The sequence below is a fragment of the Alcanivorax sp. 24 genome (genome assembly GCF_004360225.1).
In the GTDB taxonomy this organism is placed as follows: Bacteria; Pseudomonadota; Gammaproteobacteria; order Pseudomonadales; family Alcanivoracaceae; genus Alloalcanivorax; species Alloalcanivorax xiamenensis.
Genome location: NZ_SNUA01000002.1, coordinates 57,672 through 172,484, shown reverse-complemented (window position 1 = coordinate 172,484; position 114,813 = coordinate 57,672). Strand labels below are relative to the sequence as shown.

The 114,813-nt window shown below is 62.5% G+C and carries 106 protein-coding genes, 1 tRNA gene, 1 pseudogene and 1 riboswitch (1 of these 109 cut by a window edge); of the genes and pseudogenes, 56 read left to right on the top strand and 52 right to left on the bottom strand.

The annotated features are described in order from the left end of the window. Positions 1–28: 28 nt before the first annotated feature. Positions 29–1,498 carry an IMP dehydrogenase gene (gene guaB, locus E0L37_RS03315; protein WP_133490381.1) on the bottom strand — a complete coding sequence of 490 codons (1,470 nt, stop codon included), beginning with the start codon at positions 1,496–1,498 and terminating at the stop codon, positions 29–31. 322 nt (positions 1,499–1,820) lie between these two features. Between guaB and xseA the strand changes: the two genes are divergently transcribed. Beyond that, entirely contained in the window at positions 1,821–3,173 is a 1,353-nt protein-coding gene (xseA, locus tag E0L37_RS03310; RefSeq protein ID WP_133490661.1) for an exodeoxyribonuclease VII large subunit, read from the top strand. On the opposite strand, the gene E0L37_RS03305 is transcribed toward xseA, so the two are convergent. The 12 genes from E0L37_RS03305 to ndk form a co-directional block, all read right to left on the bottom strand. Then, complete coding sequence (locus E0L37_RS03305; protein ID WP_236564057.1) at positions 3,139–5,022, bottom strand: ATP-binding protein; 1,884 nt, start codon at positions 5,020–5,022, stop codon at positions 3,139–3,141. The two genes, xseA and E0L37_RS03305, sit on opposite strands and share 35 nt — an antisense overlap. Further along, positions 5,022–5,849 (bottom strand): hypothetical protein, encoded by an 828-nt coding sequence (locus E0L37_RS03300; protein WP_133490379.1) that lies wholly within the window; start codon positions 5,847–5,849, stop codon positions 5,022–5,024. The genes E0L37_RS03305 and E0L37_RS03300 overlap by 1 nt, the downstream gene beginning before the upstream one ends. Positions 5,850–5,970: 121 nt before the next feature. Beyond that, positions 5,971–8,091 (bottom strand): TonB-dependent siderophore receptor, encoded by a 2,121-nt coding sequence (locus tag E0L37_RS03295; RefSeq protein ID WP_240687418.1) that lies wholly within the window; start codon positions 8,089–8,091, stop codon positions 5,971–5,973. Between the two features lie 82 nt (positions 8,092–8,173). Continuing rightward, positions 8,174–9,571 (bottom strand): ribosome biogenesis GTPase Der, encoded by a 1,398-nt coding sequence (gene der / locus E0L37_RS03290; RefSeq protein WP_133490378.1) that lies wholly within the window; start codon positions 9,569–9,571, stop codon positions 8,174–8,176. 298 nt (positions 9,572–9,869) lie between these two features. Continuing rightward, positions 9,870–11,066: an outer membrane protein assembly factor BamB gene (gene bamB / locus E0L37_RS03285; RefSeq protein ID WP_133490377.1), complete on the bottom strand. Its 1,197-nt coding sequence runs from the start codon at positions 11,064–11,066 to the stop codon at positions 9,870–9,872. A 5-nt stretch (positions 11,067–11,071) separates the two neighbouring features. Next, entirely contained in the window at positions 11,072–11,719 is a 648-nt protein-coding gene (locus E0L37_RS03280; protein ID WP_236564053.1) for a tetratricopeptide repeat protein, read from the bottom strand. A gap of 12 nt (positions 11,720–11,731) precedes the next feature. Next, positions 11,732–13,012: a histidine--tRNA ligase gene (gene hisS, locus E0L37_RS03275; protein WP_133490376.1), complete on the bottom strand. Its 1,281-nt coding sequence runs from the start codon at positions 13,010–13,012 to the stop codon at positions 11,732–11,734. Positions 13,013–13,142: 130 nt separating this feature from the next. After that, positions 13,143–14,261 (bottom strand): flavodoxin-dependent (E)-4-hydroxy-3-methylbut-2-enyl-diphosphate synthase, encoded by a 1,119-nt coding sequence (ispG, locus tag E0L37_RS03270; RefSeq protein ID WP_133490375.1) that lies wholly within the window; start codon positions 14,259–14,261, stop codon positions 13,143–13,145. A gap of 119 nt (positions 14,262–14,380) precedes the next feature. Next, the gene (locus E0L37_RS03265) at positions 14,381–15,295 is read right to left on the bottom strand and encodes a RodZ family helix-turn-helix domain-containing protein (RefSeq protein ID WP_133490374.1); all 915 of its coding nucleotides are present in this window, start codon (positions 15,293–15,295) and stop codon (positions 14,381–14,383) included. Then, positions 15,295–16,071: a type IV pilus biogenesis/stability protein PilW gene (pilW, locus tag E0L37_RS03260; protein WP_133490373.1), complete on the bottom strand. Its 777-nt coding sequence runs from the start codon at positions 16,069–16,071 to the stop codon at positions 15,295–15,297. Before pilW ends, E0L37_RS03265 begins: the two co-directional genes overlap by 1 nt. Beyond that, positions 16,068–17,210 (bottom strand): 23S rRNA (adenine(2503)-C(2))-methyltransferase RlmN, encoded by a 1,143-nt coding sequence (gene rlmN / locus E0L37_RS03255; protein WP_133490372.1) that lies wholly within the window; start codon positions 17,208–17,210, stop codon positions 16,068–16,070. Before rlmN ends, pilW begins: the two co-directional genes overlap by 4 nt. 58 nt (positions 17,211–17,268) lie before the next feature. Further along, complete coding sequence (gene ndk, locus E0L37_RS03250) at positions 17,269–17,700, bottom strand: nucleoside-diphosphate kinase (RefSeq protein ID WP_133490371.1); 432 nt, start codon at positions 17,698–17,700, stop codon at positions 17,269–17,271. Between the two features lie 285 nt (positions 17,701–17,985). Between ndk and sufB the strand changes: the two genes are divergently transcribed. The 7 genes from sufB (at position 17,986) to E0L37_RS03215 (ending at position 24,259) form a co-directional block, all read left to right on the top strand. Then, a complete protein-coding gene (gene sufB / locus E0L37_RS03245; protein ID WP_133490370.1) occupies positions 17,986–19,428 on the top strand; it encodes a Fe-S cluster assembly protein SufB in 1,443 nt (480 codons plus the stop codon). A gap of 110 nt (positions 19,429–19,538) precedes the next feature. After that, positions 19,539–20,294 (top strand): Fe-S cluster assembly ATPase SufC, encoded by a 756-nt coding sequence (sufC, locus tag E0L37_RS03240; RefSeq protein ID WP_055100164.1) that lies wholly within the window; start codon positions 19,539–19,541, stop codon positions 20,292–20,294. Continuing rightward, positions 20,291–21,532 (top strand): Fe-S cluster assembly protein SufD, encoded by a 1,242-nt coding sequence (sufD, locus tag E0L37_RS03235; RefSeq protein ID WP_133490369.1) that lies wholly within the window; start codon positions 20,291–20,293, stop codon positions 21,530–21,532. The genes sufC and sufD overlap by 4 nt, the downstream gene beginning before the upstream one ends. Then, on the top strand, positions 21,529–22,743 hold the full coding sequence (locus tag E0L37_RS03230; RefSeq protein WP_133490368.1) for an aminotransferase class V-fold PLP-dependent enzyme: 1,215 nt from the start codon (positions 21,529–21,531) through the stop codon (positions 22,741–22,743). Before sufD ends, E0L37_RS03230 begins: the two co-directional genes overlap by 4 nt. Positions 22,744–22,765: 22 nt before the next feature. Further along, on the top strand, positions 22,766–23,125 hold the full coding sequence (locus tag E0L37_RS03225) for an iron-sulfur cluster assembly accessory protein (protein WP_133490367.1): 360 nt from the start codon (positions 22,766–22,768) through the stop codon (positions 23,123–23,125). Positions 23,126–23,130: 5 nt separating this feature from the next. Beyond that, positions 23,131–23,691: a putative Fe-S cluster assembly protein SufT gene (sufT, locus tag E0L37_RS03220; protein WP_133490366.1), complete on the top strand. Its 561-nt coding sequence runs from the start codon at positions 23,131–23,133 to the stop codon at positions 23,689–23,691. A 115-nt stretch (positions 23,692–23,806) separates the two neighbouring features. Continuing rightward, on the top strand, positions 23,807–24,259 hold the full coding sequence (locus E0L37_RS03215; RefSeq protein WP_133490365.1) for a SufE family protein: 453 nt from the start codon (positions 23,807–23,809) through the stop codon (positions 24,257–24,259). Between the two features lie 15 nt (positions 24,260–24,274). On the opposite strand, the gene E0L37_RS03210 is transcribed toward E0L37_RS03215, so the two are convergent. From E0L37_RS03210 to iscR, 3 genes are all read right to left on the bottom strand, one after another. Continuing rightward, positions 24,275–24,817 (bottom strand): heme NO-binding domain-containing protein, encoded by a 543-nt coding sequence (locus tag E0L37_RS03210; protein ID WP_133490364.1) that lies wholly within the window; start codon positions 24,815–24,817, stop codon positions 24,275–24,277. An 83-nt stretch (positions 24,818–24,900) separates the two neighbouring features. Then, positions 24,901–26,061, bottom strand: coding sequence for an IscS subfamily cysteine desulfurase (locus E0L37_RS03205; protein WP_133490363.1), 1,161 nt, complete (start codon positions 26,059–26,061; stop codon positions 24,901–24,903). Between the two features lie 32 nt (positions 26,062–26,093). Beyond that, complete coding sequence (gene iscR / locus E0L37_RS03200) at positions 26,094–26,567, bottom strand: Fe-S cluster assembly transcriptional regulator IscR (protein ID WP_022995330.1); 474 nt, start codon at positions 26,565–26,567, stop codon at positions 26,094–26,096. A 206-nt stretch (positions 26,568–26,773) separates the two neighbouring features. On the opposite strand from iscR, the gene E0L37_RS03195 reads away from it, so the two are divergent. Continuing rightward, positions 26,774–26,850 (top strand) — tRNA-Met (locus E0L37_RS03195). Between the two features lie 460 nt (positions 26,851–27,310). On the opposite strand, the gene E0L37_RS03190 is transcribed toward E0L37_RS03195, so the two are convergent. From E0L37_RS03190 to E0L37_RS03170, 5 genes are read right to left on the bottom strand one after another with little or no spacing between them, the layout of a single operon-like run. Continuing rightward, positions 27,311–27,607 carry a hypothetical protein gene (locus E0L37_RS03190; protein ID WP_133490362.1) on the bottom strand — a complete coding sequence of 99 codons (297 nt, stop codon included), beginning with the start codon at positions 27,605–27,607 and terminating at the stop codon, positions 27,311–27,313. Between the two features lie 48 nt (positions 27,608–27,655). Further along, positions 27,656–28,267 (bottom strand): TPM domain-containing protein, encoded by a 612-nt coding sequence (locus tag E0L37_RS03185; RefSeq protein ID WP_022995328.1) that lies wholly within the window; start codon positions 28,265–28,267, stop codon positions 27,656–27,658. Then, entirely contained in the window at positions 28,267–28,998 is a 732-nt protein-coding gene (locus tag E0L37_RS03180) for a YgcG family protein (RefSeq protein WP_133490361.1), read from the bottom strand. The genes E0L37_RS03185 and E0L37_RS03180 overlap by 1 nt, the downstream gene beginning before the upstream one ends. Continuing rightward, positions 28,998–29,588, bottom strand: coding sequence for a LemA family protein (locus E0L37_RS03175; protein WP_133490360.1), 591 nt, complete (start codon positions 29,586–29,588; stop codon positions 28,998–29,000). Before E0L37_RS03175 ends, E0L37_RS03180 begins: the two co-directional genes overlap by 1 nt. Further along, positions 29,585–29,902, bottom strand: a complete 318-nt coding sequence (locus E0L37_RS03170) for a GIY-YIG nuclease family protein (RefSeq protein WP_133490359.1) — start codon at positions 29,900–29,902, stop codon at positions 29,585–29,587. The genes E0L37_RS03175 and E0L37_RS03170 overlap by 4 nt, the downstream gene beginning before the upstream one ends. 101 nt (positions 29,903–30,003) lie before the next feature. Between E0L37_RS03170 and E0L37_RS03165 the strand changes: the two genes are divergently transcribed. From E0L37_RS03165 to uca, 9 genes are all read left to right on the top strand, one after another. Further along, positions 30,004–30,432: a hypothetical protein gene (locus tag E0L37_RS03165; RefSeq protein WP_133490358.1), complete on the top strand. Its 429-nt coding sequence runs from the start codon at positions 30,004–30,006 to the stop codon at positions 30,430–30,432. Between the two features lie 96 nt (positions 30,433–30,528). Beyond that, on the top strand, positions 30,529–30,876 hold the full coding sequence (locus E0L37_RS03160; protein ID WP_133490357.1) for a hypothetical protein: 348 nt from the start codon (positions 30,529–30,531) through the stop codon (positions 30,874–30,876). Continuing rightward, complete coding sequence (locus tag E0L37_RS03155) at positions 30,873–31,643, top strand: dienelactone hydrolase family protein (protein WP_133490356.1); 771 nt, start codon at positions 30,873–30,875, stop codon at positions 31,641–31,643. The genes E0L37_RS03160 and E0L37_RS03155 overlap by 4 nt, the downstream gene beginning before the upstream one ends. Positions 31,644–31,839: 196 nt before the next feature. Then, positions 31,840–31,939: riboswitch (guanidine-I (ykkC/yxkD leader) on the top strand. Between the two features lie 54 nt (positions 31,940–31,993). Further along, positions 31,994–33,034: a putative urea ABC transporter substrate-binding protein gene (locus tag E0L37_RS03150; protein WP_133490355.1), complete on the top strand. Its 1,041-nt coding sequence runs from the start codon at positions 31,994–31,996 to the stop codon at positions 33,032–33,034. A gap of 39 nt (positions 33,035–33,073) precedes the next feature. Continuing rightward, positions 33,074–33,889 (top strand): ABC transporter permease, encoded by an 816-nt coding sequence (locus tag E0L37_RS03145; protein WP_133490354.1) that lies wholly within the window; start codon positions 33,074–33,076, stop codon positions 33,887–33,889. Positions 33,890–33,908: 19 nt separating this feature from the next. Further along, a complete protein-coding gene (locus E0L37_RS03140; protein WP_133490353.1) occupies positions 33,909–34,691 on the top strand; it encodes an ABC transporter ATP-binding protein in 783 nt (260 codons plus the stop codon). 37 nt (positions 34,692–34,728) lie between these two features. Beyond that, positions 34,729–35,445, top strand: a complete 717-nt coding sequence (locus E0L37_RS03135) for an urea amidolyase associated protein UAAP1 (protein WP_133490352.1) — start codon at positions 34,729–34,731, stop codon at positions 35,443–35,445. Between the two features lie 9 nt (positions 35,446–35,454). Beyond that, positions 35,455–36,093, top strand: coding sequence for an urea amidolyase associated protein UAAP2 (locus E0L37_RS03130; RefSeq protein ID WP_133490351.1), 639 nt, complete (start codon positions 35,455–35,457; stop codon positions 36,091–36,093). A gap of 83 nt (positions 36,094–36,176) precedes the next feature. Further along, positions 36,177–39,767 carry an urea carboxylase gene (gene uca, locus E0L37_RS03125; protein WP_133490350.1) on the top strand — a complete coding sequence of 1,197 codons (3,591 nt, stop codon included), beginning with the start codon at positions 36,177–36,179 and terminating at the stop codon, positions 39,765–39,767. A gap of 208 nt (positions 39,768–39,975) precedes the next feature. On the opposite strand, the gene E0L37_RS03120 is transcribed toward uca, so the two are convergent. Both E0L37_RS03120 and E0L37_RS03115 read right to left on the bottom strand, forming a co-directional pair. Further along, positions 39,976–40,752, bottom strand: a complete 777-nt coding sequence (locus tag E0L37_RS03120; protein WP_133490349.1) for an SDR family NAD(P)-dependent oxidoreductase — start codon at positions 40,750–40,752, stop codon at positions 39,976–39,978. 76 nt (positions 40,753–40,828) lie between these two features. Beyond that, complete coding sequence (locus E0L37_RS03115; RefSeq protein ID WP_133490348.1) at positions 40,829–42,628, bottom strand: NAD(P)/FAD-dependent oxidoreductase; 1,800 nt, start codon at positions 42,626–42,628, stop codon at positions 40,829–40,831. 350 nt (positions 42,629–42,978) lie between these two features. Between E0L37_RS03115 and E0L37_RS03110 the strand changes: the two genes are divergently transcribed. Beyond that, positions 42,979–44,934: a sigma-54-dependent Fis family transcriptional regulator gene (locus E0L37_RS03110; RefSeq protein ID WP_133490347.1), complete on the top strand. Its 1,956-nt coding sequence runs from the start codon at positions 42,979–42,981 to the stop codon at positions 44,932–44,934. 383 nt (positions 44,935–45,317) lie between these two features. Here E0L37_RS03110 and E0L37_RS03105 read toward each other — a convergent pair whose 3' ends face one another. From E0L37_RS03105 to E0L37_RS03075, 7 genes are all read right to left on the bottom strand, one after another. Then, the gene (locus E0L37_RS03105; RefSeq protein WP_133490346.1) at positions 45,318–46,562 is read right to left on the bottom strand and encodes a phenylacetate--CoA ligase family protein; all 1,245 of its coding nucleotides are present in this window, start codon (positions 46,560–46,562) and stop codon (positions 45,318–45,320) included. A 68-nt stretch (positions 46,563–46,630) separates the two neighbouring features. Further along, positions 46,631–47,467, bottom strand: coding sequence for an ABC transporter ATP-binding protein (locus E0L37_RS03100; protein WP_097059118.1), 837 nt, complete (start codon positions 47,465–47,467; stop codon positions 46,631–46,633). Positions 47,468–47,542: 75 nt separating this feature from the next. After that, positions 47,543–48,871 carry an ABC transporter substrate-binding protein gene (locus tag E0L37_RS03095; protein WP_159661517.1) on the bottom strand — a complete coding sequence of 443 codons (1,329 nt, stop codon included), beginning with the start codon at positions 48,869–48,871 and terminating at the stop codon, positions 47,543–47,545. A 103-nt stretch (positions 48,872–48,974) separates the two neighbouring features. Further along, complete coding sequence (locus E0L37_RS03090; protein WP_133490344.1) at positions 48,975–50,033, bottom strand: branched-chain amino acid ABC transporter permease; 1,059 nt, start codon at positions 50,031–50,033, stop codon at positions 48,975–48,977. Positions 50,034–50,037: 4 nt separating this feature from the next. Continuing rightward, complete coding sequence (locus E0L37_RS03085; RefSeq protein WP_022995308.1) at positions 50,038–50,922, bottom strand: branched-chain amino acid ABC transporter permease; 885 nt, start codon at positions 50,920–50,922, stop codon at positions 50,038–50,040. 2 nt (positions 50,923–50,924) lie between these two features. After that, entirely contained in the window at positions 50,925–51,746 is an 822-nt protein-coding gene (locus E0L37_RS03080; protein WP_133490343.1) for an ABC transporter ATP-binding protein, read from the bottom strand. A 3-nt stretch (positions 51,747–51,749) separates the two neighbouring features. Beyond that, positions 51,750–53,696, bottom strand: coding sequence for an AMP-binding protein (locus E0L37_RS03075; RefSeq protein ID WP_133490342.1), 1,947 nt, complete (start codon positions 53,694–53,696; stop codon positions 51,750–51,752). Positions 53,697–54,219: 523 nt separating this feature from the next. Here E0L37_RS03075 and E0L37_RS03070 point away from each other — a divergent pair. Beyond that, entirely contained in the window at positions 54,220–54,933 is a 714-nt protein-coding gene (locus E0L37_RS03070; RefSeq protein ID WP_133490341.1) for a Crp/Fnr family transcriptional regulator, read from the top strand. A gap of 187 nt (positions 54,934–55,120) precedes the next feature. Here the strand turns inward: E0L37_RS03070 and murI are convergent, their stop codons facing one another. The 5 genes from murI to E0L37_RS03045 form a co-directional block, all read right to left on the bottom strand. Then, positions 55,121–55,906: a glutamate racemase gene (gene murI / locus E0L37_RS03065; protein ID WP_133490340.1), complete on the bottom strand. Its 786-nt coding sequence runs from the start codon at positions 55,904–55,906 to the stop codon at positions 55,121–55,123. Then, entirely contained in the window at positions 55,903–60,450 is a 4,548-nt protein-coding gene (locus E0L37_RS03060) for a tetratricopeptide repeat protein (RefSeq protein ID WP_166642986.1), read from the bottom strand. Before E0L37_RS03060 ends, murI begins: the two co-directional genes overlap by 4 nt. Before the next feature lie 613 nt (positions 60,451–61,063). Continuing rightward, entirely contained in the window at positions 61,064–61,939 is an 876-nt protein-coding gene (locus tag E0L37_RS03055; protein ID WP_133490338.1) for an alpha/beta fold hydrolase, read from the bottom strand. A 32-nt stretch (positions 61,940–61,971) separates the two neighbouring features. Further along, positions 61,972–62,154 (bottom strand): hypothetical protein, encoded by a 183-nt coding sequence (locus E0L37_RS03050; RefSeq protein ID WP_014993512.1) that lies wholly within the window; start codon positions 62,152–62,154, stop codon positions 61,972–61,974. Between the two features lie 341 nt (positions 62,155–62,495). Then, positions 62,496–62,894, bottom strand: coding sequence for a hypothetical protein (locus E0L37_RS03045; protein WP_133490337.1), 399 nt, complete (start codon positions 62,892–62,894; stop codon positions 62,496–62,498). Between the two features lie 80 nt (positions 62,895–62,974). Here E0L37_RS03045 and E0L37_RS03040 point away from each other — a divergent pair, with 80 nt between their 5' ends. The 3 genes from E0L37_RS03040 to E0L37_RS03030 all read left to right on the top strand — a co-directional run bounded on the left by E0L37_RS03040 (position 62,975) and on the right by E0L37_RS03030 (position 67,397). Continuing rightward, positions 62,975–63,769 carry a helix-turn-helix domain-containing protein gene (locus E0L37_RS03040; protein ID WP_133490336.1) on the top strand — a complete coding sequence of 265 codons (795 nt, stop codon included), beginning with the start codon at positions 62,975–62,977 and terminating at the stop codon, positions 63,767–63,769. 87 nt (positions 63,770–63,856) lie between these two features. Then, positions 63,857–66,730 carry an RNA polymerase-associated protein RapA gene (gene rapA / locus E0L37_RS03035; RefSeq protein ID WP_133490335.1) on the top strand — a complete coding sequence of 958 codons (2,874 nt, stop codon included), beginning with the start codon at positions 63,857–63,859 and terminating at the stop codon, positions 66,728–66,730. Positions 66,731–66,746: 16 nt separating this feature from the next. Beyond that, a complete protein-coding gene (locus E0L37_RS03030) occupies positions 66,747–67,397 on the top strand; it encodes an alpha/beta hydrolase (protein WP_055098722.1) in 651 nt (216 codons plus the stop codon). Between the two features lie 88 nt (positions 67,398–67,485). Here E0L37_RS03030 and E0L37_RS03025 read toward each other — a convergent pair whose 3' ends face one another. Further along, positions 67,486–68,214, bottom strand: coding sequence for a dienelactone hydrolase family protein (locus E0L37_RS03025; protein WP_133490334.1), 729 nt, complete (start codon positions 68,212–68,214; stop codon positions 67,486–67,488). Positions 68,215–68,363: 149 nt separating this feature from the next. Between E0L37_RS03025 and E0L37_RS03020 the strand changes: the two genes are divergently transcribed. Beyond that, positions 68,364–68,846 carry a hypothetical protein gene (locus E0L37_RS03020; protein ID WP_166642985.1) on the top strand — a complete coding sequence of 161 codons (483 nt, stop codon included), beginning with the start codon at positions 68,364–68,366 and terminating at the stop codon, positions 68,844–68,846. An 87-nt stretch (positions 68,847–68,933) separates the two neighbouring features. After that, the gene (locus E0L37_RS03015) at positions 68,934–69,113 is read left to right on the top strand and encodes a hypothetical protein (protein WP_133490333.1); all 180 of its coding nucleotides are present in this window, start codon (positions 68,934–68,936) and stop codon (positions 69,111–69,113) included. Positions 69,114–69,154: 41 nt separating this feature from the next. Here the strand turns inward: E0L37_RS03015 and E0L37_RS03010 are convergent, their stop codons facing one another. Together E0L37_RS03010 and E0L37_RS03005 are read right to left on the bottom strand one after the other, a co-directional pair. Beyond that, positions 69,155–69,487 carry a hypothetical protein gene (locus E0L37_RS03010; RefSeq protein ID WP_133490332.1) on the bottom strand — a complete coding sequence of 111 codons (333 nt, stop codon included), beginning with the start codon at positions 69,485–69,487 and terminating at the stop codon, positions 69,155–69,157. Between the two features lie 235 nt (positions 69,488–69,722). Then, a complete protein-coding gene (locus E0L37_RS03005) occupies positions 69,723–70,052 on the bottom strand; it encodes a DUF1820 family protein (protein ID WP_133490331.1) in 330 nt (109 codons plus the stop codon). A gap of 421 nt (positions 70,053–70,473) precedes the next feature. On the opposite strand from E0L37_RS03005, the gene coxB reads away from it, so the two are divergent. The 4 genes from coxB to E0L37_RS02985 are packed head-to-tail and all read left to right on the top strand — an operon-like array spanning position 70,474 to position 74,812. Continuing rightward, positions 70,474–71,682, top strand: a complete 1,209-nt coding sequence (gene coxB, locus E0L37_RS03000) for a cytochrome c oxidase subunit II (RefSeq protein ID WP_133490330.1) — start codon at positions 70,474–70,476, stop codon at positions 71,680–71,682. A gap of 14 nt (positions 71,683–71,696) precedes the next feature. Then, positions 71,697–73,301, top strand: coding sequence for a cytochrome c oxidase subunit I (gene ctaD / locus E0L37_RS02995; protein WP_133490329.1), 1,605 nt, complete (start codon positions 71,697–71,699; stop codon positions 73,299–73,301). 27 nt (positions 73,302–73,328) lie between these two features. After that, complete coding sequence (locus tag E0L37_RS02990) at positions 73,329–73,904, top strand: cytochrome c oxidase assembly protein (RefSeq protein ID WP_014993500.1); 576 nt, start codon at positions 73,329–73,331, stop codon at positions 73,902–73,904. Positions 73,905–73,930: 26 nt separating this feature from the next. After that, on the top strand, positions 73,931–74,812 hold the full coding sequence (locus E0L37_RS02985; RefSeq protein WP_133490328.1) for a cytochrome c oxidase subunit 3: 882 nt from the start codon (positions 73,931–73,933) through the stop codon (positions 74,810–74,812). A 1,009-nt stretch (positions 74,813–75,821) separates the two neighbouring features. Here E0L37_RS02985 and E0L37_RS02980 read toward each other — a convergent pair. Beyond that, entirely contained in the window at positions 75,822–76,514 is a 693-nt protein-coding gene (locus tag E0L37_RS02980) for a pseudouridine synthase (protein WP_133490327.1), read from the bottom strand. A 128-nt stretch (positions 76,515–76,642) separates the two neighbouring features. Here E0L37_RS02980 and E0L37_RS02975 point away from each other — a divergent pair, with 128 nt between their 5' ends. Further along, positions 76,643–77,047 carry a hypothetical protein gene (locus E0L37_RS02975; RefSeq protein ID WP_133490326.1) on the top strand — a complete coding sequence of 135 codons (405 nt, stop codon included), beginning with the start codon at positions 76,643–76,645 and terminating at the stop codon, positions 77,045–77,047. An 8-nt stretch (positions 77,048–77,055) separates the two neighbouring features. Here the strand turns inward: E0L37_RS02975 and E0L37_RS02970 are convergent, their stop codons facing one another. Continuing rightward, complete coding sequence (locus E0L37_RS02970; protein ID WP_133490325.1) at positions 77,056–77,307, bottom strand: twin transmembrane helix small protein; 252 nt, start codon at positions 77,305–77,307, stop codon at positions 77,056–77,058. A 104-nt stretch (positions 77,308–77,411) separates the two neighbouring features. Here E0L37_RS02970 and E0L37_RS02965 point away from each other — a divergent pair, with 104 nt between their 5' ends. The 7 genes from E0L37_RS02965 to E0L37_RS02935 all read left to right on the top strand — a co-directional run bounded on the left by E0L37_RS02965 (position 77,412) and on the right by E0L37_RS02935 (position 83,927). After that, entirely contained in the window at positions 77,412–78,161 is a 750-nt protein-coding gene (locus E0L37_RS02965) for an SURF1 family protein (RefSeq protein WP_133490324.1), read from the top strand. A 4-nt stretch (positions 78,162–78,165) separates the two neighbouring features. Next, on the top strand, positions 78,166–78,780 hold the full coding sequence (locus E0L37_RS02960) for a hypothetical protein (protein WP_133490323.1): 615 nt from the start codon (positions 78,166–78,168) through the stop codon (positions 78,778–78,780). A 95-nt stretch (positions 78,781–78,875) separates the two neighbouring features. Next, positions 78,876–79,928 (top strand): heme A synthase, encoded by a 1,053-nt coding sequence (locus E0L37_RS02955; RefSeq protein WP_133490322.1) that lies wholly within the window; start codon positions 78,876–78,878, stop codon positions 79,926–79,928. A gap of 5 nt (positions 79,929–79,933) precedes the next feature. After that, positions 79,934–80,824 (top strand): heme o synthase, encoded by an 891-nt coding sequence (cyoE, locus tag E0L37_RS02950; RefSeq protein ID WP_133490321.1) that lies wholly within the window; start codon positions 79,934–79,936, stop codon positions 80,822–80,824. A 339-nt stretch (positions 80,825–81,163) separates the two neighbouring features. Continuing rightward, entirely contained in the window at positions 81,164–81,751 is a 588-nt protein-coding gene (locus E0L37_RS02945) for a LemA family protein (RefSeq protein ID WP_133490320.1), read from the top strand. 13 nt (positions 81,752–81,764) lie between these two features. Next, positions 81,765–83,528: a M48 family metalloprotease gene (locus E0L37_RS02940; protein WP_133490319.1), complete on the top strand. Its 1,764-nt coding sequence runs from the start codon at positions 81,765–81,767 to the stop codon at positions 83,526–83,528. A gap of 33 nt (positions 83,529–83,561) precedes the next feature. Continuing rightward, on the top strand, positions 83,562–83,927 hold the full coding sequence (locus tag E0L37_RS02935) for a hypothetical protein (protein WP_133490318.1): 366 nt from the start codon (positions 83,562–83,564) through the stop codon (positions 83,925–83,927). Between the two features lie 151 nt (positions 83,928–84,078). Here the strand turns inward: E0L37_RS02935 and E0L37_RS02930 are convergent, their stop codons facing one another. Beyond that, positions 84,079–85,119 (bottom strand): GNAT family N-acetyltransferase, encoded by a 1,041-nt coding sequence (locus tag E0L37_RS02930; RefSeq protein WP_133490317.1) that lies wholly within the window; start codon positions 85,117–85,119, stop codon positions 84,079–84,081. Between the two features lie 279 nt (positions 85,120–85,398). Here E0L37_RS02930 and E0L37_RS21885 point away from each other — a divergent pair, with 279 nt between their 5' ends. Beyond that, on the top strand, positions 85,399–85,974 hold the full coding sequence (locus tag E0L37_RS21885) for a cold-shock protein (RefSeq protein ID WP_305015729.1): 576 nt from the start codon (positions 85,399–85,401) through the stop codon (positions 85,972–85,974). A gap of 15 nt (positions 85,975–85,989) precedes the next feature. Continuing rightward, positions 85,990–87,516: a sodium:solute symporter gene (locus E0L37_RS02920; protein WP_133490316.1), complete on the top strand. Its 1,527-nt coding sequence runs from the start codon at positions 85,990–85,992 to the stop codon at positions 87,514–87,516. Positions 87,517–87,690: 174 nt separating this feature from the next. On the opposite strand, the gene E0L37_RS02915 is transcribed toward E0L37_RS02920, so the two are convergent. Both E0L37_RS02915 and E0L37_RS02910 read right to left on the bottom strand, forming a co-directional pair. Continuing rightward, entirely contained in the window at positions 87,691–88,320 is a 630-nt protein-coding gene (locus E0L37_RS02915) for a hypothetical protein (RefSeq protein ID WP_133490315.1), read from the bottom strand. Continuing rightward, positions 88,320–89,600, bottom strand: a complete 1,281-nt coding sequence (locus tag E0L37_RS02910) for an exo-alpha-sialidase (RefSeq protein ID WP_236564179.1) — start codon at positions 89,598–89,600, stop codon at positions 88,320–88,322. The genes E0L37_RS02915 and E0L37_RS02910 overlap by 1 nt, the downstream gene beginning before the upstream one ends. Positions 89,601–89,978: 378 nt before the next feature. On the opposite strand from E0L37_RS02910, the gene E0L37_RS02905 reads away from it, so the two are divergent. From E0L37_RS02905 to glpE, 4 genes are all read left to right on the top strand, one after another. After that, positions 89,979–90,815 carry an SDR family oxidoreductase gene (locus E0L37_RS02905; RefSeq protein WP_166642984.1) on the top strand — a complete coding sequence of 279 codons (837 nt, stop codon included), beginning with the start codon at positions 89,979–89,981 and terminating at the stop codon, positions 90,813–90,815. A gap of 82 nt (positions 90,816–90,897) precedes the next feature. Next, complete coding sequence (locus tag E0L37_RS02900) at positions 90,898–91,479, top strand: DUF938 domain-containing protein (RefSeq protein ID WP_133490313.1); 582 nt, start codon at positions 90,898–90,900, stop codon at positions 91,477–91,479. 135 nt (positions 91,480–91,614) lie between these two features. After that, positions 91,615–92,847 carry an ATP-dependent RNA helicase RhlB gene (gene rhlB / locus E0L37_RS02895; RefSeq protein WP_133490312.1) on the top strand — a complete coding sequence of 411 codons (1,233 nt, stop codon included), beginning with the start codon at positions 91,615–91,617 and terminating at the stop codon, positions 92,845–92,847. 64 nt (positions 92,848–92,911) lie between these two features. Further along, positions 92,912–93,229: a thiosulfate sulfurtransferase GlpE gene (gene glpE, locus E0L37_RS02890; protein WP_133490311.1), complete on the top strand. Its 318-nt coding sequence runs from the start codon at positions 92,912–92,914 to the stop codon at positions 93,227–93,229. 45 nt (positions 93,230–93,274) lie between these two features. Here the strand turns inward: glpE and E0L37_RS02885 are convergent, their stop codons facing one another. Then, positions 93,275–93,949 (bottom strand): OmpW family protein, encoded by a 675-nt coding sequence (locus E0L37_RS02885; protein ID WP_014993480.1) that lies wholly within the window; start codon positions 93,947–93,949, stop codon positions 93,275–93,277. A 236-nt stretch (positions 93,950–94,185) separates the two neighbouring features. Between E0L37_RS02885 and E0L37_RS02880 the strand changes: the two genes are divergently transcribed. Then, positions 94,186–95,196, top strand: a complete 1,011-nt coding sequence (locus tag E0L37_RS02880; protein ID WP_133490310.1) for a hypothetical protein — start codon at positions 94,186–94,188, stop codon at positions 95,194–95,196. An 871-nt stretch (positions 95,197–96,067) separates the two neighbouring features. Here E0L37_RS02880 and E0L37_RS02875 read toward each other — a convergent pair. Continuing rightward, positions 96,068–97,519 (bottom strand): PhoH family protein, encoded by a 1,452-nt coding sequence (locus E0L37_RS02875; protein ID WP_082439138.1) that lies wholly within the window; start codon positions 97,517–97,519, stop codon positions 96,068–96,070. Between the two features lie 230 nt (positions 97,520–97,749). On the opposite strand from E0L37_RS02875, the pseudogene E0L37_RS21730 reads away from it, so the two are divergent. Continuing rightward, positions 97,750–98,109 (top strand): annotated as a pseudogene (locus E0L37_RS21730) (isoprenylcysteine carboxylmethyltransferase family protein); the annotation flags it as partial. Here the strand turns inward: E0L37_RS21730 and E0L37_RS02865 are convergent. Beyond that, positions 98,087–98,851 carry a YiiX/YebB-like N1pC/P60 family cysteine hydrolase gene (locus E0L37_RS02865; RefSeq protein ID WP_133490308.1) on the bottom strand — a complete coding sequence of 255 codons (765 nt, stop codon included), beginning with the start codon at positions 98,849–98,851 and terminating at the stop codon, positions 98,087–98,089. The pseudogene E0L37_RS21730 and the gene E0L37_RS02865 sit on opposite strands and share 23 nt — an antisense overlap. Positions 98,852–98,987: 136 nt before the next feature. Between E0L37_RS02865 and E0L37_RS02860 the strand changes: the two genes are divergently transcribed. The 3 genes from E0L37_RS02860 to E0L37_RS02850 all read left to right on the top strand — a co-directional run bounded on the left by E0L37_RS02860 (position 98,988) and on the right by E0L37_RS02850 (position 101,711). Next, positions 98,988–100,025 (top strand): M14 family zinc carboxypeptidase, encoded by a 1,038-nt coding sequence (locus E0L37_RS02860; protein WP_133490307.1) that lies wholly within the window; start codon positions 98,988–98,990, stop codon positions 100,023–100,025. Positions 100,026–100,298: 273 nt separating this feature from the next. After that, positions 100,299–100,769 carry a hypothetical protein gene (locus E0L37_RS02855; RefSeq protein WP_133490306.1) on the top strand — a complete coding sequence of 157 codons (471 nt, stop codon included), beginning with the start codon at positions 100,299–100,301 and terminating at the stop codon, positions 100,767–100,769. A 228-nt stretch (positions 100,770–100,997) separates the two neighbouring features. Next, positions 100,998–101,711 (top strand): TorF family putative porin, encoded by a 714-nt coding sequence (locus E0L37_RS02850; protein ID WP_022996073.1) that lies wholly within the window; start codon positions 100,998–101,000, stop codon positions 101,709–101,711. A 115-nt stretch (positions 101,712–101,826) separates the two neighbouring features. Here the strand turns inward: E0L37_RS02850 and E0L37_RS02845 are convergent, their stop codons facing one another. From E0L37_RS02845 to E0L37_RS02835, 3 genes are read right to left on the bottom strand one after another with little or no spacing between them, the layout of a single operon-like run. After that, positions 101,827–102,795 (bottom strand): endonuclease/exonuclease/phosphatase family protein, encoded by a 969-nt coding sequence (locus E0L37_RS02845; protein WP_133490305.1) that lies wholly within the window; start codon positions 102,793–102,795, stop codon positions 101,827–101,829. 1 nt (position 102,796) lies between these two features. Further along, complete coding sequence (locus E0L37_RS02840; RefSeq protein WP_133490304.1) at positions 102,797–103,237, bottom strand: copper chaperone PCu(A)C; 441 nt, start codon at positions 103,235–103,237, stop codon at positions 102,797–102,799. After that, the gene (locus E0L37_RS02835) at positions 103,218–103,811 is read right to left on the bottom strand and encodes an SCO family protein (protein ID WP_133490303.1); all 594 of its coding nucleotides are present in this window, start codon (positions 103,809–103,811) and stop codon (positions 103,218–103,220) included. Before E0L37_RS02835 ends, E0L37_RS02840 begins: the two co-directional genes overlap by 20 nt. 340 nt (positions 103,812–104,151) lie before the next feature. On the opposite strand from E0L37_RS02835, the gene miaB reads away from it, so the two are divergent. From miaB to cysT, 3 genes are all read left to right on the top strand, one after another. Further along, on the top strand, positions 104,152–105,489 hold the full coding sequence (miaB, locus tag E0L37_RS02830) for a tRNA (N6-isopentenyl adenosine(37)-C2)-methylthiotransferase MiaB (protein WP_133490302.1): 1,338 nt from the start codon (positions 104,152–104,154) through the stop codon (positions 105,487–105,489). A gap of 215 nt (positions 105,490–105,704) precedes the next feature. Then, positions 105,705–106,706 (top strand): thiosulfate ABC transporter substrate-binding protein CysP, encoded by a 1,002-nt coding sequence (gene cysP / locus E0L37_RS02825; RefSeq protein WP_133490301.1) that lies wholly within the window; start codon positions 105,705–105,707, stop codon positions 106,704–106,706. Then, the gene (gene cysT, locus E0L37_RS02820) at positions 106,707–107,546 is read left to right on the top strand and encodes a sulfate ABC transporter permease subunit CysT (protein WP_133490300.1); all 840 of its coding nucleotides are present in this window, start codon (positions 106,707–106,709) and stop codon (positions 107,544–107,546) included. A 9-nt stretch (positions 107,547–107,555) separates the two neighbouring features. On the opposite strand, the gene E0L37_RS02815 is transcribed toward cysT, so the two are convergent. The 3 genes from E0L37_RS02815 to E0L37_RS02805 all read right to left on the bottom strand — a co-directional run bounded on the left by E0L37_RS02815 (position 107,556) and on the right by E0L37_RS02805 (position 110,895). Further along, positions 107,556–108,233 carry an anti-sigma factor domain-containing protein gene (locus E0L37_RS02815; RefSeq protein ID WP_133490299.1) on the bottom strand — a complete coding sequence of 226 codons (678 nt, stop codon included), beginning with the start codon at positions 108,231–108,233 and terminating at the stop codon, positions 107,556–107,558. After that, positions 108,230–108,784: an RNA polymerase sigma factor gene (locus E0L37_RS02810; RefSeq protein ID WP_022996065.1), complete on the bottom strand. Its 555-nt coding sequence runs from the start codon at positions 108,782–108,784 to the stop codon at positions 108,230–108,232. The genes E0L37_RS02815 and E0L37_RS02810 overlap by 4 nt, the downstream gene beginning before the upstream one ends. Before the next feature lie 113 nt (positions 108,785–108,897). Continuing rightward, on the bottom strand, positions 108,898–110,895 hold the full coding sequence (locus tag E0L37_RS02805; protein WP_133490298.1) for a YncE family protein: 1,998 nt from the start codon (positions 110,893–110,895) through the stop codon (positions 108,898–108,900). Positions 110,896–111,130: 235 nt separating this feature from the next. On the opposite strand from E0L37_RS02805, the gene cysW reads away from it, so the two are divergent. The 5 genes from cysW to E0L37_RS02780 form a co-directional block, all read left to right on the top strand. Further along, entirely contained in the window at positions 111,131–111,931 is an 801-nt protein-coding gene (gene cysW / locus E0L37_RS02800) for a sulfate ABC transporter permease subunit CysW (protein WP_055098741.1), read from the top strand. Positions 111,932–111,945: 14 nt separating this feature from the next. Further along, positions 111,946–113,040, top strand: coding sequence for a sulfate/molybdate ABC transporter ATP-binding protein (locus E0L37_RS02795; protein WP_133490297.1), 1,095 nt, complete (start codon positions 111,946–111,948; stop codon positions 113,038–113,040). A 149-nt stretch (positions 113,041–113,189) separates the two neighbouring features. Beyond that, positions 113,190–114,179: a PhoH family protein gene (locus E0L37_RS02790; protein WP_133490296.1), complete on the top strand. Its 990-nt coding sequence runs from the start codon at positions 113,190–113,192 to the stop codon at positions 114,177–114,179. After that, positions 114,151–114,639 (top strand): rRNA maturation RNase YbeY, encoded by a 489-nt coding sequence (gene ybeY, locus E0L37_RS02785; RefSeq protein ID WP_133490295.1) that lies wholly within the window; start codon positions 114,151–114,153, stop codon positions 114,637–114,639. Before E0L37_RS02790 ends, ybeY begins: the two co-directional genes overlap by 29 nt. 47 nt (positions 114,640–114,686) lie before the next feature. Continuing rightward, positions 114,687–114,813 carry the 5' portion of an HlyC/CorC family transporter gene (locus E0L37_RS02780; protein WP_133490294.1) on the top strand. It continues 749 nt past the right edge of the window, so only the first 127 of its 876 coding nucleotides appear in the window; its start codon is at positions 114,687–114,689; its stop codon lies off the right edge, out of view.

Here is a 114,813-nt window from a genome sequence, read left to right as displayed (position 1 = left end):
CGGCGTCCAGCGTCCGGCTCCCGTGGGCTCACCCCACGGGGTAGTTCGGTGCTTCCTTCGTAATCGTCACGTCGTGCACGTGGGATTCCTTCATGCCCGCGTTGGTGACCTTGACGAATTCCGGTTTGGTGCGCATTTCGTCGATGCTGGCGCAGCCAGTGTAGCCCATGGAGGCACGCAGGCCGCCCATCAGCTGGTGGACGATGGCGCTCATCGGGCCCTTGTAGGGCACACGGCCTTCGATGCCTTCCGGTACCAGCTTCTCGATGCCGGCGGCGGCGTCCTGGAAGTAACGGTCCGAGGAGCCGGTGGAGCCGGACATGGCGCCCAGGGAGCCCATGCCCCGGTAGGCTTTGTAGTAGCCGCCCTGGAACAGTTCCACTTCGCCGGGGGCTTCCTCGGTGCCGGCCAGCAGGGAGCCGATCATGATGGCGTGGGCGCCGGCGGCGACGGCCTTGGCGATGTCGCCGGAGAAGCGGATGCCGCCATCGGAGATCAGCGGCACGCCGGTACCTTCCAGTTCAGCGGCGACGTCGGAAACCGCGGTGATTTGCGGCACGCCGATGCCGGCGACGATGCGGGTGGTGCAGATGGAGCCGGGGCCGATGCCCACCTTTACCGCGTCGGCGCCGGCGTCCACCAGAGCGCGGGCGGCGGCGGCGGTGGCGATGTTACCGCCAATCACCTGCACTTCCGGAAAGTGCTTCTTGACCCAGGCAACGCGGTCGATGACGCCCTGGGAGTGACCGTGGGCGGTGTCCACCACGATCACATCCACACCGGCTTCCACCAGCGCGGCGACCCGTTCCTCGGTACCGGCGCCGGTGCCGACGGCGGCGCCCACGCGCAGGCGGCCCTGGCTATCTTTACAGGCGTTGGGATAACGGGTGGCTTTCTCGATGTCCTTGACGGTGATCATGCCGCGCAGCGCGCCGGACTCGTTCACCACCAGGATTTTCTCGATGCGGTGCTTGTGCAGCAGGCCTTGCACTTCGTCGGCGCTGGCGCCTTCCTTGACCGTTACCAGGCGCTCCTGGCGGGTCATGATGTCGGCCACGTGCTGGTCGTAGTCGGTGATGAAGCGGGTGTCACGGCTGGTGACGATGCCCACTACCTGTTCGCCTTCCACCACCGGCACGCCGGAAATGTTGTTGGCTTCGGTGAGACGCAGCAGCTCCGCCACGGTGGCGTCCGGGCTGATGGTGATCGGATCCTTGACCACGCCGGATTCGAATTTCTTGACCATGCGCACGTTACGGGCCTGCTCTTCCACCGGCATGCTCTTGTGCAGGATACCGATGCCGCCTTCCTGGGCCATGGTGATGGCCAGGCGGTATTCGGTGACGGTGTCCATGGCGGCGGAGATCAGCGGAATATTCAGTTCGATTTCCCGCGTCAGGCGCGATTTGAGGGACACATCCTTGGGCAGAACATCCGAGTGGGCAGGCAGGAGCAGAACGTCGTCAAACGTCAAGGCTTCTTGGGCAATTCTGAGCATATTGCACCGTGGGAGCTGGGGGAGATTCGGCCTGGCCGAAGATGCCGGGCGGCACCGGACGGTCATGGGGCGCCGCCACGTCAAACCGGACCAAAGGCTCCGTTAAATTAAGCGGGGCATTATACGGTAAGGCGGTGCTTGGCGGCAATCGGGGATCACGGCGGGAAATCGCTCTCAACTGTGGGAAGCTGGCTTGCCAGCGAATGGGGCCATGGAGAGCCGGATGAATTCGCTGGCGAGCCAGCTTCCCACAGCGGTGTTGAAATCGGCTGGTGGAGAGCAACGCTTGCGGCGGCGGCGGGGGGCGCTTACATTGCGCGGCATGACTTCATCACGCACCGAACCCTATTCCATCAGCCGTCTCAATCTGGAAGCCCAGGGACTGCTGGAAGGCAGTTTCCCACTGATCTGGTTGCAGGGGGAGCTGTCCAATTTGTCCCGTCCCCGTTCCGGCCACTGGTATTTCAGCCTCAAGGACGACCGCGCCCAGGTCAACGGCGCCATGTTCCGCAATCGCAATCAGTTGCTGCGCTTCCAGCCCCGCGACGGCCAGCAGGTGCTGGTGCGCGCCCGTGTCACGCTGTACGTGCCGCGTGGCGGTTTCCAGCTGGTGGTGGAGCACATGGAAGAGGCCGGCGAAGGGGCGCTGCGCGCCCAGTTCGAGGCGCTCAAGGCGAAACTGGAGGCGGAAGGGCTGTTCGCCAGCGAGCGCAAGCGCCCCCTGCCCCGCTGGCCGCGCCGCATTGGCGTGATCACCAGCCCCAGCGGCGCGGCGGTACGCGATGTGGTGCAGGTGCTGAAGCGCCGCTGCCCCGGCATTCCGGTGCTGGTCTATCCGGCGGCGGTACAGGGCGACGAAGCACCGATGCAGCTGCGCCGGGCCTTGGATCTGGCGGTGCGCCGGGCGGAGTGCGACGTGCTGGTGATCGGCCGGGGCGGCGGCTCCCTGGAGGATCTGTGGGCGTTCAACGACGAAGCCCTGGTGCGGGCGGTGGCGGCCTGTCCGATCCCCATCGTCTCGGCGGTGGGGCACGAGGTGGATGTGGCGCTGACCGACTTCGCCGCCGATCTGCGCGCGCCGACACCCTCGGCGGCGGCGGAGCTGGTGAGCCCGGACGGCGACGCCATTCTGGCGCGGCTGGATCAGCTACAGCGCCGCCAGCACCGGGCCGTGGCCGGCACGTTGCAATACCGCCGTCAGCGGCTGAGCCAGTTGGCCCACCGGCTGCAGCTGCGCCACCCGCAACGGGAGCTGGAGCAGCGGCGGCAGCAGGTGGATGAATATCAGGCCCGTCTGCAACGGGCGCTGCGGCACCAACAGACACTGCTGCAGGCGCGCCTGGATCGCCTGAAAGGCCGGGTGATGCAGCAGTCTCCGCGCCAGCGGCTGGCGCTGCAGCGGCAACGCCTGCTGGGCCTGCAACGGCGGCTGCCGGTACCGCTGCGGCACCAGCGCGGCCAGTTGCAGCAGCGGCTCACCAGCCTGGGCCGGCGGCTGCACACCGCCAGTCCTCTGGCGACGCTGGACCGGGGTTATTCGCTGACGCTGGCCGAAGGCCAGCCGCTGCGCTCGGTGAAAGCGCTCGAGGAAGGCCAGACCGTGGAAACGCGGCTGGCGGACGGCCGCTTCGAATCCACTGTCACTCGACTTCTACCGTCTTCAGATAACGACTGAGCAGCTTCGCCAGCAGTTGCCGGCGGTAAGGTTTGGCCAGGTGATCGTCCATGCCGGAGGCGAGGCAGCGTTCCCGCTCCCCGCCCAGCGCATTGGCGGTGAGGGCGATGATCGGCACCGGCGAGCGACCCGCCGCCCGTTCCCAGCGGCGAATCGCCCGGGTCGCTTCCAGGCCGTCCATCACCGGCATTTGCACGTCCATCAGCACCACGTCGAAGTTTTCCCCCTGGATGGTGTTGAGCGCGGTTTCGCCGTCGCCGCAGCTGACCACGTCCAGCCCCAGGTTTTCCAGCATCCGGGCCGCCACCATGCGGTTGACCAGGTTGTCCTCCACCAGCAAGGCGCGGCCGCGCAGATGACCATCGTCGATGCTCGGGCCGTCGCTGGCCTGCTCTCCGGCGACCCGGGCGCGCACGCGCAGCCGCAGAGTGAAGCAGCTGCCCTCCCCGGCCCGGCTTTTGACCGTCAGATCGCCGCCGAGCATCTCCGCCAGCCGGCGGGCGATGGCCAGCCCCAGGCCGGTGCCTCCATAACGGCGTGACGGTGACGCGTCCAGCTGCGAGAACGCCACGAACAGGCGATCCCGCTGGGCGTCCGAGATGCCGATGCCGGTGTCGGTGACCGACAGCGACAGATTCATCAGGCCGTGCTCGTCGGCGGCGGCCTGGATCGTCACCCGCACCCCGCCCTGCTCGGTGAACTTCACCGCGTTGGAAATCAGGTTGCTGAGAATCTGGCGTAGCCGGGTGGGGTCGGAATACAGGTCATAGCCTTCCAGTTGCTCCAGCCCTTCCAGTTCCAGGTACAGGCCCTTGTGGCGGGCAACGTAGCGGAACGTGCCGATGCAGTTTTCCAGCAGCGGGCCGGGGGCGAAGAAGGTCTGGTCGATGTCCATGCGCCCGGCTTCGATGCGCGAGAAATCGAGAATGTCGTTGATCACTTCCAGCAGGTGGCCGGTGGACTCCAGCGCCGCCTGGGTGTATTCGCGCTGTTCGTCGTTCTGCCGGGTGGTTTCCAGCAGTTGCAGCATGCCGAGCACACCGTTCATGGGGGTGCGCAGTTCATGGCTCATCATCGCCAGGAAATCGGTTTTCGCCTGGCTGGCCTGCTGCGCGCTGCGATGGGCCTGGCGCAACTCGCCCATGGCCCGTTGCTGATCGGCGCGGGCACGCTCCAGTCCGGAGGCCAGTTCGTTGATGTCCCGTTGCAGGTCCGACAGCTCTCCCTGCAGATGATGATCGCCACGCGCGCGGTAATCACCGCCGCGAATCACCCGCACCAGGCCGGACAAATAGGACAGCGGCTCGGCGATGCGGCGGGCCAGATAACCGGCGCACACCAGGCCCACCATCATCGCCAGCAGGGCCGGCACCAGACTGGCGGTGAGGATTTCTTTCTGTCGCACCGCCAGCAGTTCCGGAGCCAGCCCCAGTACCACTTCGCCGACCCGGTCCCCGGGGTCCACATAGCGGTCGGCTTCGGAAGCGGACAGCGGCTGCCGGTAGATGCCGGCACGGAATTCCAGCAGCTCGCCGCGCCCGTCGCTGGTGGCCCGGCCTTCGCTCAACAGCACCTGGCCGCTCTCGTCACGGAACGCCACGTAGTAAACGTCCGGGCGCTGCAGCGCCATGTTGGCGTGCCGACGCAACTCCGAGGTGTTGCCGGAGAGCACACCGTACTCAGCCGTGGCGGCCAGTTGGCGGGCCAGGAAACCGCCCAGCTCGCGCACTTCGTTGTCGGCGTCCTGCAAGCGCTGCCAGGTGAGCGTCACCAGCACCAGAACCAGCATGATCAGCGCCGGTATCACACCGAGCCAGCGCAGTTGCCGGCGAATCCCCCCCTGGGCCATCACGGTTGCTCCTCCCATCTTTGCTGTAACGCCCGGGGCTCCCAAAACGGCAGGTTATAGGCGCGCGCCACATGCTCATTGACGCTGATACTGCTGTCTTCGACAAAATCCGGTGACGGCCAGTGCCCTTGTTGCCGCCATTGGTCGAGCCAGCGCAATGCTTGCCGAGCCTGCGCCGGCAAAGACGAATGGACACTGGCGACACTGCCGGCGTTGACAAAACCCCGGCCTGGTCCGACCACGGGCACCCGTTGGCGGTAGCCGGAGAGTAAAATGAGTTTGGCGGTGCCGGCGTTGAACAGCGTCTCGTCTTCCGGCAGTAACAGCAAATCCCACTGTGGCAAGTGCCTTCTCAGCAGCGGTCCGATGCCGGCGGCGGAGGAAACCGATACCCAATCCAGTTGCAGGGAAGCGGTGGCCGCCGAAGGCAGAGGCTGCCAGGCACTGTCGGGGCCGTACAAGACACCAACGCGGTTGACTCCGGGAAACAGGATTTCGATCAGGCGCAACTGTTGTTCCAGCGACACGCCACTCCAGATCGCGCTACACTGGCAATCCCGGCGTCTGGCCTCGTCAACCACCGCTGGTGGCACCGAAATGCCGAGCACCGGCCCGCCCTCTTCCACCGCGCGCCGAAACGGAGCGGCCGCCAAAGCCAGGGTAACGTCGGCGCCGCTGTCCACCAGATTCCAGGACAGCGGCGTCGACACCTGTTCCAGGGCCAATAGAAAGTCGCCGCGTTGCTGCGGCTGGTCGCTGATCACGCGCAGCCGCAGCGGGTCGTCGGCGGCCGCCGACAGGGAGTACAACGCAAGGGTAGCGAGCAAAATCCGGGCCTTCCTTGACCAGCGCACGCTCAGCGACCTCCCCACGGTGCGACATCAATCCGCTCCCCGCCGGTGACGGCGAAGAGGCGGATATGATGGAAAAGGCGTCGCTCCGTCATGGTCAGAACCGCAAGGCCAGGGTCACCCAGAACCGTTCATCGTCCCGGTACTGGTTTTCGGCGAACACCACCGGTTCGTTTTCCAGGTAGTGTTGCACCAGCAAGCTGGTCTCCAGGTAGGTGGGCCCCAGAGCACGGCGATAAGCCAGCCGCAGATCCACTCGTTCGTAGGGATGATGGTTGTAGTCCCGGGCCAGGTAATAGCCACCGGAAAGCCACCAGTTGCGCAGCGCGTGCCATTCCCACAGGGCACTACCGCTGTCGCGGGCGGCGAAGCGTAATTCCGTGGCGCGGTTGCCGCGGGTGTGGATATGAGCGCCGCTGAGACGCAGCCAGTGCCGGGCCCCGGCCCGCCAGCTGAGCTGCGCTTCGGCGCCACGATGGGTGACCTCGCCACTGTTGTCGGCGTCGAAATTCACCGGACTGATGGGGCCGCTGATCAGGTCCCAGAGTTCCTCCTGGAAATAACGCACATCCAGTTCCACGTCACCGAAGTGGCCGTAGTAGCCCCATTCCCGGGAGCGGATGCGTTCCGGCTTCAGATTACCATCGGCCTGTTCGCTGACGAAGAAGTAGGCCGGGTCCCAACCCAGCCAGTCCGCGGTGCGGTCACCGAAGGGCCCGTTGAGCCGGCTGATCGGCGCGTTGGAATGGGCCTGGTCCTCGTAGATGTCCGGCGCGCGCAGGCCACGGGCGTATACCCAGCGCAAATGGTGTCCGGGCATCAATCGCCAGGACAAACCGACCCGCGGGGAGAAGTGCTCGCCGTTGAGGTCATCGTATTCCCAGTAGCCCCCCAGGTTGGCGGTGAGCCGGGGCAACGGTTTCAAGGCCAGGTTGGCGAAAGCACGGCGGCTGACGTTGTCGGCGGTGCCGCTCAGGTAGGTTTGCGAGCTGCCCCGGTCGTAACGCAGGTTGAGCCCCGCCACCAGCCGGGCCCACCGGTTGATTTGAACGGTGTCCTGGATTTCCAGATCGTAACGGTGCTCGCGCACGTCCAGATAGCTGGTGCCACAAAAGCGGTCGGCGCCGCTACCGAGCAACGTGGCATAACGCTGCCTCACCGCCGGGTCGGTGGGCGCGGCGGCCAGCGTGGCGTCGAGGTCGCCGCCGTGGGCCAGATACAGGTCGCGCATTTCCTTCGAGAAAAACAGGCCGCCGCCAGCGCCGTGTTGTCCGGTGAGCGGATCGAAATAGCACATGGTCAGCGGCAGCTCTTCGTCGGAATACTGGGCGTAACCGGATACTTTCAGTTGATGCCAGTCGGAGAGTTGACGTTCCCACACCATGCCGGCGAACGCGCTGTCATCGCGCTGTATCGCCAGTCCCTGGTAGTCACCCAGGCCGCGCAGGCTGCTTTCCGGTGCCCGCTCCAGTTTTGAACGGCTGCCCCCCAGGTAGAAGCTGAGCACGTCGCCGTTGTCCAGTTCCCAGACCCCACGGCCATTAACGTTGTGGGTGCGCTTGGCATCGCCGCCCTCCATCGGTGGCAAGCCAGCGTCGTAGCCGTGGTCGGCGCGGCTTTCCACGGACACCCGGAAAGCCCCGTTGCCACGGTGCCAGCCACCACTAACGTAGGCGTCGCGGATACCGTTGTTGCCAGCGCGCAGACGGACTGCCTGGCCTTCGCTGTCGCGTGGGTCGCGGCTGATGATGTTGATCACCCCGGAGAAGGCGTTGGCGCCATAGGCCGCGGCAGCCGGGCCGCGCGTCACCTCGACGCGCTCCACGTCCTCCAGAGCGATGGCCAGGTCATTCCAGTTGACCCGGGCCAACCCCGGCCGGTAAACGCTGCGACCATCGAGCAGCACCAGCATGCGGCGGTGATCACGGGCCTGCGTGCCGTGATAGGACACCGACGGCACATTGCCGTCGGCCTTGGCCACGCTCATGCCGGGCACCAGCCGCATGACCTGATACAGCTCCCTGGCGCCGCTGGCGCGGATCATATCCTGGGTAATGATGGTGACACTGGCGGGAGCTTCGGAGAGGGGCTGGTCGAGACGGGCCGGGGTCAGGACCCGTGGAATGTCCGGCCCGGCCATCTCCTGGGCGTGGCTCAGCCCCACCGTACTTGCCAGTACGGCGGCGGACCAGAGCCACACTCCACAGTGGTATCGCACCCCGTGCTTCCCCCCGCTTGATCCCGAGCGGCGCCGTCCCCACGACGGCAACCGTTCTCCGTTTTTTCTATCGGAGTTCGAGTTATTTCTTGATGTGTTTCATCATGCGCCGCCGGCGGCGGATCTGCCGATCGGTCAGCGGATTCTTGCGCCCCTCGTAGGGGTTGTCACCGGATTTCAGCTCCAGCCGGATCGGCGAGCCTTCGATCTTCAACAATTCCCGGAACCGGTTCTCCAGATAACGCCGGTAACTCACCGGCAAGGAATCGGTGCGGTTACCGTGGATCACCACCACCGGCGGATTCGAGCCACCCAGGTGCGCGTATCGCAGCTTGGCACGAAAACGGCCGCTGCGCGGCGGCGGATGGGAATGAGTGATGTCTTCCAGCATGCGCGTCAGGGCATTGCTGCCGATCTTGATGAAAGCGGAATCCCAAGCCCGCTCCACCAGCCCGAACAGGTCGCCAACGCCGGTGCCATGCAGGGCGGAGATGAATTTTATTTTAGCCCAGGGCACGAATTGCAAGCGGCGATCCAGTTGCTGCTTGACCCAGTCCTTGTGATCGCTTTCCAGGCCATCCCACTTGTTCATGGCGATCACCAGGGCGCGGCCGGCTTCCAGCACATAGCCCAACAGGTGCAGATCCTGGTCACTGATGCCGTCCCGGGCATCCACCACCAGCAATACCACCTGGGCCGCATCCACCGCCTGCAACGCCTTGATCACCGAGAATTTTTCGATGGTCTCGTGGACTTTGCCCCGGCGGCGCACTCCGGCGGTGTCGATCAGCACATAAGGCCGGCCATTGCGCTCGAACGGCACTTCGATGGAATCCCGGGTGGTACCGGCCTGGTCGAACACCACCACCCGCTCTTCGCCGAGTATACGGTTGATCAGCGTGGATTTGCCCACATTGGGGCGCCCCAGCACCGCCACCCGCACGGTGTCCGGATCTTCCGGTTCTTCCTCTTCACCGGCTTCCTCCGGCTCGGGGAAGATCGCCAGTACTTCGTCCATCAGCGCGCGTACGCCACGCCCGTGGGCAGCGGCGATGGGCAGCACCTGAGTCAGTCCCAGAGCGTAGAAATCCGCCATGGCGGAATCCGGGTCCAGGCCATCGGTCTTGTTCACCACCAGGAACACCGGCTTGGGCAACTTGCGCAACTCCGAGGCCACCTGCTGGTCGGCGGCGGTCAGGCCGGCGCGGCCGTCCACCAGGAACAGTACCGCGTCCGCTTCACCCACCGCGAGCAGGGCCTGATCGGTCATTGGCCGGTCTATACCCTCCTCGCTTTCGCCGATACCGCCGGTATCGACCACGATATAGGGCCGATCGCCCATGCGGCCGTCCCCGTATTTGCGGTCACGGGTGAGCCCGGGGAAGTCCGCCACCAGGGCGTCCCGGGTACGGGTGAGGCGATTGAACAGGGTGGACTTGCCCACATTGGGGCGGCCCACCAGGGCGATAACCGGTTTCATGCGGCACTCTGACGGTATATTGGGGCGCTATGGTATTAACTTAGCGGGGAAGTTGCCAAATTAATCGGTGCTGGCGGGGCGGCAAACGGTATCGCAATCCGTGGGCCACTGCTGCCCCACGGTTGTGAAATGGTTCGCTTACACGCCGATTCGCTGCCAAGGCAGCTTCCCACAGAGGGATCGGACCTGTGTGGGAAGCTGCCTTGGCAGCGAATCGGCGCTCGTGCGGAGCCGTCCAAATTTGTGGACACTAGCGATCCATAGACCGCGGTGCCTTTTCAGGACTGACCGGTTCGGATCAGTCCCGGGCTTCCAGGCGGTAAGCGGCCAGACGGCCCTCGCTGCCGAGCACGTAGATGACGTCGTCGTGGCGGATCGGCGCGGAAACAATGGGTTTGCCGCGATGGCGATAGCGGGCCACCAGTTTGCCGTCACTCTGGTCCATCCAGTGCAGATAGCCTTCGTAGTCACCGACCACCACCAGGTCGTCCTGCACCGTGGTGCCGGTGAGGCGGCGGCCGTACAGCTTGTCCTGCTGCCACAGGAAGGTACCGCTGCGCTGATCGACGCCGCGCACCAGGCCCTGATCGTCGCTGACGAACAGCGTGCCCAGATCGGAACTGAGGCGCTGATGGCTGGAAATGTCCTTGGCCCAGTAAGGGCGGCCGTTTTCCCAGTCCAACACCGCCACCTTGCCCTGGAACGTGGCGGTGAACACGCCGCCGTTCTCCACGATCAGGCTGGTGTTGATGTCCACCAGACGATCCAGCTCGGAACGGCCGGTGGGTTCGGCCACCCGGCGCTCCCAGATCGGCGAACCGGTCTGTTCATCCAGGCACACCACCTTGCCGCCGGAAAAGGCGGCGTAGACGCGCCCGGCGGTCACCACCGGCTGCGTGCCACCGAGCAGAATCAGGTTGGGGATGGCGGTCTCGTACTCCCAGCGCGGCTCGCCGGTTTCGCTGTCCAGTGCCTGGATACGGCCGTCGATGGTCTGGTACAGCGCCAGGGAACCGGTGGCGGTAGGCGCGGAGAGGATCTCACTGCTCAACTGGCGGCGCCACAATTCGCTGCCGTCCTCGGCGGACAGCGCCACCGCTTCGCCTTCCCGGGTGCCGTAGTAGACCTTGCCGTAACCGGCGAAGAGGCCGCCAGAAATGCGATCCTTGGTTTTGTTGCGCCACTGGCGATCGCCGTCTTCACGGTTGAAGGCGTAGACCTGGCCGTGTACGTCGGCGGCGAACACCTGCTGGCTGGTCACCGCCGGGCTCAGTTTCATCGAGGTCTCGTCCATACCGTCGCCGGCATTGGCTTTCCACAGCCGTTTGACCTTGTAGGCACTGTCGAAGTCCGGCAGATCATTGGGCTCGATGGCGTTGGGGTTACTGCTGCATCCGGTCAGTACCAGCGCGCCCGCCACCAGGGCCACCAGGCCGCGCGTGGTGAGGGAGCGGCGCAGACCGCCGGAAGCTTGGGAGGCTTTAAGAGGCTGCATAAATCTCACGATTGACGGTTCAGGTCATCCAGTTTCATTTGCACGCGGTCACTTCCCCCCTGGCCGCCCATGGCTTCCAGTGCGGAAGCATAAGCGTCCCGTGCTTCGTCCCATTGCTGCCTGGCCTTGGCGACGTCGCCTTTGAGTTCCAGGGCCTGCCCCTGCATGGCCTCGGGCCAGGTACGGCCCAACTCCTTGCCGGCGGCGTCCAGCTCGTTCTGGGCGATCAGGACTCGCACCAGGCGCAGCCGGGCCACGTGTTCCAGTTCCTTGGTGGCGGGTTTGTCCACCACCAGGCGCAGTTGGCTGGCGGCCTCGCCCAGATCACCGTTCTGTACCGCCAGCTTGGCCAGTGCCAGATGAGCGTAACCGGCGTAGCTGCTGCCGGCGAATTGGTCGATCAAGGCTTCGGCATTGGTTTTCACCACGCCGGCATCGCCGTCGCCGGCACCAGTCGGCATCGCGCTAATCATTTTCTCGTACAGGCCGGAGGCCTTGCCGGCTTCGACGCTTTGATGCTGCTGCCATTGCCGCCAGCCGATCATCGAACCCACCGCCAGTACGATCACCACCACCGTGGCCACGCCGTTTTTCTGCCACCAGTTGCGCAGACGCTCGGCTTGTTCTTCTTCGTCACGGATGTAATCGGCCACCCCTGTTTCTCCTTACGCTTGTGATCTTGCGAGATGTTCGGCCAGCCAGTCGGCCAACCCGGTCTCGGGCAATTGCTGTTGTTCCGCGTCTTCACGCAGCGGCTTCACCGCCACTTCCCCGCGCGCCACTTCGTCCTCGCCGAGGATCAGCGCGTAGCGGGCGCCGCTGCGGTCGGCTTTTTTCATCTGGCTCTTGAAACCGCCGCCACCACAATGGGTGACGATACCGATGCCGGGGAGCCGGTCCCGTAGACGCTCGGCCAGAGCCAGAGCCTGGGACTGCACTTCGCCCATGGCAGCAATATAGAGTGCCACCGGCGCCGGCAGTTCCGGATTTTGTTGTTCCAGCAGCAGAATCAGCCGCTCCAGGCCCATGGCGAAGCCCACCGCCGGGGTCGGCTTGCCGCCCAGCTGCGCCACCAGGCCATCGTAACGGCCGCCGGCACAGACCGTGCCCTGGGCGCCCAGCGCCTGGGTGGTCCATTCGAATACGGTTTTGCCGTAATAGTCCAGTCCGCGCACCAAATAAGGGTTGAGGCGGTACTCGATGCCGGCGGCCTCCAATAACGCGCACAGCTTGCTGAAATGCTCGCGGGCATCGTCGTTGAGGAAGTCTTCCAGACGCGGCGCCTGCTCCAGCACTTCGCGGGTGCCGGCGTCCTTACTGTCGAGCACGCGCAGCGGGTTGCGTTCCAGCCGGCGCCGGGAATCGTCGTCCAGCCGCTCACTGTGTTCGCGCAGGTAGGCCACCAGGGCGTCACGGTAACGGGCGCGGTCCTCGGCGTCGCCCAGGGAGTTCAGCTCCAGGGTGACCTGATCGGACAGCCCCAGGGCCTTCCACAAACGCGCGGAAAGCAGAATCACCTCGGCGTCGATGTCCGGTCCGTCCATGCCGAAGGTTTCCACGCCAATCTGGTGGAACTGGCGGTAACGGCCGGCCTGGGGACGCTCATGGCGGAACATGGGCCCGGTATACCAGAGTCGCTGGGTCTGGTTGTAGAGCAGACCGTGCTCCTCGGCGGCGCGCACGCAGCTGGCGGTGCCTTCCGGACGCAGGGTCAGGCTGTCGCCGTTGCGATCCTCGAAGGTATACATTTCCTTTTCGACGATGTCGGTGACTTCACCGATACCACGCTTGAACAGATCAGTCTGTTCCAGAATCGGCGTGCGTATCTCCTGGTAGCCATAGGCCGCCAGCACGCCGCGCACCCTGTCCTCCAGCCACTGCCATAACGGCGTTTGCTGGGGCAGGATGTCGTTCATGCCGCGAATCGAGGTGATCTTCTTGCCCACCGGTTCTCCTTGTTAACGCTCGACGCCCGGCGCTGCACGCCCGACGCTTGAAACCCGACCGGAAACAACAAACGCCGGAGACTTGCCGCTTTTCGGCGTCAAGCATCCGGCGTCCGGCTTCCGGCGCTGTTTATTCACTACGCGCGATAATACCCTTGGCTTCGTCGTCACGCATTTTTTGCACCTTGGCGCGCACCATCCGCTCCAGTTCGCTCACCAGGTCTTCCTGTTTCACATGGTGGCTTTTCTGGCCATCTTCATAGGACAGATTGTTCGGCGTGCCGCCGGTGAGGCCGACGTCCGCTTCGCGAGCCTCGCCCGGGCCATTGACCAGACAGCCGATCACCGCCAGGTCCACGGATTCATTGATGTCTTCCAGACGCGCTTCCAATTCGTTGACGGTCTGGATCACATCGAAGTTCTGCCGCGAACAGCTCGGGCAGGCAATGATGTTGACGCCTTTCTTGCGCAAATTGAGGCTTTTGAGAATATCGAAACCGACACGAATCTCCTCCACCGGATCGGTGGCCAGGGAGATACGGATGGTGTCACCAATGCCTTCCAGCAGCAGACCGCCCAGCGCCACCGCGGATTTCACCGTGCCCGAGCGGAACGTGCCGGCCTCGGTGACGCCCAGGTGCAGGGGTTGCTCCACCTGGGTGGCGAGTTTGCGGTAGGCCTGCAACGTCATGAACACGTTGGAGGCCTTGACGCTGATTTTGAATTCCTGGAAATCGTGGCGGTCGAGAATCTCCACATGCCGCAACGCCGATTCCACCAGAGCATCGCTGGTGGGTTCGCCGTATTTGCGCTGCAGTTCCTTCTCCAGCGAGCCGGCGTTGACGCCGATGCGGATCGGGACCCCGTGATCGCGGGCGGACTGGATCACCGCCCGCACCCGGTCCTCGCGCCCGATGTTGCCGGGGTTGATACGCAGGCAGTCGGCGCCTTCGTCCGCTACTTTCAGGGCGATCTTGTAATCGTAATGGATGTCCGCCACCAGCGGCACCTGTACCTGTTTGCGGATCTTGCCGAAAGCCTCGGCGGCGTCCATGGTCGGCACCGAAACCCGCACGATATCGGCCCCCACCTCTTCCAGGCGGCGAATCTGCGCCACCGTGGCGTCCACGTCGCAGGTATCGGTGTTGGTCATGCTCTGCACGGAGATCGGAGCGTCACCGCCAACGGGCACGGATCCCACATGAATCTGCCGGGATTTGCGGCGTTGAATGGAAATTTCCGGTTCCATACTGACTCCTGAAGAGCTGAAACGTCTGATCGACTCATCGCGGCCCGGCGGCGGGCCGGGCATTCAACAGCTTTGGGCGGCTGTCGGGGCCATGCTAATACGGGACTACGGTAACGGGGCTACGGCATAGAGAAACGCAGCACCTGGCCGGACCCGCTGCCGGGAAGGGTTTCCACCTTGCCGTTGAGCGTCATCTCGCTCACCGCGGCGGCATCGCCGACGGTCAGCCGATAAGGCGCCTCGCCATTGAGGGACACTCGGTCGCCAGCGTTCTGCACACCTTCCACCAGGCGCTTTCCGGTGGCGTCCACGATGCGGACCCAGCAATCGCGGGAAAAAGCCATCTCCAGCCGGTCACCGCCGGTCTCGGCCTGCCCGGCTGCGGTTTCGCTGTCCTCCCCGGTCTGCTCCGGGGCACCTGCCCGGGGCTCCACGGCTTCGGTCCCACTGTCCTCGCCATTATCCACCGTATTGGAAGACGGCTCCATGACAGGTTCCGGAGTGGTGCTCTCGGGGGCCTGAGCGGGCTCCGCCGGCGATGTGGGCGGCTGCGCCATCCCGACCCCGGCGTCCGGCGGCGTCGGAGACGCCTCCGGTACCACACTCTCTTCCACCGTGTCCGGAGACTCACCGGGCGCCTCGGGCTCGCCGGCGGAAGGCCATAACCACCATGCCAGGACCAGCAGCAACAATACCAGCAGTACCAGCAGCAGCGGCCAACGCCAGTCGCGGCCACCGCTCAGCGGCTCATGCAGGGATTCGGTGGGCACTGGCTCCCGATGGTTCTGGTTCACATGCTGCTGAAAGCGGGACGCCACTTCCTCTCCAGGCAAACCAAGCAAGCGGGCGTAATTGCGCAAATACCCTTTGATAAAGGGCGGCTCGGGCAAACGCCCGTAATCGTCTTCCTCGAGAGCCTGAAGGTAGCTCATCGAAAGGTGCAGGTGCTCGGACACTTCCTCGCGGGTCATGCCCCGCTCTTCACGCACTCGACGCAACTGGGCGCCGGGCAGTTCCGTCCCTGACTCGCTCATTAAGGTGCCTCCTGAGCGTCGCGCCACTCCTGCCAGAGCCGGTATTCACGGGAGCCCCGGTGGAGATTCTGCAACGCAAGCTCATAACTGGATTGTTGGTCTTTACGGCCCAACTCGTGGGCCAGCCGCACCCCCAGCCACAACCCGGCGGGGTCCTGTCGACCCACCCGCTGAGTGTATTGTTGGTAGTAGTCCCAGCCCAGATCGTAGCGCTGCCCCTGATAATACAGCCGCGCCAGCTCCAGATTCGGTGTCACCGATCGCGGTTGCAGACGAAGCGCCTTGATAAAGGCTTCCTTGGCCTGCTCTGGCTGGTCCAGGCGCAAATGGCACAGGCCGATATTGCTATAGGCACTGCCCCGCCCTTCGTAACCGGGGTCGTTGGCGACCCGGCCGAACAGTTTGAGCGCTTCCTGGTACCGACCCTGGCTGTACAGCAGGGTTCCGTAGTTGTTCAACGCCGGCGCGTAATCACCGTCGATCCGCAGGGCGCGCTTGTAGTGACGCTCCTCATTCTCCGGATCGCGCTCGTAGTTATACAACAAGGCCATGGCATTGTGTGCCTTGGCACTGTTGTCATTGAGTGACAGAGCCCGGGAAAAATGCCGGCGGGCCTCGCTGGGATTGCCCTGCTGAAGATATTGAAGGCCAGCGGCGACGCGGCTGGTGACCGCCTCGTCCACCTTGACGTTGTTACGACTGCTCTCCACCGCGCAACCGGACAGCCAAAGGCCTCCGGCCAGTACCACAACCAAAGAAAAATGTCGTTTTATCATACGGACGCCGCATTGCCATCGGCCTGTTCGGTGCGGTGAAACACCGATTTTTTCCAACGTTCGGCACGACGGGTGCGGTCCTGCACCGTGCCCACCAGTTGCCCGCAGGCGGCGTCGATGTCGTCGCCCCGGGTGGTGCGTACCGTGGTCAGCAGGCCATGGTCATTAAGGAATTTATGAAACTCCAGGATGTCTTTTTTCCGGGAGCGCTCATAGCCAGCGTGGGGGAAGGGATTGAAGGGGATCAGGTTGACCTTCACCGGAATGCCGTTGAGCAGCTTGACCAGTTGCCGGGCGTGCTCCGGTTTGTCGTTCACGTCACGCAGCATCACGTATTCCATGGTGATGGTGTTGTGACGGTGAGTAATATTGTCGCTGTAGCGTTTGCAGGCGGCCATCAGTTCCGCCAGCGGGTATTTGCGATTGAGCGGCACCAGTTCGTTGCGCAGCTCATCATTGGGCGCGTGCAGACTGACCGCCAGCGCCACATCCAGATCCTGGCTGAGCTGGTCGATCTTCGGCACCACGCCGGAAGTGGACAGGGTAATGCGCTTCTTGCCGATGCCATAACCCAGGTCGTCCTTCATGATGCGCATGGCGGTGAGCACTTCGCCGTAATTCAACAACGGCTCGCCCATGCCCATCATCACCACATTGGTGATCGGATGCTCGCCCAGATTACGGCGTGGACCAAAGGCACGGCCCGCTTGCCACACCTGGCCGATGATCTCCGCACTGGTCAGATCGCGCTGAAAACCCTGTTTACCGGTGGAGCAGAAGCCGCAATCCACGGCGCAGCCCACCTGGGAGGACACACACAGGGTGCCGCGGCGGCCATCGGGGATGAACACGGTTTCCACCGCGCCGCCGCCGTCAGCCTCGAACACCCACTTGCGGGTGCCGTCCCGGGAAATACCTTCATGCAGCACCTTGGGGCCACGAATTTCCGCCACCTCGGTCAGCTTCTGGCGCAACGCCTTGCCGACGTCGGTCATCTGGTCAAAATGGTCCGCCTGATGGTGATGGATCCACTTCATCACCTGCTGGGCACGGAATTTTTTCTCCCCCATGTCGAGGAAGAACGCTTCCATGTGCTCACGGCTGAAACCGAGCAGATTGACCTTTTGCGGGACACTCATGGCTTCCTCCTGCGGCGGCGTCACGCCCCGCCCTGCGGCGAGGCGTCCACCCACCACCTTAGCGGGTGCGCGGGCAGATTTCTTCGTCGGAGAAGAAATAGCTCACTTCACGGGCGGCGGACTCGGTGGAGTCGGAACCGTGTACCGCGTTTTCATCAATGGTTTCGGCGAAGTCGGCGCGAATGGTGCCGGCTTCCGCTTCTTTCGGGTTGGTGGCGCCCATCAGGTCACGGTTCTTGAGTACCGCGCCTTCGCCTTCCAGCACCTGCACGATAACCGGACCGCTGGTCATGAAGGCCACCAGATCACCGAAGAAAGGACGCTCCTTGTGCTCGGCGTAGAAGCCCTCGGCCTGCTCACGGCTCAGGTGCAGCATTTTCATGGCCACGACCTTCAGGCCCGCTTTTTCGAAACGGCCGACAATCTCACCGGTGACGTTTTTGGCCACGGCATCGGGCTTGATGATCGAGAGAGTACGCTCTACTGACATCGCTGTGTCTTCTCCAGAATTGCATGAATTTGCATTACTTTCATTGAATGGGCGCCCGCGCCGTTCGGCCGGCCGCGCCCGTGGACTCGGCCTGGGCGGTCCTCGCCGCGATCCGGGGGCCTGAAACCGGCGGATTATACGCATCCGGGGTTAAATATGATACCGTTGGCGCCGGTTTCAGGCCCCCCGGGGTCACCGCCTATCAATCCCATCGCCACTCTGGATTCCACCCCGCCGTCGGATCCCGTATAATACCTGACTAAATTACTCTGGTATTCTGAGATTATGAGCAGCCAAGCCGAACTGGACAAAGTCATCCGCTCCGAGTACGAGGCCGGATTCACCACCCTGGTGGAGTCCGACACCCTGCCGCCGGGGCTCAGCGAAGACGTCATCCGCTTCATCTCCGCCAAGAAAGGAGAGCCGGAGTGGCTGCTGGAGTGGCGTCTGGAAGCCTACCGCAAATGGCGGGAAATGCCGGAGCCGGAATGGGCCCACCTGCATTATCCGAAGGTGGACTATGACGCCATCTCCTACTATTCCGCGCCGAAAAGCATGGAAGACCGGCCAAAAAGCCTGGACGAGGTGGATCCGGAGCTTCTCGACACCTACAAGAAGCTCGGCATTCCCCTGCATGAGCAGGAAATGCTCGCCGGGGTGGCGGTGGACGCGGTGTTCGACTCGGTGTCCATCGGCACCACCTTCAAGGAAAAGCTGGCCGAGGCCGGGGTGATCTTCTGTTCCATTTCCGAGGCGGTGCAGGAACATCCAGAGCTGGTGCGGCAATACCTGGGCTCCGTGGTGCCCAAGAGCGATAACTTCTTCGCCGGGCTCAACTCCGCGGTGTTCACCGACGGCTCTTTTGTTTACATCCCCAAGGGCGTGCGCTGCCCCATGGAGCTGTCCACCTACTTCCGCATCAACGAAGCCAACACCGGCCAGTTCGAACGCACTCTGATCGTCGCCGACGAAGGCAGCTACGTCAGCTACCTGGAAGGCTGCACCGCGCCGCAGCGCGACGAGAACCAGCTGCACGCGGCGGTGGTCGAGCTGGTGGCCCTGCCCGGCGCCGAGATCAAGTACTCCACGGTGCAGAACTGGTACCCCGGCGACGAGGACGGCAAGGGCGGCATCTACAACTTCGTGACCAAGCGCGGCGTCGCCCACGACCACGCCAAGATCAGCTGGACCCAGGTGGAAACCGGCTCCGCGATCACCTGGAAGTACCCGTCCGTGGTGCTGCGCGGTGACCACTCCGTGGGCGAGTTCTACTCGGTGGCGCTGACCCGCCATGCCCAGCAGGCCGACACCGGCACCAAGATGATCCACCTGGGCAAGAACACCAAGAGCACCATCGTTTCCAAGGGCATCTCGGCGGGCAAGAGCTCCAACGCCTACCGGGGCCTGGTGCGCATGGGCCCGCGGGCGGAGAACGCGCGCAACTTCACCCAGTGTGACTCGCTGCTGCTGGGCGATCGCTGCGGCGCCCACACTTTCCCGTACATCGAATCCAAGCACCCCAGTGCCACGGTGGAGCATGAGGCCACCACCTCCAAGGTCAGTGACGACCAGCTGTTCCTGTGCCGCCAGCGCGGCATCGACCCGGAGAAGGCGATCTCCATGATCGTCAACGGCTTCTGCAAGGAAGTGTTCAAGGAACTACCGATGGAGTTCGCGGTGGAAGCCGGCAAGTTACTGGAAGTGAGTCTGGAAGGGGCAGTTGGTTAGTTAACAGTTGATAGTTAACAGTTAATAGCGAAAACCGGCCCCAGGCCTCGTCCTCCGCAGCGAAGCGTTGTGGAAAAGTCTTAGACAGTTAATACATAGGCGTTATTTACATGCTGGAAATTCGTGATCTGCACGCCGCCGTCAACGGCAAAGCCATTCTCAAGGGTCTGGATCTGACCGTGAACCCGGGCGAAGTACACGCCATCATGGGACCCAACGGCTCGGGCAAGTCCACCCTGGCCAATGTTCTGGCCGGCCGTGACAATTACGAGATCACCGGGGGCCAGGCCATTCTGGACGGTCACGACCTGGCGGAGTTGGAGCCGGAGGAACGCGCCCAGGCCGGCCTGTTCCTGGCGTTCCAGTACCCGGTGGAAATCCCCGGCGTGTCCAACATGGAGTTCCTCAAAGCGGCTCTGGAAGCGGTACGCAAGGCCCAGGGCAAGGAAGAGTGGGACTCGGTGACGCTGCTGCGCAAGGCCCGCGAAGCCTGCAAGCAGGTCAATCTGGACGCTCAGTTCCTCAAGCGCGGCGTTAACGAAGGCTTCTCCGGCGGTGAGAAAAAACGCAACGAGATCATGCAGATGCTGCTGATGGAGCCGCGTCTGGCCCTGCTCGATGAAACCGACTCCGGTCTCGATATCGACGCCCTGCAAACCGTGGCCCGTGGCGTCAACTCCCTGCGCAGCCCGGAACGCGGCATCGTACTGGTGACGCACTATCAACGCCTGCTGGATTACATCGTGCCGGACCACGTCCATGTCCTTTCCGATGGCCGCATCATCAAATCCGGCGGCAAGGAACTGGCCCTGGAACTGGAACAGAAAGGCTACGGCTGGCTGACCGGCGAGGAAGAGTCCGCATGAGCCTGCCCCTGGAACTGAAGACCCTGGCGGTGGACAACGCGCGCCGGTCCGAAGCCGGAGACGCGCTGGCGCCGCTGCGCGGTGACAGCTTGAGCGCCCTGGAGGCCGCCGCTTTCCCCGACCGTAAAACCGAGCAGTGGAAGTACACCTCCCTGCACCCGCTCACCGATGGCCATCTGAAAACCCAGGCCAACGGCGCCCTGCCCGATGCCTTGCCGACCCTGGCGGATCATCGTCTGGTGATGAGCAATGGCCGCTTGCAGGAGGCCTTGAGCCAGCTGCCGGAAGGCGTGACGCTGCATCGCCGGGCCAGACAGCGTGACGAGTTGCTAACACCGTTCGCTCTCTACAACGGCGCGGCGCTGACCGACGCCATCACTCTGGAAGTGGCCGCCAACACCGAAATCAGCGCACCGCTGCACCTGCTGCTGCATGCCGCCAGCGATGCGCCCGCCCATTGCCAGACCCGGGTGGAAGTGCTGTTGAACCCGGGCAGCAAGCTGACCCTGATCGAGCATTACATTGGCCAGGGCCCGGTGCTGAACAATGCGGTGACAGTGATCGAAGCCCGCGACAACGCCCATCTCACCCACTACCGGCTGCAAAGCGAACGGGAAGACACTCTGCACATCAGCACCTTGCTGTTCCGGCAGACCGGTGTCAGCCGCATCGACAGCTACCAGCTGATGGGCGGCAACCGGCTGCGCCGTAACGACGTGCGTGCCCTGCTGGAAAAAAGCGGCGCCGAACTGAACATGCAGGGCGTGTTCGTGGCCCGCGGCCAAAGCCATATCGACAATCAGCTGTGTGTAGAACATCGCGTGCCGCACTGCACCTCCAATCAGGTGTTCAAGGGTCTGGCCGGTGAAAAGGGCAAGGCGATCCTCAATGGCCGCATTCACATCCATGAAGGCGCCATGGGCACCCTGGCGGAACTGAGCAACAAGAACCTGCTGCTGAGCCCCGGCGCGGAGATCTACACCAAACCGGAACTGGAAATTTACAACGACGATGTGAAGTGCGCCCATGGCGCCACCGTCGGCCAACTCGACGCTGCCCAGCAGTTCTACCTGCAATCCCGGGGCATCACGCTGGCGGAAGCCAAACGCATGCTGAGCCTGGGCTTCGTCAACGAACTGATCCTGGCACTGCCGGACGAGGGCGTGGCGCGGTGGGTGCAGCCATGGCTGGCGGGGGAATTGAGCCAATATCCCGGCGTCAACGAGGAAGCGGCATGACCCTGAACATTCCCGCGCTGCGCGACGCCTTCCCGGTTCTCCACCAGGAGGCCAACGGCAAACCGCTGGTGTACCTGGATAACGCCGCCACCACGCAAAAACCGCGGGGGGTGATCGACGCGATACGGGATTACTACCAGACCACCAACAGTAACGTACACCGGGGCGCTCATTACCTGAGTGACCGCGCCACCGCGGACTTCGAGGCGGCGCGGGATACCGTGGCGGCGTTCCTCAACGCCGATCGCGAGGAGATCATCTGGACCAAGGGCACCACCGAGGGCATCAATCTGGTGGCCCAGTGCATCGGCCGCGAGCGGCTCAAAGCCGGTGACGAAGTGCTGATCACCACCCTGGAGCACCACGCCAACATCGTGCCCTGGCAGCAGGCCTGCCTGGCCACCGGCGCCAGTCTCAAAGTGGTGCCGCTGCGCGAGGACGGCAGTGTCGATACCGAGACGTTCCACCGGTTACTGAATGAGCGCACCCGCATCGTGGCCCTGTCCCATGTCTCCAACAGCCTGGGCTCGGTAACGCCGGTGGCGGAGTTGATCGCCGCCGCCCGGACCGCTGGCGCCATCACCCTGGTGGACGGCGCCCAGGCGGTGTCTCACTTCCCGGTGGACGTGCGCGCGCTGGACTGTGACTTCTATGCCTTCTCCGGTCATAAGGTGTTCGGCCCCACCGGCATCGGCGCGCTGTACGGCCGTCGTGAGCTGCTGGAGGCCATGCCGCCTTACCAGACCGGCGGCGAGATGATCGAAGTGGTGACGTTCGAGAAAAGCACCTGGAATCAGTTGCCGTATAAATTCGAACCGGGCACGCCGAACATCGCCGGCGCGGTGGGCCTGGGAGCGGCCATCCGCTGGCTCCAGGAACAGGACCGGGACGCGCTGGCGGCCCATGAGAGCGCTCTGTTGAGCGCCGCCCATGAACAGGCGGAGGCGTTCCCGGGGTTGAAAATCATCGGTAACGCCGCCACCAAGGCCAGTGTATTGTCGTTCCTGTTGGACGGCGCCCACCCCGCCGATGTCGGCGTGTTGCTGGACAAGCAAGGCGTGGCGGTGCGCACCGGGCATCATTGCTGCATGCCGCTGATGGACAGCCTCGGCATTCCCGGTACCGTGCGCGCCTCGTTTTCGATCTACAATACCCTTGATGAGGTGGACGTCCTGTTCCAGGCGCTCCATAAAGTACGTTCCTTTCTATAGATGCTCTATAGGTGATGATGTCATGACGGTACAGACTTTCGTGCCCGGCCAGGCGCAAATTCACCTGACCGAATCCGCCCGCCGCCAGGCTCTCAAGGAGATCGAGCGCGCCGGCGCCGCCGGTATCCGCTTGAATCTGGATGAGTCCGGTTGCTCCGGTTATATGTACGTGCTCGACTTCGTCGACGAACCGCGCGAGGACGACAAGCGCTTCGATATCGACGGCATTGCGCTCTACGTGCCGGAAAAATGGCTGGTGATGCTCAACGGCCTTGAAATCGATTACGTCACCGAGGGCGTCAACAGCCTGTTCAAGTTCCGCAACCCCAACGCCACCGGCGAATGCGGCTGCGGTGAAAGTTTCACCGTGCACGAGGTCTGAAGGTCTTGACCAGCGCCCCTTCTACCTCAGAGCAACGCACCGTGGTGGTCAGCCGGGATGTGCCCGCCCGGCGGGTTCCCAGCGGCACCCGCATCACCATCAAGAAGAACGCCTTCGTCAATCTGCGTCAGGCGCTGGGCGGCACTTATACGGTGACCGTGAACGGCAATATGGCGCGTATTGACGGCACCGACGCGGACGCCATCGGCCAGCAGCCTCTGGAACTGGACTTCGATGCACCCGAAGCGGACGGCACGGTACGGGACGAGGATCTTCAGAAGACCCTGAAAACCATCTACGACCCGGAAATTCCGGTAAACGTTGTCGACCTGGGCCTGGTTTACGGCTGCGATGTGATTCGCAGGGACGACCAGAATGTGGTGCAGGTACGGATGACGCTCACCGCTCCCACTTGCGGCATGGGGCCTGTCCTGGTCGGCGATGTGGAAGACCGGCTCGCCAAGGTCCCCAATGTGGACAAAGTGGAAGTGGCGCTGGTGTTCGATCCGCCCTGGAGCCGGGATATGATGACCGAAGAGGCCCAACTGGAACTGGGATTGTTTTAACGCCGGATGCTGGACGCCAGACGCCGGACGCTAAAAGCCAAATGCCTCGAAAGAGCGACCCGCTTTTTTGCGTCCGGCGTCAGGCGTCCGGCGTCAGGCCACGGAGTAAAACGACGTGTCCGACTTTAATATCCGTGACATCAAGCTAGGTAAGAACGTCACCGCCGAGGATGTCCGTGACGACCTGGAATTCCTGGACGACTGGGAAGAGCGCTACCGCTACATCATTGATCTCGGCAAGCAACTGCCGGAACTGCCGGAGTCCTTGCGCACCGAAGACCGCTTCGTGCGCGGCTGCCAGAGCCAGGTATGGCTGGTCACCGACTATGATGACAGCGAGGGTCGCCTGTATCTGGCGGTGGATTCCGACGCCATCATCGTGCGCGGGCTGGCGGCGATCGTGCTCACCGCCCTCAACCGCCGCTCGCCGGAACAGATCGCGGCGGTGGACATGGACGCCTTCTTCCAGGACATCGACCTGTTCGGTCATCTCAGCCCCACCCGTGGCAACGGCCTGCGCGCCATGGTGGCCCGTATCAAACAGGAAGCGGCGGCGATGGCCGCCTGACGGCCATCGCCGAATTCAGGCGGCGTGTTCCAGGCGCACCACGAAGCGCCGCACACCGTCCACCTGCTCCGATTCCAGTATCTCCACCTTCTCCCCGTAGAACGCCGCCACGCCGTGGACGCAGCCCAGCGCCAGCAAGCTCAGATCCCGGTGGGAACGGTATTCCACCTGCAGCACGCGTGGTTCCAACTCACGCACATCAATGCGCGGCGGCGTCGCCTCCGGGTTCTTCAGACGAATGACTCGCTGATGGATGCGTTCCTCCACGTTGAGCAGGAACGCCACCGCGTCCCATTCCCGTGGAATCATCGCCCGGTACATATTGATCAGGGGCGGGATCACCCAGGCGCCGAATTCCTCCAGCAAATCATCACGGTGCAGTCCGGTGACCGACTGCAGCGCCGTCATCAGGTCTTCCAGATGATTGTCCGGGTAAAGTTGAATCGGCACGTGCAGGCAGTCGGTCAGACCTGCTCGGTGATTGACGTCATCCCATACCGACTGACCATAGCGGTCGGTAACGAAATGACGCAGATGAGCAAGGATCACTCCGTGCATGGTTGGCTCCGTCCTTTGGTGTGACAACACCTAAGCAAGCAGCACGCCGGTTACGGAGCCTTCCGTCAGACAAAAAGAGCCGCTTATCCCCTTTGAGCAGCAACGTCACGCAGGCGGGTGACCACCTGCGTCACATTCTGTATTACCGTGTCGATTTGAGTCTCATCGGTGAAGCGGCCCACCGAGAAGCGCAGCGAGCCGTGTGCCAGCGAATCGGACACCCCCATCGCCTTGAGCACATAGGACGGTTCCAGCGACGCCGAGGTGCAGGCGGACCCGGTGGACACCGCCACGCCGGTCAACGCGGTCAGCAGCATCTCCCCTTCCAACCCTTCGAACGCCACGTTCATATGGCCGGGTAAACGCGGCGCGCCGGCACCGTTGAGGGACACGCCGGGCAGCGTCCGGATGCCATCCCACAAGCGATCCCGCAACGCGGCGATTCGCGTGTTCTCTTCATCCCGGCCGGCCATGGCCAATGACAGCGCCTCCCCCATGGCCACGATCTGATGGGCGGGCAAAGTGCCTGAACGCATGCCGCGCTCATGGCCGCCGCCATGGATCTGAGCGGCGACCCGCACATCCGGATGGCGCCGCACATAGAGCGCGCCGATGCCTTTCGGGCCGTAGATCTTGTGGGCACACAGGGAGACCAGGTCCACCGCTGTTTCCCGAACATCCAATGGCAACTTGCCCATGGTCTGGGCGGCGTCGGTGTGAAACAGAACGCCACGCTCCCGGCACAAGGCGCCAATGGCGCCGATGTCGTTGATCACGCCGGTTTCGTTGTTGGCGTGCATGATCGACACCAGCACGGTGTCCTCGCGCATCGCCTCTTCCACCGCCCGCGGGGTGATCCGGCCATCCGGTTCCGGCGCCAGATAGGTGACCTCGACGCCACGCCCTTCCAGCCAGCCGCAGGGGTCCAGCACCGCCTTGTGCTCAGTGGCGGAGGTGATCACGTGCCCCCCGCCCCGCTGCTCCAGAACGCCCTTGATGGCCAGGTTGTTAGCCTCGGTGGCGCCGCTGGTCCAGACGACTTCCCTGGGGTCGGCGTTGAGGGCGTCCGCCACCTGCCGCCGGGCACTTTCCACCGCCTCCTCCGCCAGCCAGCCGTAAAGATGGCTGCGCGATGCCGGATTCCCGAAGGTGCCGTCCGGCCCGAGAAAACGCACCATCGCCTCCACCACCCGGGGGTCCACCGGGGTGGTGGCGGCGTAATCCAGATAAACCGCTTGCGACATGGACGTTGATTACTGTGTTGATAATGGAGGGATCAAAGCGTGCTGACCGGCACCCGGTTCAGTTGGCTTTGCGTGATCTTCTGGCGTTCCGCCACCTGCCGTACTTCATTGCGGGAGACCAGTTCGCCCAGGGTGATGTGCGACAGGAAATCCTGGATCTGATCCGACAGATCACACCAGAGGTGGTGCGTCAGACAAATGTGGCCATCCTGGCAGTCACCATTGCCGCCACAACGGGTGGCATCCACGGACTCGTCCACGGCGGCGATCACCGAGGCCACATCAATATCGTCGCTGTCCCGGCTCAGCCTGTAGCCACCGCCTGGGCCGCGCACACTGCTGACCAGATGCCGCCGCCGCAACTTGGCGAACAGCTGCTCCAGATAGGAAATGGAAATTCCCTGACGCTCGGAGATATCCGCCAGGGATACCGGACCCTCATCCGCATGAAGAGCCAGATCCAGCATCGCGGTCACCGCGTATCGGCCTTTGGTGGTTAATCGCATACCCACACCTTTGGTACGTGAATAGGAAGTCAGACTATAAAGACCAACCAAATCAGTCAAGTATTATCGGAGAATAATTGATAACCGTTCTCATGTAAAAAGGTCTGAACAAGAAATAGACGGTTGGTTCCCGAAATGGCCCGGATCGACCCCCTCGTTCTTGACAGCGCCCCGGAGCTCACGGACAATTCGCGGCCTTGAAACATGGCAAGGTAGCTCAGCTGGTTAGAGCACAGCACTCATAATGCTGGGGTCGGCGGTTCAAGTCCGCCCCTTGCTACCATATATCCAGGGAAGGCTGCTCAGTTGAGCAGCCTTTTTGTTTCAGGCGGGCCAAGGTTCTGATCCAGGGGCCGACCCTGCTTTTTCTGGGCTGGGGTCGACGCAGGCGGCCTGCCCGTTCAAGTCCGCCCCTTGCTACCAAATATCCAGGAAAGGCTGCTCAGTTGAGCAGCCTTTTTTGTTTCAGGCGGGCCAAGGTTCTGATCCAGGGGCCGACCCTGCTTTTTCTGGGCTGGGGTCGACGCAGGCGGCCTGCCCGTTCAAGTCCGCCCGTTGCTACCAATATCCAGGAAAGGCTGCTCAATCGAGCAGCCTTTTTTGTTTCTGACGGTCCGGACTCGTCTCTTAACGCGCACGAACTCAGATGGAGCACCATGAAGGGAGCTTTACTCATATATGAGTAAGAAACGAGATTAAAGGCTATTTTTACTCGTATATGAGTACAAGAAACCCCGTTCCGTCTAACCGCGCGCCTTGCCCGGGACCCGGAAGGCCCGGATCAGGTGTAGCACGAAGGGGCAGCAGATGACCCACCAGGTGGAGAGCGCATTGACCACCGGACCGGACTGCCCCCAGACAAACGGGATACCCGCATAGCCGGTGTACCCGCATACAGTGGCCAGTACGGCAAACTGAAGGTGGAGATACAGGCGCCGCCGGAACGCAAAGGTATAGCCCACGCTGAACAGCAACGGAAACAGCCACCAGAACACCATGGTGATGTAATCCCAGGTGGTCATTTCGAATACGAGTTCCACGCTCTCCATGTCCCTTCCCTACGGCGCCTTTTTCTTACAACACGTTTCTTACAGCACAATCAAATGATTGGGCAGTTCATTCTTCTGCTCGGTGGCCGGCACGTGGGTGATCAACTCATCGCCACAGCTGGCCACGCATTCCAGGAAGCCATTCAGGGTATCCCTGGCCTTCACGTGAGCCGTGAAGGTATCGACGATGGACTGCCAGCGTTCGTTGGGCACGTGGCGGGCAATACCCTGGTCCGCCAGGATTTCCACGTAGTGCTCCGCTTCGCAGACGAAGATCAAGACGCCGGTACCGCCCTTGGTGTGGTGCAGCCCCTGATCCAGAAACACCCGCCGGGCCAGGTCCGCGGCGCGGCGCTGTTTCACCGAGGCGGGTACCAGCCGCATCATCAGCGGAGGCCAGCGGAACACCAGTGCCAGCACCACCAGGGTGGTCCACTGTGCCAGCAGCACTTCCAGCGGAGCCAGCCAGATCGGCGTGAAGGCGAGGATCAGTGGCACCAGCAGGGACAGCAGCGCCGCCCACATCATCGGAATATAGCGATAGTTGTCGGCCTGCCGGGCCAGCACTGTCACCAGTTCAGCGTCGGTGTCCTTTTCCACCGCGGCAATGGCGCGGGACACCCGGTTTTGGTTTTCTTCATTCAATAACATCACCAGCCTCCCGAGGCGCCACCGCCCCCAAAGCCGCCGCCGCCTCCACCGAAGCCGCCGCCGCCAAAACCACCACCACCTCCGCCGCCAAAGCCGCCCATTCCGCCGATCATGATCGGAGCGAACAGTCCCCGTCGACGGCCGCCACCACGACCGCCGCCGCCGAAAGTCAGCAGCATGGTCAGCACCACCAGCACGATCAGATAGATCAGCGCCTGGAGACTGCTGCCTTTATTGGTTTTCTTGACCGGGGCGGTGTATTCGCCGTTGATGGCGGCAAGAATGGCGGTCACGCCCTGTTCGATGCCGGTGGCGAAATCACCCTGGCGGAACGCGGGCAGAATCCCGTTCTGGATAATGGAGTGGGACAGAGCATCGGTGAGCACACCCTCAAGTCCATAGCCCACCTCAATGCGCACCTTGCGTTCATTGGGGGCGACGATCAGCAAGGCACCGTTATCGTGCTCGACCTGGCCGAGCCCCCAGGCCCGGCCCAACTGATAGCCGTAGTCCTCGATGGTGTAGCCCTGCAGATCCGGCAGGGTCACCACGACGACCTGGTTGGAGGTGCGGCTCTCGGCCTCGGCCAGGCGCTGCTCCAGTGCCCGTGCCTGTTGCGAAGAAAGCAGGCCGGCATTATCCACCACACGGCCGGTCAGAGCGGGGAATTCCGGCGCCGCCCAGGCCGTGGGCAGCACCAGCATCAGCAGAGTGCAGAGCAGTAATCGCATCAGTTGAAGTTAACCTGGGGCGCTTGTTCCGCCCCTTCCGTGGTGGCTTCGAAGGAAGGACGCACTTCCATGTCGCTGTAAAGGATGCCGTGCCAGATCCGCCCCGGGAAGGTGCGTATCTCGGTGTTGTACTGCTGCACCGCGGTGATGTAGTCCCGGCGCGCCACGGCGATACGGTTCTCGGTGCCTTCCAACTGCGATTGCAAGGCCAGGAAGTTCTGGTTGGCCTTGAGATCCGGATAGCGCTCCACCACCACCATCAGGCGCTGCAAAGCAGAACCGAGTTGCTGCTGCGCCGCCTCGAACTGCTGCAGCTTCTGCGGGTCGTTGATCAGACTTTCATCGGCCTGAATGGAACCGACCTTGGCGCGGGCTTCGGTGACCTCCACCAGCACATCCCGCTCGTGTTCCATGTAGCCCCGTACCGTACTGACCAGGTTGGGCACCAGATCCGCGCGCCGCTGATACTGGTTCTCCACCTGTCCCCAGGCTGCCTTCACCTGCTCATCATAGGTGGGAATGTTATTGATGCCACAGCCGGTAACGCCGAACAGAATCGACAGCAACAGGACAAAACGCCAATGCTTCATTGCGGGGTCTCCGTATCCAAACCGAGGACGTCCAGAACGCTCTGAACGTCATTTGTATTGCCTTGGCCCATGGCCAGCAACCGCTCCTTGACGGTGCGCGGCTGCGCCTTGATGCGGGCTTCGAGCCGGCAGGCGCTGGCGCGATCCGCCACCGCCGCCCGCCAAACCAGGGTCACTGGCCGCCGTGCCCGGGTATAACGGGCACCACGGGGGCCTTCATTGTGTTCCCGGCGACGGCGCTCCACATCCGTGGTGACACCGGTATACAGTGAACCGTCCACGCAGCGCAGTATATAAACCCACCACTGTTGCATGGTTTTACATCTCCCGCGTCGACAGTTGCTATCATCAAAACATATCCGGCTCCGCCAGCGAAGGCGGCGACACTACAATACAAGGATTTGCGGAGACACGCATGATTACTTACCTCTATTGGGTCCTGGTTGCGATCCTGATTTTTCTCAGCCTGTTCCTGGTCGGCGCCCGCATGGGCAAGTGGAAGCCGGCGGTGATTCTGGCGGTGCTGGTGTGGCTGGCGGGCACCGTGTTGTATTACTTCTGGCTTGAGCAGATCTTCGTCAAGCGGCTGGGCGGCACCATGACACTGAGCGTACCGGCGGGGCAGCAGCACATCGCCGCCACCTGGAAAGGCGATAACCTGTGGATCGAGAATTACGACCCGGAAACCAACCGCTGCATTTTCCGTGAATACTCCCGTGGCAATCTGCTGGAGGGTCAGGTGGTGATTGAAAACTGTCACCCCCTACGTGCCGGTGGCAGCACCGGCAACAGTGGCGCCGAGGACAGCACCACTATTCCCAAACGCCCACGAACCGCGCTTTAACCCGGAAAATGCGCCACCAGCGATCTTCGCCGGTGGCCTTCCCGTCGCCGCGCTGCTATCTTTGAAGGTCGTCCACGCCGATGATTCGCCTTCCCCATGAAAGTGCGTACCACCAAGGAACAGCAGCGCGAGCGACTGCGCCGGGATATGGAGCGTTTTCTGTCCCGGGGCGGGAGTATCCAGCGCGTGCCGCCCGGCACCAGCGGAGAGCCTTCTCACGGTGCCCGGCCGTTATCCCCGTTCAGTCACACCCCCAAGCCTCAACGCACCGATTTGTCACGGCTGGCCGCCACCATCGACGCCCGCAAGCATAAGCCCAAGGTCCGCCGCGCCCGATCCGCCGCGCCGCGCCGCCGGCTGATCCATGACGACTTCGGTGAGCCTTTACGCTGGGTCTGGGAAGACGCCACCACCGCCGACACCCCGGACAAGGAGAACTCATGACCCGCCTGATCGCACTGAGCCTGCTGCTGCTCGGTTCCCTGGCCCAGGCCGACATCATTGAACAGAAAGTGAACCTCCCCGGCGGCGTCGGCACTGGCGTGCTGTACATGGACGAGGATCAGGAACGGCTCACCGCCGGGGTCATCGTGGTCCACGAATGGTGGGGCCTGAACAACTACATCCGCAACCGGAGCCGGCAACTGGCCGCGGAAGGTTATGTGGCGCTGGCCGTTGACATGTACAACGAAAAAGTGGCGCAGCACCCCAAGGACGCCAAGGCGTTCATGGAGCAGGCGCTGGCCGACCCGGAAAAGATGACCGCCCGCTTCAACGCCGCCAAGACGCTGCTGCGCAAAATGCAGTACGTGGATGATCAGCGGGTTTACGCGGTGGGCTACTGTTTCGGCGGCGGCGTGGTGCTGGAGCAGGCCCGCAAAGGCAATGATCTGGCCGGCGTGGCCAGTTTCCATGGCACCCTGGCGACACAGAATCCGGCCGGCCCCGGCGACATCAAGGCGCGCATTCTGGTGGCCACCGGGCAAGCCGACCCCATGGTGCCACCGGAGCAGGTCTCGGCACTGGTGGAGGAATTGAACAACGCCGGCGCGGAATACCAGTTGCTCAGCTTCCCCGACGCCAAACACGGCTTCACCAATCCCGAGGCGGACCAGTTTGGTCAGCGTTTCGACATGCCCCTGGCCTACGACGCCGAAGCCGACCGCGAGAGCTGGCGGGCCCTGACGGAGTTTCTCGATAGCACTCCATGACGCCCCTGAATGCACCACCTTCGGGCATGGCGCACCAAACCAGCGCCATGCCCGGCCCATCCGCAAGCCCTCCGCACCGTTTTTTTCCCACGATCCCCCGCAATCCCTGGCCTGCACCGATTTGGCACCGCTCTTGCTGGTATACCGGCATGAGGAATCGAATGGCCGGTGGCCATCCACACTCGACAATTTGCTTCCAATAGACCGCTAGGGTTCCGATCGGCACCGCCGATGCCTGGTCCGAGAGCAGTCGACCTTCGCTGAAGGTTACACGGCGGGACAAAAGCCCGGGAGGACACGATGACACCTGTCATTGGATTCCTCTTCGTCCGTAACCCAGGAGGTCCGACATGACCCGTTTGCTCACCACCGTCTGCACCACCGCCCTGCTCGCGCTGACACTGACTTCACCGGCCCAGGCCCGGGACAGCTTCAAGGTTTGCTGGTCCATCTACGTGGGCTGGTTGCCGTGGGACTACGGCGCCGCCGAAGGCATCGTCGATAAGTGGGCGGACAAGTACGACATTGATATCGATGTGGTTCAGATCAACGATTACGTCGAGTCCATCAACCAGTACACCGCCGGCCAGTTCGACGGCTGCACCATGACCAACATGGACGCCCTGACCATTCCCGCCGCCGGCGGTGTCGACAGCACCGCCCTCATCGTTGGTGACTTCTCCAACGGCAACGATGGCATCGTGTTAAAAGACGCCGACACGCTCGAGGCCATCAACGGCCGCCGCGTCAATCTGGTGGAACTGTCCGTGTCCCACTATCTACTGGCCCGGGCACTGGACAGCGTCGGGCTCAGCGAGCGCGATATCACCGTGGTCAATACCGCCGACGCCGATCTGGTGTCCGCCTTCAATACCCCCGACGTGACCGCCCTGGCCACCTGGAATCCGTTGCTGGGCACCATTAAGGAATCCCCCGAGGCCAACCTGGTGTTCGATTCATCCCGCATTCCCGGCGAGATCATCGATCTGATGGTGGTGAACACCGAGACCCTCAAAGCCAACCCCGCCCTGGGCAAGGCACTCACCGGCGCCTGGTACGAAATCATGGGGCACCTGGATGACAGCGGCTTCCGTCAGCATCTGGCCAATATCGCCGCCACCGACCTGGACGGTCTGCAAACGCAGCTCGACGCCACCCGCCTGTTCGACCAAGCCGAAGACGCGGTGGCCTTCACCAACAGCCCGGCGTTGAAGGAGACCATGCAGAAAGTGGCGGAATTCTCCTTTGACCACGGTCTGCTCGGCGAAGGCGCTCCGGATGCCGGTTTCGTTGGCGTGGAAACCCCCGCCGGCGTCTACGGCAACAGCGGCAACGTCAAACTGCGCTTCGACCCGACCTATATGACCATGGCCGCCGAGGGTGAGCTGTAACCGCGCCCCCGCGCTTCGTCACCGCCCACAGGAGTCGCCATGAAGAAGTTGATCAACCGGCACCCCGGACCGGTCGCCACCTGGGCGCTGGGGCTGCTGCCCTTCGCCCTGCTGCTGGTGGTGTACCTGCTGGCTTCCGATGCCCGCCTGGAAGCCAACCCCAACGACAAGCTGCTGCCGTCGTTCAGCGCCATGGGCGACGCCATTCAGCGCATGGCATTCGAACCCAGCAAGCGCAGCGGTGAATACCTGTTGTGGGCGGATACCCTGGCCAGTCTCACCCGTCTGGCCATCGGCGTCGGCATCAGCGCCTTGATGGGGCTGATCTTCGGCATTGTCACCGGCACCCTGCCCTATGCCCGCGCGGGCCTGTCTCCGCTGATCACCGGGCTGTCGCTGGTGCCGCCGATGGCGATCCTGCCGATCCTGTTCATTCTGTTCGGGCTCGGCGAACTGGCCAAGGTGATGCTGATCATCATCGGTATTACGCCTTTTCTGATTCGCGACTTGCAGCAAAGAGCCCGGGAGATCCCAGCCGAGCAGGTGATCAAGATGCAGACGCTCGGCGCCAACACCTGGCAGATCATCCTGCGCCTGGTGTGGCCGCAGATCATGCCGCGTCTGATCAGTGCCGTGCGCTTGTCATTGGGCTCGGCGTGGCTGTTCCTGATCGCCGCCGAAGCCATCGCCGCCACCGAAGGGCTGGGTTATCGCATCTTCCTGGTACGCCGCTACCTGTCCATGGACGTGATCCTGCCCTACGTACTCTGGATCACCCTGCTGGCGTTCGCCATCGACTTCCTGCTGGCCCGCTATTCCCGCTGGCGTTACCCCTGGTTCCACGGCAGCCACTGAGCAAAGCGAGGAGAAGCCCATGGCTATCATCGAAATGAACAATCTGTGGAAAGAGTACGGCGACCAAGTGGTGCTGGAGCGCCTCGACGCGGAAGTGCAGGAAGGCGAATTCGTCACTCTTGTGGGCGCCTCCGGCTGCGGCAAAACCACCTTTCTGAAGATGCTGCTCGGCACCGAATCGCCCAGCCGGGGGGAGCTGCTGCTGGACGGCGCGCCGATCCCGGATCAGCCGGACGAGACCCGCGGCATCGTGTTCCAACGTTATTCGGTGCTGCCGCATCTGAGCGCGCTGGAAAACGTCATGCTGGCCGACGAGCTGCACCGCCACAAACTCATCGGCCGCGCCTTCGGCGGCAAACGCAAAGCCTTGAAGGACGCCGCCATGGCCATGCTGGAATCGGTGGGCCTGGCCCAAGCCGCCGACAAGTATCCCCACCAGTTGTCCGGCGGCATGCAACAGCGTCTGGCCATCGCCCAGGCACTGATGAAACGGCCGCGCATTTTGCTGCTGGACGAACCCTTCGGCGCGCTCGATCCCGGCATCCGCCGCGACATGCATCACTTGGTGCTGGATCTGTGGCGGCAACAGGGCCTGACCATCTTCATGGTCACCCACGATCTCGCCGAAGGCTTTTATCTCGGTACCCGGCTGTGGGTGTTCGACAAGACCCGCCTGGACCCGCAAGCCCCTGGCGCCTACGGCGCGCGCATCACCTACGACCTGCCGGTGGGAGATTGTGACAAGGGCACGCTCACCGCCATTCAGGCGCAGGCGGACGCCACCGCCCGCACCATGGCCTAGCGCCCGTTTTGATTTGGAAACGTACAAGGAGACTTTCATGACCGAACCGCTGTACCACTACACCATGCCCGGCGGCGCGCACTGGTCGTTTCGTCTGCGCCGGGGCGCGGCCCTGCGTCTCACCGACCTGGAAGGCGGCGCCAACGTCGGCATGCTGTTCTACAACCCGGAAGAAAAACTGGAGCGTTACAACGCTCCGGACACCCTCAAGGGTCAGCACACCTTCAAACTGACCCGCGGTAATTGTCTCTACTCCGACATGGGCCGGGTGTTCGCCTCCATCGTCGAGGACAGTTTCGGCTGGCACGACACCGTGTGCGGCAATCTGGACGAGACCCGTCTGCGGGAAAAGTACGGCGAGCACTCCTACCAGCAATACCGCAACGACTGGACCCTGAGCGGCCACGCCAGCTTCCTCACCGAACTGGCCAAGTACGGCCTGGGCGAACGGGACCTGGCCGCCAATCTCAATCTGTTCAGCAAAGTCACGACCGACGACAACGGACAGCTGCGTTTCGACGCCGGCGCCGCCCGCGCCGGCGCGCAAATCACCCTGCGTTTCGAAATGGACACGCTGGTGGTGATGCACACCTGCCCGCACCCGCTCAACCCCGCTCGCGACTACCCGCGCAAACCCGTGCAAGTGGAAATGCTCAGCGCGGCACCGGTGGAACAGGACGACTACTGCCTTAATTTCCGTCCGGAAAACGCCCGCGCTTTCGAAAACAACCGCCTCTATCACCTGGGCCTTTAGGAGACCATCATGATTCGGGAAAGTCAGTTGAAGCCCGCCGATGCTCATTTCCGCGACACCGTCCCCGCCGGCGATTACTTTCTTAAAGTGCTGAAGGAAGGCGAGACCCTGCGCATCCTCGATCTGGAAGGCAACCAGGCGGCGGACACGCTGTTTTTCAATGCCAAGGACACCGCCGAGCGCTACAGCGCCATGGACACCCTCCGCGAACAGGGCAACGTCTTCCTCACCGCCGGCACCGTGCTGCGTTCCAACCGCAACCGGCCGATGCTGGAAATCACCGCTGACACCTGCGGCCGCCACGATACCCTCGGCGGCGCCTGCGCCACGGAAAGCAACACCGTGCGTTACGCGCTGGAAAAACGCTGCATGCACGCCTGCCGGGACAGCTGGATGCGGGCCGTTAACGAAAATGAGGAATACGGACTGAGTAAGCGCGACATCACCCACAACATCAATTTTTTCATGAACGTACCAGTAACCGCCGACGGCGGGCTGACCTTCGCCGATGGCATTTCCGCGCCAGGCAAGTACGTGGAAATGAAGGCATTGATGGACATCACCGTGCTGATTTCCAACTGCCCTCAGCTCAATAACCCGTGCAACGGCTACAACCCCACGCCCATCGAAGTGCTGATCTGGCACTGACTATCGGAATAAGGCGCCGGGGACGACCCCGGAAGCCGGACGCTTACGGCGGGACGACCCGCCATCGCCGCAGAGCCGACATCATGTTCAAGAAGGTACTGATCGCCAACCGTGGCGCCATCGCCACCCGAATCATCCGTACCCTGAAAACCCTGGGCGTCACCAGCGTCGCGGTCTACGCCGACGCGGACGCCGATTCCCGCCACGTGAGCCTGGCCGACGAAGCGTATTATCTGGGGGAAGGCAGCGCCGCCAGTACCTATCTGGACCAGGACAAACTACTGGCATTGATGGCCGAGCGTCAGGTGGACGCGGTGCATCCCGGCTATGGTTTTCTCAGTGAGAACCCGGATTTCGTCGAGCGTTGCGAAGCCCAAGGCATCGCCTTTATCGGCCCCACCCCGGAACAGATGCGGGACTTCGGCCTCAAACACACCGCCCGCCAGCTGGCGGAAGACAATCAGGTGCCGCTGCTGCCGGGCACCGGTCTGCTGACCGATCCGGAACAGGCGCTGGCCGCCGCCACCGGCATCGGCTATCCGGTGATGTTGAAAAGCACGGCCGGCGGCGGTGGTATCGGCATGCAGATTTGCCACGATGCCGAATCGCTGCGCAAAGCCTGGGACACGGTACGCCGGCTCAGCGCCAACAACTTCGCCAACGATGGCGTGTTCCTGGAAAAATACATTGAGCGTGCCCGCCACATCGAAGTGCAGGTGTTCGGCGATGGAAAAGGCCAGGCGGTGACGCTCGGCGAGCGTGACTGCTCCGCCCAGCGCCGCCATCAAAAAGTGGTGGAGGAAACCCCGGCGCCCAATCTTCCCGAAGCGGTTCGGCGCACTTTGCACGACACCGCACGGCGTCTGATGGCGGCGGTGCATTACCGCAACGCCGGCACCGTGGAATTCATTCTCGACCAGGACAGCAACCGCTTTTACTTCCTGGAGGTGAATACCCGTCTGCAGGTGGAGCACGGCGTCACCGAGCAGGTTTACGGTGTCGACCTGGTGTCCTGGATGGTGCGGCTGGCCGCCGGCGAACTGCCGCCGCTGGAACACCTGACCAGCGATCTCACGCCGCGCGGTCATTCGATCCAGGTGCGTCTCTATGCGGAGGATCCGAACAAGGATTTCCAGCCCAGTGCTGGTCTGCTGACCACCGTGCGTTTTCCTGAAGCGGACGGCCAACGGCTGCGGCTGGACCATTGGATCGAAGCGGGACTGACCGTATCCCCACTGTACGACCCGATGCTGGCCAAGGTCATCGTTCACGAGGATGATCGCGAGCGCGCTCTGGCTGCCCTGGAGCAAGCGCTCGGCGACACTCTGGTGGAAGGCATCGAAACCAACCGCGAGTATGTGCTGGCGATCCTCGCCGACCCGGCGTTTCGGCAAGGCCGCATGACCACTCGCTATCTGAACGACTTCCGCTACCAACCCGATACCCTGGATGTCCTTGCCGGCGGTACCCTGACCACCGTCCAGGATTATCCCGGGCGCGGCGGCTACTGGCCGGTGGGCGTGCCGCCGTCCGGCCCGTTCGACAGCCTCAGTTTCCGCCTCGGTAACCGGTTGCTGGGCAACGACGAGAATGCGGCCGGCCTGGAATGCACGCTCAATGGCCCGACCCTGCGCTTCAACCGCGACACCCGGATCGCGCTGACCGGCGCGGATATGGGCGCCACGCTCGACGGCGAGTCCGTGCCCCGCTACCAGGCGGTGACGGTGATCGCCGGCCAGACGCTGAAGCTGGGCAAGGTCAACGGCACCGGTGCCCGCGCTTACCTGGCCGTGGCTGGCGGCATTCAATGCGAACCCTACCTGGGCTCACGCAGCACTTTTACGCTGGGTCAGTTTGGCGGCCACGGCGGCCGTGCTCTGCGCACCGGCGATGTGTTGCATCTGAGCCCGCACAGCGCGGTCCCGCAAGCCATCGAGGTGCCACCCGCGCTGAAGCCGACGCTGTGCGATACCTGGGCATTGCGAGTCATCTACGGTCCCCATGGCGCACCGGACTTCTTCACCGACAACGACGTCGCCACCTTCTTCAGCAGCGATTGGCAGGTCCATTACAACTCCAGCCGCACCGGCATACGACTGGTGGGGCCGAAACCGGAATGGGCCCGCAGCGACGGCGGCGAGGCCGGCATGCACCCTTCCAACATCCACGATAACGCTTATGCGGTGGGTACCATTGATTTCACCGGCGATATGCCGGTGATTCTGGGCCCGGATGGTCCGTCGCTCGGTGGCTTTGTCTGTCCCGCCACGGTGATCAAAGCCGACCTGTGGAAACTGGGACAACTGAAAGCCGGGGATAAAGTCCGCTTTCAACCGGTCTCCCTGGAAGACGCCGACCGTCTGTGTGAAGAACAGGACCGCTGTCTGCAACACCTGAACGCACCCGAACTGGTGGTGAAGTCCGCCCCTGTGATCACCCCGGTACTGGACCGCCTGCCGGAGGAGGAAGCCGGTGTGGAGGTAGTCTACCGGGCCGCCGGTGACCGTTATGTGCTGGTGGAATACGGTCCACTGGAACTGGATTTGCGCCTGCGTTTCCGGGCTCACGCCCTGATGCGGTGGCTGGAGCAGCAGCGGATTGACGGCGTGCTGGAGCTGACTCCCGGCATTCGTTCCCTGCAGATTCATTTCGATCCACGGCAGCTGCCGCGCAACACCCTGTTAACGCTATTGAAGGAAGCAGAACTGTCCTTGCAGCAACAGGATGATTTGCAAGTGCCGTCACGTATCGTTCACCTGCCACTGAGCTGGGACGACGAGGCCTGCCGGCTGGCGATCCGGAAATACATGCAATCGGTGCGCAAGGACGCGCCCTGGTGCCCGAGCAACATCGAATTCATCCGCCGCATCAATGGCCTGGACAGCATCGACGAGGTCAAGCGGATTCTGTTCGAGGCCAGTTATGTGGTGATGGGGTTGGGCGATGTGTACCTGGGCGCCCCGGTGGCCACGCCTTACGATCCCCGTCACCGGCTGGTGACCACCAAATACAATCCGGCACGCACCTGGACCGCGGAAAATTCCGTCGGCATCGGCGGTTCCTATTTGTGTGTGTACGGCATGGAGGGCCCGGGTGGCTATCAATTCGTCGGCCGCACTCTGCAAATGTGGAATCGCTATCGCACCACCGAGGCCTTCACCAAACCCTGGCTGCTACGGTTCTTCGATCAGATTCGTTTCTACGAAGTCAGCGCCGACGAACTGCAACAAATCCGCCGGGACTTTCCCAAAGGCGACTACCCGCTCAAGGTGGAAGAAACCACCTTCAGCCTCAACGCTTATCAGGACTTTCTGCGGCGTAATGAAGACAGCATCGGTACCTTCACCGAGCAACGCAACCAGGCTTTCGACGAGGAACTGCAACGCTGGGTGGAAAGCGGCCAGATTCATTTCGAGTCGCAACAGGATCTGAATGGCGACGACGGCGACGGTCTGCCGGAGGGCACGCCGGTGGAATCCCCCACCGCCGGCAACATCTGGCAGCTCAACGTCGCCGAGGGCGACAGCGTGGAAGCCGGCCAGGTGGTGGCGATTCTGGAATCGATGAAAATGGAGATCGAGGTGACCGCGCCGGAGCACGGCAAGGTGCTGCGTATCGCCCGTCAGGAGGGCCAGCAGATCAATGCCGGTCAGGCCATCATGGTGCTGGGCTAATCGGATCGACTGTGCCCAGCCGGTTGGCGCTGGGCATAAGAATTCACACCGTATTCGCTGGCGAGCCAGCTTCCCACGGTGGAAGCAACGAAGCCGCTGTGGGAAGCGAGCTTGCTCGCGAATCGGCGCCTCGGCGTGTTACGTGTAGGCGCATCTGCGAATGGGGGCAACAGCGGCCCATGGACCGCGATGTCCCGCTAACAAAAAACTAGAGCGTGCAGCCCCCATCCACGGCGATGGCCTGGCCGGTGACGTGTTCGGCGCAGGCCAGGTACACCGCCAGTTGCCCCATGTCTTCCGGGGTTTGCGCCACGCCCTGGGGCAACAGCGTTTTCTGGTGGCGGGCCCAGGATGCCTCTTCGCTTTCCCCTTCTTCACGCCAGCGCCCGGCCAGGCCGTCCTCGCCACGCCACATGCCGGTACCGACGATACCCGGGCACAACGCATTCACGGTGATGCCGTCCAAAGCCACTTCCTTGGCCACCGCGTTGGTGAATCCGATCACCGCGAATTTGGACGCGGAATAATGGGACAGATCCGGGAAACCGATCTTGCCGGCGATGGACGCCACATTGATGATCCGCCCCCAACGCCGTGGCCGCATTACCCGCACCGCTGCCTGGGTGCAGAGAAAAACGCCCCTGGCGTTGACGGCCATGATGCGGTCGAAGTCCTCGGCGGTGAGTTCCTCGATGGATTGAATACTGATGATGCCGGCGTTATTGACGGCGATGTCCAGACCGCCCAGTTCCGCCTCCACCTTTTCCACCATGGCACGCACCGAGTCCGCTTCCGCCACGTTGACGGAAAGGGCCAGGCTGCGCCGGCCGGCAGCCTCGACCCTGGCGGCGGTTTCCTCGGCGATGGCCTGATCCAGATCCGCCACCGCCACGTCCGCGCCGGCCCCGGCCAACGCCAGGGCAATCCCCTGTCCGATGCCCCGGCCACCACCGGTGACCAGAGCCACTTTTCCTTTCAGTTCCATGATCGCTGTTCCTGTTCAATGAATCCCGGGATTCAGCATAGGCGGGACCGGCCCGCCCGCTGCTGACGCAAATCAATCAAGCCAGGTGATGAACTTCCTGCTGCCCATACACCGGCGTATCCAGGCCTTCCATCCGCGCTTTCAACTGCAGCGCCAGGAACTGGGAGTAGAATCGGGACTGGTGCAGATTGCCGCCATGGAACCAGAGCGACGGCTGCCGGGTGGGCTTCCACATATTGCGCAACTCGCCTTCCCAGGGGCCCGGATCCTTGGTGGTGTCCGAGCCCATGCCCCAGCATTTACCCACTTTGTCCGCTACTTCCTGGGAAATGATGCGCGCCGCCCAGCCGTTCATGGAACCGTAGCCGGTGGCGTAGACGATCAGATCCGCCGGCAGCTCGGAGCCGTCGGTAAGCGTCACCGAATGCGCGTTGATACGCTCGATGCCAACGCCGCTTTTCAACTTGATATCGCCGTTGGCCACCAGTTCGCAGGCGCCTACATCAATGTAGTAGCCGGAACCACGGCGCAGGTATTTCATGAACAGGCCGGAACCGTCATCGCCGAAGTCCAGCATGAAACCGGCCTCGCGCAGGCGGCGGTAGAAATCCGCGTCCTTTTCCGCCACCTGCTCATACACCGGGACGTGAAACTGAGGCATCACCTTGTAGGGAATGGAAGCGAAGGTCATGTCCGCCATTTCCGTGGTGATACCGTTGTTCACCGCTTCCTCGGAATACAGCGGCCCCAATACCAGATCCATCAACGTTTCCGATTTGATCACGTGGGTGGAGGAACGCTGTACCATGGTGACGTCGGCGCCATGCTCCCACAGTGCCGCGCAGATATCATGGGCCGAGTTGTTGGCACCCAGCACCACGCATTTCTTGCCGGCATAGGCTTCGCCACCCGGGTGCTTGCTGGAGTGATGCTGCTCACCCTGGAAGTCTTCCATGCCCGGAATTTCCGGCACGTTCGGCATACCGGACATACCGGTGGCCAGCACCAGCTGTCGTGGCCGCAAGGTGACGCGCTCACCATCGCGATTCACGTCCACCACCCATTCACCGGCCTGTTCGTCATAACGGGCACCGGTGCATTCAGTGGACCCCCAGTAGTTGATCTCCATGATCCGGGTGTACATCTCCAGCCAGTCGCCGATTTTGTCCTTGGGCGAAAACACCGGCCAGTGATCGGGAAACGGCAGGTACGGCATGTGGTCATACCAGACCGGATCGTGCAGACACAGGGATTTGTAGCGGTTGCGCCAGGAATCGCCAGGGCGCGGGTTCTTTTCCACCACGATGGTGGGGACATTCAATTGCCGCAGGCGCGCCGCCAGACCGATACCGCCCTGGCCGCCGCCGATAATCACACAATAAGGCTGACGGCTGTAACCCAGCTCCGCTTCCTCCTCGCGGCGCTCCTCCAGCCAGCTTTTACGGTTCTTGAACACGCCGTGACGCGCACCTTTGGGCCGCAGGGCGTTACGTTGCTCCGGATAGTCCCGCAGTTCCTTTAGCGTGGTCAGCAGAGTCCAGGCCTTGCCGTCACGCAGACGCAAGTGGCCATGGCCTCGTCCCACCGCGGTCTGGAATGTGATCCAGGCCTCCACCACACCGTTCTCCTCGCGGGCATCGCCGGCCAGGCACCAGTCGGAAGGCCGGGTGTTGGCGATGGTCGCGCCGATCATGTCGCGCAGCGCGGCGTGTCCCTCCACGGTTTTGATATTCCAGGTGAAGGAAACCAGATCGCGCCAGTAACCGTTCTGTTCGAACAGCCCGGCGGCGGCGACGGGATCATCACCGTTCAGCGTCCGCTCCCATTCACCAAGCCAGTGTTCCACTTGACGGTTCGGCGTATTTGTCGTGCTCATGATGTGCTCCTCGCATGCGTTGTTGTTGTTTGTGTTCCATCACCGGCGTCGCGGTCGATGCGAACGCCGGCACGGATGCGGGGACAAGAGCAGGAGCCGTGCCAATCTTCCCCATGGGCCGTTAATCGGTTTCAGGGCCTTGATTTAAATAAGAATTTTGCCTCGGGTAGCGGTCCTTGAACGGAGGCCTGACGCCATCACAAACGTAACGGCGCGCAACGCCCGTCGTTACAGGTGTAAAGCTCCCGGGGTGTATTTAGTACTCAAGTCGGATGGAGCCGCCGGGAGCGCGGAGCTAGTCTGAATCCCAGGCAAAAAACAGAACAACAATCCACCGCGGAGGCCCGAGAATGAGCAGCCTGCACGCGCAACAACGTCGCCACATCGACGACATCCTGCGATACGCGGGAGGCGGTTACCGTCCCACCGTGTCCCCCGGCGACGTCATGATCGCCCGCTCCTGGAAACGCTGTATCGAAGAGTACGGCCTGGACCCGGCGCGGCCCCGGCCGGCCCGCATCGTTACCCATCAAACCCTGCGGGAACATCAGGAAAGCGCCGACGAGTTTCTCAATGTGGCACGGGCCGGGGTCGAGCAGTTGTACGGCCAGATCGCCCGGCTCGGTTATGTGCTGCTGCTCACCGATCAGCGCGGCATTACCGTGCAGTTCCTTGGTGACCGCCGGCACGACCAGAGGCTGCGCCAGGCCGGGCTCTATCTTGGCGCCGACTGGAACGAGCACCACGCCGGCACCTGCGCCGTGGGCACCTGCATCCGCGAAGGCGAGGCGCTCACCTGCCATCGCCAGGACCATTTCGATGCCACCCACATCGGCCTCACCTGCACCTCGGCTCCGATCACCGATCCTCAGGGACGTCTGCTGGCGGTGCTGGATATCTCCGCTCTGGATTCCGCGCCGACACGGGACAGCCAGAACTTCGCCTTGCATTTGATCCGCCTGTACGCGCGCATGATCGAGGACGCCTACTTCCTGCGCCATTACCGCAACCATACGGTGTTCCGCTGCGACACCTCGCGGGAGCTGGTGCAGGTCAACGGCCAGTATCTGTTCGCGCTCGACGGTGATGGCCGGGTGCTGGCCGCCAACGGCGTTGGTCGGCAGTTGCTGGCCCGGACCCGCACGGACGATGGCGAGGTCACCCTGCCGGAGCTGTTTGACTGTGATGCTCGGGATATCTGGTCGATTCCCTATGCCTGCGAGGATCAGGTTCGTGCCTTCCGGGTACAGGCCCTGGGCAGTACCCTGTTCGGCAGCCTGATCGAGCCACGCCGCCCCACCCGGCCGGCCGCGCCGCAGCCACTGATGCCGGAAGAACCGGTGCCGGAACTGGACCGCCTTGCCGCCGACGATCCCGCCATGCGCCGCACTCTGAAGCTGGCCAAGCGTCTGCGGCAACGGGACGTGAGCCTGTTGATCCTGGGGGAAACCGGCACCGGCAAGGAAGTGCTGGCACGGGCCATTCATGACGCCGGGCCGCGCCGGCACAAACCGTTCGTGGCGGTGAACTGCGCCGCCATTCCTGAATCCCTGATCGAAAGCGAATTATTCGGCTACAGTCCCGGCACCTTCACTGGCGCCCGGGCCAAGGGCATGCGCGGCCTGATCCAGCAAGCCCACGGCGGCACCCTGTTTCTGGACGAAATTGGCGACATGCCATTGACGTTACAGACCCGGCTGCTAAGGGTATTGGCGGAGGGGGAAGTGCTGCCGCTGGGCTCGGAACGGCCGATATCGGTGGACTGCCGGGTGATCGCCGCCACGCACCGGGATCCGGCCAGATTGATCGCCGACGGCTCTTTTCGCGAGGATCTTTACTACCGGCTCAACGGCGCCACGCTAAGGCTGCCGGCGCTCAGGGAGCGGGCGGATAAACAGCATGTGATCGTGTCGGTGATGAGTGAGCTGGCCCGCGCCGTCGGGCAACCGCGGCTGCAGTTACGCGCGGACGCCATGAGCGCGTTGCTGGCCTGCCCGTGGCCCGGCAATATCCGCCAATTGGTGAACGCCCTGAATTTCGCCGAGGCCACTTGTGATGGCGAACAGATCACGGTGAACGATCTGCCGGAAGAATGTCTGGCCCAGGTGATCGGCCCCGGCACCACGCCGGCCACCACGGAGAATGACGACGATGGCGACCCGCAACGCGCCGGCCTGCTGTCGATCCTGAAACGCCACCACTGGATGATCAGCGCGGTGGCCCGGGAACTGGGCGTATCCCGTCCCACCGTCTACCGTCGTATGCGCAAGCACGGGCTGACGCCGCCGAATCAGCGGGACGGTTAGCCTGATAGTCGCCAAAATCAGGTTAATCAGGGTTCAGTGGGAAGTTTTTCCAACAGGGGAGTGTCGCCGGTCAGAGTCTTCCAGGGCCGTGTTTGGCCAGGGATGGCCAAACCCGAGCTTACAGGGATGTACTTGTAGCGTGTCCTGGAAGACTCTGACCGGCGACACTCTTCGAGCTCTGAAATACCCAGCTTCGAATCAACAACAGTGAAAAGAAAGGCGAACCTTTCGGCTGGCTGTGACCGAGGGTCTTGCTTGTCCCCCGAGGTGTCCATGACTGTGTGAGGCAGGACGCCGAACGCAAGCCTACAGGGACGTATTCACGGCGGGTCATGGACACCTCGGGGGACAAGCAAGACCCGGCTACGAAGCACTAAAGCCTCTCAGTCGAACTGCCGTTCGTCGGCGATCACCTTGCCGTCGTTGGGCAGGGAACCCGGTGCCACCAGTTCCACACCACCGCGCAGCTTGGTCACCACTTGCAGAGTCTCGGTGACTTTCTCGGCGAAGGCGCTATCGCTGCTGTCGCATTCCGCCGACAGCACCATGCGGTCCTGCTCGTTTTCCCGCGTCACCACCAGACGGGCCCGCTGGATTTCCGGGTGCCGCTGCATCAGCTGGTTGATCTGCTCCGGCGCCACGAACATGCCCTTGATCTTGGTACGCTGATCGGCCCGGCCCATCCAGCCTTTTATACGTGGCGCGGTGCGTCCGCACGGGCTGGCACCGGGCATGATCGCGGTCATATCACCGGTGGCGATTCGGATCATCGGGAAGCTGGCATTGCGCAGCACGGTCACCACCATCTCACCGACCTCGCCATCCGGTAACGGATCCCCGCTACCCGGCCGCACCACTTCGATGAGGACGTCCTCGTCGGCGATCAGCCCTTCGCGCGCCTCCGATTCATAGGCCACCAGGCCGAGTTCGGCGGTTCCGAAGCTCTGCGACACCTTGACGCCCTGGGCTTCCACTTCCTGGCGCAGAGCGCTGCTGAGCGGCTCGCCGCCCACCGACGCCGCCACCAGCGAACTGGTGTCCTTGCCCAGTTCACGCCCCTTGTCCAGCAGCATTTTCAGAAACGACGGCGTGCCACCATAGTAGCTCGGACGCAGTTGCTGGATGGCGTCGAGCTGGATCTCGGTGTTGCCAACGCCCGCGGGAAACACCGAACAGCCAATCGCCCGGGCGCCACTGTCCACCATCATGCCGGCGGGGGTGAGGTGATAGGAAAAGGTATTGTGCACCAGAGCACCGGGGCGCATGCCCGACGCCCACATGGCACGGCCGAAACGCCAGAAATCCGCAATCGACTCACTGGCCTCGTAAATCGGCCCGGGCGAAAGGAAAACCCGCGACAGCTCGCCCATCGGCGCCGCTTCCATGCCGCCCAATACGCCCTGGGCCTGAATCGCGGGGATATCGGACTTGCGTGTCAGCGGAATCCGGGCCAGGTCCGCCGGTCCCTGAATCCGCCCGGGTTCAATGTCAGCCAACACACCGGCCCAGTAACGGGATTGCGCCTTGGCGTGAGCCAACGCCTCGCGCAGCGCTTCCCATTGTCGTGCCGACCGCTCATCAGGCGAGCGGGTTTCACGATCATCCAGATACGCGGAATGACTACCCATGCTGTTTCTCCTGAGCACGACCGGCGCTCACCGGTCGTCACAAACTGATGAATCCACCGCTCACGGCGTCAGGACAACCAACGCTTGCGGCGACGATAATGCTTGGTATCACGGAAGCTCTTGCGTCCTTCTCCGGATCCCACGCCAAGGTAGAACTCCTTGACGTCCGGGTTTTCACGCAACTGGGCGGCATCGCCGTACATGACGATACGGCCGTTTTCCAGGATGTAGCCGTAATCCGCATGGCGCAGAGCCACATTGGTGTTTTGCTCGGCCACCAGGAAGGTCACGCCCTCCTCCTTGCGCAGCTTGGAGACGATGTTGAAGATCTCCTCCACCAACTGCGGCGCCAGGCCCATGGACGGTTCGTCCAGCAGGATCATGCGCGGCTTCGCCATCATCGCCCGGCCCATGGCCAGCATTTGCTGCTCACCGCCGGAGGTGTAGCCGGCCACCGAGCGGCGGCGCTCCTTGAGGCGGGGGAAATAGGTGTAGACCATTTCCATGTCGCGCTGCACCGCGGCGGCGCCGTCACGCCGGCCGTAGGCGCCGACCAGCAGGTTTTCTTCCACGCTCAGGTGTTCGAATACCCGGCGCCCTTCCATGACGTGCAGTACACCTCGGCGCACACGGTCGGCGGCGCTCAAGGTGTCGATGCGCTCGCCGTTGTAATGGATCGATCCACGGGTGATGTCACCGCGCTCCCCGGTCAGCAAACCGGAAATGGCTTTCAAGGTGGTGCTCTTGCCGGCGCCGTTGCCGCCCAGCAAGGCGACAATGGAACCCGGTCCCACATCCAGGGATACCCCTTTGAGCACCAGCACCACATGGTTGTACACGACTTCGATGTTGTTGATGGAAAGCAGGGTCTGTTCGGCCTGTCGAGCCGTGGCTTGTTCCGCCATGTCGTTCTTCCTCTGTTCGGCCGGCGGTGCCGGAGTGCTTGCTACTCCGGCACCGCGCCGTTGGTCACAGGGCCGTTAGTCGCAGGATTTGGGGGTGATGCCTTCCTGCTTGGCGTAGGCTTCCGCCGACGCTTTGTACATCGGGAACACCAGGTCCTTGTTCGGTTTACGGAATTCGGTGACCTGTTCCCAGGCTTCCCCGTTCCACTGCTGGATCAGCGCCATGCCGGGTCCCTCGTGGTCCAGACAGGTGATGTGCACCGGCGGCATCAGGCCGCCCATACCCAGCTCCTTGGTGCGAGCTTCAGGGATATCCAGACTCTGCCATGCCTTCAGGGTTTCCTCGCGAGTGGAAGGCCGGCCTTTCTCGGACATGTCCTGAGCCTGACGCCAGGCTTCGATGATGTAACCGGCGTTAATCAAGCCGCGGTTATAGGCGATGGTGCCTTTGGCGTCGCCGGATCCCGCCGCTTTGCCGGCGTCGTATACGTGTTTCTTCAACGCGTCATAGATCGGGTAATCGGCGCCCGGACCGTGGAAGGTGACCGCTTTGTAGCCTTTGGCATCTTCTCCCGCGGGCTTCACCGCATCGTCCTGGGCGGCATAGATACCACCGATCATGTGGCTGACGTCGATGCCCATGGAAGAGGCGGTACGGATGGCGGTGGGGTTCATCACGCCCCAACCGAACAGGGAGATCCAGTCCGGTTTGATACGCCGCACCTGAGTCCATACCGTGCGCTGCTCCACGCCCGGCGGAGAGATCGGTACTTCATGCAGGGTGAAACCGTATTTTTCCGCGTAATGGCGCAGCACCCCCAACGGCTCACGGCCGTAGGCGGAATCGTGATAGGCGTGGACGATGTCCTTGCCTTTCAGGTTTTCCCAGCCGCCTTCCTGCTCGGCGATGTAGTCCATCACCACGGTGGTACTGGACCAGTAGGTGGTGGGTACCATGAAGACGTTATCCAGCACCGGACCATAGGCGGCATCGGCGCGTCCGTAGCCCATGGTGCTCATGGTGATGCCATCCGCCCGGGTGCGCGGAATCAGCGCGTAGGTGATCCCGGTGGACAACGGTGCCACCACGGTGGCACCGCCGTGGCGGTCCTTGAGACGTTCATAGCATTCCACGCCGCGGTCATTGGCATAACCGGTTTCGCATTCCTCAAGGCGAATCTTCACGCCGTTGATACCGCCGTCACGCTCATTGATCAATGTCACGTAATCCGCGAAGCCATCGGCGAAGCCGATGCCGCTGGGCGCGAAGGGACCGGTGCGGTACACCAGACTCGGCAGGTACTGTTCCTTGGCTTCCTGAGCCTGCGCGGAGATCGCGCCGGTCAGGCCGATGCAGGCGCTCAGCCCGATCAGCGCCGCTTTCTGCAACATTGTTGTTTTCATGATCGTCCTCCAAGGGGGCAAGCCCCCGACCCTTGATTTGTTATTTCGTTGTCCGCCCGACCGGGCGATGTTTTCTGTTACACCCTCGTCATCACCGTCGTGATCAATAGGGGAACGGCCACAGCCGCAGTTTCTGTTTGGCGATGCTCCACAGACGGGCCATGCCATGGGGCTCCACGATCAGGAAGAAAATAATCAGGGAGCCGAAGATAAACACTTCGATATAGCTGATCATGGCGGTGCTCAATGGCAGCCCCAGGGCGCTGGGAATGATATTGAGGAAAATCGGCACCAGGACCACGAAGGCGGCGCCCAGGAAACAGCCCAGAATCGACCCCAGGCCGCCGATGATCACCATGAACAGGACGTCGAAGGAGGTATAGATATTGAACGCGTCCGCCTCCAGCTGGCCCAGGTACAGGAAGGCCCAGAGCACGCCGGAGATGCCGATGAAGAACGAGCTCACCGCGAACGCCTTCAGCTTGGTGGGCATCGGCCGGATACCGATGATCTCCGCCGCCACGTCCATATCGCGGATCGCCATCCATTTACGGCCGGTGGCACTGCGCACCAGGTTCTTGGCCAGCAGCGCCATGAGCACCAATATGATCAGCGATAGATAATAGCGGTCGGTGACGGTCTCGATGCTCCAGCCGAACATGTGGAAGTCCGGCGCCGAGATCACCCCGGAAGCGCTGTAATTGTTGAACCAGGGGCGCTGCAGCAGCCACACCAGAAAGAACTGCGCCGCCAGCGTGGTCACCGCCAGATAGAACCCCTTGATGCGCAGTGCCGGCAGGCCGAACAACACCCCTGCGCCGGAGGTGATCAACCCCGCCAGCACGAAGATAACCGGCATCGGCAAGTCAGTGCGGATAGCCAGGTTCCAGGCGGCGAACGCGCCCACCGCCATGAAGCCGCCGGTGCCCAGGGAAATCTGCCCGCAGTAGCCCACAAGGATGTTGAGCCCGATGGCCGCCAGCGAATAAATCAAAAACGGCAACAGCAACGAGTTCATCACATAGTTGGACGCGGTGAACGGAACCACCAGAAACGCCACCAGCAATACCAGGATCAGGAAAATACGGTCCTGGCGCAGCGGCAGAATCGCCTGGTCGGCCTGATAGGTTTTTTTGAACTGTCCGGATTCGCGATAAATCATGCGGTCAGATCCTTTCTATAATTTTTTCGCCAAACAGGCCTTCCGGCCGCCATACCATGAACGCCATGGCAATGATGTACGCGAACCAGCTGTCGATGCCGCCGCCGATGATCGGTCCCAGATAGACCTCGGCCAGAGCTTCGCCGGCGCCAATGATAAGACCGGCGACGATGGCGCCCGGGATCGAGGTGAGCCCGCCCAGCAACAGCACCGGCAGCGCCTTGAACGCCACGTCCACCATGACCGGCTGCACTCCCAGGGCGCCGCCCCAGACGATGCCGGCCACCACCGCCACCAAACCGGCGATGGACCACACCACCACCCACACCGTGCTTAACTTGATGCCCACTGACTGTGCCGCCTGGTGATCGTCCGCCACCGCTCTCAACACCCGTCCCATGCGGGTCTTCTGCGAGAAGAACACCAGCCCCACCACCAGCGCGGCGACGATGGCCGCGGTGATCAGGTCATAGCTCTGCAGCAGCATGTCGCCGAGAAAGATCGGATCGGAGGGGATGCCCACGTCCAGCGTGCGCGATCGGCTGCCCCAGAAAATCTCGGCGAAACCGATCAGGGCGAAGAAGATACCAATAGTGGACATGAACAGGATGATCGGTTCCTGGTTCACCATCGGGCGCAACACCACCCTCTCGATGACCCAGGCCACGCCGATCATGATCACCAGGGTGATCGGGATCGCCAGCCAGTACGGCAGGCCCCAGTCGTTGTGCATGCCGCCCATGAACATGGCGGCGAACAGGACCATCGCCGCCTGGGCGAAGTTGAAGATGCCGGAGGCCTTGAAGATCAGAACGAAGCCCAGCGCCACCAGTGCGTACATCACGCCGGCCAGCAAGCCGCCGATGAGAACTTCCAGAAAAAACATCATGGCTATGCGCTCTCCTGTTCCTGAACACCCAGATAAGCCTCGATCACCTTGGGATCGTTGCTCACCTCCCTGGGCGTGCCCTCGCCAATCTTCTCGCCGTGATCCAGCACCACGATGCGATCGGACAGGTCCATCACCACGCCAATATCGTGTTCGATCAGACAGATGGTGGTGCCGTATTCATCGTTGACGTCGAGAATGAAACGGGCCATGTCCTGTTTTTCTTCCAGGTTCATGCCCGCCATGGGCTCATCCAGCAACAGCAGTTCCGGCTCCGCCGCCAGCGCCCGGCCCAGTTCCACCCGCTTCTGCAGGCCGTAGGGCAAGGTGCCCACCGGAGTCTTGCGCACATGCTGCAGGTTGAGGAAATCGATGATCTCCTCGCAGAAATGCCGGTGCTCCAGCTCCTCGCGGCGGGCGCGGCCGAACCAGAAGGCGTTCTCCAGCAGCGAGGCTTTGGTTTTCAGATGCCGGCCGGTCATGATGTTGTCCAGGGTCGACATGCCCTTGAACAGGGCAATATTCTGAAACGTCCGGGCAATGCCCTGACTGGCGGTGACGTAGGGCCGCATATGCTTACGCGGTTGCCCTTTGTAGGTCAGGGTTCCGGAGGTGGGATGATAGAAACCGTTGATGCAATTGAGCATCGACGACTTGCCCGCCCCGTTGGGCCCGATAATGGAAAAAATCTGCCCCTTGCGGATCTCGAAGCCCACGTCATGCAGGGCACGGACCCCACCAAAACGCAGCTCCACATTTTCGACTTTGAGCAGTACTTCCGACGCCTGCTCGCGTGGCGTCAGATCGGAAACCGTTGCCACCATGGTTCACCCCGCCTTGCTGAGCTGCTGATAGGTACTGGCGTCACTGATCGACAACGTGGAACTCAGTTGACCGGTGCTGCCGTCCTCGTAAGTCACCCGAACGTCCACGTCCACCTTTTCGTCACCGCCGTACAGCGCTGAAATCAGCGGCTCATAGCGCTCGGCGATGATGCGCCGGCGCACCTTGCGGGTACGGGTGATTTCGCCGTCGTCCGGGTCCAGCTCCTTGTGCAGGATGAGGAAGCGATGGATCTGGATCGATGCCATTTCCGGATCCTCGGCCAGATCCCGATTGACCGCTTCCACTTCTTCCCTGATCAACTGATACACCTCCTCACGGCCGGCCAGATCCATGTAGCCGGTGAACGAGATGTTGCGCCGCTCCGCCCAGTTGCTCAGTGCTTCGAAATCGATATTGATGAACGCGGTGACGTAATCCCGTTGATGGCCGAATGCCACCGCCTCCTTGATGTGCGGATGGAACTTGAGTTTGTTCTCGACGAATTTGGGGCTGAACAGGGTGCCGCCATTGAGACGCCCCACATCCTTGGCCCGGTCGATGATGCGCAGATGGCCATCCTCGGTAAACATGCCGGCGTCGCCGCTGTGCACCCAGCCATCCTCGGTCTTGGTCTCACGGGTGGCTTCTTCGTTCTTGTAATAGCCCATGAAAACGCCGGGGCCGCGGAACATCACCTCGCCATTCTCATCCAACCGTATTTCCACGCCTTCCGCCGGCGGTCCGACGGTGTCCGGGCGCACGTCGTTGTCCTTTTGCAGACACAGGTATACGGAACATTCCGTCTGCCCGTACAGCTGTTTGAGGTTGATACCCAGGGCGCGGAAGAAATCGAAAATATCCGGCCCCAGCGCCTCACCAGCGGTGTAGGCCAGACGAATACGGCTGAAGCCGAGCACGTTACGCAGCGGTCCGTAGACCAGCACATTGCCCAAGGCGTAGTGCAATCGTTCCAGTAACGACACCGGCTTGCCTTCCAGCAGACGCACGCCAACCTTGCGGGACACTTTCATGAAGTGCTGGAACATGATCTGTTTGAGGCGGCTGGCGTTCTCCATCCTCACCATCACATTGGTGATCAGGTTTTCCCAGATCCGTGGCGGCGCGAAGAAATAAGTGGGGCCGATTTCGCGCAGATCAGTCATCACCGTTTCCGGAGATTCCGGGCAGTTGAAGCAGAAGCCGGAGATCAGGCTCTCGCCGTAAGTGATGAAGTGATCGCCCACCCAAGCCATCGGCAAATACGCCAGGGTTTCGTCTTTCTCGGTGATGTTGTCGAACTTCACCGCCAACTTGCCGGTCTCGATCAGATTGTCATAGCTGAGCATGACGCCCTTGGGCCGGCCGGTGGTACCAGAGGTGTAGACAATGATGGACAAGTCCCCGCCCTGGCCCAGGGCCACTTCGCGAGCGAAGAAATCACTGTTCTCGCGGGCATGGACGCGGCCTTTTTCCTGTACCCCGGTCAATTCGTGTAAAAACGGTTCCGGATAGTTGCGCAGGCCCCTCGGGTCGTCATAGACCATGGTCTCCAGGCTCGGTACCTGACTTTTGATGTCCAGCACCTTGTCCACTTGCTCCTGGTTTTCCACCACCGCGAAGCGAACTTCCGCATGATGCAGTACATACTGCATCTCATCGCCAACCGAGTCCTGATACAGCGGTACCGGAATCGCGCCCATGGCCTGTATCGCGGCCACCGACCAATACAACTGCGGCCGGTTGTCGCCGATCACCGCCACGCGGTCGCCGCGTTGCAAGCCGAGCGCCTTCAGTCCTCCGGCCAGGGCTTCCACTTCCTTGTACACCTGACGCCAGGTCCAGGTCTGCCAGATGCCCAGATCCTTCTCCCGCATGGCATCCACATTCGGCCGGTGCCCAGCGTTATGGATCAGCAGTTTGGGAAATGTGTCCAGTTCATTGACCGACATGGCGGACACCTCCCATTCTTCTCATACCAATCCGACGGTTGGTCAAGGTGAAGCAGGGGTTCGCCACGGTGATTCCGGTGCGGCCCGGACAGGCTCGGGGAGCGGCGACGGAGCAGGACCGAACAAGGGAATGACAGGAAATCGCGGAGCTCATGGCAGCCGTGGCACGTTCAATAGACCTGCCGGTGCCACCAGTGCCGCCCGCCAAACGAGGGATACACGTCAAGGCTCTCACCTCCAGCTTTTGCGCGGCCGCCCGGGCCACGACGTTATTGTTATTAACATTGGGAACGCTGTAAGTACTTGTTCACAGGTTCCTTTTATACGTACTCTTTTCTGTTTCAGGCTACCCGCCTGACGGCCTTTTGCAAGCGGTCCGCACAACGGCGTCCGCGGGATCATCCAGGGCCGGCGCATCAGCGCATGACCATCTATATCATCGACTGGCTGCACCAAGCTGTCGTTTCCGCGACAATCTGGGAAAGAAGCTCTTTTTCAGACCGGAGTACGGGATTACAACACCATGTCCGTCAAAGATCATAGCGATGACATCAGCACCCCCCACGGCGACGTGGAGAGCATGCTGCGCGACTCGATCTGGGCCCAGAACCTGGATTCCGTGGCGCTGGACCACGTGCGCAGCCAGATCACCGAGCGAGAAGTGGGCCCGGGAGACTATGTCTGTCATCAGGGCTACCCGGCGGACCACTGGATCGGCGTGATTCAGGGGCTGGTGAAACTCAGCGTGCTGTCTCCGGAGGGCAAGGCGATCACCCTTACCGGCGTCAATGCCGGCGGCTGGTTCGGCGAAGGCTCGTTGCTCAAGGACGAACCCCGTCGCTATGACGGTATCGCGGTGGGCCAGACCCGGGTGGCTCTGATGCCCCGGGCCACGTTCACCTGGTTGCTGGACAACAGTATCGCCTTCAACCGTTTCCTGTTGCGGCAACTGAACGAGCGCCTCGGCCTGTTCATCTCCATGGTCAGCTTCGATCGCATGCTGCGCCCCGAAGCGCGGGTGGCCCGCTGTCTGGCCACGCTGTTCAATTCCTACCTCTACCCCAATGGCTCCCTGAGCCTGAAGGTCTCCCAGGAAGATGTGGCGCAACTGTGTGGTATGTCACGCCAGCGCGCCAATCAGGCCCTGCGCGAGCTGGAAGCCAACGGCCTGCTGAAAGTGGAATACGGCCGCATCAACATCCAGGACCTGGAAGCACTGCGGGACTATGGGGAATGAGAAAGGCAGTGGACAGTTGATAGTGGACAGTTGACAGCGAAAACAAGGGACGGAACTGCTGTGGGAAGCTTGCTTGCAAGCGAATATTGCTAAACGCCTGAGCGAACCCCATTCGCTTGCAAGCAAGCTTCCCACAGCGGCTAAAGATGACCTGTTTTTTCTTTCGCTGTTAACTGTTCACTATTAACTATTCACTGATTTTTCCCGGTGGCTGGAAGCCGAATCCGGAGAAGGCGCGGGCGAGGCCGGGTTTTTCCGGCGCCGTGGCCCAGCTGAGAAAAGCGCCGGAAGACACCGTCGGTTGGGGTACCTCCCCAACCACCTGGACTACCCGTCGGGCGATGGCGTCACCGGAGTCAATCCAGTGCAGCGGGCCCGGTACCATTGATGCCAGGGATTCCCGCAACAACGGGAAATGGGTGCAGCCGAGCACCACGGTGTCCAGTTGGGGAATCGCCGCCAGTGGCGCCAGGCATTCGGCGAGCACCCGGGCGTCCAGCGGCTCTCCCGCCAGCCAGCGTTCCGCCTGGGCCACCAGAGGATCGGCGGCGATACGCGCCACGGTGCAGTGGCCGGCGAACTCCGCGATCAGACGGTCGGTGTAGGGGCGTGCCACGGTGGCGGTGGTAGCCAACAGGGCGATAACCCCGGAGCGGCTCAGCCGCGCCGCCGGTTTGATCGCCGGCACCGTCCCCACCACCGGAATCGCCAGCCGTTCACGTAACGCCTCCAGCGCCAGAGTACTGGCGGTATTGCAGGCCACCACCAGCACCCGGGCGTCACTGGCCACCACCGCCGCCGCGCAGACGTCGACGATCCGGCGCAGCAGCCAGGAATCCGGCTTGGTGCCGTACGGCAAGGCGGCGTTGTCGCAAACATAGGCCAGCGGCAGCCCCGGCACCTGCTGACGCAGGGCCGTCACCACCGACAGGCCGCCGACACCGGAATCGAACACCAATACCGGGCGGCTCACAGCACCACCCGCAACCACAGCCACCACAACCAGTGCTTTTGACCGGCCAGGAAGCGTCTGGCGGCGCTGGCGGTCCGTTCCTGTCCACGCAGTCGCCACCAGTAGCGGCGCACCAGACGCAGACGCACCGCCGCATCGATCTCGTCACTGTCGAGCAGCCATTCCAGCGCAAACCCGAATAACCCGCCGCGCCGTGGATCCCGACGTAACCGCTCAACGTTAGCCAGAAGTTGCTCAGCGGACACACCCGCCAGGGCCTGGGCCCGGGCCCAGACCACTACCACGGCGTCGGGCATGTCGGAGTCAGCCAGCCAGTCCGGCGCTGCCCGCCACAGCGCCTGGCGGGCATCGGAGCCAGCGGCCGCCACCCATACCAGCGGCTCCAGCAGCAGCCAGTTGTTATCGCGCCAGTCGCGGATCACGCTTTGGTACAATGGCCAGGCCGCGCCCAGCTCCGCGGACTCCAGCGCCAGCCTCAACTGACGGGCGCGCACGAACACATTGCCCTCGTCGACCAGGATACGGGTCAGCAACTCCCGCGCCCGCTCGGGGTGCCCGCTGTCCATATAGTGATCCAGCAGGGTCAGTTGGATATAAGTATCGGAATAATCCCGCGCCAAAGCCCGTTCCAGGTAATCGGACACTTCGTCCTCGATGGCCCGCCGGGCCTCCCCCTCGGTCACCTCCAGCATCAGCTCGGCGGCTTCCACCAGGGCGCCGGCATGCCCCGGCTGCAGCGCCACCAACTGGCGGCTGGCGTGCAGACAGGGTTCCACTTCCCCGGCGTCCTTGTACCAGGTAGCCAGCAGACGCCAGCCACGGGAGAACGCCGGATCATCGCGCAACACCTGATCCCGCATCATGCTGATGGCGGTGTCGCGATCGCCCTGTTGATAACGCAGCCAGGCGGTGAAGCCCAGTACTTCGGTGGGCGGCGGCCCGCGCCAGTAGTCCCGCGACAGCAGCGGCTCAATCTCCTTTTCCCGGCCGATCCGGTGCAACACCTCGCATTGGTCGATCACCAGAGAGGGGTCGTGGGGACGCAGTGTCCGTGCCCGCTCGATGAACGCCAGTTCCTGATCCTGCTCATCAGTGAGCAGATAGCAGTGGCGCCACAGGTCGGCGTTACTTTCCTGCTCGTTGGCAAGCCGTTCCGCCAGCGCCAGCGCCTCGCCACGGCGATCCGTTTCCCGCGCCCATTCCCCCAGTTTGTCCCAGCCCCAGTGGTAATCCGGGGTCTCGGCCAGGGCACGGACCATGGTGTCGAAGGCCTCCTCGCGCTGCCCGCGCCGCCACAGCAGATCGGACTTGTAGCCCAACAGCAGGCCTTCCCGGGGCAAGCGCCGCAAGGCGCGGTCGATGTGCCCTTCGGAGGCGTCGAAATCGCCCCGCACTTCCAGCACATCGGACAGGGAAATCACCGCCTGCACCCAATCCGGTGATTGCCGCAGGCACTCGGTCAGATCGGCCTCGGCCCCCTCGGTGTCGTCCGTCAGCAAACGCAAACGACCGCTTTCCAGCCACAGGCGCGGGATCAGGGGAAAACGCCGGCAGCCTTCCTGAATGCACTCCAGGGCACGGTCCATATGGCGTACATCGCGATGAAAATGGGCGGCGGCGAGCCAGCTCTGCCACAGGTCCGGGCGCTCCGCGATAACCTGGTCCACGAACGCCGCCACCTCCTCATCCGTGAGAAAGCGGCGGGCCAGCTCGACGAAGGCCTGCACACCGTCACCGAAGGTCACCTGCTCCAGCAGTTGCCGATGAATGAAGCTCAGTGCCTCACGCTTGGCGGCCACGTCCGGGTAGCACTCCAGCAACCCGTGGAAGGCATCCGGCCGATCCACACTGGCCTGGATAGCGGCACGGAACGCCCGGGCCGCGGCGTCATTGTCCTGGGCCAGCAGATGGGCACGCGCGCTGATCACCAGAGCCCGATGGTCGTCCGGGGCTTCCGCCAGCACCCTGCTGGCGAAACGCAGGGCCTGAGCGTAATCGCCGCGCTCCAGGGCGCAATCGGCCATTGCCCGGGCCACCCGGCTGTCGTCCCCGGCCTGCGCCGCCAGGGCCTCCAGTTGCGGCCAGCGCTGGCTCGGTGGCAGTGCTTCAAGGAAGTCGAGCTTAACGCCGCGAATACCATAATCATGAGGATTCAGGCTGCCCTGGCGGTCGATGAACGCGAGCGCCGCCTCCAGGCTGTCCTCGCGTCGCAGTTGTCCGGCAACGAAGCGCAGCGCGCCGGTGTGGAACGGCCGCAGCGCCAGCAGCGCCCGGAAGTGAACACTCGCCTGCTCCAGGTCTCCGGCCTGGCGGGCGATATCCCCCTCGAACTCCAGCACCATCGCTTCCGGCAGATCGTCGCGGCGCTGGGCCAGCAACACCCGGGCCCGTTCCAGATCGGACCGGCTCTGATAGAAAATCAGCGCTTCGTTAACCAGCCAGACATTGCGCGGATGCTCGTTCAGCGCCTGCTCGAACACCTCCCCGGCTTCGCGGCTCAGATCCAGCTGCTCCAGCATCAACGCCAGCGTCACCCGGGCATCGGCGGACAACGGCCCGAGCCGGTCGGCCCGGCGACGCAGCCAGTCCAGGGCCTGGTCGGTCTGACGCAGAAAGCGGGCTGCCTTGAAGTAGCTCTGGGCGTAGCGCTCCACCTTGTCTTCCAGGCAAGCGCAAAGGCGGTACAACTCAAACGCTTGTTCGCGCTTGCCCTCGTCCCAGTTAAGCCCGGCCAAGGAATACAACGCGGTGGCGCGGGTCGGTTCCAGGCGCAGCAAGCGCTCCAGCCACTGATGGGTTTCCTCCGCCACTCGATAGTCATGGCGCAGGGCATGGACCAGCGTCTGAATCAGCAGCGGGTGGCTGTGGCCAGCCTCCAATTGCTCACGCAGATAGATACGCTGCTCCTGGAACCGGCCCAGTTCGCCGAGCATATCGGCCCGCGAGGCGATCAAATTGAGGTCTTCCGGATAGCGTTCCAGCAGCGCGTCCAGGGTCTTCAACGAGGCCGGGGCGTCGTGATCATAGGCGGCCAGACTGCGCTCCCCCCACAGCACCAGCCGGTGCTCGGAGCCTTCCTGGCGCAACCGTTCCAGCGCCGTCACCGCCGCGGACCGGTCGTGCCGTTCCAACGCCAATTGCAAATCATGGTAATGGTCGTAAAGCCGCGCCGCGGGCAGTTCGATGCCATCCAGCCGCCCGGCCTGATCCGATGGCACCATCACCATGCAGCGCGGGCCGGTGGCGGCGTAGCGTTTGGCGGCACCGTCCATCAGCATTTCGCTGATCAGCGGCGAAAAAGGATCACGGATTTTATACACGCCCTTGCGCAAGTCGTAACCGACAATGGCCTGCATATGGGCGCTGCCCGGCTCCACCGTGGACAGCGCCACCGGCACCCCCCGATCCACCAGGGTCCGAATGATGTCGTGATCCATCTCGAATTCACGCACATGCCAACCCAGCTCGCTGATCCAGCGCCGTTCGGTGGAGGCCGGCGTGCCGTCGTAACAGATCTGCTCCGCCACTTCCAGGTGGTCGAACTGGTGCCCCCAGTAGCGGGCCAGCGCCACGAAGGTGGCGGGGGCGCAGGTCATATGGTGCTGGCGCACGAACGCCACCGGCAGCAATGCCTCCGCCGGCTGATCCCGACGTTCGCGCAAGCTTTCGCGGACACTGACCACGAACGGGTCCTTCAGCTCATCCGCCGCCCGCAGCGCCTGATCCAGCTCGCCGCGCTCGTAGTGCAGCTCGAACTCCCGATAGACCAGTTCCCGGTCCACGGTGCCCGGCAGTTCCGGCACCAACGAGCGGGCCCGTTGCAACGCCTCGGCGGCGGGCCCACGTTCACCGTTTTCCAGCAACAGATCATAACGGCGCAGACACAGGTCCACGGATTCCAGTCGCGGAGCCTGTTCCGCCAGCAGCGCCAGGGCCTCGTCGCGGCGATCCAGCAATAACAGCAACTCAGCCCCGGCGGCCACCATCGGACGCGGCGGCGTGGGCGATGCCAACCACGGTTCCAATACCGTCATTGCTTCCGGATAGTGGTCTTGCCGTTGCAGAATGACGGCGTGTTCCAGCGCCAGCCAGGAGGAGCCCGGATGCAGGGCCTGGGCCCGTTCAAGGAATTCGTGGCTGCGTTCCCAATCGCGGTAGATGCTGTAGAGCGTGGCGAAATGGCCGAGCCACAGCCCCTGCAGATGGGGGTCGTCCTCGCACAGGATCTCGCCGTGCTGGTGGATGAAACGCAGAGCCGCCCAGGGCCCGCGCCGGCCGAGCAACTGGAACCCGCGATAATAACGCTGGCGCGGCCGCTCAGGCGCGCCGCGCCAGGCAAGCTGCATCAGTGCCAGGGCGGTGCGGGAGCGGCCCAGATGGTTCAGCGTGCGGCCGCCCAGCAATTGCAATTCCGGGTCTCGCCATCGGGCCGGTTCGCCGTGTTCGCGACACAAAATATCGAAGGTCTGCCGGTACAGCCCCTGCTGGTACTTTTGGCGCGCTTGCCACAACGCATCCGTGGTTTCGGTGACTCCCTGCTGCACGCTCCCCTCTCCCCTTGCCATTTTAAAAAAGAGGGACATGTTAGCCGTGCGAGACGAGAACCGCACCGTATGCGGCAGTTCATTGTGGGAAGGTGGTCTCAGATTTGGCGCGCGACGCCGGACGCCGGTAATGCAAAACCAGACCCAACGCCCTGGCAGGCACTAAGCAACGCTTTTTTATGGTTCATCGCGGTTTGGCGGGAAGGGTCGCTCCGGCGGGGGCTCCGTGCAGCCCCGATTCGAGTGAACCACCGCGTTGCGGACGCCAACAACGACAAACCTTTCCAGGAGAGCAAAGGAGCCCCCTATTGCTCGGTTACCTCGAAGACATCCATTCAGATCATGCTACGAAGCCGCTGTGGGAAGCTTGCTCGCAAGCGAATCGCCAACGACCCAGGGCATTCGCGGCCAAGGCCGCTTCCCACAGCGGCTTCGTGGCATGATCTGTGGGCGACCCGCTTGCTGGCGAATAGAGCGGCTGGTAGCCCCTTCCGTTACAGACCCGCGCCCATGATTGAAGCGCCGTGGCCTTCTAAACCGCGATGAACCTTTTTTATGAGCGCCGTCCATGGCGGTCACCCTTCGGGCCGTCGCGCGGCCCCGGGTTTTGACTTTAGCGTTCGACGTCGAGCGTCCGACGTCCGACACCTTCCTCCTCCAGCCACCGCGCCAGACGCGCCACCACCGCCGCCGGCCGCCTTGCCCAGCGAAAATGGTCCGCCTTGTCGTTCAGTTCCCCGGCGCTGAGCACCTGTTCCTCCGGACGATGACGCTGAAAACGCCGTAACACCGAATCCACCGCGATGGCGGACGCAAAAGGGTCGTTCTCCATACGCAGCATCAAGGCGGGGCCGGTGTAATCCGCCAGCGACTGATCCACCCGGCGGTCATCGGCCCCCAGCCGATAACGATTAGTCAGTGCCAGGTGACGCCAATCACTCATCACGCCACGCGCCTCCCGCCCCCCGAAACCGAGGCGGTCACCGGGGTAATAGCCAAACAGCAAGTGGCACAACGGAATCAGGCGGGTGAGCCGTTGCACCCGGCGGCGGTCCGCTTCCTGATAAGCGGTGATCCAGGGGCTGCCGCAGGCGCACATGACGATACCCTCGAAACGCTGCGGGTAGAGACCCGCGCACATCGCCGCATAGTGGCCGCCAAGGCTGTGGCCAAACAGGTAAACCGGCTGCCGCGTCGCCTCCCTGGCGATCCACTCCAGCACCGCCGGCACGTCGTCCTCGACGACGTCACGAAAGCTCCAGTTATGCCGTCTCGAGGGACGCAGAGCACTGCTGCCCAGGCCCCGCTGCTCCATCAGCGCCACCGACCAGCCCTGCGCGGCCAGCTCCGCCACCAGTTTGTCGTAGAAGGGCGCGGCCACGCCGAGGGCACCCATGACCAGAAAGACCGGGCCGCCACCGGACACCCAGGTGACCGGCACCGAATAGCCCTTCCCGTTATCGATCCGTACCCATTGTGCTTCGCTCATCCCCTTTCTCCCCACGCCGGGAGGGGGCCTCCTCAGCGCGCTTCGGTTTTTGTCTTACCACAACGCTGGCACCGGTAAAGGGTGACCAGACGTCCCTGCTTGGAATCGAAAGTGGTGTCCTTCGCCACCACCCATTTATGGAAGCCATGGCGGCACAGACTTTTGTTGGCGGCTTTCTTTTTCGCCGGTTTCTTGAAGGGCAGGATATCGGCCATGACCGGGCCTCGTGAGGTTAAGAGCCCTTCAGCATAGCGGTCACCACACGACAGCCGCCAGCATTGCCGTCATTACCAGTTCCAGCAGCAGAAACACCGCCACCGGTAACCATCGCTGTCCTACAATTCGCTGTCACGCCTACACGCAACACGCTGGCACGCCGATTCGCGAGCAAGCTCGCTTCCCACAACGGCTGTGTAGTTCCCATTACGGGAGCAATAGGGTGGCCCTGCGCTCACGAGCCACGACTGGCGAGTTAGCGTGCCGGCGTGTTGCGTGTAAGCGGTCTGTTCCCTTCCACCAAACAGCGGGCGGTGGCGTTCAGCCACCGCCGCTCCCATCAGGCATGCGCCGGCTGCCGCAGGCCCCGCCACTGGCACCACACGCAGAACGCGGTGATCAGCACCAGGTCCGCCAACAGCAATTGACCGATATTGGAGAGCCAGGGCGAAGCCACCAGCATCACCACTGGCATGGCGACGACAAAAGCGGCGTCCGCCAGGGTCAGCAGGCGTGCCAGCAGACGCGGGATCGGACGGCGGGTGGCGACCCAGGCCAGATCCATCGCCAGCACCAGCAGCGCGGCACCGGCGGCGGTGGCCAGCCACACCGGGATGGCACCGGCATGGGCACCGGCCAGACCGGCGAAGAAGGCGCCGGCGGTGACCAGGGGCACGCCGAACACGGCGCAGACAATAGCATTGAACAGCAGTGCGGATTTCAAGGATTGCCAGGGCATGATCCTTCTCCTTCGTGGTTTCTGATAGAGTCAGAATCCCCGCCAGGGGTAATCAAAACAATTACCTCGGAGGTAATCACATGCAGGCAGGTACGATACTGGCGGACTGGCGCCGCACCCGGCGCATCAGCCAGTTGGAACTGGCCAATAACGCCGGCGTTTCCAGTCGCCATCTGAGCTTTGTTGAAAATGGCCGCTCCCGCCCCAGCGCGGACATGCTCAAACGGCTGGCCGGGGCGCTGGATCTGAGCCTCAGGGAAACCAATTACCTGCTCACCGCCGCCGGCCATCCGCCGGCGTTTGGCGAAACCCGCCTGAACGAGCCCGCCATGGCTCCGGTACGGCAGGCGCTGAATCTGATGCTGGAGAACCACCTGCCCTATCCGGCGGTGGTGCTGGACGCGCATTGGAATCTGCTGCTGGCCAATCCGGCCCAGCACCGCATCGTCGCGGCCATGGTGGCGGAGCGCGGGCCGTTGCCGGAGACCACCAACATCATGGAACTGGCGTTCCATCCCGACGGCTTCCGCCCGTTCATCGAGAACTGGCCGGTGGTGGCGTCGTTTCTGCTGCGCCATCTGCGCCGCGATCTGCATGCGCGACCGGACCCGGTGCTGCACCGCCTGCACCGTCGTCTGGCGACGCTGGCCGATCTCAGCCGGATTCCAGTGGACATGCCGGTGAGTACGGACCCGATGCTGACACTGGTGCTCAATATCGGCGGGCAACGTCTGAACGCCTTCTCCACCCTGGCCAGTTTCGGCACCGCCGTGGACGTGGTGATGGAAGAATTACGTATAGAGCAATATTTCCCCGCCGATGAGGCGACGGCACAGTGGTTCGGGACACAGGCGGGCGGGAACGGCGGCGGTTGATCCGTTTTTCACCGACACGCATCGAAGACGGCGCCACAAACCCGTATAATCGCCCGCCCCCACAATCATCCAGGCGATCGCACATCCATGACCGAATTTGTTCCCGGGCAACGCTGGCTAAGTGAATCCGAAACCGAGCTGGGCCTCGGCGTGATCAAGGAGGTGGACTACCGCCTGGTCACCGTGAGCTATCCGGCGGTGGAGGAAGAGCGGACCTACGCCAAAAACAACGCGCCCCTGTCCCGGGTCACCTTCGATGTGGGCGAGACCCTGACCACCGACGACGGCCTGGAACTGAAAGTTCAGGCGGTCAATGACCTCAACGGGCTGCTGGTCTATCACGCCCATCCGGTGGATCAGCCGGACAATGTGCAGCCGGTACCCGAGTCCCATCTCGGCCATCAATTGGCCCTCAATGGTGCTCAGGAACGCCTGCTGGCCAACCAGCTCTCTTCCAATCGCTGGTTCGAACTGCGCATCAAGGCGCTGCAGGCCAAGGCCCAGAGCGAACGGTCTCCCCTGCAGGGGCTGCGTGGCGCCCGTATCGATCTGATCGGTCATCAGCTGTATATCGCCGAGCAGGTGGCGCGCCGCTACGCACCGCGGGTGTTGCTGGCCGATGAGGTCGGGTTGGGAAAAACCATCGAGGCGGGCCTGATTCTGCATCAGCAACTCTATACCGGGCGCGCGCAGCGAGTGCTGGTGGTGGTGCCCGATGCCCTGGTGCATCAATGGTTCGTGGAAATGGCACGGCGCTTCAATCTGCGCTTCAGCATTTTCGATGAAAGCCGCCTGGAGGCGCTCGGTGCCTCCAGCGCCGCCAGCATCAAGAACATGCTGGCGGATATCATCGCCGAGGAAACCGGTCAGGAATCGGCCACCCAGGACAATCCTTTTCTGTCCGAACAACTGGTCCTGTGCAGCACCACTTTCCTGGAAGGCTGCGATATCGACTTGCTGGCCGAAGCGGAATGGGACCTGCTGGTGGTGGACGAGGCCCACCACCTGGCCTGGAGCCCGGAACAGCCCTCCACCGCCTATAGCCGGGTGGAACAGGTGTCACGTCAGGCCCGCGGTCTGCTGTTGCTCACCGCCACACCAGAGCAGTTGGGGCTGGAAAGCCACTTTGCCCGCCTGCGCCTGCTGGACCCGGACCGCTACCCGAGCCTGGACGCCTTCATCGAGGAACAGCAGCAGTATCGGCAGGTTGCGGAACTGGCTGGCGCCCTGCATGACGAACCCAGCTGGTCGGCGTCGCTGCGCGAAAGTGCCGCCCACTGGCTGCCCGGCGAAGACATCGACGAAAGCCGCCGTGACGCCATTCTTGGCGAGTTGCTGGACCGCTTCGGGCCTGGCCGGGTGATGTTCCGCAACACCCGGCACAATGTGGCCGGCTTCCCTGAGCGGCGGGTTCAGGGTTATCCGCTGCCCTTGCCAGATGCCTATCGCATTGACGAGGACGAGGATCTGGAGCTGGCTCTGTATCCGGAGACCGCCTACCGGGACGATCGCTGGTGCGCCGAGGACCCGCGCACCGACTGGCTGGAGCAGTTCCTCAAGCAGCATCGTGGTGAAAAAGTGCTGGTGATCTGCGCGCACCGCGATACCGCCATCGACCTGCACGCCCACTGCGGCTACAAGCTGGGACTGAATCTGGCGGTGTTCCATGAAGATATGGACCTGATCGAGCGGGATCGCGCCGCCGCCTTTTTCGCCGATGACGTGGACGGCGCCCAGGCCCTGATCTGCTCCGAGATCGGCTCCGAAGGCCGTAACTTCCAGTTCGCCCATCATCTGGTGCTGCTCGATCTGCCGCGCAATCCGGACTTGCTGGAGCAACGCATCGGTCGCCTGGACCGCATCGGCCAGACCGACACCATTCAGATTCACGTGCCGCATTTTCAGGCCCACGCACAGCAAGTCCTGTTCCGTTGGTACCACGAAGGCATGGGGGCGTTCGAGCACACCAATCCCGCCGGTCACGAGATAGGCCAGCGCTGCGGGGAAGCATTGGAACAGGCCCTGCGTGCCCCGGCCGACGATGCCAAGGTCTCCTCCCTGTTGGCACGGACCCGGGAGGTCACCGATGAGCTGCGCCAGCGTCTGGAGGAAGGCCGGGACCGCCTGCTGGAAATGGCGTCCTGCGACCGAGAACAGGCCGACGGCTTGCGCGATCAACTGGCCCGGGAAGACGAGCAAACCCCCATGGCGTTCCTTGGCGAGGTGTTCGAACACTACGGCGTCGACCAGGAAGATCATTCCGAACACGCCTGGGTACTGAAGCCGGCACCGCATTTGCGCGAACCTTTCCCCGGCCTGCCGGAAGAAGGCATCACCGTCACCGACCAGCGCGGCACCGCCATCGCCCGGGATGACATGCAGTTTCTGACCTGGGAGCACCCGATGGTCACCGGGGTGCTGGATCGCCTGCTTACCGAAACCCGGGGCAAAGCCTCGGTGGCGCTGCTCAAGAATCCGAAAATCCCCGCCGGCACCCTGCTGGTGGAAACCATCTATACGGTGTCGTGCAGCGCCCCCCGGCATCTGCAGCTGGACCGCTTCCTGCCGACGGTGACGATCCGCCATCTGCTGGATCCCAAGGGGCGCGATCTGTCCCAGGCCATCGACTTCCCGGGTCTGTGCCGGCAATGCCACAAACTGGAAAAACCGCTGGCCCGCAAGGTGGTGGGCAGCCAGAAAGCGTTACTGGAAAAACTGCTGCGCGCCAATGAAACCCGGGCCAAGGAAGCAGCGGAAGAGCATATCAATAGCGCCCGCGAAGCGATGAACCGCCATCAGCAAGCGGAGCTGGCCCGGCTCAAAGCACTGCGCGAGAAGAACCCGGCAGTGCGTGACGAAGAGATCGAGTTCCTGGAAACGCAGACCCGGGCCCTGGCCGCTTATCTGGACCAGGCGCGGGTGCAATTGGAAGCGGTCCGTGTGATCGTTGCCGGAAACTGAGTTAAGGAGTGCCGGAATGAGCTATCTGCCCTGTGTGGAAATCGAACCGCCGCAGCCCGCCGAAACCAGCGTGATCTGGTTGCACGGCCTGGGTGCCAGCGGCCATGACTTCGAGCCGGTGGTACCGGAGCTGGCACGCAAGAGCACCCGTTTCGTGTTTCCGCACGCACCGCAAATTCCGGTGACCGTCAACGGCGGCATGGTCATGCCGGCCTGGTACGACATCATCAGTCTGGGCGGCGGCGGGCCGATCGACGAGGACGGCATCCGCCGCTCGGCGGCCCGGATCGACGCCCTGATCGAACGTGAGATCGAGCGCGGCATTCCCGCCGAACGCATTGTTGTGGCCGGCTTTTCCCAGGGCGGCGCGGTGGCCTATGAGGTGGCTCTGCGCCATCCGGCACGGCTGGCCGGCCTGATGGCTTTGTCCACTTACTTCGCCACCGCCGACAGCATCCAATGCAGCGATGCCAATCAGGCCCTGCCGATCTTCATCGCCCACGGTACTTTCGATCCCATGGTGCCCGAGGAAGGCGGCCGCCGGGCGGCGGAAACACTGACCGCCAAAGGTTACTCCACGGACTACAAAACCTACCCCATGGAGCACGCGGTGTGTCTGGAGGAGATCCAGGACATCGCCGCATTCCTGCATAGCGTGCTCGACTGACCACTGCTGCCCCACTGATTCGCGAGCAAGCTCGCTCCCACAGCGGTATCACTACGGAGCCGCTGTGGGAAGCTGCCTTGGCAGCGGATCAGTCGGCGAACACCTCATCGAACAGGTCGTCCATGGCGGCGAAGGCACGCCGCGCCACCTTGGCGTTGTATTCGCTGGTGCCCGGGTTGCTGGCGTTGGGGTCGGTGAAGGAGTGCACCGCGCCACCATGGTTGATAAAGGTCCAGTCGGCGCCGGCGTTGTCCATCTCCACCTTGAAGGCGGCGATCGCTTCGGCGCTGACCATGGGATCGTCGGCGCCGTTCATCACCAGCACCGGCCCGCGGATCGGACCGCTTTGCTCCGGCTCCGGCGTCTCCAACAGGCCGTGGAACGACGCCGCCGCCCGGATGTGGGCGCCGTCGCGGGCCAACTCCAAAGCGCAGGCACCACCGAAACAGAAACCGAACACCGCCACCCGGTCCTCGGCCACGCCCAGTTTCCCCGCCTCTTCGCGCAACACAGCCAGCGCCGCCCGCAACCGGGCACGCAGCGCGGCGTTGTCGTTGCGGATCGCGCCCATGGCCTCCGCTGCTTCCCCTGCGCTGGCGGGGCGCACCTCCACACCGTAGGGATCAAGGACCAGAATGACATTGCGCTCTCCGACTCGTTCCCGAGCCAGCTTCTCGGCGGCATCGCTGACACCGTAAAAGTTCGGCGCCATCAGCAGGGCCCGGTCAGGCTTACCCTCCGCCGGATACAGCAGCCGCCCTTCGAAGGGGGCTCCGTTCACCTCATAGGACACGGTCCGCACTTCAACTTCTGACATATTCCTCTCCCGTCATATCAAACGGCGTGATAACACCGCGGCAAAGATAAAATCTCGTAATCCCGGGCTCTGGCCCACTTTCCCGAACATCACCCGGCTCTATATTGAAGAAACGGACATTGCACAGAATCCATGAAGAGGACGCAACCATGCGCCGCAAACTGATTACGACACTGGCTGTGGGCGCCCTGCTGGCCACCGGCGTGGCGCAGGCGGATCCGCCCCCCTGGGCCGGGAACGGCAACAAGCACAACGGCCCCCCCCATAAAGTGGAAAAACGGGTCGAGTACCATAACGACCGGGACTGGCGCGACTATCGCTTCTCCCGGGACGAGCGGGATCGGCTTGGCCGCTTTTATCAGCGCTACCCGTCCCGCTCGGACCTGCCGCCAGGACTGCGCAAGAAGCTGGCCCGCACCGGCGAGTTGCCGCCGGGATGGCGCAAGAAACTGCAATCCGGCCATCGCCTGTCCGATGACCTCCGCCGGTTCGGCTACCGCCTTCCCAACAGCTACTACGGGGACAGCTATCGCGGCGGCTACGGGTACTCCGATTATGTCATCGACAATGAGGTGGTTCGCGTTCTGGACGCCACCCAGACCATCATCGATATTTTCCAACTGACCCGCTAACGAAACGACGGGGAACCCCTGCTCTTCTTCGGCGTCACATTGAGAGTGCGACTTTGGAACCACCGACACGAAAAACCAGGAGTTCCCATGCCCAGATTGGCAATTCAAGGTTTGCTGGCGATCACGGCCACGCTCTGGCTGTCCCAACCCGCCCTGGCCCGGGTGGAAAGTAACGATATCGACTCACCGACGGTGGAAACCCTGGAACCGGCCGCCACCTCGGCCACCGAAACACCAGCCAGAGAAAGCGAAGAGGAAAAATTCTGAATTTGGAGGTTCCGCCGGGAACTTGCCGTCACCCGCACTGACTAATCTTGTGCAGTTTCTCCCTTGTAGATAATCAGGCAACCCTCGGGGCGCTTGGCGGCACGAACCGCCGGCGCCTTTTTTTTGGTTGATCGCGGCTTAGTGGGCCACGGCGCTTCAATCATGGGCACGGGTCTGTAACGGAAGGGGCTACCAACCGCTGTATTCGCCAGCAAGCTGGTCTCCCACGGATCTGCCACGAAGCCGCTGTGGGAAGCGGCCTTGGCCGCGAATGCCCTGAGCCGTTGGCGATTCGCTTGCCAGCAAGCTTCCCACAGCGGCGCTGTAGCCACCGCTGAATGGATGTCTTCGAGGTATCCGAGCAATACGGGCATCCTTTCCTCTCCTGGAAAGGTTGGTCGTTGTGGGAGTCCGGAACGCGGCGGTTCACTCGAATCGGGCTGCACGGAGCCCCCGCCGGAGCGACCCTGTTTGACAGGGACGTCAAAACCGGGAGCTTACAGGGACGTATTTACGGCGATCCCGGAAGGCCTCCGTGCGGATCCGTGCCCCCGATGGAGACCCTCATTCCCGTTATCCGTGATGAACCTTCTTTTAGCCAGCTGTGCGCTATTTCTTGCCGCCTGGCCCGAATGGCATGGGGAAAGTGGTTACGTTGGAGCCGGTGGCCTCGGTAATCTTACCTACTCCTTCCTTCTCCACCTCATCCACCCGGATAATGGCGTGCATCGGAATGAAAGAACGCTGGACGCCAGCGAATTCGCTCTTCAGCCGTTCCTCGGACGGATCCACCACCATTTGCGATCGTTCACCAAACAAAAATTCCTCTACTTCGATGAACCCGTAGAGTTCGCTCTGATAGATCTGGGCAGCGTAAATTTCATAGATCTGCCCCTGGTTGAGGAAAATAACCCTGTAAATCTGACGGCTTTTGGACATTCCTGAATCCCTGCGGAGGGGTCGAAACGGGGCGCGCAGTCTAGCACAAATCGACCCGGGTACACCCTCCCCAAGCCACGTGACATGCGGCATTCCGGCTGGACTTTGCCCCCTTGAATGTCTAGAGTTACCGGCCGTATGCCGTGGGGCATTTTGCCGCACCCTGGAAGTTCGAACCAAACCATCTTCATTCAGTTAACTTGTTGATTTGGTTGGAATTTCCCCCTTCTCGAGACGTTTGGACAGCCGCTTTTTTGGTCTGTCCCGCCCCGTTTTGGGCCTGGAATCCGGCAACGGCTCCACAGCATCCTCAAGAAAAACCTGGGCCCGGTTCCAGGTGCCGGTGACGGCTAAGAAGGCGAAGAATGGGCTTGGACTCCTTACTGGGGGTACCTAGCCGGGGAAAACAGGGAGCAAACGCATGCAGTCAACTCTGTTCCACCGCATGGCGGTCGGTTTGACCTCGCTGATGATCAGCGGGTTGGCCACGGCCAGCGACTGGGCTGAACGTTCCGACCACAACCTACGGCCCGGCGTGACCGCGGTCGCCCAGGAAGTACACGGCTTGCACAACACCGTGTTGTGGATCGTATCCATCATCGGCCTGCTGGTTTTCGGGCTGATCCTGATCTCGGTGATCCGTCACCGCCGATCCAAACACCCAACCCCAGCCACCTTCCATGAAAATATCTTCCTGGAAGTTCTGTGGACGATCATTCCCTTTATCATCTTGATCGCCATGGCCGTGCCCGCCACCCGGGTACTGATTGAACTGGACGATACCGCCGATTCCGAACTGACCGTCAAGGTGACCGGTTATCGCTGGAGATGGGGCTACGAGTACCTCACCTACCAGGACGACAACGACGTCGGCGTCTCGTTCATCTCCTCCCTGGCCACGCCGCCCGAACAGTACCAGAACCCGGTGCTCTCCGGTGGCCTGTTCCCCTACGGTACCGCCAAGGACCGCGTCGGAGCGCCTTCCCAGGACAAGGACCACAACTACATGCTCGAAGTGGATAACCCGCTGGTTATTCCTTCCGGCCAGAAGGTTCGTTTCCTGGTTACTTCCGATGATGTGATCCACTCGTTCTGGATTCCTGACTTCGGCGGCAAGAAGGACGCCATCCCGGGCTTTGTCAACGAAACCTGGGCGCTGGTTCCCGAAGGCCAGGAAGGCACCTACTACGGCCAGTGCGCCGAGCTGTGCGGCAAGAACCACGCGTTCATGCCCATCGAGGTCAAGGTGGTCTCCCAAAGTGAGTTCCAGGAGTGGCTGGCGCAGAGGAAAGAAGAGGCCGCCGCGGCACCTGATCTGACCCCCTTCGAAAATCTTGAGGCAGCAATGGCGGCGGGCGAAAAAGTGTACGCATCCCAATGCGCTCTCTGTCACGGGCAGAACGGAGAAGGCGGCATCGGCCTGCCGTTCGCCGGCGACGATTTCGCCATCAAACCGGAGCACCGCGAAGAGCACATTCATGTGGTGCTTGAAGGCCGCAACGCCATGCCGGCTTTCAAAGGTCAATTAACGCCCAAGGATATCGCGGCGGTGATTACCTATGAGCGGAACGCCTGGGGCAACGACTCCGGCGATCTGATCCAACCCGAAGACGTACACGAAGAAGAGTAAGGGAGGGGACCGCGATGAGCACTGTTGCCGCAGCACACGATGATCACGATCATCACCACGCCCCGACCGGCCTGAAGCGCTGGCTGTTCAGCACCAACCACAAAGACATCGGTACGCTGTACCTGTGGTTCAGCTTTGCCATGTTCCTGGCCGGCGGTTTCATGGCGATGATCATTCGGGCGGAATTGATCGAGCCCGGGATGCAATTCGTTGATCCGGAATTCTTTAACCAGATGACCACGGTCCATGGTCTGACCATGGTCTTCGGGGCGGTCATGCCCGGCTTCGTGGGTCTGGCCAACTGGATGATTCCGCTGATGATCGGCGCGCCGGACATGGCGTTGCCGCGTATGAATAACTGGTCGTTCTGGATTCTGCCGTTCGCGTTCGCCATTCTGCTGAGCTCGGTGCTGTTGAGCGCCTTCGGCCATGGCAACCCGAGCGCGCCGAACTTCGGCTGGACTTTCTACGCACCGCTGTCCACCAAATACGGCCCGGCCTCCACCGATCTGTTCATTCTGTCGGTGCATATGATGGGGATCTCTTCCATCATGGGCGCCATCAACGTGATCGTGACGGTGTTCAACCTGCGGGCACCGGGCATGACCCTGATGAAAATGCCGCTGTTCGTATGGACCTGGCTGATCACCGCCTTCCTGCTGATCGCGGTGATGCCGGTACTGGCCGGCGCCGTCACCATGATGCTCACCGACCGTCACTTCGGCACCAGCTTCTTTGATGCCGCCGGCGGCGGCGACCCGGTTCTGTTCCAGCACGTGTTCTGGTTCTTCGGGCACCCGGAGGTGTACATCATGATCCTGCCGGCGTTCGGTATCGTGTCGGCGATCATTCCCACTTTCGCGCGCAAGCAGCTGTTCGGGTATGCCTCCATGGTGTACGCCACCGCTTCCATCGCGCTGTTGAGCTTCGTGGTCTGGGCCCACCATATGTTCACCGTGGGCATGCCGCTGGCCGGCACCCTGTTCTTCATGTACATGACCATGCTGATCTCGGTCCCCACCGGGGTGAAGGTGTTCAACTGGGTGGCCACCATGTGGCGCGGTTCCATGACCTTCGAGCTGCCGATGAAGTGGGCCATCACCTTCGTCATCTTGTTCACCTGCGGCGGCCTGTCCGGTCTGATGCTGGCGATCACGCCGGTGGACTTCCAGTACCACGACACCTACTTCGTGGTGGCTCACTTCCACTACGTACTGGTGTCCGGCGCTGTGTTCACCATGTTCGCCGCCGCCTACTACTGGCTGCCGAAGTGGTCCGGCGTGATGCCGAGCAAACTGCTGGGTGAACTGCACTTCTGGAACTCTCTGATTTCCGTGAACCTGCTGTTCTTCCCCATGCACTTCGTGGGCCTGGCCGGCATGCCGCGCCGCTATGCCGACTACGCTCTGCAATTCGCCGATTACAACTTCTGGATCTCCATCGGCGGGTTCTGGTTCGGTCTTTCCCAGCTGTTCTTCCTGGCCGTGTGTCTGCAGTGCGCGCTGAAGAAAGGCGAAAAGGCGGAAGCCAAGCCCTGGGACGGCGCCGAGGGTCTGGAATGGGAAGTGCCGTCTCCGGCCCCCTTCCACACCTTCGACACACCGCCGGTGGTGAAGTAACGGGTCCGACGGAAAGAGGGAGGCACCATGAGCAACGACGATCTGCAGGCCCGCAACGCCCGCACTTTGAAGAAGCTCCTTATCTGGGCGGTGGCGATGTTCGGCTTCGCCTTCGCCATGGTGCCTTTCTACAACGTCATCTGTGACATCACCGGCCTGAACGGCAAGACATCCAACACCGCGGCGACCCAATCGCCGGAAACCGTGGTGGAGGACCGGGTCGTGACAGTGGAGTTCATTACCCAAAACGGGGCCGGCGTGAACGGCAGTTTCTACGCCAAAACTCACCGGGTGCGGGTGCATCCGGGCGAGATCACGCTGGTGAACTTCTACGCGAGCAACCCCAAGGACCACGACATCATCACCCAGAGCATTCCTTCCATTACCCCCGGGCAGGCGGCACGCTACCTGCACAAAACCCAGTGCTTCTGCTTTGATCAGCAGACGCTGACAGCGGGGGAAATGAAGGAAATGCCGATGATTTTTTACCTGGATCCGGAGTTGCCCAAGCACATCACCACCCTGACCCTGTCCTACACCATGTTCGATGTGACCGAACGCGTAACCGGGACTGATAACAAAAGCGACACCGTGGTGCGCTAAACCCGGTGGCAGAGGAGACCAATTCAATGGCAACCGATAAGTACTACGTACCCGAGAGCAGCCCCTGGCCCCTGGTGGCCTCGGTGGGGCTGTTCATGACCGCCTTCGGCGGCGCCCATTTCATTCAACAGGCCACCGACCCGGATACGTTCTCAGGCTCCTGGGGCCGGCCGCTGTTTTTCTTCGGCCTGGCCTGGTTGTGGCTGACCATCGCGCTGTGGTGGCGTGACACCATCAAGGAATCCCGTGGCGGGCTGCACAGCCATCAACTGGGCATTTCCTATCGCCAGGGCATGCTCTGGTTCATCTTTTCCGAGGTCATGTTCTTTGGCGCTTTCTTCGGCGCCCTGTTCTACACCCGCTGGCTGATCGTGCCGTGGCTGGGCGGCGCCGGCAGTAACGCCATGACCCACGAGCTGCTATGGCCGGACTTCCAGGCCATGTGGCCTCTGGTGAAAACACCGGGCGGCACCACCACCCAAGCCATGGGCGCCTGGGGCCTGCCGGCGATCAACACCGCCATCCTGTTGACCAGTTCCATCACCCTGACCATCGCCCACCACGCCTTGCTGGCGGGTAAACGCGGCAAGTTGATCGGCTTCCAGGCCATCACCGTGCTGCTGGGCGCGATCTTCCTTGGTCTGCAGGTGGAAGAATATATCCACGCCTATACCGAAATGGGCCTGACCCTGGACGCCGGCATCTACGGCAGCCTGTTCTTCCTGCTCACCGGTTTCCACGGCGCGCACGTGACCATCGGCACCATCTTCCTGGCGGTGACGCTGATCCGGGTGATCAAGGGGCATTTCGACGCCGAGAACAACTTTGCCTGGGAAGCGGGGGCCTGGTACTGGCACTTCGTGGATGTGGTGTGGCTGTTCCTGTTCGTGGTGGTGTACTGGCTGTAAACGCCATCACCTTCCCGAACACCAGAAGCCCCGGCAATGCCGGGGCTTTTTTGTGGTTCATCGCGGCTTGAGGGCCACGGCGCTTCAATCATGGGCACGGGTCTGTAACGGAAGGGGCTACCAAGCCGCTCTGGGAGCGTGTCCGCAAGCGAATACCCCACACCAGAGGCCGCATTCGCCAGCAAGCTGGCCTCCCACGGATCCGCCACGAAGCCGCTGTGGGAAGCTTGCTGGCAAGCGAATATCCCAACACCAAAGGGCCGGAATTCGCCAGCAAGCGGGTCTCCCACGGATCTGCCACGAAGCCGCCGTGGGAAGCTTGCTGGCAAGCGAATATCCCAACACCAGAGCAGAGGGCCGCATTCGCCAGCAAGCGGGTCTCCCACGGATCATGCCACGAAGCCGCCGTGGGAAGCTTGCTGGCAAGCGAATATCCCAACACCAGAGGGCCGGAATTCGCCAGCAAGCGGGGCTCCCACGGATCCGCCACGAAGCCGCTGTGGGAAGCTTGCCGGCAAGCGAATATCCCAACACCAGAGAGCCGGAATTCGCCAGCAAGCTGGTCTCCCACAGATCTGCCACCAAGCCGCTGTGGGAAGCTTGCTGGCAAGCGAGTATCCCAACACCAGAGGGCCGGAATTCGCTAGCAAGCTGGCCTCCCACGGATCCGCCACGAAGCCGCCGTGGGAAGCTTGCTGGCAAGCGAATATCCCAACACCAAAGGTGTCGGAATTCGCCAGCAAGCTGGGCTCCCACGGATCCGCTACGAAGCCACTGTGGGAAGCTTGCTGGCAAGCGAATCGCCAACGGTCCAGGGCCTTCGCGGCCAAGCGGAGCGCCGCCCGGGCCGCTTCCCACAGCGGCGCTGTAGCCACCTCTGAATGGAGATCTTCGAGGTAACCGGGCAATACGGGAGCCCCCACCGGAGCGACCCTTCCCGCTAAACCGCGAGGAACCTTTTTTGTTCGAAGCTCCCACAGCGACGTTGATGGGGTAATACCGTTTCCTGCTAGACGCTGGCGATCTCCGCCGCCGTCAGCGCCCGATATTGGCCCGGCGCCAGGTCCGGATCGAGGCGAATCTCCCCCATTTGCTCCCGATGCAGAGCGACAACGCGGTTGCGGAAGTGGCCGAACATGCGTTTGACCTGATGGTAACGCCCCTCGAACAGGGTCAGCCGGGCACGGTGACTGCCGATCAGTTCGAGCCGGGCCGGCAAGGTGGTGAGGTCTTCATAGGCGAAATAGAGGCCACGGGCGAACACTTCGACATAGTCCTCGCTGATGGGCTGCTCGGTATCGACCCGGTAAACCTTGGGCTTGCGCTGCTCCGGCAGGGTAATGCGCCGCGACCACTGCCCGTCGTTACTGAGCAACAGAAGGCCACTGGTGTTCAGATCCAGCCGCCCGGCCAGATGCAGTTCGTGTTTGTCCGCCTCGTCGAGCAAATCAAGCACGGTACGGTGGCTATCGTGCCGGGTGGCGCTGACCACGCCGACCGGCTTGTGCAGCATCCAGTAACGGGCACCGCGCCCCGCTTGCAGCAACTCGCCGTCCAACTCCACGCGCTGGAAGGCGCTCACTTCGCAACGGGTATCCCGCACCACCTCACCGTCCACCCGCAAGCGTCCGGCACTGATCAGCAGCCGGCTTTGCCGGCGACTGTAAAGTGGAGAGCGGCTTAGCAAACGATCCAGGCGCATGGCTCGCTCCTGCTTACAACGTTAGGTACACCCGCCAGGCCAGCAGCCTCTTTGCCTTCCGGACGATCCAGCGCCATCATGGCTGCCTGGTGACGCTACCCAACAACCGAGGCCGCATCCGCTCCCTCATGACATACCGACTCATAGACCACAACGGCAACGACGTTTCTTTACCCGATCTGGAGACCCTGCGCACGTTCCTGTCTCAGCCCCCGGCGTACTGGCGCTCCGGCAGCGGAGACTCGGCCGTCCTGCTCTCGGATTCGGAGCGCCTGCTGTTCTTCAAGCTGACCGGCGGTATCTTTATCCTCCAGCATCCGGACTACCTGGTCCCTCTTCTTGCACCGCCCTCGGGACGGTCGGTGACGCTCAGTCACGCCGTCGGTGGAGAAGCTCTGCTGTTCCCCGAAAGCGCCCTGCATAGTGAACAGCAGGCATTCGAGATCCTCGCCGCTTGCTTGCGTTCGGGGACACTGGCTCCCCGGTATCACTGGACGGATCTGTACGACCTGGATTTCGACCATCCATTCTGACAGCGTGTCTATCGCTCCTGCTGCTGCACCGGCTCGCCGTACAAGGTGGTGGGGTTGACGTCATGGGGCTGGATCCAGCCCATCATCATGCTCAGCAGAATAAACAGGAACACCGCCGCCGAGAAACCCACCCGCCAGGCCAGCGCGCGCATGGTTTTGCCGTCCTTGCCTTCATTACGGACCAGGGACATCAGCGCTCGACCCAGGGAGACCACGGCCGCGGCCAACAGCACGATGACGATCAGTTTCACCCACCACATACAGGCACCTTCCACACTCGCTGTTCATGTACAATGTGCGCCCATTGTAGCCCTCCGGCGGTGAAGTGCACGCGCTGCCGACCGCCGTTACCCGGAGATCCGCCATGGCTGGAAAACCCGGTCTGTTTTCCCCTGTCGCCACCGTCCTCACGCTGGTGGTGGTCGCCGTGTGCCTGAGCTTGTCCTGGTGGCAATGGCAGCGCGCGGATGAGAAGAGAGCGTGGCTTGCGGACCAGGCCGACAAAGCCGCCGGGGCGCCGCTGTCATTGTCCGGAGCATTGAGGCGTCGGGACCGCCAGCATCTGCCCATCACCGTCAGCGGCGAACTCGACAACGCCCGTCCGGTGCTGCTGGACAACCGCATGAATCAGGGTATCGCCGGCTATTACCTGCTTTCTCCACTACGCACTGACGATGGCCACTGGGTGCTGATCAATCGTGGCTGGCTGCCCCGTGGCGACGACCGCGCGGTGCTGCCCACGGTAGCGCCGGTGACCGGTCCACTCACCGTGAAAGGCACCCTCTACGAGCCTTCCAGCCGCACTCTGGTGCTCAAGGACACCCCCTTGCCGGACCATCAATGGCCTTTACGGGTACAAAAGGTGGATTTTGCAGCCATCGGCGCCCGACTTGGGGTAGAATTGGCGCCCTTTGAAATCCGCCTTGCCGCGGATCAAGGCCTGGGCGATCAGCCGCCATTGCCAAAACCCTGGCAAGACGCGGAAACCACCCTCAGCCCGCAACGCCACGAGGCTTACGCGCTGCAGTGGCTGGGACTGGCCGTGGCGGCCCTGGTGGTCTTTCTGGTAGCAAGTCGGCGGCAGGCGCGCCGACAGGATCAACTGGACGTATAAACCGATGTCCCCTCGCAGCAAAAACAGACTCACTCTGCTGGCCATCCTCAGCCCCTTCGTGCTGTTTTTCCTGGCCGGTCGTTACCTGGTGGACCCCTGGGAACTGCCGCGCCAGAACAAAGGCCAACTGCTGATCCCCCATATTCCGGTGTCGGATCTGGGCCTGATGGAAAGCACCGACGATCCCTACCGGGCCGATGACATGAGCGGTCATTGGACCATGATGTACATCGCCGGCGACGGCTGTGACAGCCGCTGCAAGAACGGCCTCTACTATCAGATGCGCCAGGTTCGCCTGGCACTCACCGAGGATGCGCAGCGCGTACACCGGGTGGCGGTACTCACCCGGCAGCCGGATGCGGACTTCCGCGCTTTCCTGGACGACAATGTCGCCGGCATGGAGGAGGTCCGGGGTGACCTGAAGACTCTGAAAGCCACGCTCGAAGCCGCTTACGGCGAGAGTCAGTCTTCACCGGAGGGGGATATTTATCTGGTCAGTCCCGACGGCCAGATTTTCATGCGTTACCCCACCCACGAGGACATGGACGCCACTCTGGAAGAGGCGGAGAACATCCGCCTGGATTTGAAACGGACACTCAAGGGCTCCCTGATCGGTTAGCGCCTACCCGGCGCCACTGTTTGGATAGCCCGTGCTTTTATCCCGCGCGGCCAACCCGCGCGTAGATCGGATGAACACCAGCAGGTCCCGAAATCATGCAAACCCTGACGTCTTCCCAAATCTGGCTGCGTCGCGTGACGGTTGTAGCCATTTTCCTCGCCGCCGGCGTAATTGCACTGGGCGCCTGGACCCGCCTCAGCGACGCCGGTCTGGGCTGTCCTGACTGGCCCGGCTGTTACGGCCATCTGGATGTACGCAAGGCCGTGGCGCACGTGGCCGATATCAATTCCACCGATCCCGGCGCGTTGCGCGAGGCGCACAAAACCATCCCCGAGATGGTCCACCGCTACTTTGCTTCCGTGCTGGGCCTGATCATCCTGATCATCGCCGCGCTCAGCTGGATCAATCGCAAGCGCGCCAAACAACCGCTGAAGCTACCGCTGTTTCTGGTGGCCCTGGTGATCTTCCAGGGGCTGCTTGGCATGTGGACGGTGACCATGGGGCTGCAGCCCACCATCGTCATGCTGCATCTGCTCGGCGGTTTCACTACCCTGACCTTGCTGTCGCTGTTGGCCGCCCGTCTCTACCGCTGGCCGGAATTTCTCAACGACTGCGATGTCCGCACCCTCAAACCGCTGGCGGGCCTGACCCTGGCGGCGGTGATTCTGCAGATTGCCCTGGGCGGCTGGACCACCGCCAATTACGCGGCAGTGGTCTGTACCGAACTGCCGGTGTGTGAATCCGGCTGGACCGAGCATCTCAATTTCGCCGATGCCTTCATTTTCTGGGGGCACGAACACGATCTGCCCGACTATGAATTCGGCGTGCTGGAAAACGACGCCCGCACCACCATCCATGTGATGCACCGCTTCGGCGCCTTGTTGGCCTCACTGCTGGTGTTGACCCTGGTGGTGCGCATCCTGCGCCGTGCCCACAGCACTTTTTTCCGCAACTTCGCCGGTGTGATCCTGCTGTTACTGCTGGTGCAAGTGGGTCTTGGCATCGGTAATGTGGTATTTTCCGTGCCACTGAAGATAGCCGTGGCGCATAACTTCGGCGCGGTGGTCCTGCTGATCACCCTGGTCCTGTTCATACGCGCCATCAACGTCAAATGCACCAGTGCCCGACCGGGCCTCAACGGGGAATAGCGTTCATGAGCACCACCACCTGGCGAGACTATCTGGCCCTGACCAAGCCCGGCGTGGTCATGCTGTTGATGGTGACCGCGGTGGCCGGCATGTTTCTGGCCACGGATCCGCCGGGCATGGTTCCGCCGCACATCTTGATCCCGGCGTTCGTCGGGCTGTCTCTGGCGATGATGGCCTCCGCCGCCATCAATCAGATCATGGACCAGAAGATCGATGCGATCATGAAACGCACCGAGCAGCGGCCACTGGTGGCGGGCAAGCTGTCACCACGAGCGGCGGTGGCGTTCGCCGTGGCGCTGGCGATGCTGTCCATGGCCATGCTGTACTTCCTGGTCAATCCGATGACCGCCTGGCTGACCCTGTTCGGTTTTGTCGGCTACGCTTTTGTCTATACCCTGTATCTGAAGCGCGCCACACCACAGAACATCGTTATCGGCGGCGTCGCCGGCGCCATCCCGCCGCTGCTGGGCTGGGTGGCGGTGACCAACGAACTGCACCCCCATGCCTGGCTGCTGGTATTGATCATCTTCGTGTGGACACCGCCGCACTTCTGGGCGCTGGCGATCCATCGGGCCGATGAATACGCCAAGGCCGATATCCCGATGCTGCCAGTGACCCACGGCATCCCCTTCACCCGTGAATCGGTGCTCTATTACACCATCCTGCTGTTCGTGTGCTCGCTGTTGCCGTACCTCACCGGCATGAGCGGGCTGATCTATCTGCTCGCAGCGGTCATCCTCGGCGCCATCTTCCTGGCGCACGCGGTGCGCCTGCGCTTCTCGGAAGACCCCAAACTGCCGATGAAGACCTTTGGTTACTCCATCACCTACCTGTTCGTGTTGTTCACCGCGCTGCTGGTGGACCACTACATTCCGCTTTATCCCTTCATCGTCTGAAAGACGCTTCCCACAGACCGGACCACGAGCCGCTGTAGGAAGCTTGCTTGCAAGCGAATGACCAACGGCCCGGGGCATTCGCGGCCAAGGCCGCTTCCCACAGCAATGGCTTCGGCCATGTACCAAGTGTTAATTCGATCACGCCGGCCCGTCGGCCTACTTGGTTGTAGCGCGGCATTACAGTAACTTAACCGATGGGAATGCAGGTCCGCGGGATGCGAGGTCGGCATTCCCCAATAATATGAGGTCCCGTGGCCGGCCCCGTGCGTTCCCGACAGCCGCCGCCCGCGAGGAACGACAATCCGGGGAACCACGTTACTATCATTCTGGGGGGATAGTATGGGGGAGTGGCTATTCGCCGGCGTTATCGCCGCGCTGCTGTTGTATCTGATCGCCGTCTATAACCGGTTGATCCGCCTGCGTAATCAGTACCGTAATGCGTTCGCCCAGATCGATGTGCAGCTGCAACGCCGCCACGACCTGATTCCCAATCTGGTGAGCGCCACCCGCGCTTACCTGCGCCATGAACAAGACACTCTGACCCGGGTCACCGAGGCCCGCCGGGATGCCGCCAAAGCCCGCAATGACGCGGCCCTCCACCCCGGCGAGAGCGGCGCCATGACACGCCTGTCCCAAGCCGAGAACCTGCTTTCCGGCAGTCTCGCCCAGTTCCGCGCCGTGGCCGAGAGCCACCCGGAACTGCAGGCGGACACCACCGTGTCCGATCTGATGGAGGCTCTCACCAGCACCGAAAATCGCATTGGTTTCGCCCGTCAGGCCTTCAACGACGCCGTGATGGGCTACAACACCTACCGAGAACAGTTCCCCAACAATATGATCGGCGGCCTGTTCGGACCGTTCCGCGCCGCCGATCTCCTGTCACTGGAAACCGCGGCGGCGCGGCAAGCCGTCGCGGTAAGGTTCTGAGGCCACGGCGGCGATGGACTTCTTCCAGCATCAGACCCAGGCCCGGCGCCGCACTCTGCTGCTGGCACTGTACTTTCTCCTGGCCCTCGCCGGCGTGACCGCGGCGGTTAACCTGGTGACCGTGGTACTCGCACGCTTGCTGCTGCCCGGCCTGGCTCCCGCCCCCTGGCTCGGCAGCGGTCTGTTCTGGTGGGTCAGTCTGTCGACACTGTCGATCATGGCTTGCGGCTCGTTGCGCAAGGCCTGGCAATTGCGCGGCGGCGCCACCGCACTCACCGCTTTATTGTCGGCACGGGAAGTCGGTGCCGACGCCGGCGAGCAACCACTGCGCCGGCTGCGCAATGTGACCGAGGAGATGGCCATCGCCAGCGGTCTGCCGGTGCCGCGCCTGTTCGTGCTGGACCACGAAGCTGGCATCAATGCCTTTGTCGCCGGCTCCCGTCCGGACCGGGCCGTGCTGGTGGTCACCCGCGGCGCCCTGGAGCAATTGAACCGCGAGGAACTGCAAGGCGTGGTGGCCCACGAATTCAGCCACATCCTCAATGGCGACATGCGCCTCAACCTGCAATTGATGACCGCGCTCTCCGGCATTCTGGCGGTGGGGAAAGCGGGAGAATTCCTGTTACAGCCAATATCCCGGCGACATCGTTATCAACCGCTGTTTTTTACCGGCGGCATCCTGATGATGACGGTGGGTTATGCCGGGCTGTTCTTCGGCCGTCTGATCAAGGCCGCCATCTCCCGGCAGCGCGAACATCTGGCGGACGCCTGCGCGGTCCAGTTCACCCGGCAAAGCGAAGGTCTGGCCGGCGCGCTGATCAAAATACGCAACGGTGGCGGCTCGCTGCTGCATTCCATGTACGCCGAGGACATCAGTCACATGGGGTTCGCCGAAACCGTGTCCGTTCATCTGCGCGCCCTGCTCTCCTCACACCCGCCACTGGAACAACGCCTGCGGGCGCTTGGCCCGGATTGGAACGCGCGGGCCCGGGCGCGGGCCCGCCGCGATCCCCGCGCGTCCCGGCATATTGGCTTTCTTGACGACGCCAACCTGGGTTACGCCCGTTCTCTGGTGGCCAGCATCCCGGCTTCTCTGCGGCAAGTCCTGGCCGGCAACGAAGGCGCCGAAACCATTTTGTACGCCCTGGCGCTGGGTTCCCGCCCGGTACCGCCGGCGCTGGCCGGCGGCAAACGCGGCGAGTGGATCCAGCAGGTGCGGCAGCTTGGTACCCGCCTGCGGCTGCCGTTGCTGGATCTGGCACTGCCGACGCTGGCGCGCCAGCCGTTGGCACGGCGGCAGGCCATCGTTGATCAACTACTGGGCATCGCCCGCCACAGGGGTAACCGGGATCTGCTCTGTTGGGCACTGTGCGCGCTGGCCCGAACCCGTTTACTGCCCGCCAAACGCTTGCCAGAACCGGCCCTGCATCGCTTCGGGGCGGTGGCGACGGATCTTCAGGTAATCTTTTCCGCCCTGGCCTGGGCCGCCGACAGCGCCCGCCATACCGCCGTGACGCTGTTTCAACAATCCACCCGGGGACTGTTGCCGGCGGGCCGTCAGTTACTGCCCCCCGACCGCTGCACACCGGAGAGAATGAATAATGCCGTCGCACGGCTGAATCGGCTGACACCACCGCTCAAATCAGCGGTGATCGACACCGCCGCCGACCTGATACTCGCCGACGGCCGGATTCAGGTGGCGGAAACCGAACTGTTACGGGCCCTCTGCGCCCTCCTCGACAGCCCGATGCCACCTTTGTTTCGTCGGACCCGCTGACTTTCCGCCAATGCGGATGCCAAGGGAAAAACAATGCACTTGGAAAAAATAAGCCACCGCATCACCCGTGACGCGGTTAATCAAACCACTCGTGAAGTCCGCCAGGACCTGCTGGACCCGGCCTTGAATCAATGGTTCACGGACCAGGGGCTGGACCTGGGCCGCACTTTATTCGCCAGCCTCGGCCCGCTCGATCAGCGTACCTACACTGGCACCCTGGTGGACCCTCAGGGTCGCGCCCTGGAATTCCTGGTGGATCTGGACGAGCCGGATAACAGCAGCCTGGAGGACGTCAGCGACGAGCTGGGCCCCAAACACCCGGAGCACCCGGAGGCGGATCCCCGTGATCGCATCACCATGGCCTTGCTGATGCAGCAGCAAGGGGATTTGGAAAGCTGACAGCCCGTATTCACCGCCATGGCAGCTTCCCACGGACCGGTCCACGACGCCGCTGTGGGAGACCAGCTTGCTGGCGAATTACCGGTCTCTGGCATTGACACATTCGCTTGCGAGCAAGCTTCCCACAGCGGCGTCGTAGTGACCTCTGAATTCATGAAAGGTCCGACCTGAACGGCAGCAATGTCAGCGCCTCATCACGGTAACCGCGCACATGCTCGGCTTCACGCCGGCAAAAGTCCGCCACCGCCCGCTGAAACTCCGGTTGCGCCAGCCAGTGCAGGGAATAAGTTATGACCGGCTCAAATCCGCGCAGCAGTTTGTGCTCGCCCTGCACACCGGGATCAAACTCCGCCAGCCCCTGCTCGATGGCGAATTCAATGCCCTGGTAGTAGCAAAGTTCGAAGTGCAGAGCATCGAATTCACGCAGGCAGCCCCAATAACGCCCATACAGGGCCTGATCATCGAACAGGTACAAGGCGGCGGCCACGGTGTCGCCCTGATGGCGGGCCAGCGCCACCATGATCTGATCTCCCTGGGCCGCGGCCAGGTCGGTGAAGAAGGACTCGGTGAGATAAGGCCACTGCCCCCGTTTCAGATAGGTGCTGGCGTAACACTGGTAAAAGTGCGCCCACTCCGCCGCGCTCAGTGTCGATCCCAGCCGGCGTTCCACCTGAATCTCCTGCGCCGTGACTTTCTCTCGTTCGCGTCTCAGGTTCTTGCGTTTGCGTGACTGGAAGCGCGCCAGGAAATCGCCAAAGTCGGCATAACCATGGTTGAACCAGCGGAAATGGCAGGCCTGCCGTTCGATCAGTGGCAGCTCCGCCAACGCCGCGCGGCCGGCCTGGTCCGGAAACAGGACATGCCAGCCGGAAGCGCCGGTTTCCTCCACCCGCTCGCGCACCACCGGCCATAATCGGGCGGCATCAATGTCGCCTCGCCAACGGGGCCCCACCACCGGGGTATAGGGAATGGCACTGACCAGCTTCGGGTAATAGCGGTAACCGTAACGCTCATAGGCGTCCGCCCAGGCGTAATCGAATACATATTCACCACGGGAATCGCCGCGCTCGAACAGCGGCATAAAACCGTCATCGAGTTGCACATGGCGAGGCAGCCAGCCGGCGTCTTCACCGGTGGCGCCACTGCGCGCCAATGCCTGAAAGAAACTGTCGGATAAAAACGGATACCGCAAAGTAACGCCTCTACTGCTCAATTCGGCCCTGGCGGGTGTGAGATTATCCGCCGCCTTGGTTACAATGGCCCGGCGGCAATCATAATGATAACGCAGGCCGATCTGCTCCGGGGTTCACCCTTTATCCCCTCTTTGCCCACGGAGGCGACGCTCCCCCACAAGAGGAAGCGCGGAAACAACCATCGGCCCTGGCCGCCCGCCGGTAGTGCCGGCGTGACGTTCCTCCCCGCTTTTCGGGGAGGGTCCCGAGCCCAATGAGCATAAGGTAACCTCCATTCCATGAAAGTTTCCAAACCTTTGGCCGCCTTTTATATGCTGGCAGCCCTTTTACTGGCCCTGTGCGGCGTCTGGCTTATTTTCGCGCCGCAATCCCTGATTCTCTCGGTGCATGACACCGATCTTTTGGTGTCACCGGTATTATCCCGGCAGGCTGGCCTGGGGCTGCTGCTGGCCGCCGCGGTGAACCTGGTGTGTCCTCTTGGCGGGCCCGGCCGCCTGCCACTGCATCTGGCGGTATTTTTCCACCTGGCGGGGCTGGTGCTGGCCCATGGTCAGATGGCCTTCGGTGTCGCCGCCTGGCTGTGGATTCCGGTGCTGATGTATCTGCTGCCGCTGATGCCCTGGCGGAAACTGCGAGTCGGCGGCGGCACCATGCGCCACGGTGAAGTGAAGTGGTTCAATCCCAACAAAGGCTTCGGCTTCATCCTCACCGACGGCGAGGAAGAAATTTTCGTCCACTTCAAGGCGGTACAGAACGGCGGACGCCGCAGCCTGCGTACCGGAACCCGGGTGCGCTTCACCACACGGCAATCCGATCGGGGCGAACAGGCCGATCAGGTGTACATCGAACAATAACCGGACCGCCCGACCATGAACCTGGCTTTCGCCGATTGGGCCGTGATGGCCCTGTACCTGCTGGTGGTACTAGTCATCGCGCTGTATTGCTCGCGACGCAATACCAGCACCGAAGAGTACTTCGTTGGCGGGCGCCGGTTTCGCGGCTGGGTCATCGGTCTCTCGCTGGTGGGCACCTCGATCAGTTCGGTGACCTTCCTCGCCTACCCCGCCGACGCCTTCAAAACCGGCTGGCTGCGCTATCTGCCCAATCTGGCGCTGCCTTTCGCCATCGCCATGGCGGCCTGGTTCTTCCTGCCGTTTTTCCGCCGTGGCAATCTGACCAGCGCCTATGAATATCTGGAACAGCGCTTCGGACCGAGCCTGCGGGTGTACGGTGCGGCGGCGTTCATCATCGCCCAGCTGGTACGGGTGTCGATGATCCTGTGGCTGTTGGCGCTCCTGATCCAGCAGTTGGTATCGATCCCGCCAGCCACCGCCATCGTGCTCAGCGGCCTGTTTGTTGGGCTGTACACCGTGGTCGGCGGCATCGACGCGGTAATCTGGACCGATGTACTGCAAACCGTGGTGCTGATCCTGGGCGGCATACTCTGCCTGTGGATCGTGGTGGACGCCCTGCCCGGCGGATTGACGCAATTGTTCAGCGAAGCCGGCCGGGCTGGCAAGTTCGCTCTGGCGGAATGGGGGGAGGACGGTCCGCGAACCACGCGCTGGACACTGTCCCTGAGTGAGAAAACCGCCACCATGATGCTGTTCATCGGCCTCACCAACTGGCTCACTGAATACGCCAGCAATCAGAACACGGTGCAACGCTACTGCGCCGCCCGCTCCCTTGGCGAAGCCCGCCGCGCGCTGTGGGTCTATCTGTTCACGGCGCTGCCGCTGTGGGCCTTCTATATGCTTCTGGGTACCGGGCTCTGGGTGTTTTTCCAACACTTCCCCGACCCGCAGTCCCAGGCGGTACTGGACGGCACGGCACGAGCGGAAACCATCGTGCCCTGGTTCATTACCGAATATCTGCCGGTGGGTGTCGCCGGGCTGGTGGTGGCGGCGGCGCTGGCGGCGGCGATGAGTTCGCTGGATTCCAGCATCAACGCCGTGGCCACGGTTTCCGTTGTCGACCTCTATCGTCGCCACTGGCGGCCGAATCAGGAGGATCGCCACTATCTGGCGGTGGCACGCGGAGCCGCGGCACTGACCATGATCCTGATGATTGTCGGAGCTCTCTGGCTCAACGGCGCCAGCACCCGCACCCTGCAGGACACCTCCACCATCCTGGTCTCGCTGCTGGGCGGCGGCATGCTCGGGCTGTACCTGCTGGGATTCTTTACGCGCACCGGGAACACCTTCTCGGCCTGGTGCGGTCTGATCTGCACCCTGATCTTCACTGGCTGGACGCTGCTGTCGGAGCAAAGCTGGTGGCCGGAGGCGCTGCGCGCGCCCTTTGATTTGTACTACACCGGCCTGATCGGCAATGTCCTGATGTTTCTGGTGGGTTATGGGGTGGCTTATTGCAGTGGCCGGCTGTGGGCCCGCTCGTAAGCTATTGTTGTCCCGCGGTCATGTAACGATCCGCTTATACGCAATGCGCCGATTCGCTGGCAAGCCAGCTTCCCACGGCGGCTTCGTCGTTCCCTTCCGTGGGAAGCTGGCTTGCCAGCGAATACAGCGCGAGTTCATGCCTCCAGGACCAATAGACTGGCCACGGCTGTGGCGTCAGGGTTCGGTGCGGATCGGCTCGGGCGAGGCCGCCTCCGGCGGGTTCACCGCCAGACGCTGACGGGCCCGGCGCGCCAGCAGACGATCACGGATCAGCCAGCCGCTGGCCCAGAACACCAGCCAGGGATCGATCAGATAGTCCCAGAGATTATCGGACGGCAGCAGCCGCCAGGCATAGGCCAGCTGCGCCACCACCAGAATGATGCAACTGGCATAGGCACGACTGAGCCAGGCCACCACGCCCACCAGCAGCAGCATGCAGCTGAAGATCAGATCACCGAACCCCCAGGCGTAAGGATCCTCGTAGCTGGAGCCCAGGCTCATCGGATAGAACCACAAGGCCAGAAAGACCAACAAAAGGCAGGCCATGCGGGTCTGCCCCATGGAAAGGAACTGATGGCCGCGCAGGCGATGCAGAACAGCCAGTAACGCCAACATACCAGAGGTCAGACTGAAGTCTCCCAGATAACTGAGCACCCAGGGCGCCAGACCATAGGGAAACGGCAGCAGCGACAGCACCAGCACCACGGCCGCCACCAGAGCGCGGCGGCGCACCGGCCAGTGGCTGGACAGGCGCAGCGACACCGCCACCAGAATACAAGCACAAACCACTACGGACACCAGCATCACCCTCTCCCCCCTTGACCCGGCTGTCTGGCCGGCAACCAGGCATGGCGGATGGCGGATTTATTCCAGGTATAAAGCACATGGAGATCACCATTGCTGGCTTGAATGACGTAGGGATAGTCGTATTGGAATTCACAACCGCGCGGGAAGCACTTGTTGTGTTCCACCCGCCGCAGGTAAGGCTGATTGCGGATAACGCCGAAAGTGCCTTCCAATTCCTCGCCGATCATGTTGAGGAAACGGTTTTCTTCCAGGTCCCCGCCACGCCAGGAAGTACGGTTGTGGAAATAGATGCGGTCGGTCCAGGTACGGCCGCTGTCGCGGGTTTCACGCATGCACAGATCATCCCGTTCCACCGAATTACAGTTGGCCACCAACAACCAATGCCCCTCGCTCAATGCCACACCGCCAACAGCGGCGCTGGGATTGGGCAGTCCGGAGGAGACCAGCGGTGTCCATTCGGCACCGCCGTCGTAGGTATCACTGCGGTAGAGCATGCCCGGGTGATCGTCGCTCTCATTGCGGAGAAACGCCGTGGCCCGGTGCGGGCTGTCCACCAGGACCAGCGGCTGAATCGCCTTGCGGCCATGGCCGATACGGGATTTGTCCAGAATCCGGTTGTCTTCGTCCAGACGCAGCATCTCGCCGAACTTGCCGATCATCTCATGGTAGACCGGTAATCCCACCGAACCATCGGCGAACCGCAAGGGCGGCGTCTTCACCAGCGTGCTGATGTTCAGGAATGGCGAGGTGGTCAGGGCCCGGTCGAATCGCCAGGATGCCCCCTGGTCCCAGGATTCCAGCACCACCATCCGGCTGGCGGCCCAGCCGCCAAAGCTCACCGCCACCACGAACAGCCGCATACGGCCGTTATCGTCGAGAACCGGCACGGCGTTACCCAGCTTGCGGACATGGCGGCCCCAACCCCGGCTGATCTGATCCCGGCTAACCACGGTGGTTTCTTCACTCCAGGCACCGGCAGCGGGATCGAACACCGAGGAGTGAATACCCACATCCTGGGCGCCCTCCCGGCTACCGGCGAACCAGAAAGCTCGCAGGCGGCCATCCGGCAGCTCCACCATGGAAGCGGCGTGGACCAGCGCGGTTTCCGCATCCGAGGCGAAACGCATCTGCCACTGCCCATCGATCACATCGTGGGCGGGAACGTGTTCGGCTATAAAAGGCGGGTCGGAATGCAGCGCATGCCCGGGCAAGCCCATCAGATACGCTACCACCAGCAGGGCGCCCATCCCCCAATGCATCCATCTTCTCAAGGCCATGCGGATCGGCTTCTTTTATTCGTACGAAACGCGAAGGTTAACACTGGTTACAATTTATCCTCTAGCGTTCTTCGCCCCAAATGCGACGCCCAATATCCATTTACTTGCACCTGGACCGCCACTTTTAACATTGCGCCGCAGTAATAGCGGAAATTCCGCCGAAAAACGTCGACCGTGGCGGCACTTTGACAAAAGCGTAACAATTCCAGAATCCACCTGTCATATTCGGCCGCGGAATCAGCCCCAGCCCAACTCCCACCAATCGACATCAGGGCCCGCCACCAGCGGCGTCACAGCCAGTCCCTCGCCGGCAATTGGCCCGTTCTGCATGGTCGATGCCGGTACACTCCGCTCCACATAGTCATGGGGATTTCCAACATGAAAAGTTTCAAGGACAAGGTCGCGGTAATCACCGGCGCCGGCTCCGGCATCGGCCGCGCATTGGCCGGGCAACTGGCCGCCCAGGGCGCCAAACTGGCGCTCTCCGACGTCAACGAGGCGGGCCTGAGGGAGACCGTCGAAGCGCTTGATCTGGATTCGGAGCGCGTCATCTCCAAAGTGTTCGACGTCGCCGACCGGGGCGCGGTCTATGCCTTTGCCGACGACGTGATGGCCCACTTTGACGCCGTTCATCTGGTCATCAATAATGCAGGCGTCGCTCTGGGCGCGTCCGTGGATGAAATGAGCTATGAGGACTTCGAATGGCTCATGGGCATCAATTTCTGGGGCGTGGTGTATGGCACCAAGGCCTTCCTGCCGCACATGAAGGCCGCTGGGGAAGGGCATATCGTCAACGTTTCCAGCGTTTTCGGCTTGATCAGTGTACCGACCCAGTCCGCCTACAACGCCGCCAAGTTCGCGGTTCGGGGCTTCACCGAGTCCCTGCGCCAGGAGCTTGAAATCGAGAATGGCGGGGTCTCCTGCACCACCGTGCATCCGGGCGGCATCAAGACCAATATCGCCCGCAACGCCCGCATGGGCAGCGGCATGGAAAAGATCACCGGCACCGATGCCGACAAGGCCCGCCGGGATTTCGAGAAACTGTTCCGCACCACTCCCGAGGACGCGGCCACAACCATCCTCAAGGGCGTGCGGGCAAACAAACGCCGGGTATTGATCGGCTCCGACGCCCTGGCTATTGACGGTATGCAGCGGCTGCTGCCGACCAGCTACCAGCGTCTGATGGTGGCCGGCCAGAAACTGATGCGGCGCTAGGGCCTTTTCGCCCTACCCGCCACACCGGTCGTGGCGGCGGCAGCCCGAAGACAGGGACGATCCCACCACGACCGGACACCCTATGCAAAGACCGTTTTCCCAAGCCGCCGAGAATAACAAAGGCCCCATCGCCGAGGTGCTGGCCGGTTATCTGGACCACGGCGACCTGCTGGAGATCGGCTCCGGCACCGGCCAGCACGCCGTCTGGATGGCACCCCGGTTTCCGGACGTCCGCTGGCATCCCAGTGAACAACCGGAGAACATGACCGGTCTGAACCGCTGGCTGGAAGCCCACCCCTCCCCTTCGTTGCAAGCGGCCATGATCTTGCGAGTACAAGGCCGCTGGCCGGAACAGCGCTTCCGTCATATCTATACCGCCAACACCTTCCACATCCTGTCCCGGCCTTTGGTGGAAAGATGTGTGCAGCGCCTTTGCCAGCACCTGACACCGCAAGCGCGCGTCTACATCTACGGTCCGTTCAACTACCAGGGGCACTACACCAGCGACAGCAATCGCCGCTTCGATCTGCACCTCAAGAGCCAGGCCCTGAGCATGGGAATTCGTGACCAGGAGTGGGTGACGGCCTTGTTTGCACGCCACGGACGTGTTTTATTGGCTGACCACGCCATGCCCGCCAACAATCGCCTGCTGGTATTCCACTGACGATTGTTCCCCGGGGGGCCCTTTCACTACTATGAATGACTGCATGGGCACAGGCCGATGTTTCCCTGATCCGGCCGCTTCTTCCGCGATGGCCCGTGCTTTCCACCCGACGGCGATAGCTATCCGAGCAACGTGATGCGACAAGACAAAACAAGCGATTGGAATCTGGACCAGTTCCAGGTACCGGAGAAAGAGGGCGAGGTCCGCTTCCATGACTTCGATCTGGAACTGCCTTTGATGCGCGGCATCGCCGAAGCGGGCTTCCAGTATTGCACGCCTATCCAGGCGGAAGTCCTGCGCCACACTCTGGCCGGCGCGGACGCCATCGGGCGGGCCCAGACCGGCACCGGCAAGACCGCCGCGTTTCTGATCACCGTGATCAACGACTTGTTGCGGCACCCGCTGACCGTGCCCCGCTACGCCGGAGAACCGCGCGCCCTGATCGTGGCGCCAACCCGGGAACTGGCGATGCAGATCGAGAAAGACGCGCTGCAACTGGCCCGCCATACCGATCTGCAGGTAATGAGCGTGGTCGGTGGCATGAACTTCAACCGGCAACAGGAACGCCTGCAAACCCGCCTGATTGACGTCCTCGTGGCCACGCCCGGCCGCCTGCTGGATTTCGCCAAGCGCCGTGACCTGTGGCTGGACCGGGTGGAATCGCTGGTACTGGATGAAGCAGACCGGATGCTGGACATGGGTTTCATTCCAGACGTCAAACGCATCGTGCGAATGACGCCGCCGAACCGCTACCGCCAGACCCTGTTGTTTTCCGCCACTTTCAATGAGGACGTCATGGCGCTGGCCCAGCGCTGGACCGAGGAACCGGTAACGGTGGAGATCGAGCCGACCCAGGTGACCACGGAAACCGTGGAGCAAAAGGTCTACATCACCGCCACCGAAGACAAATTCAATCTGCTGTACAACCTGATCATCAGCGAGAACATGGAAAAGGTCATTGTGTTCGCCAACCGTCGGGACATTACCCGGCGGCTCAATGATCGCCTGATGAAGAAGGGGCTCAAGGTCTCGATGATTTCCGGTGATGTGCCGCAGAATCAGCGTTTGAAGACACTGGAACGCTTCCGGGCCGGCGATCTCCGTGTCCTGATCGCCACCGACGTGGCCGGACGGGGCATCCACATTGACGGCGTCTCCCATGTAGTGAACTTCAATCTGCCGGAAGATCCCGAGGACTATGTCCACCGCATCGGCCGTACCGGCCGTGCCGGCGCCAGCGGTGTGTCGATCAGTTTCGCCTGCGAGGACGATGCCTTTCTGCTACCGCAACTGGAAGAAGCCATCGGCATGAAATTGCCCTGCGAACATCCGCCAGCGCCACTACTGGAAGACCGGCGCCAGGCCTGAGCGCTCCTGGTAAGCGGAAAAGCAAACGAAATTCAACGCAACTCAACGCAACGACGGAGGCGTCATGGCCCAGCGAATCTCACCGGAACAAGGCCGGGAAACTCTGGACAGCGGAGAGGCGTTGTTCATTGATGTGCGGGACCCGGGTAGCCACGCCATGGCGCGTATTCCTGGCGCCGTGCCGCTGACTCAGGACAGTCTGGACGATTTTCTGGCCACCACGTCCCGTGACCAGGCCTTGGTGGTGTATTGTTACCACGGTCACTCCAGCCAATCGGCCTGTGACTTTTTGACGGAAAAAGGCTTCACCCGGGCAGTGAGTCTGGACGGCGGCTTCGAACACTGGCGCCAGGCCTACCCGGACCAGGTCGAGGAAAGTTAACCAAGGCAGGGCCGGGGCAGTCAGCCCCGGCAACACAAGGGAGGGTCAAAACGCCCGGCCGATACCGACCATCCACACCAGCGGATCCAGCTCCACATCGATTTTGTCCACGGTGGAACCATTCACCTTGAGACGGGCCTCGGTATCGATGTCCACCCGCCAGGCGGACAGGTTGACGAACCAGGTGTCGCCCATGGCCAGATCCACCCCCACCTGAGCAGCCCAGCCCACCGAATTGGACAGAGACACATCGGCGTTGGCGCCACCGATCAGCGGGCTGACCACGCCGTCGTGAATGTTCTCGTCGAAGAAATAGGTGTAATTGACGCCGAGCCCCACATAGGGACGCACCGGCCCCAGTTCCGGCAGGTAATACTGCGCCATCAGGGTTGGCGGCAGATGCTTGGTATCGCCGATATCGGTACGGCCCAGCCCCGCGCCTTCCACGTAGAGGTCGTGCTTGAACGGCGTGGCCGCCAGCAGTTCGACACCGAAACGTGAGTTGATCATGTAGGCCACGGTGAAACCGAACTGAGTGTCGTTGTTCACATCCACCTTGGCGCCAGTCAACGGCGCCACCGAAAAAGCGTCACTGTCCACGCGGGGCGACACCGTGGCCGCGCCGGCGCGCACCAAGATATCTCCGGCCTCATACCCCTGGGCCAGACCCACACTGCCGATTAGCGCCAGCGCCAAGGCGCCGCGTCCCCATAGTTGCATGTTTAGCTCCCTTCTTGGCTCATCATGTCCGCACCGACGATTCCACATCGACGATTCCACACCAACGATGGTGCCGTCCCGACCACGCGGGCCTGGACACAAACCCTCGGCATCGCCAGGCTTCCGTGGTATTACACCCGGCCGTTGGGCGCGGTCTCTTGTCGTGGATCAAGATCCAGAAGGATTCAGCGGCTGACGGGACACTCAGTAAAACGGACACAGCGGAACCGATAACAATGAAGCGGAAAGAACTGGCCGAAGCCTTGCAGCAAGCTCACGTTGAGCACGCCTGCCAGCGTCTGTGCACGGAGGACTACTGGCACGACCTGCTGGATCAGGGCGTGGCGATACTGGCGGAGCAACCGCTGGGGACTTTGGTGGATGCCGAAGTACTGAGCCAGGTGGTGGACGATTGGCTGACGCATGTAAGCACCGCCGAGGGGCTGCGGCCGGTGATCGAATCCGTGGCGCACGCCCTGCTGAACCACGCCCGCCAGGATCCGGTGACCTTTGGCGAATTGCTCGACGAAGCCCGGTTCGAGGCACTGCTGGAACAACTGCTGCGACTGCAAAGTCTGCGTGAGCGGACCATTCATACGGTGTTGAATCATCCGCTGATCAGTCAGATGGTCAGTGAAATGCTTTATACCGGCATCAAGAACTTTCTGTTGGAAGAAAACGCCCTGGCCAAACTGCCCGGCGTCAGCAGCATGATGAAACTGGGCCGCAAAAGCGTGGGCCGGGCCATGGGCGGATTGGAAGAGCCAATTCGTTCCTACCTGCGACAGAACATCCGCGCCACGCTCAGGACCGGTGAACAGTGGTTGAACCGGGAGTTAAGCAACGAGCGCATCGCCGATCTGGCCCGCGATGCCTATGGACGGATCGCCCCGATGACACCGGCGGCGTTACTGCGTGACGTACCCGATGAGTCACTGCCGGATCTGGTGCGCCAGGGCACCTTGCTATCCGACCATATCGCCGCGCTGGACTACAGCCGGCATCTGGTGATGGAAGGCATTCGCGCCGCGGTCGAAACCCTGATGGCATCAAGTCTGCCCGCGTTGCTCCAGGCCATGCGCACCGATACGGCGGCGCGACGCGACACACTGGCGCCAGCGTTGGCGAGTGGCGCGGAAGTACTGAAGGAGCAAGGCGTATTGAGCGCCTGGGCGGAACTGGCGCTGGGGGATTTCTATCAGAGTGAAGCGTGCTTGTCGGTGCTGGGGCAGGTGTTGAAGGATTGAGTGGAGCCGGACGCCGACAATGCAAAACCAGACACAACGCCCTGGCAAGCACTAAAAACGCTTTTTTACGGTTCATCGCGGTTTAGCAGGCCACGGCGCTTCAATCATGGGCACGGGTCTGTAACCGGAAGGGGCTACCAAGCCGCTATATTCGCCAGCAAGCTGGTCTCCCACAGATCTGCCACGAAGCCGCTGTGGGAAGCTTGCTGGCAAGCGAATATCCCAACACCAGAGGGCCGGAACTCGCCAGCAAGCTGGCCTGCCACGGGTCCGCCACGAAGCCGCTGTGGGAAGCTTGCTGGCAAGCGAATATCCCAACACCAAAGGGCCGGAATTCGCCAGCAAGCTGGTCTCCCACAGGTCCGCCACGAAGCCGCTGTGGGAAGCTTGCCGGCAAGCGAATATCCCAACACCAGAGGGCCGGATTCGCCAGCAAGCTGGGCTCCCACGGATCCGCTACGAAGCCGCTGTGGGAAGCGGCCCGGGCGGCGCTCCGCTTGGCCGCGAATGCCCTGAGCCGTTGGCGATTCGCTTGCCAGCAAGCTTCCCACAGCGGCGCTGTAGCCACCTCTGAAGGGAGGTCTTCGAGGTAACCGGGCAATACGGGAGCCCCCGCCCGAGCGACCCTTCCCGCTAAACCGCGAGGAACCTTTTGATGACCGCCGTCCATGGCGGTCACCCTTCGGGCCGTCGCCGAGCAACGTTAAAAATTGCTCCCGGCAATTTTTTATGACCGCCGTCCATGGCGGTCACCCTGCGGGCCGTCACCAAGCAACGTTAAAAATTGCTCCCGGCAATTTTTTATTTCCGCAACGCCCGCAGCCCCGGGTTTTGACTTTAGCGTCCGGCGTCTGGCGTCCGGCGCCGCTTTTTACAACCAAGTCTCCGCGTACTCCGCCAGCAACGATCTCGGCACGCCATTGAGTTGCACCGAACCGCCGTGGGCGAAATGCTTGAAGCGTTCGGTCATGTAGGTCAGCCCGGAACTGGTGGGCGACAGGTACGGCGTATCGATCTGCGCCAGGTTGCCCAGACACACCACCTTTGATCCATCGCCGGCCCGGGTGATGATGGCTTTCATCTGATGCGGCGTCAGGTTCTGGCTTTCATCAATCAGAATCAGCGATTTCTGGAAGCTGCGGCCGCGAATGTAATTCATCGCCTTGAACTGGATGTTGGCTTTCTCCTTGACGTACTGGATGCTGCCGGAAGGATTCTCATCGTTCAGGTGCAACGCTTCGATGTTGTCGTTGATGGCGCCCAGCCACGGGTCCATCTTTTCTTCCTCGGTGCCGGGCAGAAAGCCATGCTCTTCCGCCAGCGGCGGCGTGGAACGGGTGGCGATGATTTTATTGAAGCGTTTTTGCTCCACCGTCATTTCAATGGCAGCGGCCAGAGCCAGAATGGTTTTGCCGGAACCGGCCGCGCCGGTCAGCGTCACCAGATGAATATCCGGATCCAGCAACAGGTGCAACGCCACCGCTTGTTGAATGTTCATCGGCCTCAACCCCCAGGCCTGCTGATCCATCAACGTCTGCTCACTGTAATGGCGCAAGGTAACCACGCCCGCCTCCACCGACATGATCCGGCCCACGAAACCCTGTTCATCGAGAATGAACTGATTCGGGTACACCTCCTCGCCAAGAATGTCCCCAACCAGCAGACCGTGCGACAAACGGTGCAAGGTTTCCGCGCCGTGCTGCTCGGTCTCCACCGCGTCGACCCGGTCCCAGAACGATCCTTCCACCATGAAGTAGCCCTGATTGAGCTGGCGGATGTCGGACACCAACTGGTCGTTATGATAATCCTCGGAATCGATACCGCAGGCCCGCGCCTTCAGGCGCATGTTGATATCCTTGGTGACCAGCACGTAATGGCGATCCGGATCGGCGGCGATCATGGCCACCACGTCATTGATGATCCGGTTGTCGTTCAGATGTTCGGGAAGGCATGGCGGCGTCAGTCCGCTCTGTGGCATCAGAACGGTCAGTGTCCCCTGGTGATGATTTTCCCCGCGCTGAATCGGAATGCCCGCTTCCACTTCCGCCGGCGATGCCTTGCCGATGACCCGGTCAATCAGACGAATCGCCGCGCGGCAGTCCGCCGCGGTATGGGATTTCCCGGTTTTCAGACGGTCCAGTTCCTCCAGCACGGTCATCGGGATGACCACCCGGTGCTCTTCGAAATTCATCAGGGAGTTGGGATCGTGGATCAGGACATTGGTGTCCAGGACGTAGGCTTTCGGGCGGTGTTCCGGTTCGTGGTGGAGGCGGGATTGAGATGCTGCGGTTACGCTGTGCAAGGTGGCCGCGCGCTCTTCCATGCGTTTCCCCTTTCAAGGTTGCAGGACATGGCGACGGAGCCCTTCACAAATGTCACGCAATATGCGATTCACCAGTGACGTTCGCGCCCGCCGCCGATAGCTTTACCGGCAGTGCTGTTCGCCGAGCTTCAACAACAGTCGTTCCAGCGGATCGCGATCACTCCCGCAATGGCGGGATGTGAATTACCATAACCCAGCTTTTATTCACTGACAACGATAGGCCTCTGAACATGGCATTGGAACATCCCGAGGTTCGCATTCCCCCTCCGTTGCTGCATCTGGGCGGCTTGCTGGTGGGTTATGGCCTGGACCAGGCGCTGCACTGGACCCTGCCGGCATGGCCCGGCCAGTACGCACTGGCCACGGCGCTGGCGTTGTTCGCGGTGCTGTTGCTGGCCGGCGCGCTGGTACAGTTCTACCGTCACCGCACCACGGTTCTGCCCCATCGCGCGGCACGGGAACTGATTACTGGCGGTGTTTTCCGCCTGACCCGAAATCCGATCTATCTGGCTTTTGCCCTGCTTCATCTGGGCTGCGCCCTCAGTCTGTCCAGTCCCGGCATGCTAATCATGCTGCCGCCGATTCTGTGGGTGATGCATCACCACGTGATCGCCGCGGAAGAAGCGTTTCACGAGCAACGGTTCGGGGATCAGTGGCAGCGTTATCGGCAGCGGGTACGGCGCTGGATTTGAGTTGCTTCAGCCACTGCGCCGGCAGCAGCCGACCGGCGGTGAGATTCAGCCGCCGCGAACCGAAGTGGCCGGGAACGAAACGATGAGGGCATACCGTGTCCGGCAGCCAGCCGAGCCGTCGGTAGCACTCCGCCACCAGCTCCGAACAGAACCAGCCGGAGCGACGGCGGCGTCCGGAAAAGCCACTCAGGGCGTCGTAGAAATTACACAGCAGATAGTTCTTGTAAGGCCGGTGCAGCAACCGCCGCACCAGCCGCTGCATCAATCGCTGCTGGAGCGCCGTCAGTGGTGGCCCTTCACGACGCCTGACCGCCACATCGCCCGGGTACTCGGCGATCTTGCGTGATAGTGGGACCAGCGCCACGCCCATCACCGGGTGTCCCAGTATCCAGTCCGCCGATTCACTCAGGCCGGTGGATTCCAGCACCAGCGGTTCCGCCACTTCCGGCAGGCGCACCACCATGCCCACATGGCTCCAGGGACTGCGGGTGAACCAGCGAATCACGGTACTGGTGACCCCTCGTCCGGCGAACAACAGCACATCCCCGGTTTCCAGGTTCAAGGCGAAGTTGTCGAGGCTCTGCATCACGGTGATTCCCGCCGCCAGCGTCAAGGGCAGAGTGGCCAGCGCGGATGACACTACACTGACAGTTGCATCGCAGTTCCATGACAAAAATGCAGCGCCACAATCGTCATGAAACCGTAACCGCAATCCGCCATCCTGCCCTGTGCGCCTGCTTTGACGGGCGCCGACCGTCACCCACTGACGCGCGCCGATGGAACAACGCCTGTATCAATTTCAACGCCACCTGCCCGAATGGTTACACCTGGAGTCGCTGATCCGGCTGGGTCAAAGGCACCTGCGTGTGCATGACGTGGACACCATCCAGATGGGCGATATCACGCTGCCCTTGCGGGTGCTGGAGATGGGCAGCCGTTCCCCCGGCGCACCGGTGGTTGGCTTCTTTGGCGGCGTGCACGGCGTCGAACGGATCGGCTCCCAGGTGCTGTTGTCGTGGTTGCACAGTCTGATCCATCGATTGCAATGGGATGATCAATTGCACCGGCGGCTGGAACGGGTGCGGCTGGTGTTCATGCCGATGATCAATCCCGGCGGCATCTGGCGGCGTACCCGCAGCAATCCCAATGGCGTCGACCTGATGCGCAACGCCCCGGTGGATGCGGAAGGCAAGGTCCCCTTTCTGGCCGGCGGCCAGCGCCTGAGCCGTCACCTGCCCTGGTATCGGGGGCGCGCCGGTGAGCCCATGGAAACCGAGGCGCAGGCGCTGGTGAACACGGTCCGGCAGCGCCTGATGAACGCTCCGGTATCGATAAGCCTGGACTGCCACAGCGGTTTTGGCCGCCGCGACCGCATCTGGTGCTGTTACGCCCGCAGCCAGAAGCCCATTGCGCACCTCGCCGAGGTGTACCGTCTGAAACAGATCCTCGAGCACACCTACCCTTACCACCATCCTTATCTGATCGAACCGCAATCGGTGAACTACACCACCCACGGCGATCTGTGGGACTACCTCTACGACGAAGCCCGGGAGCAACACCCGGACCGGCTGTTCCTGCCGTTCACCCTGGAAATGGGGTCCTGGCTGTGGGTACGGAAAAACCCCCGGCAGCTATTGGATTTCTTCGGCCTGTTCAACCCGATCATTGGTCATCGTCATAACCGGGTGCTGCGTCAGCATTTGCCTCTGTTCGAATTCCTGGTGGCGATGGCGGTGAACGCCGGCAACTGGCTGCCGCGTGGGGAAGCGAGGGAGAATCTGACCCGGCAGGCGATGAAGCATTGGTACGGGTGATGGCGCTGGCACGCTAAACCCGAAGCCTGATCGCTGGCAAACAATAGCAAGCGTGTTTGCGTACCCGCGATGACTGCCTTCCCAAGCAATCCGCCCTCCCGTCTCGCTACGGAGCCGGCAAGCATGGCGTGCCAGCGTGTATGCGTGTTGCGTGCCGGCGTGCCAGCGCCTCATCTTTCCAGCGTGCGCCAAAGTGGCCCTGGTTTTGCATCATTTTGGGCACGCTTTATATTCGCCTGACGGCTTCGCCCTTATTTGTCATGAGGACCCACCATGAAATATTTGCTTCCCCTCCCCGCCCTTCTGCTCGCCGGTTGCCAGATGCTCAGCTACACGGCACCCACCGACGAGGACATCGCCACCGTCACTTTCTCCAGCGACAACATCGCCGCCCAACCAGTCGTATGCGTACCGGGCAAGGGCTTTCAGTCCACGCCAACCTCCTTGCAGCAGGTTCCCTTCGAGACCAAGGCCTTCGACGAGCTGCTGAAAACCATGAAGAAAGCGCCGGAAGTCACCACCACCGTGCGAGCGAGCGAACAGGCACGCATCGGTGTGATTTATCAGAAAGGCTCGGCGGGCAATCGCGACCTCTGCCGCGTCGCCGTGCAGTTCAATGCCCAGGCCGGAGCCAGCTACAGCGCTCGCTTCACCAACGACAATAATCAATGCGGCCTGGAGGTGAGTGGAGAGGACGGTCTGCAAGCGGACGCGGTCCCTGTCGACTGGAAATGCCCAAAATAAGCGCCCCACTTCGGTGCGCCGCACCATAACGGCGCACCCGCTCTCCCCATCCTCTCCCGATTTTACCTTTCCCTCTCCAACACACCTTCCCAATCCCCTGTTTTTCCTGGCTTTTTATATTTTGGCACGGACCCTGCTTTGTAAAGTGACAAGCCTCCCAGGCCGGTGCGCCAGGAGCGCGCAACAGGACACATTAGAAACACTTGCCATTTGCAAAGAGGGTTGCACATGAAACACGCATTCGGGATGAAAAAAACCGTACTGGCCGCGGCGGTCGCCGCCGGCATGATCATGCCGGGCATGGCGGCAGCGGAAATCAGCGGTAGCCTGGGCATTTCCAACATGTATTTCTGGCGTGGTCAGGATATTTCCAACGGCGCGGCTCAGGTTTTCGGTAGCCTGGATTACAGCCACTCTTCCGGCCTCTATGCCGGTGTCTGGGGCAGCTCCGAAACCGATTCCACCGAATACGATCTGTATGTCGGTTACGGCGGCGCCTTTGGCGACCTCACCTATGATCTGTCCTACATCGACTACAACTACCCGAACGACACCGACTCCGATCTGGCCGAAATCGTTGCCAGCCTCGGCTACGCCGGGGTCACGTTCACCGGTTACTTCGGCGTGGGTGACTACGGTCACGGTAGCGACGCCACCGATAACAAGGACCGCTACTACACCCTGGGCTACAGCTACGACAAATACGGCATTCTGGTCGGTACCTGGGACAACGACGCCGACGACACCAACTACACTCACTTGGATTTGAGCTATGCGCTCACCGACAACCTGAGCTTCACCGTATCCAAAGTGATCTCCGCTGACGACTGCGCCATCAACAACAACGATGACGCTCTGTTCATGAATGGGGAGTGTGTTGGCGACAAGGACGACGTGGACGACGATCTGCTGTTCGTCGTCTCCTACGCCTTCGAGATCTAACAGAACCGCGCTGGTTCAGGGGCGAGCAATCGCCCCGCCTTTTTACACCGTGGGGCCTTCCCTGGTCCTCGCAAACAACGCAAGCAGGCCCCACGGTGCTTTTCATTTTCTTCCGCTAATCCGCCACCGCTTCCGCTTTCAGATACACCCCCAATACATCGTGATCGGACACCACCCGGGTACCGTCGTGATCGTAGAGCACATCGTAGCGCCCGGCATTGCCGCGGCTGACCGCCACTTTCTGGACATGCTGCTTTAGCGACGGGGAGAAAAAGATGTGATCCAGCGCCTGCGGCCGGCACTGATGCCGGAAGGAATAACGTTCCTTCCCGGGCAGTCGTGACCAGGCACTGATCAGGTTCCCGTTCTCGAATTGCTCCAGCGGCTCGCTGAAACGGCCGCTGTCCGGCGCGCTGTTGAAGTCCCCCGCCACCACCACGGGCCGGGTCTGGTCCGCCGCCCAGCCGGCGATGGCGGCGGCCTGGCGCCGGCGCTTCGGCGCCACCCAGTCCTTCTGATTCAGGTCCCGGGCACTGCGCAGATGCACCACCACCAGATCAAAGGCCACCGGGGCGCGCACTTCGACCTTCAAGGGAGGCCGGGTGAATAACGGCTGCCGCTGAAAACGATCGTCGGCGAACAAGGCCTGGTGGCGCCCCAACGTGACCGGCGCCCGGTACAACAGGCCCACATCCATGCCCGCCGGGTCGTGCCCTTCCAGCAGTACCACCTTGTAGTCCGGCCCGCCCGCCGTGGCAATGGCCTTGCTCAGTGCCCTCAGCACCCTGGCGCTTTCCACTTCCTGCACCGCCAGCAAAGTCGGCGCTCGCAGGTCCCGGGTGATGTAACGGGCCACGGCCTCGAGGCGGGCCTGGTACACGGCCTTCGACAAAGGACGGTCCAGCGAGCTGTCCTTCCTGGCATCGCGCAGGCGCCAGAGATTGAACGTGGCCAGACTGATCTGGCCATCCTTCGCCGCCGGCAACGGGCGCGCCGGCGCCAGATCCCGGCAGTCCGCGGCTACCGGTCCGGTGACCAGCACGGCGGCGGCCAGCAACCAGGCGCGCCAGTATCGACCGCTCATGTCAGGGCTCGTTGTGGCGCACCTGGAAGGCACCACACAGGTCAGCATGGTTCTGGAAGGCCAGACACACCTTGGGGGTCTCCCCCGCCTCCGGCACCGATTTCATTTTCATCAGCATCAGGTGACGGCCGCCGGGGGCAAAGGCCAGGCTTTCTCCGGCCGGGATCGTGACGTCCTTCAAATGGGACATGCTGCGCCGCCCCTCACCATCGGTGCCGGTATCGTGCAGCATCGTCATGCCGGCGAAGTCGGCGTTGGCGCCGGTCAGTACCAGCGGCTGATCGGTATCGTTCACCAACACGAAATAACCGGCCATGGACGGCGATACCGGCGGCACCGCGCGCAACCAGGCCTGTTCGATACGTGCCTCCGCGAAGGCGCCGGCGCTGACGGTCACCAACAGCGCGACGCCGCTCATGGCACTAAAGAAGCGTTTTAACATCGGCTACCACCTCGTCGATATTGAAGTCCGCCGGATACACCTTGCGCACCCGGCCCTGCTGATCCAGCAGATAGATATAGTCACTGTGGGTGAAATCCACTTCCCCGTTGCCGCCATCCTCTTTGATGAACACCACGCCGTACTGTTCCGCTACTTTCTCGATCGCCGACAGTTCTCCGGTCAGTCCCAGGATGTCCGCCTTGAACCAGGGCAGGTACTCACGCAGGTGTTGCGCGGTGTCCCGCTCCGGATCAAAGGTCACGAACACCGGCCGCACCTGGTCCGCTTCCCCTTGCTCTTTCAGATTCCGGTACACCTGGGACACCCGCGCCAGCACCGCCGGACAGATATCCGGGCAGTGGGTATAGCCGAAGAACAGAATCACCACCTCGCCGTTCAGGGATGACAAACTGAACCGCTCCCCATTGTAGTCGGTCAAGGTGAAATCGCCGCCCAGACGGGTGTTGACCGGTAATTCCCTGGCCGGCTCGGAACAGGCCGCCAGCAACAGAGCCGCTCCGGCGATCAGCATGGGGAGAAAGAATGTTCTGGTGAAACGGTCTTTATTGTTCATACCTGCCAGCCATTAAGAAGAGGATGTCAGCGTCGGCCGCCCCGGTTTACCCGGTTTCATGGCTCACCCCCAGTCCCGCACGCACCTTGCTGACCCGATTCGCCGGCGGCTTTTCGATGACGCCCAGCGACCATACCCCCACGGCCGCGCCGTGGCCACGGGCCCGGCCGACATTTTGCCACCGCCACGGTTCGCAGTTTGATCAGGGCGGCGGTATAATTCGCGCCCATTTTCCCGGAGTGCCGGTGGCGGCCCGTTGTAGCCCATCACGGCGCCCGGCACACCCCGATGCGGCAAAATGACGCATCGGCATTGATCCACAACCACGGTTGAGCGACCCATGGCACGCAAGCTGTTTATTCAGACCCACGGCTGCCAGATGAACGAGTACGACTCGGCGCGCATGGCGGATTTGCTGGAATCCAGTCATGGCCTGGAGCCCACCGACAATGCGGACGAAGCGGATGTGCTGCTGCTCAATACCTGCTCGATCCGCGAGAAGGCCCAGGAGAAGGTATTCCACCAACTGGGTCGCTGGAAGCAGCTCAAGGAGCACAAGCCGGACCTGATCATCGGCGTCGGCGGCTGCGTGGCCAGTCAGGAAGGCGAGGCGATCCGCGATCGCGCGCCCTATGTGGATGTGGTCTTCGGCCCACAGACCCTGCACCGGCTGCCCGGGTTGATCCAGCAGGCGGCCACCACGCGGGAACTGGCCATCGATGTGACCTTCCCGGAGATCGAAAAGTTCGACCGCCTGCCCGAGCCCAGCGTGGACGGCCCCTCGGCGTTCGTCTCGATCATGGAAGGCTGCTCCAAATACTGCTCCTTCTGCGTGGTGCCCTATACCCGTGGCGAGGAGGTCAGCCGGCCGGTGCGCCCGGTGCTGGATGAGATCCGTCATCTGGCGGATCTGGGCGTGCGCGAGGTCAACCTGCTGGGCCAGAACGTCAACGCCTACCGGGGCCAGGGCGCCAATGGCGAAATCCTGGACTTCGCCGACCTGCTGTTGCTGATCCGGGATATCGACGGCATCGACCGTATCCGCTACACCACCAGCCATCCGGTGGAGTTCTCGGACGCCCTGATCCAGGTGTATGAGGAAGTACCGGAGCTGGTCAGCCATCTGCATTTGCCGGTGCAGTCCGGATCCGACCGGGTGCTGGCGTTGATGAAACGCAACCATACGGTGTTGGAATACAAGTCCAAGCTGCGCAAATTACGGCGTATCCGCCCGGATATCTCCTACAGCTCGGACTTCATTATCGGCTTCCCCGGAGAAACCGACGCGGACTTTGAAGCCACCATGAACCTGATCGCGGACATCGGCTTCGACAATTCCTTCAGCTTCATCTACAGCGCCCGCCCCGGCACACCCGCGGCGGATCTGCCCGATGACGTGCCGATGGCGGTAAAAAAGGAACGCCTGCGCATCCTGCAACAGCGCATCGCCCAGAATACCCAGGACATCTCCCGCAAAATGGTGGGCAGCACCCAGCGCATTCTGGTGGACGGCTTCTCCAAGAAGGACCCCGGCCAGCTCAAGGGCCGCACGGAAAACAACCGGGTGGTGAACTTCCAGACCGACGAACTGGACCTGATCGGTCAGTTCGTCGATCTGACCATTCAGGAAGCGCTGCCCAACTCCCTGCGTGGCACGGATTACCAACGGGTGGGCTGATCCCCGGCGATGGAGATCACCGGATACATCCGGGATCTCTCTCCACAGAGGGCATGACTTCGTAGGGGGAGATGCCGGATCGAGTCCGGCATGACGTTTTTCAAAGGCTCCCTAAACGCATATACGAATGGCAATTTGGTATAACCAACCCCTTTAACCTTAAGGTTGGTTATATAAAATGAGCCCTTTATGACTCACCATTCAAGGAGCCCGAGATGCGCGTCTTGTTGACCGCCGTCCTGCTGTCCCTGGCCTCGCTGGGGACCGCGCAACAAACCCTGTTGAACAGTTCCTATGACATTGCCCGGGAGCTGTTCGCCGCCATCAATCCGAAATTCCAGGAACACTGGAAAGCGGAAACCGGCGAGGACGTCACCATCAAGCAATCCCATGCCGGCTCTTCCAAGCAGGCCCGCGCCATTTTGCAGGGCCTGAAGGCCGATGTGGTGACCTTCAACCAGGTCACCGACGTCAATGTCCTGCACGACCTGGGTAATCTGATTCCGGCGGACTGGAACCAGCGCCTGCCGAACAACTCCAGCCCCTACTATTCCACCACCGCCTTTCTGGTGCGCAAGGGCAACCCGAAGAACATTCAGGGCTGGGCCGATCTGGCCCGGGACGACGTCGATGTGGTGTTCCCCAACCCGAAAACCTCCGGCAATGGCCGCTACACCTATCTGGCCGCCTGGATGAGCGCGGTGGAGCGTTTTGACGGCGACGAGGACAAGGTCAAGGATTACATGGCTCATTTCCTGTCCAACGTATCGGTATTCGACTCCGGTGGGCGCGCCGCCACCGTCACCTTCGCCGAACGTGAAATCGGCGATGTGTTGATCAGCTTCGAGTCGGAGGTGAACAACATCCGCAAGGAATACGGCACCGGCGACTATGAAGTGGTGGTACCGAAGACCTCGATCCTGGCGGAATTCCCGGTCACCGTGGTGGACAAGGTGGTGGACGACAAAGGCACCCGCAAAGTGGCTACCGCCTACCTGGACTTCCTCTACAGCGAAGAGATCCAACGGCTGCTGGCGTCCTTCAACTACCGCGTGCACAACGAAAAAGTGGTGGCGGAAAGCGCCGACCGTTTCCCGCCGGTGAAGCTGCTCAAGGTGGAAGACTACTTCGGTTCCTGGGAAAACGTGACCGACCAGCACTTCGCCTCCGGCGGCATGCTCGACAAGCTGCAAGCCAAGGCACGGAGCCTGCGTTAATTGATCGCTCTGCTGCGCACCCGCCACTCGGTTCTGCCGGGCTTCACGCTCAGCTTCTCGCTGAGCGTGCTGTTTATCTGCCTGGTGATCCTGTTGCCTCTGTCCGGGCTGGCCATGCATGTGGCCGGCATGGGCTGGGACAACTACTGGGGGGTGATCAGCCATCCGCGCAGTCTCGCCAGCTTCAAGGTCACGGTACTTTCCGCCGCCGGCGCCAGCGTCATCAACGCCATCGTCGGCCTGCTGCTGGCCTGGGTGATCACCCGCTATCGTTTTCCCGGCCGGCGGCTGATGGACGCGCTGGTGGATCTGCCATTCGCGTTGCCCACCGCGGTGGCCGGCCTGACCCTGGCAGCGCTGTTCGCCGACAATGGCTGGCTGGGACAGTGGTTCTCGATCGCCGGCGTGAAGGTGTCTTACTCCTGGGTCGGTATCATGATCGCCATGAGCTTCACCAGCCTGCCGTTCGTGGTCCGTACCGTGCAGCCGGTACTGGAGGACCTGACCCCCGACGTGGAGGAAGCCGCCGCCACCCTGGGCGCCTCGCCCACCGCCAGTTTCTTCAAGGTGATCCTGGCACAATTGACTCCGGCTTTGCTCACCGGCACCGGCCTCGCCTTCACCCGCAGTCTGGGTGAATACGGCGCGGTGATTTTCATTGCCGGCAATCTGCCTTACGAAACCGAGATCGTCTCCTTGCTGGTAAATATCCGCCTGGAAGAATACGATTTTGCCTCCGCCAGCGCCCTGGCTTCGATCATTCTGATCGCCTCCCTGGTGCTGTTGTTCGGCATTCAGTCCATCCAATCCCGTCTGGTTCGCCGTTGGCGGGGCGGCTGATGTTCCAACCTACAACGCCACCGCACGGCCAATAAACAGCACCGGCCCGGTGGGCCGGTCCTCGGGCGATCCTCCCTCTGGTTCCAGGGTCAGCTCGAACAGCTGGCCACTTTCCACACCGCCCACCCGGCTGGCCGGAATCACCAGACTCCTGCCCGGCTCCACCAGGCCCAGTGAGCGCGGCCCCTTGTCCGCTTCCGCCAGGGTCCAGAACTGCACGCTGCGGTCCGCCGCGTACTGCCCTTTCACCAGCGGCGTGAGCCGCAGATCACCAGCGTCGGAGACGGTGATGCGCCAGCCCGGGCGGGCCGACTCGCCGGGAGCCTGCAGCACCGCGGTGTAGACTGGCGCCGGTTGGCGCAGCGGCCCGACCAGCAGCACCACCGCCACCAGCAGAGCCGCGCTCACCGTGCGCCATACCGCCACACTGGCCCAGCCGCTGCGCCACCAGGGGCGCGCCAGTCCGGTTTCCCAAGCCACCCGCCGCCACAGTCGCGCCGGCGGCCGCGCCGGCGGCAGTAAATCCGCGGCGCCCACCCAGTGCTCACGCCAGCGCCGGGCGAGCCGCCCGGCCTCGTCGTCCTCCGCCAGCCAGCGTTTGATTTCCGCCGCCCGCTCGCCGCGATGCAGGCCGAGCACATACTCGGCAATCAGTAAGCGACGCTCTTCGTGATCCTGGGGAATCATAGCCGCAGACACTCCTGAAGGCCTTTCAGGCCGGATCTCACCCGGCTTTTTATGGTACCCGCGGGCACCGCCAGAGCTTCCGCGATCTGCTCATAGGTAAGGCCGTGATAAAACGCCATCAGAATCGGACGTCGACGCTCACCCCGCAAGCCGCGCAGACAATCGAGCAGGCGGCGATCACGGTCCGCCAGCAGAGAGCACTGCTCCGGAGAGGGAGCCGGGTCGGGCCAATCGTCGCCGGGTAACCCCTGGTGTCCGATTTGCCCGCCGCGCCGCTGCTGGTTGATGAGCCGATAGCGCAACAGGCTGTACAACCAGGCCCTGGCGCTGCCCCGCTCCCGCCGGAAGCGGTGAGCGTTGCGCCAGACCTGGACGAAGGTGTCCTGTACCGCGTCCTCCGCCGCCGCCTGCTCACCAGTGAAACGGCGTGCCAGAGCCAGCATGCGCGGTGCTTCGATGGAATAAAGTCGTTGGAACGCATCCCGGTCGCCACCGGCACAGGCCAGCATAAGGGCATTGCCTTGTTCCAGATGCTGCTGATCGTCATCCATGGCCGGCTTCCAAGATGTGGCCTCACGAGGGTGTCTGCCGAAATCTTGAAGGCCGGCGCGAGAAGATCGTGTCAATGCCGGCAAAGCCGGCCGCCGGAGCGGCCTGCCTCACCTTATTCAGGCGTGTTACCCGGAAGAACCGTGATCAGCGACACCGACTCCGGTGACGCCTGGTCATAGCTCACCGACGGCGCCACATCCCCGCCGGTGGAATCCAGGATGTGGTCGAAACGCAGCACCTTGCCCTGGGATTTCTCCGCCACGTACAAATGCTGGCCGTCAAAGGCGATGTCCACCGGGTTGCCAAGCAGAGTGTTACCCACGGCATTGTTGTCGTTGTCGTCGATGCGCACCGATACATTGGTAATATCATCGGCGCTGCTGGCGTTATCCAGCACGTAGAGCTTGCCGTCGGTGGGATTGGTGCCGCTGCCCACGTCGGAGACAATCAATTGATCGCTGGCCGCGACATGTACAATGCCGTGCAGATTAGTAGGCGCGGCAAAGGCAGTGCCTCCCTCGGCGGGGATGATAACGCGGTCCGGGCCATCGGCGCCGCGAGCCAGGCTGAAGCTGTCGAACACCGCCACGGTGCCATCGGTGAGAGCCACATAGAGGCGGTCGCCATCCGGATCATAGTCCAGATCCCACGGCGCCACGCTCAGGGTGATGGTGAACAGCGGCGCCACATCACCGCCAGCCTGAGCACCGAACACCCGTACCGCGGGGTCGCCCTGATCGGCGACCAGTACCCAGCCCGGGCCGTCGGCCACATCAAAACCCTTGGGCGCGGACAGGCCGGTGTTGCCGCCCTCGATCACCCGGTCCCGGCTGTGACTGAAGGTCTCGCCGTCGCGGCCGCTGGCCAGATGGTTGATCACGCCCACCCCCGTGTCATAGCTCACGTAAGCATCACCCAACTGGTTAAACGCCAGGCTCTCCCGGTCCAGGCCGGAGGTAAACGCTCTCTGCGGGGCGGTCAGCCCGGTATCCAGTATGAGCACATCCGGGTCACCAGGCGCAGCGGGTGGATTGCTGGTCACCGCCAGGCCGGTGAAGACAGTGCCGACAGTATCGATGTCGGACAGATCCGCGCCGATATCCGGCGACAAGACCAGCGCCAGGGATTCTGGTTTGGTGCTGTCCACGATCCGGTCGGGGGCCACGTCTCCGGACTCACCGCTGAATACGTTCCGGTAAATCAGCACCGCGTCGTTGGACTTCTCGGCGATGTAAGCGGTGTCACCATTCAGGATCAGATCCACGGGATTGCCCAGAGAGGTGGCCGGACCGGCCAGCGTGCGCGCAGGGGTTACCATGCCGTCAGCGCTGGCGGCACCTTCGATCACATACAGACGGCCATCATCAGCCACCGCCGCGTCACCCACGTCGGTGATCACCAGAGTGTCGGTGTCCGCCCGGTAGGCAATGCCATGGATATTGGAGACGGAACCGGCGCTGTCCGGGGTGATGGTGCGCGCCGGTGTACCCATGAAGCCGCCTTCCACGTAGTCGTCGATGACAATCACGGTGCCGTTGGTCATGGCCAGGAACAGCCGGTCGGCGGCCTCGTCATAGGCCAGATCCCAGGCGTTGCCGGCCAGAGCGGTGCTGGCCAGGGGGACGGCTCCGGCACCGGCGGCGGTGCCGTATACCTCTATGCTGTTGCCACCGGTATTGGCGGCCATCACCAGCCCTGCTTCATGTGCGATGGCGATCCCTTTCAGAGTCATCGAGCCGGCCGCCTCGAAGTCACGATCAAGCGCGGCGTTGGGGCTGGAGCCATCCTGGCGTCCGGCGATCCTGTGCAGGGCCTGCAAGCGGCTGGGGGCGCCGCTGCTGTCATCGGCGGCATAGAGATTACCGAGCCGGTCCAGGGCAATGCCCTCGTTGGCGCCCGCGTTAAAGGTGGCCACCACATTCAGATCACCATCCAACCGGTCGATCCGGCCCACGCTATCGCCGCCATTGTGCATTACCAGCAGGGGCGCGGTCTGGAAATCGCCGTCGCCCGTGGCCGGGCGTCGATCATTGTCGCCGCCGCACGCGGCCAGCGCCACGGCTACCACCAACGGTGAGAGCCCCCACAAACCTTTGCCTTTCGAGTTCATGCCTTTCTCCTTGAGTGGGTATCGGTTCGGGCACGGAGCCCGGACGGGACCATCTCGGCCCCTGCTTGATACCCACGAGGGCAGCGTCCGGATGTAATAAAAAATAAAGAACGGTGGCATTCAGGTAACCGGCGATCTAACGCGATGCCGAAAGGATCTAAAACAGCACTGTATTTTGCTGATACGGAATATAGAATCGGGGCCCCGCTTCCCCCGAACACGGAGCCGCTCGCGCATGCCTCGATACTGGCACCAATGGGCACTGATCGCCGCCGCCTTCGCCGCCGTCATTCTGATGCTGGTGTTACCGCTGGCGTTGATCCTGCAACAGGCCTTCGCCCAGGGCGTGGCGCCGGTGCTTGAGGCCCTCTCCAGCAGCGACATGGGTCACGCCATCCGCCTCACTCTGGTGGTGGCGGCCATCACCGTGCCGGTGAATCTGCTGTTCGGTATCCTGCTGGCCTGGTGCGTGACCCACTATGAGTTTCGCGGTCGCAAACTGCTCACCACCCTGATCGATATTCCTTTCGCCATGTCGCCGGTGGTGGCCGGCCTCTGCTATCTGGTGGTGTACGGCAGTCAGAGCCTGCTGGGCCAATGGCTGAGCGACTGGAACGTACAACTGATGTTCGCCCTGCCGGGCATGGTGATGGTGACCATTTTCGTGTCTTGTCCCTACGTCGCCCGGGTGCTGATTCCGCTGATGCAGAGCCAGGGCCAGGACGAGGAGGAAGCGGCGGTGTTGATGGGCGCCTCCGGCTGGCAGGTGTTCTGGTATGTGACTCTGCCGAAGATCCGTTGGGCCCTGCTTTATGGCGTGGTGCTCACCAATGCCCGGGCGGTGGGAGAATTCGGCGCGGTCAGCGTGGTATCCGGCCTGATTCGCGGCGAAACCTTGACCCTGCCGCTGTTGATCCAGATGTTGCACGAGGACTACAACACCGTCGGGGCCTTCACCGCCGCCGGGCTGTTGGCCGCCATGGCCTTGATCACCTTGTTGCTGAAAACCGTGCTGGAATGGCGTCAACGCGTTTAAAGGAAAGCCAGAAAGTGAGCATTCAAGTCGAAAACATCCGCAAATCCTTCGGCGCCTTCACCGCCTTGCACGACATCTCCCTGGACGTGCCGACCAATCAGCTGGTGGGCCTGTTGGGACCGTCCGGCTCCGGCAAGACCACGCTGCTGCGGATCATCGCCGGTCTGGAACGGGCGGATAGCGGCCGGGTGCGGTTCAACAACGAGGATGTCACCCATCTGGACGCACGCCGCCGCCGGGTCGGATTCGTGTTCCAGCAATACGCCCTGTTCCGCCATCTCACCGTGGCCGACAACATTGCCTTCGGGCTGCGACTGTTACCACGCGCCGAGCGCCCCTCGCGCGGCGACATCCGCGACCGGGTGCGCGATCTGCTGAGTCTGGTGCAGCTGGATAATCTGGCCAGGCGCTACCCCGCGCAACTGTCCGGTGGCCAGAAACAGCGAGTGGCCCTGGCCCGGGCCTTGGCGCTGAAGCCGGAAGTGCTGCTGCTGGATGAGCCGTTCGGCGCCCTGGACGCCAAGGTCCGCAAGGACCTGCGTCGCTGGTTGCGGCGTCTGCACGAACAGATTTCGGTAACCAGCATCTTCGTCACCCACGACCAGGAAGAGGCCATGGAGGTCTCCGACAAGGTGGTGGTGATGAGCCAGGGACGAGTGGAACAGATGGGGTCGCCATTACAGGTGTACGAGCAGCCAGCCAGCCGCTTCGTGTTCGACTTCCTCGGCCACATCAACAGTCTGGAAGGGCTCTACGATGGCCACAACTGGCGCTCCGGCGACGCTTTTCTGCGCCTCGACACCCATGGCGCCTGCCCGGACGGCGCCCTCACGCTCTATTTGCGCCCCCACGAAGCGGATCTGGCGGCGGCACCCACCGAGGCCGCCCATTTGCCGGTGCGGGTGGCCGGACGCAGCGTGTTCGGCGGTACCGTGACGGTGGAACTCGAACCCCAGGGTTGGGGCGGTGAGGTACTTGAAGTGGAGCTGGACCGGGTGCGCTGGGACGCCCTCGATCCTGAACGGCACCCCGCCCTGTACCTGCTGCCCCGGCGTTTGCAGACCGTCACCTGCGACGGCGACCTGGGTCCCCAGGTAGCGCCGGCCTGAGGCCCGGCGCCGGCCGGCGCACCACCGGAGCATCGCCCCTTGCCTGCTCCCCGGCGGGCAGGCTACAGTGCCGGGAAATCTTCCCCCAAAAGCGCTTTTCGGGGTATGCTGAATCCATCGCAACCGCCCGCGGGGCCTCGCTTTCCAACTTGGACACACCACTCGCTTCCCAGAAACTCCGTCTCGAACCCTACGATTCCCAGCGGCTCGCCAATCTCTGTGGCCGGCTGGACGAGCACATCAAGCAGATCGCCAAGCGCTTGAGCGTGGATATCCACAATCGCGGCAATGAATTTCACCTGTCCGGCGACGAACGTTCGGTAAAGGCCGCCAGTTCGGTTCTGCACGATCTTTACGATCAGACCGTTGATGGCACCGATATCACACCGGAGCTGGTCCATTTGCACCTGCAGCAATCCGGTCTGACCGACAAGCTGGACAATACCGTGGCCTTCCCCAGCGACGACATGGTAATCCGCACCAAACGCGCCCGGATCCGGCCGCGCGGTGCCCACCAGCGCGAGTATGTGCGCAATATCCGTCGCCACGATATCAATTTCGGCATCGGCCCGGCCGGCACCGGCAAGACCTGGCTGGCGGTGGCCTGCGCCGTGGACGCCATGGAGCGCGCCGAGATCCAGCGTATTCTGCTGGTACGGCCGGCGGTGGAGGCCGGGGAGAAGCTGGGATTCCTGCCCGGAGATCTGGCGGAAAAGATCGACCCCTATCTGCGCCCGCTCTATGACGCTCTCTACGAAATGCTGGGCTTCGAAAACGTGGCCAAACTGATGGACCGCAACGTCATCGAAGTGGCTCCACTGGCGTATATGCGCGGACGCACCCTGAACAGCAGTTTCGTGATTCTGGACGAAGCCCAGAACACCACGCCGGAACAAATGAAAATGTTCCTGACCCGGATCGGCTTTGGCTCCCGGGCGGTGATCACCGGTGACGTCACCCAGGTGGATCTGCCGCGCCACCAGCGCTCGGGGCTGGTCAACGCGCTCGAGGTACTGGCCGACGAACAGGACATCGGCGTGACCCGTTTCGACAGCCGCGACGTGGTTCGCCACCCGCTGGTCCAACGTATCGTGGAAGCTTACGACCGTCATGAACGGAATACCGACCCCAACCGTTGATATCCAGTGGGCCACGGATGCCCCGGACGCACCGGACGAAAACGACTTGCAGCGCTGGGCCCTGGCCGCCGCGGAAGCGGCCGGCGGCGTGGTCGGTGATATCACCCTGCGGATCGTCGACGACGAGGAAATCCGCGTTCTCAACCGTGACTACCGGGGCAAGGACAAACCCACCAATGTGCTGTCCTTCCCTTTCGACATGCCCGAAGGCCTGCCCGATGACGCCATCGCCCCGCTGCTGGGGGATATCATTATTTGCGCGGACGTGGTCCGGCGCGAGGCCTCGGAGCAAAACAAAACCGTGGAAGCGCACTGGGCGCATATGGTCGTCCACGGTGTACTCCATCTGCTGGGTTACGATCATATCGACGATGACGACGCCGAACAGATGGAGTCCCTGGAGGTCCTCGCCCTTGCCGGCCAGGGCTTTCCAGATCCGTATAACTCGCTGCCCCCATGACTTCACAACCCATAACACCGAAACCATAACATGGAGCACTACCCCTGATGTCGGACGACTATTCAGACCAGAACAACGGTCGAAGTTGGTTGGAGCGCGTTGGCCAGTTCTTCACTTCCACTCCCGGTTCCCGGGAGGAATTGCTGGATCTGATGCGCTCCATGCGCGACAGTC

Coding starts and splice junctions, on each gene's coding strand:
- guaB (WP_133490381.1), bottom strand. CDS start 1,498: ATGCTCAGAATTGCCCAAGAAGCCTTGACGTTTGACGACGTTCTGCTC.
- xseA (WP_133490661.1), top strand. CDS start 1,821: ATGACTTCATCACGCACCGAACCCTATTCCATCAGCCGTCTCAATCTG.
- E0L37_RS03305 (WP_236564057.1), bottom strand. CDS start 5,022: ATGGCCCAGGGGGGGATTCGCCGGCAACTGCGCTGGCTCGGTGTGATA.
- der (WP_133490378.1), bottom strand. CDS start 9,571: ATGAAACCGGTTATCGCCCTGGTGGGCCGCCCCAATGTGGGCAAGTCC.
- bamB (WP_133490377.1), bottom strand. CDS start 11,066: ATGCAGCCTCTTAAAGCCTCCCAAGCTTCCGGCGGTCTGCGCCGCTCC.
- ispG (WP_133490375.1), bottom strand. CDS start 14,261: ATGGAACCGGAAATTTCCATTCAACGCCGCAAATCCCGGCAGATTCAT.
- E0L37_RS03265 (WP_133490374.1), bottom strand. CDS start 15,295: ATGAGCGAGTCAGGGACGGAACTGCCCGGCGCCCAGTTGCGTCGAGTG.
- pilW (WP_133490373.1), bottom strand. CDS start 16,071: ATGATAAAACGACATTTTTCTTTGGTTGTGGTACTGGCCGGAGGCCTT.
- rlmN (WP_133490372.1), bottom strand. CDS start 17,210: ATGAGTGTCCCGCAAAAGGTCAATCTGCTCGGTTTCAGCCGTGAGCAC.
- ndk (WP_133490371.1), bottom strand. CDS start 17,700: ATGTCAGTAGAGCGTACTCTCTCGATCATCAAGCCCGATGCCGTGGCC.
- sufB (WP_133490370.1), top strand. CDS start 17,986: ATGAGCAGCCAAGCCGAACTGGACAAAGTCATCCGCTCCGAGTACGAG.
- sufC (WP_055100164.1), top strand. CDS start 19,539: ATGCTGGAAATTCGTGATCTGCACGCCGCCGTCAACGGCAAAGCCATT.
- sufD (WP_133490369.1), top strand. CDS start 20,291: ATGAGCCTGCCCCTGGAACTGAAGACCCTGGCGGTGGACAACGCGCGC.
- E0L37_RS03230 (WP_133490368.1), top strand. CDS start 21,529: ATGACCCTGAACATTCCCGCGCTGCGCGACGCCTTCCCGGTTCTCCAC.
- E0L37_RS03225 (WP_133490367.1), top strand. CDS start 22,766: ATGACGGTACAGACTTTCGTGCCCGGCCAGGCGCAAATTCACCTGACC.
- E0L37_RS03210 (WP_133490364.1), bottom strand. CDS start 24,817: ATGCACGGAGTGATCCTTGCTCATCTGCGTCATTTCGTTACCGACCGC.
- E0L37_RS03205 (WP_133490363.1), bottom strand. CDS start 26,061: ATGTCGCAAGCGGTTTATCTGGATTACGCCGCCACCACCCCGGTGGAC.
- iscR (WP_022995330.1), bottom strand. CDS start 26,567: ATGCGATTAACCACCAAAGGCCGATACGCGGTGACCGCGATGCTGGAT.
- E0L37_RS03185 (WP_022995328.1), bottom strand. CDS start 28,267: ATGTTATTGAATGAAGAAAACCAAAACCGGGTGTCCCGCGCCATTGCC.
- E0L37_RS03180 (WP_133490361.1), bottom strand. CDS start 28,998: ATGCGATTACTGCTCTGCACTCTGCTGATGCTGGTGCTGCCCACGGCC.
- E0L37_RS03175 (WP_133490360.1), bottom strand. CDS start 29,588: ATGAAGCATTGGCGTTTTGTCCTGTTGCTGTCGATTCTGTTCGGCGTT.
- E0L37_RS03170 (WP_133490359.1), bottom strand. CDS start 29,902: ATGCAACAGTGGTGGGTTTATATACTGCGCTGCGTGGACGGTTCACTG.
- E0L37_RS03165 (WP_133490358.1), top strand. CDS start 30,004: ATGATTACTTACCTCTATTGGGTCCTGGTTGCGATCCTGATTTTTCTC.
- E0L37_RS03160 (WP_133490357.1), top strand. CDS start 30,529: ATGAAAGTGCGTACCACCAAGGAACAGCAGCGCGAGCGACTGCGCCGG.
- E0L37_RS03155 (WP_133490356.1), top strand. CDS start 30,873: ATGACCCGCCTGATCGCACTGAGCCTGCTGCTGCTCGGTTCCCTGGCC.
- E0L37_RS03150 (WP_133490355.1), top strand. CDS start 31,994: ATGACCCGTTTGCTCACCACCGTCTGCACCACCGCCCTGCTCGCGCTG.
- E0L37_RS03145 (WP_133490354.1), top strand. CDS start 33,074: ATGAAGAAGTTGATCAACCGGCACCCCGGACCGGTCGCCACCTGGGCG.
- E0L37_RS03140 (WP_133490353.1), top strand. CDS start 33,909: ATGGCTATCATCGAAATGAACAATCTGTGGAAAGAGTACGGCGACCAA.
- E0L37_RS03135 (WP_133490352.1), top strand. CDS start 34,729: ATGACCGAACCGCTGTACCACTACACCATGCCCGGCGGCGCGCACTGG.
- E0L37_RS03130 (WP_133490351.1), top strand. CDS start 35,455: ATGATTCGGGAAAGTCAGTTGAAGCCCGCCGATGCTCATTTCCGCGAC.
- uca (WP_133490350.1), top strand. CDS start 36,177: ATGTTCAAGAAGGTACTGATCGCCAACCGTGGCGCCATCGCCACCCGA.
- E0L37_RS03120 (WP_133490349.1), bottom strand. CDS start 40,752: ATGGAACTGAAAGGAAAAGTGGCTCTGGTCACCGGTGGTGGCCGGGGC.
- E0L37_RS03115 (WP_133490348.1), bottom strand. CDS start 42,628: ATGAGCACGACAAATACGCCGAACCGTCAAGTGGAACACTGGCTTGGT.
- E0L37_RS03110 (WP_133490347.1), top strand. CDS start 42,979: ATGAGCAGCCTGCACGCGCAACAACGTCGCCACATCGACGACATCCTG.
- E0L37_RS03105 (WP_133490346.1), bottom strand. CDS start 46,562: ATGGGTAGTCATTCCGCGTATCTGGATGATCGTGAAACCCGCTCGCCT.
- E0L37_RS03100 (WP_097059118.1), bottom strand. CDS start 47,467: ATGGCGGAACAAGCCACGGCTCGACAGGCCGAACAGACCCTGCTTTCC.
- E0L37_RS03095 (WP_159661517.1), bottom strand. CDS start 48,871: ATGAAAACAACAATGTTGCAGAAAGCGGCGCTGATCGGGCTGAGCGCC.
- E0L37_RS03090 (WP_133490344.1), bottom strand. CDS start 50,033: ATGATTTATCGCGAATCCGGACAGTTCAAAAAAACCTATCAGGCCGAC.
- E0L37_RS03085 (WP_022995308.1), bottom strand. CDS start 50,922: ATGATGTTTTTTCTGGAAGTTCTCATCGGCGGCTTGCTGGCCGGCGTG.
- E0L37_RS03080 (WP_133490343.1), bottom strand. CDS start 51,746: ATGGTGGCAACGGTTTCCGATCTGACGCCACGCGAGCAGGCGTCGGAA.
- E0L37_RS03075 (WP_133490342.1), bottom strand. CDS start 53,696: ATGTCGGTCAATGAACTGGACACATTTCCCAAACTGCTGATCCATAAC.
- E0L37_RS03070 (WP_133490341.1), top strand. CDS start 54,220: ATGTCCGTCAAAGATCATAGCGATGACATCAGCACCCCCCACGGCGAC.
- E0L37_RS03055 (WP_133490338.1), bottom strand. CDS start 61,939: ATGAGCGAAGCACAATGGGTACGGATCGATAACGGGAAGGGCTATTCG.
- E0L37_RS03050 (WP_014993512.1), bottom strand. CDS start 62,154: ATGGCCGATATCCTGCCCTTCAAGAAACCGGCGAAAAAGAAAGCCGCC.
- E0L37_RS03045 (WP_133490337.1), bottom strand. CDS start 62,894: ATGCCCTGGCAATCCTTGAAATCCGCACTGCTGTTCAATGCTATTGTC.
- E0L37_RS03040 (WP_133490336.1), top strand. CDS start 62,975: ATGCAGGCAGGTACGATACTGGCGGACTGGCGCCGCACCCGGCGCATC.
- rapA (WP_133490335.1), top strand. CDS start 63,857: ATGACCGAATTTGTTCCCGGGCAACGCTGGCTAAGTGAATCCGAAACC.
- E0L37_RS03030 (WP_055098722.1), top strand. CDS start 66,747: ATGAGCTATCTGCCCTGTGTGGAAATCGAACCGCCGCAGCCCGCCGAA.
- E0L37_RS03025 (WP_133490334.1), bottom strand. CDS start 68,214: ATGTCAGAAGTTGAAGTGCGGACCGTGTCCTATGAGGTGAACGGAGCC.
- E0L37_RS03020 (WP_166642985.1), top strand. CDS start 68,364: ATGCGCCGCAAACTGATTACGACACTGGCTGTGGGCGCCCTGCTGGCC.
- E0L37_RS03015 (WP_133490333.1), top strand. CDS start 68,934: ATGCCCAGATTGGCAATTCAAGGTTTGCTGGCGATCACGGCCACGCTC.
- E0L37_RS03010 (WP_133490332.1), bottom strand. CDS start 69,487: ATGCCCGTATTGCTCGGATACCTCGAAGACATCCATTCAGCGGTGGCT.
- E0L37_RS03005 (WP_133490331.1), bottom strand. CDS start 70,052: ATGTCCAAAAGCCGTCAGATTTACAGGGTTATTTTCCTCAACCAGGGG.
- coxB (WP_133490330.1), top strand. CDS start 70,474: ATGCAGTCAACTCTGTTCCACCGCATGGCGGTCGGTTTGACCTCGCTG.
- ctaD (WP_133490329.1), top strand. CDS start 71,697: ATGAGCACTGTTGCCGCAGCACACGATGATCACGATCATCACCACGCC.
- E0L37_RS02990 (WP_014993500.1), top strand. CDS start 73,329: ATGAGCAACGACGATCTGCAGGCCCGCAACGCCCGCACTTTGAAGAAG.
- E0L37_RS02985 (WP_133490328.1), top strand. CDS start 73,931: ATGGCAACCGATAAGTACTACGTACCCGAGAGCAGCCCCTGGCCCCTG.
- E0L37_RS02980 (WP_133490327.1), bottom strand. CDS start 76,514: ATGCGCCTGGATCGTTTGCTAAGCCGCTCTCCACTTTACAGTCGCCGG.
- E0L37_RS02975 (WP_133490326.1), top strand. CDS start 76,643: ATGACATACCGACTCATAGACCACAACGGCAACGACGTTTCTTTACCC.
- E0L37_RS02970 (WP_133490325.1), bottom strand. CDS start 77,307: ATGTGGTGGGTGAAACTGATCGTCATCGTGCTGTTGGCCGCGGCCGTG.
- E0L37_RS02965 (WP_133490324.1), top strand. CDS start 77,412: ATGGCTGGAAAACCCGGTCTGTTTTCCCCTGTCGCCACCGTCCTCACG.
- E0L37_RS02960 (WP_133490323.1), top strand. CDS start 78,166: ATGTCCCCTCGCAGCAAAAACAGACTCACTCTGCTGGCCATCCTCAGC.
- E0L37_RS02955 (WP_133490322.1), top strand. CDS start 78,876: ATGCAAACCCTGACGTCTTCCCAAATCTGGCTGCGTCGCGTGACGGTT.
- cyoE (WP_133490321.1), top strand. CDS start 79,934: ATGAGCACCACCACCTGGCGAGACTATCTGGCCCTGACCAAGCCCGGC.
- E0L37_RS02945 (WP_133490320.1), top strand. CDS start 81,164: ATGGGGGAGTGGCTATTCGCCGGCGTTATCGCCGCGCTGCTGTTGTAT.
- E0L37_RS02940 (WP_133490319.1), top strand. CDS start 81,765: ATGGACTTCTTCCAGCATCAGACCCAGGCCCGGCGCCGCACTCTGCTG.
- E0L37_RS02935 (WP_133490318.1), top strand. CDS start 83,562: ATGCACTTGGAAAAAATAAGCCACCGCATCACCCGTGACGCGGTTAAT.
- E0L37_RS21885 (WP_305015729.1), top strand. CDS start 85,399: ATGAAAGTTTCCAAACCTTTGGCCGCCTTTTATATGCTGGCAGCCCTT.
- E0L37_RS02920 (WP_133490316.1), top strand. CDS start 85,990: ATGAACCTGGCTTTCGCCGATTGGGCCGTGATGGCCCTGTACCTGCTG.
- E0L37_RS02915 (WP_133490315.1), bottom strand. CDS start 88,320: ATGCTGGTGTCCGTAGTGGTTTGTGCTTGTATTCTGGTGGCGGTGTCG.
- E0L37_RS02910 (WP_236564179.1), bottom strand. CDS start 89,600: ATGGCCTTGAGAAGATGGATGCATTGGGGGATGGGCGCCCTGCTGGTG.
- E0L37_RS02905 (WP_166642984.1), top strand. CDS start 89,979: ATGAAAAGTTTCAAGGACAAGGTCGCGGTAATCACCGGCGCCGGCTCC.
- E0L37_RS02900 (WP_133490313.1), top strand. CDS start 90,898: ATGCAAAGACCGTTTTCCCAAGCCGCCGAGAATAACAAAGGCCCCATC.
- rhlB (WP_133490312.1), top strand. CDS start 91,615: ATGCGACAAGACAAAACAAGCGATTGGAATCTGGACCAGTTCCAGGTA.
- glpE (WP_133490311.1), top strand. CDS start 92,912: ATGGCCCAGCGAATCTCACCGGAACAAGGCCGGGAAACTCTGGACAGC.
- E0L37_RS02885 (WP_014993480.1), bottom strand. CDS start 93,949: ATGCAACTATGGGGACGCGGCGCCTTGGCGCTGGCGCTAATCGGCAGT.
- E0L37_RS02880 (WP_133490310.1), top strand. CDS start 94,186: ATGAAGCGGAAAGAACTGGCCGAAGCCTTGCAGCAAGCTCACGTTGAG.
- E0L37_RS02875 (WP_082439138.1), bottom strand. CDS start 97,519: ATGGAAGAGCGCGCGGCCACCTTGCACAGCGTAACCGCAGCATCTCAA.
- E0L37_RS02860 (WP_133490307.1), top strand. CDS start 98,988: ATGGAACAACGCCTGTATCAATTTCAACGCCACCTGCCCGAATGGTTA.
- E0L37_RS02855 (WP_133490306.1), top strand. CDS start 100,299: ATGAAATATTTGCTTCCCCTCCCCGCCCTTCTGCTCGCCGGTTGCCAG.
- E0L37_RS02850 (WP_022996073.1), top strand. CDS start 100,998: ATGAAACACGCATTCGGGATGAAAAAAACCGTACTGGCCGCGGCGGTC.
- E0L37_RS02845 (WP_133490305.1), bottom strand. CDS start 102,795: ATGAGCGGTCGATACTGGCGCGCCTGGTTGCTGGCCGCCGCCGTGCTG.
- E0L37_RS02840 (WP_133490304.1), bottom strand. CDS start 103,237: ATGTTAAAACGCTTCTTTAGTGCCATGAGCGGCGTCGCGCTGTTGGTG.
- E0L37_RS02835 (WP_133490303.1), bottom strand. CDS start 103,811: ATGAACAATAAAGACCGTTTCACCAGAACATTCTTTCTCCCCATGCTG.
- miaB (WP_133490302.1), top strand. CDS start 104,152: ATGGCACGCAAGCTGTTTATTCAGACCCACGGCTGCCAGATGAACGAG.
- cysP (WP_133490301.1), top strand. CDS start 105,705: ATGCGCGTCTTGTTGACCGCCGTCCTGCTGTCCCTGGCCTCGCTGGGG.
- E0L37_RS02815 (WP_133490299.1), bottom strand. CDS start 108,233: ATGATTCCCCAGGATCACGAAGAGCGTCGCTTACTGATTGCCGAGTAT.
- E0L37_RS02810 (WP_022996065.1), bottom strand. CDS start 108,784: ATGGATGACGATCAGCAGCATCTGGAACAAGGCAATGCCCTTATGCTG.
- E0L37_RS02805 (WP_133490298.1), bottom strand. CDS start 110,895: ATGAACTCGAAAGGCAAAGGTTTGTGGGGGCTCTCACCGTTGGTGGTA.
- cysW (WP_055098741.1), top strand. CDS start 111,131: ATGCCTCGATACTGGCACCAATGGGCACTGATCGCCGCCGCCTTCGCC.
- ybeY (WP_133490295.1), top strand. CDS start 114,151: ATGAACGGAATACCGACCCCAACCGTTGATATCCAGTGGGCCACGGAT.